This window comes from uncultured Rossellomorea sp. (assembly GCF_947488365.1).
GTDB lineage: Bacteria > Bacillota > Bacilli > Bacillales > Bacillaceae_B > Rossellomorea.
The window spans coordinates 402,379-517,721 of record NZ_CANKZT010000002.1 but is presented as its reverse complement, the minus strand read 5'-3'; the positions used below and the strand labels follow the sequence as shown (position 1 = coordinate 517,721).

Here is a 115,343-nt window from a genome sequence, read left to right as displayed (position 1 = left end):
GGGTACTGTATTTCAAATAGCCTAATTCCAAAATCTTCTTCTTCAGGCTGAAAATAAGAAGGATACAATAACGCTCTCTTCCTCTCTGTATTCTCAGGATAGAATGAGAGGAGAATTTCATCGTTGTTTCCGATGATTGACTCGACAATATACTGTTGTCTCGGATCCAAAAAGTCTGTTCGTTTGGCTGAATATTGGTTTTCCACTGCCAGTTTCCATTCCAATACAGCATCCACAAACTCTTTCTCATCCGGTCTGAAATGTTGATGAATTGAAGACAAACGCTCACCTCCTCTGTGATTTACCCAAAATAAAAAAACTGAAACTGTTCAATACGTTTCAGTTCTTTAAAGGATATATGATCTCCTGCTTCTCAATTAAAGAAGCCATCTAAATAATTGGTATAACCCAGATTGTGCTAAGTTCAACACAATGAACGCCACGATTGGTGAAATATCAATCATCCCGATTGAAGGAACAAAACGTCTAAACGGTTCTAAATACGGTTCGCATATTCTTGCTAAGAACTGCCCAATCGCCGTCTCCCTTGCATTTGGAAACCAGGACATTAATATATAAATGATTAAAGCCCAGGAGTAAATTTGAATAAGGTTCGATAAAATCTCATAAAGCAACACCATAGTTTACATTACCACCTCGAATCTGATAGATCTTCCTCTTTTAAGAATTCTGAGATATTTCCACTTACTTCAACATTATCAGGCGTACAAAGAAAAATATTATCTCCAACACGCTGAATGTCGCCGCCAATCGCGTAAACAGTTCCACTTAAAAAATCGACAATGCGTTTCGCTTGATCATGCTGAATTCGCTGTAAGTTAACAAGTACAGAGCGCCGGTTTTTCAAGTGATCAGCAATCTCTTGAGCTTCGGCGTATACTCTTGGTTCAACAAGAATCATCTTAGAGGACTTTTGAACACTTTGAAGACTGACAACATTTTGTTTCGAATTTGAAGGCTGCGACTTCATGGGCTTCTTCTCCTCGTATTCTTCTTCAAACTTTTCTTCTTCATAATCATATTCATCTTCATCTAACAAAAAGAACGTTTTAAACTTCGACTTGATACCCATTTGTATTCATCCCCTCTCAGTCATTTCCAACTAATGCAGTTCCAATACGAATAAACGTAGCCCCTTCTTCGATTGCAATCATGTAATCATTGCTCATCCCCATTGATAATTCTTTACAAGGGGCGTATGGAAGGTTTAATGCTTTGATTTCTTCCTGGATTGTTTTCAACTGTTTAAAACATGTCCGTAAGAATGGTTCATCGTCCGTATGTGGAGCCATCGTCATTAATCCTACGACTTTAATATTTGTGAGGTCTTTTAAACTCCCAATAAATTCTTTTACTTCTTGAGGAGATAACCCATGTTTCGAGTCTTCTCCCGAAACATTCACTTGAACAAAACAAGACACAGGCTTGTCCGCTCTTTTATGAATTTCTTTGGCTAATGACAGACGATCCAGAGAATGTATGTATGATACTTTATCAATGATGTTTTTTACTTTTCTAGTTTGCAGAGATCCAATGAAATGCCACTGGGGTTTGTCCTGTAGAACTTCCCACTTGGAGAGCAGTCCTTCGTCACGATTTTCCCCTAAGTGAATAAGGCCGGCTTCAACCGCTTCTTCTGCCCTCTCAATTGAAACGTATTTAGTGACCGCAACAACATGTACGTCTTCAGGGTTTCTTCTACTGCTCTTACATGCATTTTCAATATTTCCTTGGATGATTCTAAATTTTTCAGATACTTTCATCTTCTTTCTCCTTCCAGCCAATAAAGCTCATGATTCTTCCTGTTTTCCCACCATCTCTTCTGTAGGAGAAAAACTCATTGTGACAGGATGAACAATAACTAGAAGTGTGGATCTGTTCAGCATTTAAACCAGTTTGTACTAAAAGCTGTTCATTCAACTTCTTTAAATTGAGGTAATATTGTCCCTCTTCCTTTAAATTATAGGGTAAGTTGTTTTCATCTTCTAGTGTTTTTTTCACTTTATCAATCACATAGTCATCAACTACATAACAATTTTCACATATGGATGGCCCGATAACAACCTCTAGAGAAGACTTGGAGGCCCCTTGTTCCATAAAAGCACCGACCATTTTGGGCCCGATTTCTAAAACTGTACCCTTCCATCCGGCATGAGCCAATCCGATAGTACCCGATTCTCTGTCCAGGAAATATAGCGGAACACAATCTGCATAGCACATGGTTAAAAGAATATTCTCATTACATGTGATAAAGCCATCGGTATCTTTAATGCTGGTATGATAGTACTCTGCGCCTTTTCCCTTGTCTACTTTTCCTACTGTATGAATATTATTTCCATGGGTTTGTTCAGCAGCTACCCATGATTCAACAGGCATAATTAAACTGGAAGCAAGTATTTGACGATTACCAATCACCGAGGATTCATCGTCTTCAACGTGCAACCCCATATTGAAAGAGTGAAATGGTCCGGTACTGACACCTCCCGACCTTGTCGTGATCCCTGCAACTAGCCTTGGATTCTCTTTCGTCCATGTATCTATAAAATAATAAGATTCTGTTTCTCTTTTAAAAGGCTCCTTCGACACGTTGAATCTCCTTCGTTTTTATTAAGTGTACCATAGACTTTGAAGATTCGTCATGTATCGGGAGATTGTTTCGGTTCCTGGAGCTGACCTTGAATATGATGATTTTCTTTATATCGTACCAGAATAACATCCTCCCCTATTTTTACAATGCTGCTCCAAGGGATCACAATATCTTCATCTTTACCGAAGAATCCTAATATTTTTCCTCCTCCCCCGATTACGATCGCCTCAATCCTTCCTGTATCCAGGTTAATTTCTATGTCCCCTATATTCCCTAACTTTCTCCCGTCCGAAATACTCACGACATCTTTCACCTGAAACTCAGATATACGCACCATCCGTTTTCACCCTCTTTTCTCCTTGTTTCACATTTATTCACATAAATTAATCGCTGTTCCTTCACCTTATTCAAGTAGTTATTATTAGTGTATGCAGCAAAAAGAAAGGCAGACCTTTCAGAGAAGGATCTGCCTTTCTTTTCTTATTGTCCAGCTTCAGCGGCTAGCCCCTCGAGGTCACAACAGAAAAACCCCATAAGGCAAAAAGCGCCTTTCGGGGTTTTCCTGTTGTGCTTGTCGGGGCTGAACGAGCCGCCTCCGCTTTTCTTTGTCCAGCTGCAGGGCTTAGAGGCTCGAGGTCATAAGTCAAACCATCCAAAAAGGCAAAGAACGCCTTTCCGGATGGTTCGCCTTATGCTTGTCGCCTCTGGGCAAAGCCCTTCCGCTTTTCTTATTGTCCAGCTACGGCGGCTAGCCCCTCGAGGTCACAACAGAAAAACCCCATAAGGCAAAAAGCGCCTTTTGGGGTTTTCCTGTTGTGCTTGTCGGGGCTGAACGAGCCGCCTCCGCTTTTCTTTACTTATTGAATATTTTTGTTCATTTGTTTTATTGCTGCTTTTTCCAGACGTGATACTTGTGCCTGAGATATGCCTATCTCGTCAGCGACTTCCATTTGAGTTTTCCCTTGAAAGAAGCGTTTACTGATAATGAGTTTTTCTCGATCATTTAATCGCCTCATTCCTTCTTGAAGAGCGATCTCTTCAATCCAATGGAAATCACGGTTCTTTTCGTCGCTCAGTTGGTCCATTACAAAGATAGGATCTCCACCATCGTTATAAATGGGTTCAAACAGCGAAACAGGATCTTGGATGGCATCTAACGCAAATACAATTTCTTCATGAGATACATCAAGCACTTTAGCTATTTCTTCAGCAGTCGGTTCCCTGGATGTTTCACCCATTAATCTTTCCCTTACTTGCAGAGCTTTGTACGCAATATCTCGTAGTGAACGGGATACTCTTATTGGGTTATTGTCTCGTAAATATCGACGGATTTCTCCAATAATCATCGGAACCGCGTATGTAGAGAATCGAACGTTCTGACCTAAGTCAAAGTTATCAATGGACTTCATTAACCCGATACACCCTACTTGAAATAAATCATCAACATACTCACCACGGTTATTAAAGCGTTGAATTACACTTAAGACGAGGCGCAAATTCCCATTTACAAGTTTTTCTCTTGCGGTAATATCGCCCGCTTGCATTTGCTTGAATAGTACTCTCATTTCATCATTCTTGAGAACTGGTAATTTGGAAGTATCTACACCACAAATCTCGACTTTATTACGTGTCATTCTTTCCCCTCCTTGTAGGAGCTGCTGTACAAAATTCAGTATTTCCTTGAAGAGGAAAAATATGCATTTCATTCTGCCAAGTAATGGCTCATACTTTCCAAATCCCTTAATTTATCTGGGTAAATCCGACAAAAAAAAAGTTCAAATCCTGATAATAAAAAAAAGCTGACCTTTTCGATTGAAAAGGTCAGCTTTCTTGTCATACCATTTTATTAAATTCCTTCTTTAGACGTTTAATAATCCTCTTTTCTAACCGGGAGATATAGGACTGTGAGATGCCAAGCATATCAGCGACATCCTTCTGGGTCTTCTCTTCTTCTCCCATTAAACCAAAACGCAGCTCCATAATTTGTTTTTCACGATCAGAAAGTTGGTGAAGGGCGTTAAAGAGTAATTTTTTATCAACGGTTGCTTCAATGTCTTTTGTTATAATGTCTTCATCTGTTCCAAGTACGTCTGATAACAGTAATTCATTTCCATCCCAATCAATGTTGAGGGGCTCATCGAACGAAACTTCAGATCGGATTTTATTATTTCTTCTTAAGTACATGAGAATCTCATTTTCAATACATCTAGAAGCATACGTAGCTAATTTGATTTTTTTCTCTGGATTGAATGTGTTAACTGCTTTAATCAAACCGATTGTCCCGATGCTGATTAAGTCTTCAATATTGATCCCGGTATTCTCAAACTTTCGTGCTATATATACGACTAGCCTTAAATTACGCTCAATCAATAGCGAACGTGCCGCCTTGTCTCCATTAGGCAATTTATTGAGTAGGACTTCTTCCTCCTCTTTTGTCAATGGAGGGGGAAGTGCTTCACTACCACCTATGTAGTAAATTTCATCTGTCTTCAGCCCAAGTTTGATTAACAGTTTGTACCAATAGTATAAAAATTTAAATTTGAATTTTTTCATTGTTGCTCCCCCTTCTATTTCTTTAAATTGTGAGTATAGTAGTAATAATTGATTTAAGAAACGTTAAGAACCGGCTTTTGCGAAGCCATCTTTGGATGAACGATCGCTTGAAAATTTCCATCTGCTGAAAGCGGATCCTCTCTGAAGGCAATCAGTCCATTCGGAATCGCCCATTCTGTTTCATGATCCTTCAGAATGAGAGAATCAGGCTTTATAGCGGCAAGAAGTTGGCTTTTTCTTCCGACTGATTGGGCGGGGACAATTCTCATCCGGTCAGACCAGCGTGGGTCAATAGATTTTTCACCAGAGAAAATGTCTTCAACATCGTGACAAAGTGCCATCACTTCACCTGGAATTTGACCTTCAATTTCGGCGATTGACAGAATCATGACCGGGCTTTTGGATATGGGGTCTTGAAGTTGATTCCCACTGTCAACAAGGCCGTTTACGGTACAATGAAATTCTTCAATTTTTATCCTTACCTTCAGGAGCTGATCATACTGTATCTTCACATGCTCGATGCTATCTACTCTCCCTTTAGAAAAATACCAGGCAAGAGGCAGAGCGAGCATAACGAATACCCAGCTTATTGGATCACCAAATCCACGGATACTTGCAAGTAGCATGGATGATTCTGCACTTGGGTCGAAACTTATAAAATAATGAGTTCCTATTAAAATCCCACCTGTAAAAAAGGTAACAAAATAAAACATAAGAAGATTTGATAAGTAATAGCGTAACCTTCTATACCCGAATGCTGAGTACACCATGATGATTGAAAACAATAATTTCATAAAAGGATTTCCTGCAAGATGCGCATAAGGTGAAAAGGCAAGGAGAATAATGATCGAGCCCATCAAACTGCCAATTCCAATCCTCCAAAGGGCATATTGTCTCTTTAAGATGATCCCAGTTAACCATAATAAGAAAAAGTCTACTAACAAATTCAACAACCAGATGACATCCAGATATAAGGTCAATCTCTACCCTCCTTTTGAAACTTCACCCAGCTAAAGTTACTTGAATTTCGAGATAGGAATGACTTATCAGAAGTATATCGTACATACCCTTTAAAAGGTTGTCATTTTTTGTATGCTTCAGAGGAAAACTTTTCAGAGATAAAAACGAAATATGTCACTAAATATATTCCTGATTCGAGGTATAAAAAAATGCTTTAGGGAGGGGATTCTGATTGAATGAATTAGAGAAAAAAAACAGTCCCAAAGGCATGGGTGCCTTTGGGACTGTTTTACTTTTCTTATGGTCAAGCCATTATCTACGGCGATTACGGTTTCGTAAGAAGGTTGGAATATCCAGTGTTTCTTCAGCACCCTGGTTCTGGTTTGAAGAGGTTCTCACCGGCTCTTGGTGTTGAGGCTCTTCACGTTTAGGTTGTTCGCGCTTGATAGATTGGCTTGGGTTTGGATTTTGATTCGGTTTCATTCCACCAAATGTAGGTCGAGTTTGCTTTGGAGGTTGAATGACCTCTTCATTAAACCCGGTTGCAATAACTGTTACCACAATATCATCTTTTAAATCTTCGTTAATGACGGAACCGAAGATCATATTCACTTCTTGATCTGAAGCGGATGCTACAATGTCAGCAGCTTCTTGAACTTCATATAGACTTAAGGACGTACCACCTGTAATATTCATCAGAACACCTTGTGCCCCGTCAATGGAAGTCTCAAGTAATGGACTTGAAACGGCTTTTTTTGCGGCTTCCGTTGCCCGGTTTTCACCAGATGCTGCACCGATACCCATTAGGGCTGAGCCTTTGTTAGACATAATCGTCTTTACGTCGGCAAAGTCAAGGTTAATCAGACCAGGTGTAGCAATTAGATCTGAGATACCTTGTACACCTTGTCTTAAAACGTTATCAGCTTCACGGAAAGCTTCAAGCATTGGTGTGCTCTTATCCACAATCTCAAGAAGACGATCGTTTGGAATAACGATAAGGGTATCCACTCCTTCTTTCATTGCAGCGATACCACCGCTTGCCTGATTTGAACGCTTTCTGCCCTCAAAGGTGAAAGGTCGTGTCACAACACCGACTGTTAATGCACCGATCTCACGGGCAATTTGAGCGATTACCGGAGCTGCACCAGTTCCGGTACCCCCACCCATTCCAGCCGTGACAAAGACCATGTCCGCACCTCTTAAAGCCTCTTCAATTTGTTCTTTACTTTCTTCAGCAGCTTTTTTACCTACTTCTGGATTCGCACCTGCACCTAATCCTCTAGTTAATTTACCACCGATTTGCATTTTTATTTCAGCTTTTGATAGATTCAGAGCTTGCGCATCTGTATTAACAGCAATAAATTCAACACCCTGTACTCCATGCTCAATCATTCGGTTTACAGCGTTATTTCCTCCACCACCGACACCGATAACTTTTATTGTCGCTAACGAATCTAAATTTGTATCAAACTCCAACATGACAAATCCTCCTAACTCATCGAATCTATGGATTCCTTTATTTATTCAAAGAAGTATCCAAAGAACTTTTTCACTTTTGACATGGCCTTTTCATCTTCATGTTCTTCTTCTTTAACCTTTGCAGGCTTTGGCTTTTTATTAGCTGGTTTCGATTGACGCTTCTCAGCAGCCTCTACAGGCACTGGTTCTGCACTAACAGATCTTCCTTGTAATCTAGCATTCTTTTGAGCGTACTTGATCAATCCTACTGCTGTCGTATACTGAGGTTCTCTCACTCCAATATAATCCGGAATTGCCACCCGTACACGATTTTGGAAAACGATTTGTGCTAATTCTAACACACCTGGAAGATTTGCTACACCACCAGTTAAAACATATCCACCCGGCAGGTCTCTTATCCCCATTCGTTTCAACTCATGGCTGATTAGGTCTAAGATCTCTTCCAGCCTTGCTTCTATGATATCAGAAATTTCTAATTGATTAAATTGCTGATGTTGATCACTACCAATAATTGGTACACTGAACACTTCATCTTCTGATGCATGGTCATAATAAGCATGTCCATATTTTGTTTTGATTTTCTCTGCATCGTCAGTTGAAGTTCTTAAACCAATAGATAAATCCTTGGTAATATGTTCTCCCCCTACAGGTAGTACAGTTGTAGCTTTTAAGTGACCTTGTTCAAAAACAGCTATCGTTGTAGAACCGCCGCCAATATCTATTAACGCGGCACCCAGATTCTTCTCATCCTTTGATAAAGCAACAGAACCAGCTGCCAGAGGTTGGAGAACGATATCTACAATTTCAAGGCCCGCCTTTTCTACACAACGTAGAGTATTATGTAAAATCGTCTTTGATCCTGTAATAATGGTGCCTTCCATTTCCAGTCGAACACCGATCATGCCTCGAGGATCTGTAATCTCATCCAATCCATCAACAATGAATTGTCTTGGGATTACATTGATGATTTCTCTTTCTGGAGGAATAGAAACAACCTGGGCTGCATCCATCACTCTTAGAACATCTTCATCGCCGATTTCCCGATTATCACTTGATACTGCCACCACACCATGACAAGATTGAAGAGACACGTGGTTGCCAGTAATACCTACGATGACTTGGCTTATGGATAAACCAACCATCCTTTCCGCTTGTTCAACTGCTTTCTTGATTGTATGAACAGTTTCGTCTATATCTACGATGGAACCTTTTCTGATTCCTTCTGAGTTCACATTTCCTACACCGATAATGTTTAAGGAATCATTTGTCATTTCACCAATGATTACTTTTACTGTGGATGTACCGATGTCTAGGCTAACGTAAATTTCATTGCTGTTCACTCTATGGCACCTCCTTAAAGAATGTTTATTTGGAACAACAATCCTAGAAAAACACTATTCTAAGTATATCTTATTATGATATTCGTCGTAACAAAAACGATTCCCTTTTAAAATTCTAATTTTTTTCTCTTTTTTCTTGTTTATTTGACCAATTGCTAATAAGTATTCTCCTAATCACTGCAATGTTCTGGAATAACCTTACTCCAAAAGCAAATACAGCCGCCAAGTATAAGTCTACACCAAGATGTACACCTAGAAAAGCTAAACTTGCTGCTAGTAAAATATTAAAAAAGAATCCAGATACAAAGACCTTGTCATCATAAATATTCTGGAGGTGGGCACGTATCCCGCCAAATAATGTATCCAATGCTGCCAGGACGGCGATTGATAAATAATTCGAGTACTCATCTGGAATTCTAATATCTGTAAGAAGCCCCAATACGACCCCTACCAGCAACCCTAAAAGGGGAAGCCACATATTACCCGTTCCCTCCTCTTTCCTTAACCGGCTCCATTAAACGGACCCGTATGGTATCTTTGTGTGGTGGAACCGTCACTTTTTCTAAAGGCTTTGAAATAGAGACTCGAAGATTATCGATAAAAAAGTCCTCCACAGATTGTGATACCTGCATCCGATTATACAACTCTTTTGCAGAGGCTAAATCTTTGGTTAAAACTCTCACTTCAAATGGTATTGTCTTAATTGAATAACCATCAACCTTGGTTTCTCCATTAATATCACGAATGACCGAGGTATTGATCAAGCGATGGCCATCTATGGAAATGTCCACTGCATCATAACGATTCAGCTCATTCACAAGTCTTTCCAACAGTTCAGGTGATACATTTTGAACTTTTTCCCCGAGTAGGACTTCTTCCATGGCAGGCTCAATCGTTAAGATAACTCCAGCTCCTGTTTTCTCAGTCAAACCCGCTTCTGTTTTCAATTCCTCTAATGTTTGTTTCAACGCTCGTTCTGGACTCGACTGCTGTTCTGTCTTATACTGTTCCAACTTCGTTTCTACAGCACGCATTTCTGCATAAAGATTGGAGTTGACTTCTTTTTCTTTTAATAGTGCATCTCGTAGTTCCCATATATCTCGTGTATCCCGGACAACAGGTTCTTTGACTGTTTGGAACTGTATAGCAATCATAAACCCAATAATAATCGTAATGATGGTGAAGCTTATCTTTAATTTGTTGTCCATTCATTGCACCTTACTTTCACATCTAGCCCTTACTTGTTAACTGGGCGAATCGTCAATGCGTCATCAATTGCTTAGGATTCGCTGATGCTTGGTTCTAAAATAACGGTATTCTTTTTTTCCAGTTTAAAAATAATATTATCATTTACAAGCTGGTCTTTAACCCCGCCCGTGATGTTCATGGCTGAAGATAACACTTCCGGGTCACCAATAGCGGTAATTTCAAACGGCGCAGGATATTCGATTCCATCAATTTGAATAACAGGACCATTACACAGTATGTATGAATCATGCTTTAGCCTTTGTCCATTTATCGCTACGGCAGAAGCCCCGGCAATGTATAATTCATTGATCACCTTAAAGACATGGTGCTCATGAACGATATAATTATTGGCGTTTTCTTCATTCGGATCGTAATCAGCATCTGATAACGTTACGTTTACCCCAGGACCTTGTACTTTCGTCTTCCCCAGGTACATGCGATACTTCTCTGCATCTTCTGCCAGGTTAAAATAAATTTGTTTCTCTTTAGAAAATTCCTTCTCCATATTGACGACCTTCTCCTGTTTCTCAAAGAGTTCCTCTTGCAGATTATTATTCTTCTGCTGATACTCAAGGATCTGATCTCTCAATGCTTCTTCCTGTTTCCACTGACCATTCGTTCGGTTCCCAAGTTCTGCTTGTTCTGTGTTAGCAAGACTAAATGAAAAAGCAAGGATGAAACCTAACACCAGACATACAAGAGAGAGGATTACATGCTTACCTCTCACCCTCATCCTCATCATCGCTTTGTTCACCTTCCGTTTCATATGCTCTGAAATAAGAACCTACCTCTAAATCAATGACTCCTTTTACTGAAGGATCCAGTTGACTGACAATGGAGGGGTAATGGACCATCTTCTCTGAAAAGGTCCTGATGGTAGCACTCACTTCGAATCCATCATTCATAAATAGAGTCAAGTGATATTGGTCTGTTTTCTTTGGAACCAGGTTGATTTCCGATATGAGATGCTGAACCTCTTTCGGAAGCTCACCTAATTCTTCCACCATTTTCACAAGGACCTTATCTTCCTCGAAACCTCTAAGTAAAGGAGCGTCCACAGGTATTGATTCCGTGCCTTTATTCAGAACGTTCCCATTTTCTAATATGACAAAGAATTTATTATCTTTCGAAAGATATGCCTTTTTATCATATTCTTGGATGTGAACTTCATAGGAATTCGGAAAGGACATCTTAACCGTCGCATTCTTCACTTCAGGAAGCTTCTTTAATTGTTCCACAGTTTTTTCTTTGTTTACGCTCCACAAATTCATACCGCTGTCAATTCCACTATTCAGAAGGACCGTTTCATTTGAAACAAGCTCATTCCCGTGTACCACCACTTCTTTCACATGACTTAAAGGTGACTGAAAGTAAACCACCGATAGAATCATGAGCAAGAACAAAGAAAGTAAAAAAAGCAGTCTGCGATTCGCTTTCTTTTTTCGGTGTTGTTTTAATTTAGGAATACGATCTTCAAGGGAAACAACATTTTCTTTTTTCATTTCGTTCTCCTCAATTTCACTTTGTATTCATTAAGTCATGAATAAGATATTCTCACCACGTCTTATAATGAAAGTACTCTTTACATTGGGATACCTTTCATTCTATCTGAAGGCAGCAAATGTTAAAAGAGGAACAGAACGTTATTTTCTGCCATATGACATAATGTTGAACAAGAAACCCTTATGATAGAGTTGCAGGATGGATAATCGGGAGTTTGCACTCTAAGATACATTGTCCATACCACTTTTCGTATATGTATTTCCATTCACCATTTCAAAAAGAGGCCATCCTTACTATTACACTCTTACACTCTATTTTAAACAACAATTTCTACATAATGAAAGTATGTCATTGAATTGTAAAAGATTTGGCTAACAAAAGTAATAAACTCTCCTTTATTTTGAAAAGGTCTGATCATAATGCATTACGTATATGTAATTAATTGTAACATCTCCCCATTAAATATCCTATCGTTATTTCAATAAAAAACAGGGAATTCAAGCGTTTTTTTCATTAATTCAAAAAGAGACTGACCTTAAAAGACAGGTGAGGACATGAATGATGAATTCCTGACTATCAGGCTTTTATCATTCACTTCTTCCCGGCTTTTAAAGTCAATCTCTTTTTTTAATCGTTACTGTCTCGTATAGCGGCTTATATTCAGCAGCACCCCGACAGCCATTAGCATGAGGGTCAAAGAAGATCCCCCGTAACTTAGAAACGGGAGGGTGATTCCCGTAACAGGCATAAGACCTGTTACAACCCCTACATTGATCATTACCTGGATAGCAATCATTGACACGATTCCTAACGCTAGAAAAGTTCCGAATAAATCAGGAGCCCCCAAAGCGATTCTAATTCCCCTCCATAAAATCAATGAAAACAGAAGCAATACGAGCGTCCCCCCAATAAAACCGAGCTCTTCTGCTAAGATAGCAAAAATAAAATCGTTTTGAGGTTCTGGAAGATAGAAGAACTTCTGCCTGCTTTGTCCCAGTCCTAATCCAAACAAGCCTCCCGGTCCAATTGCATATAAGGACTGAATGATTTGAAATCCGCTGTTTAACGGATCCTGCCATGGGTCTAAAAAGGACGTTATCCGTGCAATGCGATAAGGTGCAGATATAACAAGACCAATAAAGCCGACTAATCCAATCATCCCCAGACCGACAAAATGCATGACCCTCGCCCCTGCAATAAAGATCATCACTACTGAAGTGCCAACCATGACAGTACCCGTACCCAGATCCGGTTGTAACATGATCATTCCAAAAGCAGCGAACACTAAGAGAAGCGCCGGCAGGACTCCTTTTCTAAAGGAAGTAATATACTTTTGGTTTTCGGATAAATACTTTGAGAGAAACGCAATCATGGCAAGTTTCATAAATTCTGAAGGCTGAATGGAAAACGCCCCTACTCCAATCCAGCTCCTGGAACCGTTCCTTAGAACCCCTATACCCGGGATTAACACCAGTACAAGAAGGACAAAGCAAATGATGATGATGATTTTCGCCCAATTTCTCCATGTCCAGTACTCTACATTCATGATGAAGAACATAGCGACTAACCCTACACCCGCAAAGAGCACTTGCCTTTTTGCAAAGAAAAAGGAATCATCGAATTTGTAATCAGCCCAGACAGCGCTCGCGCTGTACACCATTATCAATCCAATCGCAAGTAAAGTGAGTGTAACCATAATGAGTATAAAATCGGGAGTCGATTTTTTTAAAGGCAATCTTCAACACCTCGAATAGACAAATTTAGAGCCGTTCGAGCAAGGAAAACTACTTATCTTGGATTGGTATACTGGTTGTTAAAGTATGGATGCTCTTTATGGACAAGCCCTTATTAAAGCTTATGCACCGCTTCAATAAAAATGTCACCACGTTGTTCAAAAGTTCGATATTGATCCCAACTTGCACATGCTGGGGAAAGTAACACAACATCTCCCTCTTCGGCATATCCAAAAGCAACAGGAACTGCCTTTTCAACATTATCGACAGGAATAATGGATTGTATCCCTGCCTTTTCTCCTGTTTTCACGAACTTCTCAGACGTTTCCCCGAAGGTGATCAACGTTTTTACATTCTTCAAATATGGAATCAGGTCATCGAATTCATTTCCACGGTCTAAGCCGCCAGCCAGGAGGATGGTTGGCCCTTCAAAAGCATGCAGAGCACTTTTCGTCGCCAGGCTATTCGTTGCTTTCGAATCATTGTAAAACTTTACACCCTTCACTTCACGAACAAATTGCGTCCGATGCTTGACCCCTGTAAAAGTCCCCAGTACTTTCTCAATACTTTCATTTGGCACTCCGTAGATTTTACATGCAGCAACCGCACAAAGTATATTCTCCAGATTATGCGCACCAGGTAAAACGATAGAAGCTATTTCAACGACCCGCTCACCTTTGAAGAAGATAGCTCCATTTTTTATATATGCCCCTTCCGCTACTTCTTTCCTTGTGGAAAATGGAATTAATTGTGCTTTTGTAAAGGCAACTGATTCTAACACATGGTCTTGATCTGCATTAATGATCAAATAATCATGTTCTGTTTGATTTTTCGTTATATTGGATTTCGCCTTCCAATATTCACCCAAGTCACCGTGGTAATCCAAATGTGCATCATATAAATTCGTAATGATGGCAATATGAGGAGCGAACTCTTCAATCCCCATCAGTTGGAATGACGAAAGCTCAACCACCATTTTTTCATTTTCTTTCGCTTTCTGAGCTACTTCAGAAGCGACCGTTCCGATATTGCCTGCAATAAGAGGCTTTTGATCGGCCTCTTTTAGCATTTCAAACAGAAGTGTCGTTGTCGTGGTTTTACCATTTGTTCCTGTAATCCCAATCATTTCTGCTTCAGAAATTAAGAAAGCAAGTTCAACTTCTGTCAGAACGGGTATGTTCTTTTCGATTGCTTTCTTAATTAATGGGTTGTGATATGGTATTCCCGGGTTTTTAATTACATACTGAAAGCCTTCATCAAGAAGTTCGATGGGATGGCTTCCGCAAATCACTTTAATACCTTCCTGAAGTAGACCCTGAGCTTCCGGGTTATCAACTAAAGGCTTCTGATCGTTTACCGTTACAAATGCTTCTAGCTTATGTAGAAGAGAGGCAGCACTTACCCCACTTTTTGCTAAACCTAATACAAGAACTTTTTTATGTTTGAACTTCGTTATCTTCTTCAATTATAACCACACCTCAATATAGATTCCTAATACGGCAAAAAGCAGCCCAACGGTCCAAAACGTTACAACAACCCGCCACTCTGACCAACCGACTAATTCATAATGATGATGCAACGGGCTCATCTTGAATATTCGTTTACCTGTTGTCTTAAATGATGCGACCTGTAAGATGACGGAGAGCGTCTCAATGACAAAAACTCCCCCGATAAGAATTAAGATGATTTCCAATTTGGTTAAAATGGCAATCGTGGCTATTGCTCCACCTAACGCCAGTGATCCAGTATCTCCCATAAATACTTTAGCAGGGTGGGCATTGAATACTAAGAAGCCGAGAACAGCCCCGACTACCGCCACTCCGAAAATCGCGACGTCATATTGGGATTGATTCCAGGCTAATACAGCTAGTGCACCAAAGGCAATGGCGCTCGTTCCTGATACTAATCCATCTAAACCATCCGTTAAATTGACAGCATTTGAAAATCCTACAAGCCAAAAGATAATGAATAAACAATAAAACCAACCTAATTCGAATGAAAAATCCGTTAACGGAATCGAAACTGTAGTCGGAAAGTCATTTTGCTTAAAGATGAGATAAAAAATGACAGAAATGACAATCTGACCTAATAGCTTTTGCTTAGATGTCAGTCCCAGGTTTCTCTTCATCACAACTTTAATAAAGTCATCAAGGAACCCTAATAAACCAAACCCGACGGTCACAAGAATCATTAAATAAGTTTCAGGACCAGGCTCTGAATATTTCCCTGTCATTACAAATGTAGTAATCACGATGGAGACCAGGAACACAATTCCCCCCATTGTAGGTGTACCAGTTTTCTTCATGTGAGATTGGGGGCCTTCATCACGGATACTTTGCCCAAATTTCAATCTTCTCAGGAAAGGAATAAAGATGGGGGCAAGCAATACGGTAATGAGAAATGCCATAATGATTGTAAAAAAGATCACTTGTTCCATCATCATTATTCCCCTCCTTTTCCGTTGTTGGATTCGTTCGATAATATGTCCATTGTTTGATTTTGTTCAGATTCGTTATTAGAAATAAACTTCGTCATAATTTCCCACTTTTCTTGATTGTAATTTTGTTTGTAGTTTTCTAGTAAGTCAATATAAGCCTTGTAAACATCTTCAACCATAAATAATGGAAAGTGGTTCGGAACAAATGAAGGTACTTCTTTATTCTTAGGCCAAAGTGAAGCAATTGCTCCTTTTTCGATACTTTCAAAAAGATCTATTTCATCACCAAAAGGGACGTATAGTCCCTTCTCCATTCCCATCCTAGTTGAATTTGAAACTACTAGAAACGCAAAGCCTGGTAAATGTATCCCTGAAGTTTCAGGAAATAATTTCTTGACTTCATCATAAAAGAGCATACTTACAACCCCTTTATGATTTGTCTGGCCACTTCGCGGTCATCAAAATCGTATACATTGTTTCCAATGATTTGATAGGTTTCATGACCTTTTCCCGCAATCAGGACAACATCATCAGTTTTGGCAAGACTTAAAGCCTCTTTAATTGCTTCTTTCCGATCCACAATTAATCGATACTGTTTGCCGACCACACCAGATTCCATATCTTCGAGGATACCATTTGGATCCTCAGTTCTTGGATTATCAGAGGTGAAGATGGCAAAGTCCCCATATTCACAGGCAATCTCAGCCATTATCGGCCGCTTAATCTTATCCCGGTCCCCTCCACACCCGACCACCACAATAACCTTTCCCTTGGTAATCGATTGGATGGTTTCTAATACATTTTTCAAACCATCCGGAGTGTGTGCGTAATCTACAATTACCGAAAATGGCTGACCTTCAGAGATCGTTTCGAAACGGCCCCTGACACCGTGTGCGCTCTCCAGGCTTCTTACGCTGTCCTCTAGGGGTATACCAGCTGCACTAGCCGTTGCAATCGCAGCCAAAGCGTTATATACATTAAATTGTCCAGCGAATTTTAATACCATCTCTTTTTCTCCAAATGGTGAAACGAGTGTAAAAGTGGACTCTGTAGCTTTTAAGACAATATCTCTTGCATGGAAGTCAGCAGAAGGAGACAGACCATATGTAAACACATGTGCGGCTGTGACTCTAATAAAATATTCAGCTGCTTCATCGTCCTTATTAATAATGGCATACTTCGGAGATTTCTTAAAATAAGTATTCCCTAATTGAGAAAACAATAAGCCTTTTGCATTTCGATAATCATCCATGGATTTGTGATAATCCAGATGATCCTGAGTCAGGTTTGTAAATACGGCAATATCAAAGTCGCAGCCGTGAACCCGCCCCTGATCTAAAGCATGTGAAGAAACTTCCATAATCGCAGAACGTACTCCTTTATCACAGAACCGTTTAAACGTTTGTTGGAGTGTTAAGCTGTCAGGAGTCGTATTATGACTTACATGTAACTCATCCCCCACTTTAATGTGCAATGTCCCAATTAAACCGGTCATCATTCCACAGTGGCTAAAAACCTGGTCAATCAGATGGGTGGTCGTGGTTTTCCCATTTGTCCCTGTCACCCCGACCAGTAAAAGCTGATGGGAGGGCTGCTTATAGAAGTAGTCTGCAAGAATTGCCATTGCTTTCTTCGTATCAGGTACGATGATAACCGGAACGTTTGCCTCTATGCTCCTCTCAGCGAGAATTGCAGCTGCACCGTTCTTCTCTGCCTTTGGGGCGAGTGAATGACTATCAATCTCCAACCCGTTAATGCAGATAAATAAATCACCATTTCTCACTTTCTTATGATGGTTAGCGATGTTTGAAATAGCTGGATTCCCTTCACCCTCTACTGAGAAAAACGGCAGTACTTCCAGCAAAGTGTGCAATCTCATCTTTTCAACTCCTCACAGGTAGAAAGCAACCTTTTTATATTTTACAAAAAAATGCGTATGAAAGCTATCAACCTTTTAACTTAGTTCGTTATAATTATCGAAAACTTGCAGCCCCGGGCATCATTTAAGGGGATACAGGACCTCCCCTTATGGTTATAAACCCCCGGCATAAATAAGAAGTATATCATGAAATGGGCCATCATGTTGACATTCTCGGCACTTATTCCGATAGATACACCCTTACTTTTGAACCTTGCTTGATCTTCACCCCCGGATCAGGAGACTGGCTAACCACTTTATCCCCAGTTCCGCTTATATCCAAGTCCAAATTAATAAGCTGCTCCTGTAACTCTTTTTTTGTTAATCCGACTAAGTCAGGGGTTTCAATCATCGGAGTATCGGTCCACGTCATTTTCTTTTCAATTTGATCTTTTCTTTTCGGAACTCCCATTGCTTCTAAACTATCCCCTATAATACTCCCTGCAATAGGGGCCGCTACTACCCCACCGAATTGAACCGTACCTTTCGGATTATCGACAGCTACGTAAACGACTATTTCCGGATCATCCGCGGGTGCTACTCCCATAAAGGAAACGATATGATTATTCTCTAAGTATTTACCATCCTTTGCTTTTTGAGCGGTTCCCGTTTTCCCACCTACCCGATAACCATCTACAAAAGCTTTCCCACCTGTACCTTGTGCAACTACACTTTCCAATGCTTCACGAATTTGTTTTGATGTTTCTTCCGAGATGACCCTTTTCTTTATTTGAGGTGTTTTTCTCATCACCACTTCTCCACTTGAAGGGTCAATAAGCTCTTTTGCAATATACGGTTGATACAGGATTCCACCATTGACGGCTGCTGACACAGCGGCTACCTGTTGAATCGGCGTAACGGCTACCCCCTGACCGAAGGCGGTAGTAGCTTGTTCTACAGGGCCGACCCGATCAAGGTTAAAGAGAATTCCTTTTCCTTCTCCTTGAAGGTCTATGCCTGTCTTTTCTCCAAAACCAAAGTCATGAATATAGCTAAATAGTTTTTCTTTCCCCAGCCTCTCACCTAACTCTACAAATCCGGGGTTACATGAATTTTGGACCACTTCCAAAAATGTTTGGGTTCCATGTCCTCCACGCTTCCAACAATGGAGGGTAGAGCCCGCTACTTCAATATGACCAGGATCATGGAACTTTTCTTTATAAAGATCTACCTTATTTTCCTCTAACGCTGCCGCAAGAGTAATAATTTTAAATGTAGAACCTGGCTCATAGGTGCTCCAAATCGGTAAATTCCGGTTATATATTTCTTGAGGTACGTTTCGGAAATTTGCCGGGTCAAAGGTAGGACGGCTTGACATAGCCAATATTTCGCCATTTTTAGGGTTCATGGCAATGGCGATAATCCCATCAGGGTTGTAAGTGGCTTGTGCAATATCCAATTCACGTTCCACGATGGTTTGAACCTTCGTATCAATCGTCAGCTTTAAATCCAACCCATTCTCAGGCTTCTCAAAGTCATCTGCCATGTCAGGCATTCTTTTTCCTTTGGCGTCTGAGAAAAATTTCACATATCCTTTATCTCCACTAAGCTCCTCATCATATGAAAGTTCCAGCCCCATCAGCCCCTGATTATCAATTCCAGCGAAGCCAAGTACATGAGATAAATAACTGCCATATGGATAATAACGCTTAGAGTCTTCTCCTAAGTAAACCCCTTTTAAATTAAGGTCTCTAACCTCTTTCGCTTTTTCATATGAGATCTTTCTAGCTTCTTTAATCAGCACCATATTTGCCCTCTGTGTAACATATTTATATGCAGATTCCACTGAAATATTAAGAACAGCCGCCAGTTTATCCGCTGTACCCTGAGGATCAGTGATTTGTCTTGGAACGACGAATATCGTCGGTGCACTCTGATTTCCGGCAAGTTCTTCCCCATTACGGTCAACTATTTTTCCTCTTTCAGGTTGAAATGGGATATTTCGACTCCAAGAGTCCTTTGCTAAGCTTGTAAGCCAGTCCCCTTTAAAAAACTGAACATACCCCAGCCTTATATCAATAATGGAGAAAATCAGGACTCCTACTACAAGTGCTACCGCTAACCTCTTCCTAACAGTTACATTGGATACTCTTTTCACTAATGGAACCTCCCCTTCTATGGCTCGTTCCATTATATGCTTGGACTTATTGTGGTATGTTTGGAAATCCACGAAAGGAAAAGGAAAGCATATTCATTCACATCAATTTGACCGATTATTCCAATAAAAAAAGGGCGACTTCGATGTGAATGGCACTCATACACAAATCGGTTCAAAAGGAATAGATCCAGTTGCCGTTGAATGAGTCACATACATAAGTCAGCCCTTTTCATTTAATTTAGAGGTGGTTCTTCCGTATTCTCATTTTCACCTTGCTGTACTTGTTCTTCCGGGGTACTAAAGTTAACCACGAGAGGCTCTTCTTTTTCCACAGGTACTCCCGGTTGAATATTTTGACTGACGGCATAACCGTTCCCAACCATATTGATCTTCAGTCCAGCAAGATTTGCCACTTTAAAGACATCCCTTACAGACCATCCCTTCATATCAGGAATCGTGATGTCTCCATCGGTTTTGATCACAACTTTTTCCCCTTCAAGTATCGCACTTCCAGCTTGGGGCAGCTGCTTCTGAACCTCTGATCCGTTTCCAACAACAACGGGTGAAGCCCCTGCTTTTTTCAACTCTTCTTTAGCTTCTTCCACACTCATTTCTTTCGTATCAGGTAGAGACTGTTTTTTCAAACTCACTTTTTCCTGAGGTTTTATATTCAAGTATTTCAAGCTATTTTGCATGACAGGATTGAACACAGCCGCTACGGGATCCGAACCGATTTCAGTAGGTTCTAATTCGGGTTGTTGAATCCCTACATAGACAATTAGCTGAGGGTCATCAGCAGGTGCCATACCCATGAATGAAAATAGATAATTTTCTTTTCCGTACATATACCTTCCCGTTTCACGATCTGGTATTTGAGCCGTACCTGATTTTCCTGCAACGCTATAGCCTTCGATGGCAAAGCGGGTACCTGTGCCATTCTCAGATGTTACTGTTGATTCTAAGTATTCACGTACTTTTTCAGCAGACTCCTTTGTAATTGGGTTTCCAGCAACTTTTGGTTTTGTTTCTTCAACCACTTTCTTCGTATTCGGATCTACTATCTTCGAGATAACATAGGGCTGCATCATTTTCCCATCGTTCGCAATGGCCGATTCCGCTTGAATCATCTGCAGCGGGGTAACGGTTGTACCTTGTCCAAAGATCGTAGTGTATTTTTCAATCGGGTAATGATAAAGGATAGATCCAGAAGCCTCATGTGGTAACCCCACACCTGTTGGTTCTCCAAATCCAAAACTATTTAAATACCCTTCGAACTTCTTGAAACCGATTTTGTCCAGTAAATTCGCAAATGCCACATTGGAAGATCTTTGAACGCCTTCTAAATAAGAAATCGTCCCCCAACCTTCCCCTCCATTATGATCCCGGATAGGATTAGGAACATTATCAACATAATATTTACCAGATTCATAGGCTTCGTTCGGATTAAACTTCCCCTCATTTACAGCAGCAGCCAATGAAAATGCCTTCATAGTTGAACCCGGCTCAATCGTTTCCTCCACAATGAAGTTTGTCCAATTATCCAGTAGACCTTCTCTCGTGTCGGGATGAAAGGAAGGTCTTTGAGACATCGCAAGTATCTCTCCCGTTTTTGGATCAGATACGATCGCAAACATTTTCTTCGGTTTATATTTCTTTTGCACTTCATTCAGGGCTTCTTCTAAGAATGTTTGAACTTTCTTGTCAATCGTTAAGTAAATATCATTTCCATCCTGTGGTGATGTTACATGCTCATCTGCATTTGGTAATAAATACCCCCATACATCACTCTTATATTCCACTGAACCGTCCTTGCCACTTAACACATCATCAAAGCTTGCTTCCACACCCATTTTCCCTACGGTTTTGGAATCACCGTTATCCGAAGTGGACTTTTGCGCAAAACCAATAAGATGAGGCGCGAAGGAACCATTGGGATAAAATCGTTTCGCTTCTTTTCTGAATGTGATCCCAGGTATGTTTTCTTCTTTAATCTCCAGCATCATTTGATGAGTCAGGTCCCTACCAGCAGATCCAAATTCCACCTGATACGGCCCATCTTGATCGAGACGGTCATAAATTTCGCTCTCTTTCATATCAAGATATGGAGCCAGAGCCTTTGCTGTTTTCTCCGGATCTGTCACATGCTTAGGCTTTTTCGGATCACTCGTGATGCTGGGGTCTAAAATGGCCACGAGTGTATAGGCTGAAGTATCCTCGGCGATGACTTCACCTTTCCAGTCAAAAATCGTTCCCCTGTGAGCTTCTAAAATGTGACTTTTTATATATTTTTTTGCCGCTTGTGATGCCAGGACCTTACCTTCAGCTTCCCCGGTAACCTGAATCGTGACAAAGCGAACCATTAATACAAAAAAGAGCAAGCCGAAAATCCCGAAAAGGATGGCTGCCCCTATGTTCATGCTTGGTCTTTTTTTCATTATTGTTCAACAACCTTAACGTTCTTTTCTTTCAAATTAAGTCCAAGCTCTTTCGCTTTTTCAAGAATACGCTCATACGTACTAAGCTCACTTACTTGAAGCTTAAGATCATTATTTGCCTTTTCCTGCTTTTCAATGGTTGATTCAACATGCTGGACTTCTTTATTCACATCATAGATGGCAGCCTGTGTTGTCACAATCTGAACGGCTAAGAAGCAAAATACTGCTGCGAAAATCGCGACAAGGATCTTTTCCCCGGGTGTGATGACGGATCTTCTCTCTTCACTCAAGCGCTTTGGTTTGGCTTGAACGGATTGATTCTCAACTTTTTGCTGCTCGTAATTTCTGGCTAAGTTACTCAAAATTCTCCCTCCTGTTTCCTTCTATTTATATATTTTTTTCTGCGATTCTTAATTTAGCTGACCTAGCGCGATTATTTTCTTCTAATTCGTCATCACTAGGCAGGATCGGTTTTCTCGTTACAAGCTTAAGCTCTGCTTCATAACCTTCAGGAATAATCGGTAATCCCGGAGGCAGATCAGGTCCTGATGCCTTCTCCTTGAACATCGTTTTGCAAATGCGGTCTTCTAGGGAATGGAATGTAATCACGCTCACCCTTCCTCCCTTATGAAGAAGCTCTATCGCTTGTTCAAGTGAATCTTCAAAGGCCCCCAATTCATCATTCACGGCAATTCGTATGGCTTGGAAGACTCTCTTAGCAGGGTGACCACCTTTTCGTCTTGCAGGTGCAGGGATACCATCCTTAATGAGCTCGACAAGTTCACCCGTTGTTTCAATCGCCTTAATATCTCTTGCCGCTTCTATCTTTCTCGCTATTTGCTTTGAGAATTTCTCTTCTCCATATCGATAAAAAATCCGAACCAAATCTTCAAACGACCAATGATTAACCACATCATAAGCAGTTACTTCACCTTGCAAGTCCATTCTCATGTCGAGTGGAGCATCATGGTGATAACTGAACCCTCTTTCTGGAGTATCCAGTTGAGGCGATGATACACCCAGGTCGTATAGAATCCCATCCACACTATGTACTCCAAGTTGTTCAAGTTCTTCCTTTAGGTTTCGGAAGTTTGATTGAACGAATGTAACTCTATCCTGGTAGGATGAAAGCTTTTCTTTTGCGTGGTTGATGGCTGTTTCATCCTGATCGAAGCAATATAGATGCCCTTCCGGTGATAACTGGCTCACAAGATACTCGCTATGCCCTGCTCCACCCAGAGTACAATCTACATAAACTCCATTTTCTTTAATACTCAGACCATCCACCGTTTCTTTTAATAATACAGTTGTATGTTTAAACATGTTGACTTCACCTTTCCAATCGAACGTTTTGTGGGGGGTCAAATATCAAACCCTACCATATTCTCTGCAAGCTCAGCAAATGAATCTTCAGACTGTGTGAAATAGTCTTCCCATAATGATTTACTCCAAATCTCAATTCGATTGGAAACTCCTAAAATAATGCATTCTTTATCCAATTGTGCATAATTCACAAGTGTAGCAGGAATATTCACCCTACCTGTTTTGTCTAATTCACTCTCAGTCGCTCCCGAGAAGAAGAATCGAGTGAAGGCACGGGCGTCTTTCTTTGTCAGTGGTAGGGCTTTGAGCTTGTCTTCAAGAGCTCGCCACTCATCCATGGGATAACCAAATAAACATTGATCCAACCCTCGGGTAATGACAAATGAATCTCCGAGGTGATCACGGAACTTGGCAGGTACGATTAAACGGCCTTTATTATCAATGTTATGTTGATATTCGCCCATGAACATATGCACTGCCCCCACTTTCTAACACAAATGTACCACATCCCCCCACTTTTCTCCACTCTTTTATAAATTCTTTCCTTGCAAAATATTTCCTCTATTTTTCATTAGTCTTTTTCTCTCTTTTCCAGACAAGTTTTCACCGTTGAAATTTGTCTTTATTCAACGTAAAAAGGACCTAATTCGCAATATAAAACGAATTAGGTCCTTTAGTTTTTGTGCTTGTCGACTGGTAATATTGCATATTGTTTCCAATCAGATATATACCACTTTATGAGTTCCGTCAAAGGTGAAATCTTGAAGTGTCAGGTCTCTTACGAAGTTGGGTCCGTATTTGTTTAAGAAATAGAGAACATTCCACGTTCTTTCCTGCGGTCCTTCATTTGGCCTGATGCTGTTTTCCACCTTCATAAACTGATTAAAGGTTAATGAGTGCTTATCTTTCAGGGCTTTATCCACTTTGTTGCGTAAATAATCGAACTGACTCAAGTGGAATTCAAGGTTCTTTTCAATTATCGGATGTAATCCTTGATCAATACTAAGCGCCTGTTCGCGAATTCTCTCATACTTACGCTGGAGTTCTTCCTGGATTTCTTGCATTTCCAACTTTAAAGCGGGACGCTCGAGGGATTTCCAAAAAGCATCACGAGCAGTAGAAACACCTTCCGTAATCACTCCATGGAGCGTCAATTGAAGGTCATGAATTCTCTTATCTATTTCACGTTCCACGATGGTAATATTTAATCTCGGGACGACCGGCGGCATTTTTAAATCTACAAGTTCAAAGGCTTTTTTCAATTCGCCCCAATAGGCAATTTCACCAGGTCCGGCAACAAATGCGAGAGTTGGAAATAACCATTCCTGCATCATAGGTCTCGTGACCACGTTATTACTGAATGATTCTGGACTTTCTTCCAGAATGGATAGCAGCTCCACACTCGAATAAGTTTTACCACTATTCTTTTCAAAGAACGTATTCCCTTCTCTTTCTAACAAAGCCCTTTCGTTCTTAAGTTGAATAAAGAGATTGGCAGCTGCAGGGGAAATGTCTAATTGAGTACTATATCCATTTTTGCGGATTTCTTCTTGTTGCTCAAACACCGCATCCGATATGGATTGACTGCTTTCAATCAAATGGTGAAAATGTCTTGATTCAAGCTTCCTTAGTAAAGGATAGGCAGAATCAATCACCAATAAGCCGAAATCTTTGAATAAGCTCATCACAAAGTGGGCAAAGAATCGAACAATATCCTCTTCTTCATCAATCATTTCAGTAAGTTCCGATGCCAGTTGTTTTGTATGCTGTGTTTCTCCCAGTATCAATAGTATATCATCAAGCCATTTCTTCATCACTGGTTTCGTATACGTAATATGAGAGGTCATTTTTTTCTCTAATACTCTCTCCGGATATCCTACCTTTTCAACCTTTGATCCGTTTTCTACGTATATATGATTGACTTCTTGATAATCATGATCTTCTCCTGCAATCCAAAAAACAGGAACCACAGGATGCTTTAACTCGGCTTCCTGCTGTCTGGCTAATTGAATGACAGAAATGATTTTATGTATCGTGTAGAGTGGGCCAGTCAGCAGACCTGCCTGTTGTCCGGCGATGACGGTTACGGCATTGTTTCTCAATTTCCCCAACGATTCTTCAACCTTTTCAGATGATGGCAATGACTTCATGTAAGAAGAAATACATTCTGCAAGACCTTCTCTCTGAAATTGTCTCGAATCTAAATCTTTCATGCGATCTGAATAGACTGAAGAACTGTTTACGTTATAGTGGAAAAAAGAAGTGACGGGCTCTTCTTGTTTTAAGTATTGAGAGGCAAACTGATTTATTGCTGGAATGTTTAAGCTTTCCAATTCCATTTGAATTACTCCTTTTCTAGCTCTTTATATCCTAACGATGAGTATATCATTCCACATTAAGAAAAGGAAAAAACTTGCCTGTTCTTTTTTCTAATATAATTCTAGGATACGGAGGACCAGTCCTGTAATCATTAACGTTATATAAGCCGTAAAGAATAACAGGAAGTTCATCCGCCAGAAACCTCTCAATACCTTAGGGTAATGGATTTCCCCCTTTGCCTTCCAATACATGATGGCAAATAGAACGCCAATGGAGCAAATTACAAGGAAAATAAGCCATAGGTAAGAAGTTTGCCAAATGGCAATGACAATAAAGTGAACAGAGACGATTAGTAGAAAAGTCGTAATATCAATCGCCAAATGAACAGCTTTCCGATGGTTCTTCATGATTTCTTTCGCTAGAATGAAACTGATGAAATATCCCAAAAATGGGATCATTACAAATATGGCAATGATGGTCGAAAAAATCGAAGCCATTTTATCCCCCCAGACCTTCTCTTTCAATTCCTTTAACTAATCTGTAAACGACATTCATGATGGGTACAAAATGGTGTTCTTTATGTGCTTTTTCAAGTAGAACGCCTAAGATAGACTCTATTTCTGTTTTCCTACCGGATTCAATGTCTTTTAACATGGAAGATCTGTTTTGGTATGTATTGGTGCAAATTTTTTCAACCGCTTCAAAGGAAATAATCCCTTCCATTTGTGGAAAGAGGCGAAGCAGTTCCTGGAATAAATCCATTTGTAATTGATGCAAGTGTGGGTTTTCAACCAGCTTCCCGTTCGTTAACCGGGTTAAAGCCGTTAGAGGGTTAATTAGTACATTTACAAATAGCTTGGTTAGGAGCATTTCCTCGAAGTCTTGTTTTAATAAAAATGGAAAGGAAGGAATGCTCTGTGATACTAATTCTTCCATAACTCCCCATTCTCCTTTAATTAAAGCGAGATTTGTCTTTCCGTCTCCTAAATGATGGAGAGTGTGGTCGTTTTCTTTCAAAGAGCCATGCTCTACCGAACCAGCAAGTAAATTTTGGTGGGGCAATGATTTCACCCAATCCAGGTGCCCAATACCATTTTGAAGGAATAGTAGTGGTTGACGCTTATCCATAAGCTCTAACACATTTTCCAAGGACTTTAAATCATATTCCTTTACTGCCACAATCACTAGGTCAAATTCCAAGGGAACTTCTGTAAGAAGATCCGAATGGACTTGTGTTGTGAATGAAGAGGTTTCCCTATGTACATTTATGCCATTCATTAACAGGGACTGAACCTGCCCTTCTCTCCTTACAAGGAGAGTGACATCAAACTTCTGGCCCAAATACCCTGCAAATAAAAGGCCGACTGCTCCTCCTCCAATGATTCCTATTTTCATAAAGACTCCTTATCGTACATGTTTTTAAGAATAGTTTACCAAATTTTCCGTAACTAGAAAACCATAGGCTAAAAGAATCAGTCAACGTTCGAAAGAAAGGGCCCGTCCCAAAGGAACGAGCCCTATCCAACAATCTAAACAGGATATACGGGATGTTTTCTCTCACTAAATTGAACTTCTTTGGTTTCATAGAGCTTATAACGTTGAATTAATACGGAACGCAACTCATTCGGTGCTGTAATTTCATCTACTATTAATTCCGATGCCAATTTATAAATATCGATATGCTCTTTATATTCCTTCTGCTTTTCCTGTACATACTGTATTCTCTCTTTTGGATCTTCGATAGCTTGTATCTTATTTGAATAAACAGCATTTACGGCTGCTTCCGGTCCCATTACTGCAATTTGTGCAGTAGGGAGGGCAATACAAACATCAGGATCAAAAGCTGGACCTGCCATTGCGTATAGACCGGCGCCGTATGCTTTTCTTACAATGACGGATATCTTCGTAACCGTTGCAGAGCTCATGGCAGCAATCAACTTTGCTCCATGGCGAATAATCCCGGCTCTCTCTACTTTTGTCCCGATCATAAACCCAGGTACATCTGCAAGGAATAATAAAGGAATATGGAAGGCATCACATAACTGGATGAATTTTGCCCCTTTGTCTGCAGAATCGTGGAAAAGTACTCCTCCCTTTACCTTTGGCTGATTGGCAATGATCCCCACCACTTTACCATCCATGCGGCCGAAGCCTGTGATCAATTCAGGTGCAAAGAGTTTTTTCATTTCAAAGAAGCTGCCTTCATCGATCAATGTATCGATGCAATCGTACATGTTAAAAGGCGCATTTTGATGTTCCGGGATAATGTCTTCTAACAGCTTCTCATGCTTAGGGGCAAGACCATCCTTGACAGCAGGCTTCTGTTGATAATTCGCTGGGAAATAACTTAAATATCTCTTCGCTTCTTCAATCGCTTCCTCTTCAGAAGCTGCAAGAAGATCTCCACACCCACTGACAGTGCAGTGCATTCTTGCACCACCCATTTCTTCAAGCGTTACCTTCTCACCGATCACTTTCTCTGCCATACGAGGAGAACCAAGATACATAGAGGCATTCCCATCCACCATGATCACTATGTCACAAAAAGCAGGGATATATGCCCCACCAGCTGCCGACGGACCAAAAAGAACACATATTTGCGGAACCATCCCTGACATTTTCACTTGATTGTGAAAAATCTTACCTGCCCCACGTCGATTAGGGAACATTTCTAACTGATCGGTAATACGGGCTCCGGCCGAATCCACTAAATAGAAGATAGGCACTTTCAAATTAAGGGCGGTTTCTTGTATTCGGATGATTTTCTCAACGGTTCTCGCTCCCCAGGATCCAGCTTTAACAGTGGAATCATTGGCCATTACACAAACGGTCTGTCCACCTACTTTACCGATTGCTGTTACAACGCCGTCAGCAGGTAAATCTTCTGCCTTATTGTTTGCAAACATACCATCTTCTTGATAATCCCCATTATCAAATAGTTGTTGAAGTCGATCTCGAACAAACATCTTTTTCTGTTCTTTCAATTTCTCATGATATTTCGGCTGACCACCCGAAGCAATCCTTTCTCTCTTTTCCTCGAGAGTGTTGATGATCGTTTTAGATGTCGACATAGTATCCCCTCCGTCGTTTTATGTAAATGCGTAAACAAGTCAGAGATGTTCATGCCATCTCTGACTTAACGTTTTCATACTCCCATTAACTTTCAATAACGAGTAATACATCTCCTTCATTAACGAAATCCCCTACACTAACCTTAATTTCCGAAACTTTCCCTCCCGCTTCGGCTTCAACGGGAATTTCCATTTTCATTGATTCAAGCATTAATACAGTATCTCCTACAGACACTTCTCCACCTTGTTCTACCAGTACATTTAAAACCGTTCCTGCCATTGATGATGTAATTTCCTTCATGATTGATTCCTCCAGTTTGTTCTCTTTTAGTTAAATTTTATCAGGGACTAACATCCCCCATTCTTTTTACGTGCGGTTGGCTGTCAAGAAGTCCTGTAGCCATTTCGTGGTGTAAGACCCTTTGATAAAGCCTTTATCTTCAATGATTTCCTTGAATAGAGTGACATTCGTTTTGACTCCTTCAATCGTTACCCCTTCAAAGAAGACCTTGGCTTTATGTAATGCATCTTGACGATCGTTTCCTTTGATGATGCATTTGGAAATCATCGGATCATAGAATGGAGTGACCTTGTTTCCTTCTTCATATCCGCTGTCGATTCGAACATCTTCTCCTTTTCCCCATCGCAAGGTCATTAACTGACCTGGAGACGGGTAAAACGTCTTCGGATCCTCGGCATAAACTCTAAACTCAATTGCATGACCCTTAACAGAGATTTCCTCCTGTTTGCATAGAGGAAGGGGCTCTCCGGAAGCTACTAAAAGCTGCCACTTCACTAAATCTAATCCCGTGATGGTTTCAGTGACCGGATGTTCTACTTGCAGTCGAGTATTCATTTCCAGAAAATAAAAATTTTCATCTACATCAACAATAAACTCAACTGTTCCAGCATTCGTATAGTTGACTGCCTTACCTGCCTGTACAGCAGCGGCAAACATCTTCTCCTTCGTTTCTTGAGAAAGCGCGGGAGAAGGTGATTCTTCTATCACTTTTTGATTTCTTCTTTGTACAGAACAATTCCGCTCAAAAAGATGCACCAAATTCCCATGATGATCTCCAAAGATTTGCACTTCGATGTGTCTCGCATTTTCAATACATTTCTCAAGAAAGACTTCCTCTTTCCCGAAATAGGCTTTAGCCCGGTTTTTAGTAGAATCGAAGCTTTGAACGAGCGCTTGCTCATTTTCACACCGGATCATTCCGATTCCCCCGCCTCCACCACTGGCCTTCAACATGACGGGATAGCCAATATCGCTTGCTACACGCTTGGCAGCATCAAGGGTTTCGACCCCTCCATCACTTCCTGGTACGACCGGTACAGACGCTTCATGCATCACTCTTCTAGCTTCCACCTTGTCGCCCATCTTTTCAATAATGTCATGAGCCGGCCCGATAAAGGTGATGCCTTCTTCTGCAACTCTTCTGGCAAAGTCTGCATTTTCTGATAGGAGACCATACCCGGGATGGATTCCATCCACTTTTTCCTTTTTTGCTACATCAAGTATATTGTCCACTACCAAGTATGAGCGATTCACTTGTGATTCACCTATGCGGTGTGCAATATCCGCTTCTTTAACGAAGGGCATATCCTGATCTGCATCGGAATAAACCGCGACTGTTTGAATGTTTAGTTGTTTACAGGTTTTAATAATTCTTGAAGCAATTTCTCCCCTATTTGCAATTAGAATCTTATGCACAATCTCTCCCCTTTCTTCATAGAACACATCTGTTCATATTACGAATTCTACAAAAATCGTCGAAATCCTTCTTCTTAATTGTAAACGTTTTCTTAATTAAGTGCAGAATTTTTTGTTTATTTGTTATATAATAATAATAAATACTTGCTTGATCATTAAATCCGTTGCAAACGGATTCATGATTCACCATGTTTTCCCATACTTATTTTTTAGCATTTTAGGAGGTAATACGATGGCAGTAAAAGTGGAGAAATTAAAAGTAAACTATAAAACTCTTGAAGAGTTTAAGAAATTTAAAGAATATGGTGTACAGGAATTATCCATGTTAGAAGACTTACAAGCCAACATCATTGAAAACGATAGCGAGTCACCTTTTTATGGAATTTACTTTGGCGATACCTTGGTTGCCAGAATGAGCTTGTACCAGCGCAATGCTCGTTTTGATCAGTACTTCGATCCTCCCCAAAATTACTTGGAACTATGGAAGCTAGAGGTATTACCAAAATATCAAAACAAAAACTACGGAAAAATGCTCGTAGAATTTGCAAAAAGCTTTGGTTTACCTATTAAAACAAATTCCCGTATTAAATCCCAGGGATTCTGGGAGAAAATGGGCTTCGAAGCCGTTACGTACGAAGTGGAAAGAGATTTAGGTGAAAATCCATACGTATGGTTCCCAGAAGGGGTCACAGAACAGAAAATCAGTTAAATACGAAAGCGGAGGCGGCTTGCCCAGAGGCGACAAGCATAAGGCGGACCTACCGGAAAGGCGCTCTTTCCCTTTTTGGTAGGTCTGCTTTATGACCTCGAGCCTCTAGCCGCCGTAGCTGGATGAAAACGAAAGCGGAGGCGGCTTGCTCAGAGGCGAAAAGCTTACGAAAACCATTATCAATTAACTAAGATAGGCTGGCTAAATAAATTTATTTAGCCAGCCTATCTTTCTCTTCATTTATTCAACCGCTGAAGGTTGCCGTTTTTATCCATCTGAAACTTCACTTTGTCTTCATTTCCTTGCAAAAGAGCCATTTTCCTTGCTTTTTCAAAAATAGCTAATAATGACTTATGATCTTCTTCAAGAAGATTAAATTTTGCTTCATACTCTTTCAACTCAGCTTCAACCTCTTGAAGCCTTTCTTTCAAATAAGAGATTTGTCCATGAAGCTGAGTATTTTCATTCCGTACTTTTTCCCCGTTTCGAACGGCATCTTCAGCTTTTTGAAGATAATTTATCATACTCCCCATTGAAAACACTTCAGAAGCTTCAAGCTCTGGTGAACTCTCTACTTGCACTTCTTGATTTTCTTCATTTGCCTTACCTATTGGAGAGTCCTTTTTAGATTGCTTTCTTTGTTTTTTAGCAAGTTCGATTCCGGATTTATATTGTTTACGAACAAATGAGTTCCAACGAAAGCCGCAAGCCGCTGACGTTCTTGATAGTTTTCTTCCTACCTCTTCAAACGCTTGAAGCTGGGTACCACCTTCTCGTATATTGCGTAATACCACTTCCGCTAACAACACATCTTCATCTTGACTCCATGCATCCTGCCTATTTGAAGACATTTCCATCCCCCCTGTAAGATCCAGTTTATCCAATCATATGCTCTTACTAGAGAAGATAGAATCTGCACCACTATTTTTTTAATGCATACAAAAAGGAACCGGCTTTCTGGCACCGGTTCCTTTTTATTATGCTTTACCTATTTATTAAAGAATCTCTCCACTGCCTCGTGATGCTCATCACTTGCCCATAGCTTTGAACATTGGCTTATTTCCTTCATTATATTTTCTTCTACTCTTTTTCTATCCCATTTCCCAAGAAGTTGCTGCTTATATGCCCTCAAGACTCCCTCTGATTTCTGTGAGATCAATTTAATGAGGGGAATTTCATGGATTGGGACATTGGCATCGACTAGTTCATCTACAAACCCTATATCATAAAGGACTTCTGCTTCTTCCACCCTTGCTGTCATTAGCAGGGAAAGCGCATTAGACGCTGAAAGCCTTTCAAGAAGTAAGGTCCCACCTCCCCATCCTGTGGTAATGGCGAGATTCCCTTGAACGAATCCCATCTTAGTTGTTCTTTTGGCGATTCTAAAGTCACAAGCAGTGGCGATCTCACACCCTCCGCCAATCGCCGTTCCATTAATAAAAGCGATTGTAGGTTTTGGTAGGAAGGCTAGTTTCATAATGAGGCTGCCCATTTTACTGAGCATTCCATAACTTTCACTTTCTGTTTTAAGGTTATGAAATTGAGATAAATCTCCCCCGGAGCAAAAAGCCTGATCACCACTTCCAGTAATAAGCAGCGCTTTCACATGATCATTTTGAATACACTCATCTAGCGCTTTTTCGAGTCCTGCCATAATTTCATAACTCACTGCATTTCGTTTTTCCGGACGGTTGATGATAAACTGCAGAATCCCTTCTTCATTCATATGTATCATATATTCTCCCAAATCAGACCCTCCTTTCATACTTTTAGTGTATGGTTTTCTAAATGAGATGAACAGACATTTCTTTAAAATGACAATAAAAAAAGCGTGAAGAGCCATGGCCTCTTTCACGCTTTTTTTGCTGTAAACAATATTATTTGTTTACAACTTCTTTACCTTTATACGTTCCGCACTCTTTACAAACACGGTGTGCTAGTTTCATTTCACCACAGTTTGGGCATGCTACCATACCAGGTACACGTAGTTTGAAGTGTGTACGACGTTGTCTTTTTGCTGTTTTAGATGTTCTTCTAAAAGGTACTGCCATTCTTCCCACCTCCTTAAAAGAGATTCATACTCATTATGAAGCCAGTCGAACTGGTACTTCGCTTTTAAGATTTCTTGTTTTGATCAAGAAGTTTTGCTAACTCAGCGAGACGAGGATCAACTTTCTTCTCTTCCTCTTGTTCGACTTGATAAGCTTGTTCTTCCGTCAGAACTTCCCAGTTCTTACCTGAAGGCATCTCATCTTGTTCTCTCGCTTCATCACTGATTACTTGCATTGGAATCTCAAGTAATAGTAATTCTCTTATAGCAGGTTTTAAATCAATAACATCACCTTGAATACGATGTATTTCCTCTTCCTCATACTGATCATAATCAGTTTCATTTAGAAGATAGGTTTCAATCGTTTTAATGTCAACTGGTAAATCAACATCCACAAGGGTTCTTGAGCAAGGTAATACTAACTTTCCTTCTATATGAAGATGGAAGGTGACCCGGTTCGAACCGATATCTGCCTTTCCAGACACTCGAATAGGTGAGACTTCTATAATTTGGGGATCGATTTTTTTCAATTCATCCAAATTAATTGTTTCGTCAATGGAAAGTCCCTTGTCTCTAAATTTTTGTAATTGTATTATTGACCATTTCAATGTAATCACCTCAAGGCAACAAAGGTAATTATAGCTTTCATAATACCGTTTGTCAATATTTTTTCTTTACACTCTTTACAACCATAGTGTTGTAATTATAACGTTTAAATATAAGGACTTTCAAATATTTTATAATATTAGTTATGATTATGTCATAAAAGGAGAGAATCTATATCATTTCCATATATAATGAACTACATAGCAGATAGTTGTGACTTAGAAAGGATGTGGAGAATTTCATGAAAGCAACAGGAGTAATAGTAGAGTATAATCCCTTTCATAATGGCCATTTACATCATTTAAGGGAAACGAGAAGGGCAACAGGAGCTGATGTAGTGGTTGCGGTTATGAGTGGGCATTTCCTGCAACGTGGAGAGCCGGCACTGGTATCAAAATGGTCCCGCACCAAAATGGCTTTAGAAGCAGGGGTTGACGTTGTCATTGAGCTTCCCTATAGCTTTGCCACACAGCATGCTGAATTTTTTTCACGGGGAGCCATTTCACTCCTTGATGCCATCGGGTGTGAAAGCTTTTGTTTCGGCAGTGAAGATGGAGATATCGATACTTTCGAGAAAACGGTCCTATTCATCGAAGCGAATAGGAAGAAATACGATACATATATAAGTGAGTTCATCCAGGAAGGCACGAGCTATCCTTCTGCGTTGGCCAAAGCTTTCCAAATGCTCGGGAGCGGGGACTCGGTCATCGATCTAAGTAAGCCGAATAATATACTGGGATTTCATTATATGGAAGCAAGAAATCAGATTCACTCATCATTGAAAGCTTTCACCATCCCAAGGGAATCTGCTGGATACCATGATGAACATTTTTCTTCTCCTTCGATTGCGAGCGCTACAAGCATCAGGAAAAATATTTTCAGCAGTGAGGGTGATATCAAGATCGACTCTTATCTCCCCCCTACATCTGTTGATCAATTATCTCAGTACCAACTTGAGTACGGGGGATTCCATAGATGGGAAAATTATTGGACATTTTTGCAGTATAAGCTTCTTTCTTCGTGCAAAGAAGAACTGAAGGAGATATATGAAATAGAAGAAGGTATAGAGAATCGGATGATAGAGTTTGTTAAAAGCTCGGCTTCCTTTGAAGAATTCATGATGAAGCTTAAAACAAAACGATATACATGGACGCGTCTTCAACGAATGCTCCTTCATGTTTTAACCAATACAAATAAGGAAGAAATGCGAAGCAGACACAACTCCCCACGCCATATTCGCCTGCTTGGTATGAATAAAACTGGGAGGGAATTTATCCATTATCAGAAAAAAGCAATGCCTTTGCCTTTAATCAGCAAGCTTTCAAGTGCAAATCAAAAAGATATAGCTTTAGATGTCAGAGCGGCTGAAATTTATTCTTTAGGTTTAGAAAATGGGGCAGCCCGAAAAAAACTGCTTCATCTAGAATGGTCTCAACCGCCAATTATGATATAGAAATAGAAAGAGGCTGACAGAAGGCAGCCTCTTTGTTTATTTTTCTAATGTCTGTAAAAATGCTAATGCTTCATCAAATGTTTTCACAGGTATTACTTTCATGTCCGTACCAATGTCTTCAGCTGTTCTTTTGGCAGCAGTATAGTTTGATTCAAGATCAGGATATTTTTCTTTCATTTCCTTTGTAACCGTTTCATGGGGAGCAAGAAAATACTCTGCACCCGCTTTGTCAGCCGCAATGACCTTCTGCTCTATACCGCCAATGCGTCCAACTTCCCCGTTTTCGGAAATCGTCCCGGTTCCCGCAATAGAATGACCCTTCGTAATGTCATCCTTCGTTAGTTGATTATAAATCTCCAAGCTAAACATCAATCCTGCGGAAGGGCCACCAATCTCTTCAGTATCCAGTTCCACCGGTGGGTCTGTTTTGATGTCTTTATCGTCACTCAGCGTAATACCAAGACCTACTTTATCGGGCATATCAGGGAAAGCCTCCAAGGAAATCGTCTCCACCATTTCTTCCTTATCCCGAACGAAGGTAATCTTCACACTATCCCCACTTTTTTTCTTACTCACATATTCAATGAATTCCTCTGATGATTGAAATGCATTCCCATCAACGGCTGTAATACGATCACCAGGCATCAAAACTTCCTCGGCTGGCATCGACGGGTAAATATTTAAGACATAGATACCTTTATATGTGTATTCATAGGGTTTACCTGCTTTTTTGAAGGCCACTTCAATGGCATGGTTTTGAGAGTCGGCCATAAGGTGAAGTTGACGAAGATTATATTCCTCGTCACTTTCATGAGGACTTCTGATTTCTTCAACAGGAAATATATATTCGTATTTTTTTATGCTGGCAATAAGATAGGCATAGATATTTGCTCTACCCATCCTGACGGTTGTAAGCATTAATTCACCTTCATCCTCATATCCATCCTTCACTTCTACGATCGGATCCAGTTCATGTGCACCTCCCGGCTTCGTTACATAGAATGGAAGATAATAAAAGGATGTAGCAACCATAAAAATGGTCATGATGACTAAGGTTCTAATTAATGTTTTCGTTTTCATGTTCTTACTCCTTCCAATTATCTAAAACTTTCTGAATAGAAGGAATAACCTTCTTTGCCTCTTCCTCTCCCATATCTATAATTTCTTCAATATTTTTGAACGCTCTGGTACTGTACATTTCTACATGGGGTCTTATCATAAAGTCGGAGGCAAATTCCCTGTGTGCGACGATTTCTAGTTGAAGGATATCGATGCTTTGCATAATCACATCATAGATCGTTGTGATTTCTGCATTACGTTTCACATGAGATACATCGACTCCTATGACGATGTCGGCACCCATCTCTTTTACAACCGAAACGGGTACCCGGTCAATGACTCCTCCGTCCACGAGTAAACGGCCGTTTATTCTTTCAGGTACAAATATACCTGGAATCGCAATACTTGCCCGAACCGCACTTGAAACAGGTCCCGTCGTAAATACCACTTTTTCACCATTTGTTATGTCTGTAGCGACTACACTTACGGGGATGTTTAAATCTTCAATATTTTTATTATGTGTAAAAAGCCGAATGAATTCTCTTATCCGTTTACCCGAAATAAATCCCATCTTCGGAACGGTAAAGTCTAAATAATATTTTCTTCTGAAGGTGGTAGAAAGCTTGTAAAGGTCTTCCATCTTATGCCCTACCCCATAAAAGCAGCCGACCAAAGCACCCATACTGCTTCCTGCTATCATATCAATCGGAATCTTCGCATCATCAAATGCCTTTAACACGCCTAAATGTGCAAAACCTCTTGCCCCACCCGAGCCGAGGGCTAATCCAATTTTCGGTCTCTCCATGCCCTTCCCCCTTTTCCCGAGTTATCGGTACATTTCATCATATGGTCTATTTCAATTATGTATGAGTATATTGAATAATATGAGGACAAGTTGAATTAATCCCATTTTATCATTCTTTTCCCATTTCACAAGGAATTGATATAGAAGGAACTTATTTCATAAGAGGGGGAAGTCCGGTTGTTCAAATCGAAAATCAAAACCTTGGCTTTATCCATAAGCGTGACGGTGTTTGCGGTATCTCTCATCATAATGCCCGGAGAATCTCTTGAGGCGTCCATACGTGGATTAGATATGTGGTGGGAGATCGTTTTCCCTTCCTTACTGCCATTTTTTATCGTGTCTGAAATGTTGATTGGATTTGGGGTGGTCAGGTTTATCGGGGTCATTCTGGAGCCCTTGATGAGGCCATTATTTCGGGTCCCCGGAGTCGGAGGGTTTGTGTGGGCAATGGGAATGGCATCCGGGTTTCCATCGGGAGCCAAATTGACGGCTCGCCTGAGACAAGAAGAACAAATCACCAAACTGGAAGCAGAGCGCCTTGTTTCCTTCACGAACTCTTCCAATCCTTTATTCATATTTGGAGCTGTGTCAGTCGGCTTCTTTCAAAACGCTACCCTTGGCATTGTTTTAGCTGCCGCTCATTATATTGGAAACATCTGTGTAGGTGTCGTCATGAGGTTCTATGGTGGAAAAGAAAAGGAAGAAATGAGGAATCGCTCTCCCAGAAAAAAGGGCTTTATCATTCGGGAAGCCTTTTCTGCCCTTCATCGCACAAGACTGCAAGATAAGCGCCCTATAGGTAAACTCTTGGGAGATGCTGTCACCTCTTCTATTCAAACCTTACTAATGATCGGTGGTTTCATTATCTTATTTTCGGTCATTAATAAAATGCTTTACCATCTTCACATTACGACCTTTTTTGCAGAAGGGTTGTCAACTTTATTTATTCTGCTTCAATTACCAGAGCAATTAAGTATTCCTTTTATATCCGGCTTATTTGAAATTACGTTAGGCTCAAAACTGACAAGTGGAGTAAATGAAGCCACTCTCCTTCAGCAAGCCATTATTACAAGCTTTATATTAGGGTTCAGTGGATTTAGTGTCCAAGCACAAGTGGCAAGCATATTAGCCGAAACCGATATACGGTTCAAACCTTTTTTCTATGCCCGTTTTGTTCACGGAATAGCCGCGTCCATCACGACCATCCTGATTTGGAAGCCGATATATGAGAGATTTTCCGATGAGCAGCTCTCAAATGCCATACCCGTATTCGCAATGAAGAATAATGCATTCTGGACGGAAATGCTATATTTGTTTAAGACTGCAGGACCAGTGATCACGATTTTCAGTTTGATTCTCTATATCGTTCTGTATGCAAGAAGACAAGTGTATAAATAAAGAAAGGGGTTGATCCTTTTGCCTATGCCGGTTTACTTTTCACATCATGTGTAAGTTAAGGTTTAGACACCTGGATCAACCCTGTTTAATTATTCAGGCTTATTTAATTCATTATATTTTTCCTTTAACGATTCTTCCACACGCTTCGGGACTAATTCCGAAATGTTACCTCCATACTTAGCCACTTCTTTTACAATACTCGAGCTCAAGAAAGAGTATTGATTATTCGTCATGATAAAGAACGTCTCGATATCATCTTCTAAAACCCTGTTCATGGACGTGATCTGCATCTCATATTCAAAATCTGATACCGCACGCAACCCTCTAATAATCGCTTTCGCATTCACTTTTTTTGCGTAATCTACTAAAAGCCCTTGAAAGGAATCGACCACTACATTTGGAATGTCCCCGGTAACCTCACGAATCAATTCAATTCTTTCATCTACAGAGAATAGAGGTTTTTTAGAAGAGTTATTTAAGACCACTACATAAATTTGATCGAAAACCTTTGCGCCTCGTGTAATAATATCTAAATGTCCATATGTAATGGGATCAAAGCTTCCCGGACAAACTGCTATGCTCGTCATCTTTTTACCCCCAGTATATTTAGTATCTTCAATCGTTTTCCTTCAAAAAAATGGAGATCCTTATGATTCCATACGTTTCTTCCCTTACTTTCTTCAAGCCCCCGGCTCTGTCTTCCAATGTAATATCCGAGCCATGTTCACACATGACGTAACCGCTTTCATTTAGAAGATTGTGCTCATCGATGAATTCCAAGAGGTGTTGAAGCTTCTGCTGTTTATAAGGAGGATCCAAGAAAATATAATCAAAGGTTAACTCTCTTTTTAAAATCGCCTTTAATGCCCTCGTTGCTTCATTCCGATACACTTCGCTCTGGTCCATTAAGTCACAATCCTGGAGGTTTGCCTTAATGGTTTGAAATGCTTTTGCATCACGGTCTACGAATATAACAGAATCAAGCCCCCGACTTAGAGCTTCTATTCCTAGTCCACCGCTTCCTGCAAACAAATCCAATCCTGATCCCCCTTCAAAGTAGGGACCTAACATATTAAATATAGACTCTTTCACCTTATCTGTTGTCGGCCGTGTTCCACTACCAGGAACAGCTTTCAACGGTCTACCTTTTAACGTACCTGATATTACTCTCATAATCATCCACCATATATGTATTTTTTCTTCACTATCCTATCATATCTCGACAGATATCGCTACATACTGAAATTGTTCCAAAAATGTATAAAATCATTTTGATAGGTGATAATGGAAGTAACAGCATCCTAACTGATGTTGTTGCCAACCGCGGAGAAGACTTACGATTCCCCATAAGTTCTTCCTCCGGTTTCTCCTCTCCCTTTGCCTTCTTTCCAGAAATGGATATAGAAGGACCCTGCAGAATTTCTGCAGGGCTTTTTACATTTCTTCTTTAATTTCGATTGAATTTCCTTTATTCACCACTTTTACATTAAACAATTTCTCAAACCAGTGAACATCCATATAAATGGAGCCTCCAACCGTTTGCACAGGCTTCGTTAATAAGCCGTAATTTTCTTCATTATAAATAAAATAATCTTCATTCACATAAAACCTGAATGTATTTCCGTTTATCGATGTGAAAAATACGTTGGGCTGAATCTCTTTTATATCCAGTCCAAGAGCCCTCACTGCTTGTGGAAATTGAATTAACTCTTTCTGTTTATAAGAAATGTAAGACAGGTTATGGGATTTCTTATTGATGAACACCGGGTGATCGTTTTTAAGAACCATTGGGACATTCTTTCTTCCTTTTGCACTTTCATTAAAAAATGTAGATTCAAAGCCTGTAACCGCTCCTAAAATCATATCTAATTTTAATGCATCGACCGATTTTGTCTTTTCCCCTTCAATTCTTCGCTTAAATGCATCCAATTGGGAGGAGGTTAGTCCTTCAATTAATTCCTTATACGCCCATGCGGAATTTGAAGTGTGCGGTTGTTTTTTTAAGATGATGCCAACAATAAACTCTTTGAGCCAAACCTCTTCATCAGTGGAAGCATACTGTTGATACAGTAAGCCGCCTTTCACATCATCCAGGAGCTCCTCTTCAGCTGTGTTCCTCACAATCAAATATGGAGATTGATAGGGCTTTATTTTGTTCGTCATGATGACGGTCACAAATCCTTCAAAGGAACTCAGGGAAGCCATACCGATATCTTTGATGACCGTCGTGTCGTACAACATTCTCACTGTAGATGATTTTTTTTCTAACATCGTCTCTTCTGTCCAATATAAAGCGGAAGGCTCACTTCCACCGCTGAAGGAATAGTAATCAATATATTTCATTTTTTTATGGCTGGCAGATTTATATCCTGTTATCCATTTTCCAGTCCTGAAGCTCTTTTCTGTTATTTGAATATCCGTATTTATTGTAAAAACAGAGGAAAGTGTGGGATGCCAATCTTTTACTAACATTACTTCTGCATTAAGTGGCTGTTCGAATGTATAGGTAATCGTGATCTCCTGTAGGTCATCATAGAGATTACTTAATAAGAATTCCCCGTCTTCTTTTGTGAAACAATCTTCCCCTCTGTCATTGACACATAAAAAATCCCTTGCATGATCTGGCCACTCAATTGATATACGTTCAGGGATCGATGATAAAAAATGAATGGTTTGAGTAACAATGAATTCGTCTCCCGTATGCGTAATGGAATAAGACTGATTCACCTTTACTGCACCGGACTCTTCGGCACTTTCCGTCGTAAACCCCATCCATTGAAAGAAAAGAATGCTAAAACTAATCAGTACCATAAGTAGACCAAATGTAAATAGAATGCGTTTCATACCATACTCCTTAACTCCGTCTGCTACATAAAGAATAGCAGATTCCAGCAGCTAATTGTGGAATATTTTAAGGATATTGCCATTTATTCATACAATATCCAGATCTTTACTGTCTGTAAGAAAAGGGGAGTCGCCTAAATGATCGCTCAGTAAATGATTCCATTCACTTTTATCGACCAAACCATTACCGATAAGAGTTTCTTGTAAACCTTCAAGAGTAGAGTTTTGCAGTTCATTTTCTTCTATGAGGGATAAGATTCCGTGAGCCGCCAGTGTGGATAGGATCGCTGACACGATAAAAGAATCACTATTCTTTATCTCAACAATCTCTTTCCTTTCAAGCCTCCCACCCATTATATACAAACATGATAACCCCAGGACGATAAAAAGAAATAACCATACCATCACGATCACCCCTATAAGTTATTTTAGAATCTTTACTTATGACTATATGTTTGAAATAATAAGGAATTGATAAACTCGGTAAGAAAAGGAGATTGAATGAATGATTCAACGTTTTATAGAATTAGGAGAAGGATATTCAGATATTTATGAACTAATGGAGCTAGCAAAAGCTAATAAAGAACGATTACAGCATATGATGACATTTCATACAATTGTAAAGAATCGGGCCGTTTCATCCCTGGCTCTTGTGATGAAACCTACAGAACAGGGGAAATTCCAAGCAATCTATGTGTGCAGGGAAGGAATTCCAAACCCGAACATCACACCGAACCAGCGCTACTCCCTTTTTGAAGAAACAGCTAAGGAATTAGACAAGGTCATTATCCAAATGGATGTTAAACCATCCACTTTATATCCAGAAAAGGCATTGTACTATCAACATCTGATTGCGATACTGCGCTTGAATCATTATATACTGCCTTTACAATAAGGTATGTTAATCGTGCAGCTTTTTGAACGGGGAGCTATTCATACTTAAGAAAAAAGCTGCCAAAACAACAGTCTTTGGCAGCAAACATTAAAATCCCATTTTGTAATCATATTCCTTCGCCTTATCGGGGCGGGAATTTTCAAAAACAGACTTAATAAATGGCTTAAATGAAGGATCTACTTTTTTCACATATGAATAGGTAGCTATTCGTTCCATTACAGAGTCAATTTCATCCTGATTACAATAAAGTACAACATATTTCATTTTCTTTGAAACATAGTGAACATTCCCAAATCGTCTCAGGGACTTGGCATGCTTCAAACTATGTAACCAAACAACTAAACCTTGTCTCTCTGTTAACATATAGTTTCCCCTCTAGGAATCACTTTTTTATAAGTCTAGCATAATAATGTGGGGGTAAGCAATATGTAATGGTCTTAACTTACATTAAATAAGCGTACAGTGAATACTACATAATGAAGTAGAAAACGGAGGGCCACCATGGACTTAAATGTGATTTGGGACTTTTTTATCGATCAGCTTCGACAAGAAGACGGGATTGAGGATGCCCGTGTAAAATGGAGCGCAGGCATTCCATTCATCTATATACAATCCAATAAAGAGAAAAGCGACATCGAGTACTCCATTAAAAAGTGGTCGGCTAGAGCGATGCGGGGAAAGAGATTGCATTCTGATACGATCTTTTTCAGGGAAGAAGAATCAATATATGTATATCGCCACCGGTTTTATGTTCCACAGGAAAAGATGTTTTGCTGCGGGAACCTCTGCGTGGATTGTGTTCGGTTAAGGCAGTAATAAAAGAAGAGCGGACACATCGCCCGCTCTTCTTTCGACTTGTTTACGCTGAACAGCCGCAGCTTCCGCCAGAACCGCAGCCTCCCCCGCAGGATCCTCCGCTTGAGAAGAAAGGATTCCCTGAAGGAACCTTTACATTTTTAGATACGGAATGGCCGATTAGCAGGCTCACCTGATCAAGGAGATCTTGCAGCTCGTTTTCCACTCTTCTGAACTCCGCTACATTCTCATCAAGGTCCATTTCTCTTTTCACTTCACGGATTTCCTTCATGATGGTTTTGTAGTCCGGGTGGTAACGTCCGAAGCGTTGAACTTCTTCGTAACTTTCTTTCATTCGCGAAAAGGTTTGTATTTTTCGTTGAGTTTCAGAATTGTTGCGAAGTTTATATAAAGACTTACGATAATTTTCTGCCACATCAGATTCTAAAATCCACTGAGATAATTCGTCAGCTGAATCCAATATTTCCATTCTTTCTATAGTAGCAAGCATAATGCTCACCTCCGTAAAGTCATTTTAACATGTTTCACGAAAGGAAGCGAATATGCAAATTGATTTATTAGACTTGCTCACTTAATGAAATGCTGGGCTCATTCATCCTAAAGAAAAAAACGCCGTGAAATAGTTTTCACGGCGGCAGATCCATAAACACTATTGAATCGTCACATAAAACTGCTTTTTCATCCCTAAAGGTTTGTTATTCGTCCCTACTATTTCCACGTTGAGAAGATGTACACCTTTTGGTAACCCTTTTACAACAAAGGCAGCTGTATGATACTCCTTATACAAATTCCCTGTATTTGAACGAACGACAATCTTCCCTTTTTTCGCTCCGCTTTTTTCAGAAGTGAAAGTTACATTGGGAACGATACATTCAATATATACTTGACTTCCTTGTACCATATGTTTGATGGAAAGAGGCTTTTGCTCAGTGTTCGCTGCTTCAACTTTTTTAGTGAACGTAAAGCTTTCTGGTTCTGGCATTTTTTCCTTACAGCCACTTAATACAATAAGTAACGCAATGGATAGAAAAATGATTTTCTTCATCGTGTACACCACTCCTTACTAATAGCCTTGCCCAATCCACACGAATTTTACTCAAAATAATTGATAGGTGTTTGTGATGAAGTATGATGCAGAGCCATTTACCAACCTCAAAAAAAAAATAGCACCTCAACTATCGGCACTATTCATTGATTGAAACATACTGATCATCATGGAAGCCATTTGGACTCCGTTTGAGAATTTTTGTACGCGATGAGGAATCGTCTTTTGAAAATGGTTGATGGACGCTATTTCGAATTTCTCTAATTCATTGGGATTTCGAGAAAGTGTACGATACCACTGTGGCTGATCCCTTAAAAATAATTTCAGATCTTCTTTGGCATAAATATACTCAATAATGTCTGCTCGCATTATTAATCACCCTCCTAATCTTTCCGGAATGAAAATGGATGGGAGGGTTTAGATGGTGTTTCAGTTTTCGTTGCCGTTCCTGATCCCCTATTGTTATTTGACTGAAATTGACTAAGTACCCCTTGCACGGCTCCCAAGGCTTCACTTAAGTTGTTAATATGTTGTTGCAATTGATTAGCGTCCATTTTTTTCACCATATCTCCAACTTGATCCATCCAGCCGCTTTTACTTCCCTGGTTGGTTGGGGTTGATTCTTTCGCAGCTTCGTCTTTATACTTATCCCACCTTGTATCATCTTCCCCCAGTAAGTACCAGTCTTCAAAGAGATCCTGCCAATTGGCATCACCATTCCGCACATCTTTCACAATTTTCGGATGCTTTCTCACAAATCCTTTAAACTCTTTTACCTTAGGGTGTAATGATTTACCCATTTTATGAACACCTCCATTACAGGCATCTACCTACTATACTTTATGAAGGATCGAAAAGAATGGTGATACATTCCTTTTTGTAGTAATATTTACAAGTATATAGTGATGATTTTCAACAAACAGTTTCCAAGGACAGGCGGCTGTGAATAAAGAAAAGGATGTATGATGATGAAAGAACGGGTACAACAGTTATTTGATGAATGTCTTTCAGCTGCAACGGATGAGGAACTGCTTATCATGAAGCAGCTTTTAGAAGGGGTTAAAAGGAAGAAAGAAAAGGAAAATGGGTCAATCATTGGCGGAATATTTGCTATGGACCGTGAAGTGAAAGATGGGAATTTCGAAATAAGTATTCCGATCACCCCAGTTACATATAATTCACTGGAGATCGTTCATGGAGGAGTAACGGCTACTTTGGTAGACTCAGCTATGGGGACATTAGCCAATATGATGCTTCCAGAGGATTATGGGGCCGTAACGACAAATTTAAACGTTCACTACTTGGCCCCGGGTGTAGGAGAACGATTAACTGCTCATGCAACAGTGGTTCATCAAGGCAGTAAGACAATTGTTGTGGATGGGAAAGTTGTAAGTTCGGACGGTAAGATTGTTGCTCATTCTACAGGTTCCTTTTTTATATTCAAAAAGAAGCAGTAAACGAGCCTTATAAGACAAAAGAAAAGGTTGATTCCCCATTCGGCATTGGAGAATCAACCTTTTTATTATTCGTTTTCGACTTTTTCTATAAAGTTTTGAGTGTAGTACCTTTTGTATACTCCTACACCAAGATGGGTGAATTTTTGTTCCAATAAAATCTTTCGATGCCCTTCAGAATTCAGCCAGCCATGAACGGCTTCAGGAGCATCGGCGTACTGAGAAGCAATGTTTTCCCCTGCTGTATTGAACATAACATTTTCACTTTCTAGACGCTCGGAAAGGTTTCCAGATGTAGGTGAATCATGGGAGAAATATTCCTTTTCATACATTTCTTTACTATGCCCTCTTGCTACCTTTGCCGTTTCTTCATCCCATTTTAGGATATCTTCCTCAAATTGATGTCTGAGCACATTTGTAATATCAAAGATCTGCTTTTCACTGGCACCATTCACTTTATCCCATTCATCTTCACTCGGCTCCTGTTCTTCTGCCAGTTCCCCTCGATACATCATTTCATATGGATGCATCTCAATCAATGTCTGGCTATCCAGAAAGCGGATACTCGTAAGCTTACCGGTGAATTTGTCTAAATAAAGCTGGGCATAAATATCTCCAAGAGATATGAGTAACCTTGTATTCAGATCTTCTTCATTCAATTCAAATTGATAAGCCCCTGAATCATCATTTACCACGATTTCGGAATCAACAATGGTAAAACGGTAAATGTCTTCTAAACTTTGCCCCAATTTATAAGGGGCCACATCCACTTGGTTCCCAATGGCAAACAACGTAACGACTTTATGATTATTAACGCCCATTTGTATGTACTGTTTATCCGAAATCGGGTAGATCCACCATTCATAACCATAGGAGCTTGGTTCAACCCGTTCCGGCTCTCCAAATGCTACTGTTACCTTTTTCGTATCTTTACCAATCCACGTTGATAAACCGGATGTAGGACGTTCACCAGGTGTTTCAATTGATTGGTTTAATTGGTTTTCGTTGTCTTCTTTAAGAGTTTGGGTTTCTGGTCCTTTTAGAGGTTCATTTTCTTGTTTTTGACCTTGATAAATACCAATAAATAAGATAATGACAAGAATGATCAAAATACGCAAAACTGTTCTCAGAAATTTCCCTCCTCTCTACTTTCTCTACCAAGATATGCTGCAAATGCTAGATTTATTATACCATTGTTTATGATTCTAAAACTTCAGTCTAGTATAAAGGATAGCATATTTTCATTCGTTCTAAAACAAATGAATCTCTAATGGGAGAGGTTTCTGTCCCAATTATAATAGAGATGATCAAAGATCATCTCCTCAAGATTAAAACGGTTTATTTCTGAAATTCGATTCAGATATATTTTCTAACGCAACGTAGGCCTGTCTGCCCAGTGATTCCCTTATAGCAAAATCACCTAAAGAGACCATCCCGAGCAATCGGTCTCCATCGACAATAGGGAGTCTGCGAATCTGATGCTCGGCCATGATATGAGCCGCTTCTTCTGCTTCGCTCTCAGGGCCAATGGTTATTAAGTGTGTACTCATAATGTCCTCTACCTTTGATGAAGCTGGGTGTTTTTCAGCAATACAGCGGAGGACGATATCCCGGTCTGTCATCATTCCAACAATCTTTTCACCATCCACGATGGGAATGGATCCTACATTATGTTCCTTCATTTTAAGAGCAACCTCATAGACATTGTCCAGTAATGAACAGGTTTCAACGTCTTTTGTCATTATTTCCTTGATTTTGGTCATATTTATCCTCCTCATGCGTTCAGAATCACTTTCTATATTTTTCACTTTCTCCTGAAGGATATTCACCTTTTATAAAAATGACATAATCAAATGATGCAAGACATTGCAAGATAAAGGTTTTTCCACTATTATTAAGAATGAGAAATACCGCATTAGTATCATTGTACATACACCGATATAAATGCTTCTACCATACGTATAGCATGTGGGCTCCATAGCCATCATGCCAGACAATATAGGAGGGAATTATTATGCGTTTTGAAGGAACAGAATTTGAAAGCTTAAAAGTGGATTTAAACCGATTAGACGAAATCATGGAATCTCATGGTCTTGTTCGTGCAGGTCAATGGGATTACGAAAGAGTAACATACGATCGCAAATTCGAAATTAGAGAAGGTATTTTCTATTTACGAATTCAAGGTCTTGCTGTTGAAGGAGATATCGGTAAGCATGACGCCGTTATTCAATTAATGACCCCACTATTAGGTAAGCACTATTATCCACATGGTGTAGAATACGGTGAAGGTGAAGAATTCCCTAAACACCTGGTCACTTCTTGTGAAAAACTTATTGCAGATGTCAAAAAAGAAGCAACGAACTTCGCTTGGTAATATCTGATTATGATTAGACTGTCTATCTTCAGACAGTCTTTTTCTATGTCTCATTTAGAGTGGACCTATCCTTCAATCTCCCCTATTCAACATTCGATAGAACGTGTATTAAACAGAAATAAATCCTTTGAAATTTCATTTTCTTCCTACTGTTCATTCTTCACATTCTCTCATATAATATATAGTAAGAGGTTTCTGTTAGAAAGGGGTACACAATTGTCAAAGTTTTTCACGAAAAAGGTATTAATGATTACGCTGATCTTCTTAATACTTGCTATAACTGCTTTTTTTATATTACCAGTTTCCGTCCCCTTAATTACTGCGATTATTACTGCTCTTTTCCTGGAGCCTGCCGTTAGCTTTATTCAAAAGCGTTTCTCGGCAAAACGTCGAATTGCGGTACTTTCCGTTTTTATACTGTTTCTACTTCTTATTAGCGTTTCCTCGTTCTTCGTTACTACCAAAGTCGTTGGTGAAGGTATCAAGCTGATAGAAGATGCACCGAAATATGTTAACCAGTTGAGCGATATATGGCTTGATTATGAGGATAGGCTGTTGAACGCGACGGAGGATCTTCCTGATGAATTAGTGAAAAGCTTCAGTGAAGACGTTCAAAACTTCCTGAATAGTGGAAAGACGAAAATTCTTAACTCTGTAAATATTGAAAAGATAAGCGTATTTTTATCTTATATACCCAATTACTTAGTAAGTTTTCTCGTTTACTTAATAGCTCTTTTTCTATTCATGTTGGATTTACCACGCATTAAGAAATCCATTTATGGTCACTTGACAGAAAGAACTGCAGAGAAAGTAACGTTTATGACTTCCCGACTCACTTACGTTATTTTTGGATTCTTTAAAGCTCAATTCCTGGTGAGTATTATCATCTTTATCGTTTCCTTAATCGGATTATTATTTATAGCTCCCGATGTTGCGATCGTTATGTCGATCATCATATGGGTGATTGACTTTATTCCTTTGATTGGATCGATCGTCGTGTTGGGCCCTTGGGCTATTTTCCATCTGCTGACAGGAAATATCGCATTAGGAACCCAACTTGCTGTATTAGCTGCCATTCTGCTTATTATTAGAAGAACGGTAGAGCCTAAGGTGATGGGTACCCATATTGGTTTATCTCCGCTTGCTACATTGATCGCCATGTATCTCGGGCTTAAACTCTTTGGTGTATTGGGCTTTATCATCGGTCCATTATTACTCATTGTGTTTAACTCCGCTAAAGAGGCAGGTATTATAAAAACGAATTTCAAGTTATAATTTAAAGGACAAATCCTATCGACTAGGATTTGTCCTTTTCTATTTGTCCTTTTCTGAATCTGTAATGATAATTTCTTTGGCTATGTCACATTTTTGTTGATCTGTTAAGACGGACTCACGGACTTCATTTTAAAAGAAATCATAAAAAAACGGCTGTTTTCCCTGCGATAAGGCTTTTAGCTTATGAAGCTCCCCATCTCCGCATTGGAGTTTTCCCATTTGGATTAGAGCCTGTGGGGTATGTACTCCAAAAGCTAACCCGGAAAAAGTGTTTATATCCATTGAGATAGGATCCTCCACCTTTCCTCCCGCGAGCACTTCATTTTTGTTAACAATGAAAGTATTGTTATTCCAGGCAGCTGTTGAATCAGTAATGGAAAGTGACAGTTGATAGGAAAAATTGATTTCTTTTACATGTTTCTTTAAGAAGTTTTCCACGTCGACGATTCTTGCCATAAAGTATGGGTACTTCTCCATTTTAACTGCAGGGTCCTTCAACATATACGGTAAGGCTTCACACGGATTCAAAATAAGCTCTGCCTCTTTTACCATGGAGTCGTGCTGACAAATAAAGTTCCATAATCCAATTCTTGCATCACTTGTAAGTGGAATAAATTCTTCAACCTTTATCTTTTCCTTTTTCACTTCATATGTAAGATATCCGGTTGCGTCACCTTGTTCATTATAATATATAGCTATCCATAAATCCGTGATGCTTCTTTCCCTCCACCAGTTTTCAGAACGGACGAGCATACCATTATAGTCTTCCGCGTAACGATTATAAACCACTTCTAATTCATTGGGATACGTATCCTTGGTAAATCTTTTAATGTGGCCATTGTGAGGTTTTAAAGGTACAAGGTCCTTCTTCTCAAGCTGTACCTTGTGGAAGAATGTAAATACCTCCCAGCCGAATTTACGATAGAAATCAATATAAAATGGATGAAGCATGGATATGACTTTGCCTTCTTCCTTCATCATTAGTAATGAATGGTTCATCAATTGACGTATGTGCCCTCTTCTTCTAAACTCCGGATAGGTGGCGACTCCTGCAATGCCCCCCATGGGGTACACCTGTTTCCCCATCTGTATTTCCAAAGGTATCAGGTGAAGCTTTGCTGCTAATTTTTCTTCTTCATATATTCCATATACAGTATGTTCTTTAGTTTGTTGAAAACGTCTCTCCCTGTCTTCACTTGGTACAGCATACTGAAACGCATATTCGGATAACTGTAAGGATTCTTCAAATTGATCGTAGTTTAATTTTGTAATCATTATTTTTCTGCTCCCTTCTACTATTTCTACATTCGACGGGTATTCTACCATTCCCTTTAGTAAATCACCATTTATTAAACAAAGAAAAAAACCTATTATGTGATGTATCACATAATAGGTTTTTCTTTAATATCCCAGGATTGCCCGAATGACTGAGGTTGTTTCTCCGCCTTTGTAGAATACGTAAAGGAGGAGATACACAGCGACTCCTGTAATAGCCGTAAAGAACCAGATTAAACTAGTGATCGGTCCCAGCTTACGGTGCCTCGCTAAACGATCTTTATATCCTGTCCACAAGCTCATTAAACCAAATACAGCACCCGTTGTGGCCAAAGTAATATGGAAAACCAAGAAAACCGTATAATAAATCTTAATGCTATCAGGACCGCCAAAAGACGTATTTCCAACAAATATCGTTCTGCTCATATAAATGATGAAAAAGATAAGCGCAAAAATACCTGCAAGTGTCATGGTTTTCTGATGTTGCTCAATCTTTCTCTGTTTAATCTGCCACCATCCAATTGCGACTGTCACTGCACTTAATACGATGAAGGTGGTACTAATTGTAGGTAAAATAGGTAAACCCATCTCTATTCCTCTCTTTTCTAAAAATACTAAGCTATGTACTTAGAGGAATGAAGTTAATCATCCCCTGATTCGTTACTGTTCTGTCAATTTTGGATCAATGGGATCATACGAGAGCTTTTCTTGTTTCTCCTGATCTTTGCGATACCATTGAAAAAACAGGTTGAATAGCATAACTCCAAATACAATCTCCTGAACAATCTTCATGATCACTCCGCCAAGCTGCTGATCATTTTGTGTAGACATATCAGTAAATAATTCCGGCCCAGTCAGCGTCAACCCTTCAAGAGTATTAACAGGCACACATAGTGCCAATGCTTTAAGAAACTCTTGTGGATCATAATAAGGGGCATATAAAGGATTCTCGGCAAAAATAATCAAACCGCATGCCGGTGTCAATAAGACTGCACTCCCAAGAATATATCCAATACGCTTGAGCCCACTTAAATCAATATCGTCATCCACTGGATTTAGTAAAGGCCACCACATGAATAAGGCTAGCAAGAATAGAATGATGGTCGCCAAACCGTGAAGAGTAGCATCAGTTCTGACATTATCAAACACTAAAGGAATATGATAAATCGAAAAGATGATATTGAAAGATAGTAAAGAGATCAATGGTTTTGTCATAAACTTAAAGATTTGCTTAACCACTGGTAACTCAACTGCAGCTTTCCAGACCCATTTAGGTATTCCTAACACGAGCAGAGGAGTTACCACTAAATATAGTAACGCCATTTGTGCCATGTGAGCAGAAAATAAAATTGTGCTCATAATTTCTACTGGCGAACCCTTAATTCCATATAAGAGAACCATTGATAGAATAAAATAAGTGGCTTCTTTGCTGGTCAGTTTTTTACTTTCTTTAAAGCTGTCTCTCCATTTGACAGTGATTAAGAAATACACGACCGTTATAAATGCTAAAGCCAAGAAAAAAAACGGGCTCCATAAAGCCATAAAACCAAAAATACCTAAAGGCATTTCTTCACCTCATTTCACGTTTCCTAACCCCATTATACTGACAACCCTCCCCCACTTCAATGTAAGGTAATGACAAGTTCTTGACAATTAGAAAAGCGGAGCCGACTGTACAGGCCCGACAAGCACATTGGGAAAACCCAAAAAGGCGTTCTTTGCCTTATTGGGTTTTCTCAATGTGACCTCGAGGGACTAGGAGGCGCAGCTGGACAATGAAAAGCGGAAGCGGCTTGAACAGGCCCGACAAGCATAAGACGATTCTGCCGGAAAGGCGTTTTTTGCCTTTTTGGCAGAAGTGGCTTATGACCTCGAGGGCCTAGCCGCTGGAGCTGGACAATGAAAAGCGGAGCCGACTGTACAGGCCCGACAAGCACATTGGGAAAAATCCCACTCCAACGAAAAAAAGCCAGCCATAAGGCTGACTTTTTCTTTAGATCCATACAATCGTTACAAATGCTAACACTGTGATAAATGCAACAAGTGCACCAGAGTACAGGAATAATGCAGGAGCTTCATGACCTTTATGACTCATATGCATGAAGTAATAAAGTTGAAAAATTAGTTGAACGACTGCAAGTAAGAGGATGAAAGGTACAATAAAGTACTTATCAAAATCTCCTGCCACTGCAATGAACGCCACTAATGTTAAGAAAATCATTAACATGAAGGATGTAACCTGCATTCTCATGTCTTCTGCATTTTTCTTACGACGATATTCGTAATCTACACTTGGGTTACCTGAATTTGATTGTTGATTCGCCATCAGTTTATCCCACCATTCCCATTAAGTATACTACTGTAAAGATAAATACCCATACAACGTCGATAAAGTGCCAGTATAGAGAAGCTAAATAGAACTTTGGAGCATTGTAAAGGTTTAAACCACGTTTAGCGTTACGAAGCATTAAGCTTACAATCCATAGAAGACCGAAAGCTACGTGTCCTCCGTGGAATCCAACTAGTGTGTAGAAGGCTGAACCAAATGCACTACTAGTAAAAGTATGCCCGTATTCATGTACGTAATGATTAAACTCATAAATCTCTAATCCAAGGAACGCTGCACCTAGAAGAACCGTGACTAATAACCAAGCCTGCATACGTTGGAAGTTATAATTCTTCATATGATACATTGCATAAACACTTGTAAGAGAACTTGTTAAAAGTAACATAGTTGCAATAAATGCAAGTGGTAGATCGAAGATGTCAGCAGCAAGTGCATGACTGTCACTAGGGACTTTGTCTTTAAGCGCTAAATATGTTGCAAAAAGAGATCCGAAAAGAACCGTTTCTCCACCAAGGAAAAACCAGAAGCCCATGAACTTGTTTTTCCCCTCAAGGGTTGCCTTTTCAGGGGAGGCTGGCCAGGTCTTTGGCGTGAATTTTTCTTCAGCGTGCATTATGCCTTACCCCCTTTATCATCATCCATTAAATCTTCTTTGTGAACATGATATCCATGATCATCAAGTACTGAACGGAAGAACATTGCACCTAATGTAATAAGCATACCAATTACCAGAACAGGAATTGCCCATGCTTTATCACCATCCGGATGATACATAGCACCAAACGCTGCGATAAATAATCCGAGTGAAATGATCACCGGTAAGATGGAGTTATTCGGCATATGAATGTCTCCGATTGGTTCTGCTGGAGTTAAGTCTTTTTTACCCTCCATTTTCTCTAACCAATAAGCATCCAAACCACGGATAAGTGGAGTTTGCTTGAAGTTATAGAATGGCGGTGGTGATGGGATCGCCCATTCAATCGTACGACCATCTCCCCAAGGGTCATTAGAAACCTTAACACCTTTGACTTGAGTCATGATGACATTAACAAGAAGAACAATAACCGCTACTCCCATGAAGCCTGCTCCAATAGAAGAGATCAGGTTTCCTGTTTCTAACCCTTGACCAGGCAAGAACTTCCAAATGCGACGAGGCATACCCATTAAGCCAAGGAAATGCTGAATAAAGAATGTTAAGTGGAATCCGATAAAGAATAACCAGAAAGCGATCTTCCCTAAGAAATCATTTAACATTGTACCGAACATTTTTGGCCAGTAATAGTGAGTACCTGCTAATAGGGCAAATACTACCCCACCTACGATAACGTAGTGGAAATGGGCAACAACGAAATACGTATCATGGAATTGATAGTCAGCTGTTGCAGCTGCGTTCATGATTCCAGTAACCCCACCGGCTACGAAAGTAGGAATAAACGCTACTGCGTAGAGCATTGGAGTCGTGAAGCTGATACTTCCTCCCCACATGGTAAGGAGCCAGTTAAAGATTTTGATACCTGTTGGTACGGCAATGGCCATTGTCGCAACGGCGAAGATTGCATTTGCGATTGGTCCAAGACCTACTGTAAACATATGGTGAGCCCAAACCATGAAGCCTAAGAAACCGATAAGCACGGTCGCAAATACCATGGATGAGTAACCGAATAAACGTTTTCTAGAGAAGTGTGGAATGATCTCAGAGAAAATTCCGAAAGCAGGCAATACAAGGATGTATACCTCAGGGTGACCAAAAATCCAGAAGAAATGCTCCCAAATAATGGTGTTACCGCCATTCGCTACATCAAAGAAATTCGATCCGAACATACGATCAAATAACATTAAGAATAACCCTACCGTTAATGCAGGAAACGCGAATAAAATAAGTGCCGAGGTAACAAATACTGTCCATGTAAATAGCGGCATACGCATGTAGGTCATACCAGGGGCACGCATATTAATGATGGTTACAAGGAAGTTGATCCCACCTATTAATGTTCCTGCACCTGAAATCTGTAAACCTAGTACATAGAAATCAATACCATGCCCTTTAGATGCCATTGAAAGTGAAGCATATGATGTCCACCCTGCATCTGGTGCTCCTCCTAAGAACCATGAGAGGTTAAGGAAAACCCCACCTGCGAAGAATAACCAAAAACCTAATGAATTCAGGAATGGAAATGCAACGTCACGAGCACCGATTTGTAATGGTACAACCGCATTCATGAATGCGAAAATCAACGGCATGGCCGCTAAGAAAATCATCGTTGTACCGTGCATTGTTAAAACTTCGTTGTATAAGCCTGCACTAACAAAGTCATTGTTAGGAACAGCCAGCTGTATACGAATGATAAGAGCTTCCAATCCACCGACTAGGAAGAAGAATCCTCCTGCCATAAGGTAAAGGATGGCGATCTTTTTGTGGTCTACTGTTGTTAAGTAGTCCCAAACAGTCGCGCCGAAGCCTTTTTTCTGTGCATAGCTACTCACGATTAAACCTCCCTTTAACTAATCCCCAATTAATCTTGAACTTTTAATCCCATTAAATATTCTGCAAGGGCATCAAGTTCATCTTCCTTCAGGTTACCGTATGTACCTGTCATTTTATTTCCTGGCTTGTACTGCTCAGGGTCAACTAACCAATTTTTTAGTTCTTCTTCATTGTGATCTAAAATACCTGCGATTCGGGTACGCTCACCAAAGTTTGCTAAGTTCGGAGCAAGACGTGCTGATTCAGGACGTCCATCCTGAGGTGATACTGCGTGACAGCTTAAGCATTTTTGGTTGAAGATTTCTTGTCCTTGTTGTGCTAAATCAGAAGTTGGTTTAGGTTCTCCTGCATTTTTCATATCTTCTACCCATGCCGTAAACTCTTCCTTAGGAAGCGCTTTTACTTTAAAGTCCATTAGTGCATGAGAAGGTCCACATAGCTCAGCACATTTCCCGTAGAATAATCCGCCTGCTTCTTTAGACTTTTCTCCATCAAATTCAAGGAAGAATGTGTTTACGTTGTCGACGTTTGTATCAATCTTTCCTCCAGCTGCCGGAATCCAGAAAGAGTGCTTAACGTCAGAAGCCGTAACATTGAAGTAAACCCTTTGATCGGTTGGGACAACTAAGTCCTGTGAAGTGATGATTTTTTCATCCTCATACTCAAATTCCCACCAGTAAAGATTAGCGCGAACATTTATAACTAAAGCTTCGCGATTACCATCTGCGTCTTTTTTGTCCATAGCTTTTGTATCCGCTAATTCGAAAGTCGACGTTACGGTTGGAACAGCCAGGATAAGAAGAAGGATTATTGGTATTACTGTCCACACGATTTCAAGTGTGTGACTACCTTCAACTTGTTTCGGGATAGTAGTATCTCCCTTTTTTCTGCGGAAACGAATAATTGCCACCATATAGACGATGACTACTACAATGATTACTAATACCATTATTAATGTAGACAGTATCATTAAATCATATTGTGACTGTGCTACTTCACCAGCTGGCTGTAATGTGGAGAGAAATGGCTCTCCACAACCAGAAAGAACTAGCGCTAACATTGCTACAATTGAGAATAAGCGCCACTTAGATAGCCTTGCTTTCATAGCTTAATCAAACCCCTCTTTCGTGTAATATACTTTTGAATAAAACAAGGACTCATGAAAATATCTATTTGGATTTCTTATCAGAAAGAATTCCCACTAATCTTAAATTACGGTAACGATTACCATCGCTACGAACAAGATAGTTAAATAATTTAGTGAATAGACAAACATAAGTTTCGACCACTTAATATCGTCTTTCATTTTGTAACCTGCGAGACCCAGTGCCAGCCAGCCAATGTTAAAGGCTGTTGCAAGGACAAAGAAGAACATTCCTAAATCCATCAAGAAGAATGGAAGTGGCAATAAAGCTGCAACCCATGCTACGATATGGTGCTTTGTGGTAGCAAATCCCTTCACCACTGGAAGCATTGGGATATTCGCTGCCCTGTATTCTTCCACCCTCTTCATCGCTAATGCGTAGAAATGAGGTGGCTGCCAGATAAACATCATTAAGAATAGTACCCAAGCGATTACATCAAGGTTTGCATCAACAGCTGCCCAACCGATTAATGGTGGAACCGCGCCAGAGATACTTCCTACAATCGTGTTGCTCACATATTTTCTCTTTGACCACATTGTATATAATACAACATAACTAAATACCCCGATAATTCCTATTACACCTGCAGTAACAGTGGTCATAAATAACATAATGATTCCCACTGCAATCATTATTAATCCCAAAGACAATGCTTTAGGTCCATTGATCTTGCCCGTTACGGTAGGACGTGCTTTTGTACGTTCCATCAGATGGTCGATGTCACGATCATACACATTATTAATGGTGCAAGAACCCGCAATAATAAGGGAAGAACCTATCAATGTAAGGAACATTATATCAAGAGAATTTAGAAAGTGCGTATTCGTAAAGTAAAAAGCTAACCACATACCTGTAAAGGTTGTAATTAAATTTGAATTAACGATACCAATTTTGATTAATGCTAAAAAATCCTTCCACGCAGTTGAGGTTGTCAAATCTGCTTCTTCTACGTTTGTCATCATTCGACTATTAGCCATTTTCTTCCTCCTCTCTATAAAAAGCCAGAGGCCAGTTGCCACCTCTATACTATATAGGAAATGTTTCACTATTTCTATATCACCTGTTAACATGCACAGATAAGAAATAGTATATATGCTATCAATATTATATTAAACCATATATTTTTTCCTTTTTGGGGGAGAATTAGACAATTATGTGAAGAAATTGTGAAGAAAGAAAAGCGCAGAGGTTTCTTCAAATTTCTACAAACATTTTAAACCCATCATACCATAAAACGAAGCTAAGCGCTTACAGATTTTGTTTTTCTGCAAATTAGTCATTATCTACTAATACCTATTCTCTTCATATAATTAATTATCATGCTCATAATTCTGTAACATTTTATCGGTTGAGTTTTACTGACCTTTTATGTATTATCGTAGGGGCATATATATTTTTCTACTATATTTATAATTTAGAAAGTGTGTAGAGTCTATTAGTTAAGAAGGTGAATAGATTGCATAAAGGTGTTCACAAAGGATTAAAATGGCTTGCCGTCCTCACTACTCTTGGCATGTTATTTGTTCTATTAGGAGGAGCCCTTGTAACAAAGACAGAATCTGGTATGGGATGCGGCCGGTCTTGGCCACTATGTAACGGGCAATTAATTCCAACTGATATTACATTTGAGCTTGTCATAGAATTAGCACATCGGGTTGTCTCCGGTGGTGTAGGCTTACTGGTATTGGCCTTATCAATATGGTCATGGAGAGCGATTGGATATAAGCGCGAAACGAAATTTCTTGCTGCACTCTCTTTCTTTTTCTTAGTATTACAAGGTCTTATTGGAGCTGCCGCTGTACTTTGGGGACAATCAGACTTCGTACTCGCATTGCATTTTGGAATTTCTCTTATATCATTTGCTTCAATCTTATTATTGACACTGCTGATTTTTGAAGTCGACCAGAAATTTGATGCCCACTCATTGGTCATCAATAAACGCATGAGATTTCATACAATCGGGGTCACTTTATATAGTTACATTGTTGTTTATACTGGAGCTTTAGTAAGACATACGGATTCAAGCTTAGTATGTAAGGATTGGCCGCTATGTGTCAATTCGTCCCCGGGTCTGCCCACAAATCTCTATGAATGGATTCAGATGGGACATCGAACAGCAGCAGGACTCATTTTCTTATGGATTGCATATATCACATATATTGCGATTAAAGAGCATAAACACCAGAAGGTTATTTATTGGGGATGGATCATTGCATTTACGCTGGTATCTCTTCAAGTCATGTCCGGAGCACTCGTTGTGTTCACACGATTGAACCTTGGGATCGCTTTATTACACGCATTGATCATCTCTTGTTTATTCGGTTTACTATGCTACTTCATTTTACTTGCTTCAAGAAGTAAACTTAAAGAATAGAAAAAGGATTCCGGACTTATCCGGAATCCTTTTCTTTATGCTTTTTGCACTTCAATTAATAGATCTCCAGGATTAATGGCATCGCCGTTTTGTACATAAATGTCTTTAACTACCCCTGCAAACGGAGCTTGAACGGTCGTTTCCATTTTCATGGCTTCTGTGATCATTAGATGATCTCCTTTTTCAACCGTTTCTCCTTTTTCTGCAATGACCTTTATAACGGTTCCTGGCATGGAAGCCCCGATATGATTTTCATTCTTCACATCTGCCTTCATCTTGGCTGCAACTGTTGATTTAATACTTTCATCCTTAATGACAACCTCACGGGCCTGGCCATTCAGCTCGAAATAAACGATTCGTGTACCATCTGCCTGAGCCTGACCAATCGAAACAAGCTTAACAATCAGTGTCTTCCCAGTTTCGATTTCCACCTCTATTTCTTCACCCAGTCTCATCCCGAATAAGAAAGTCGGGGTATCAAGAACTGAAATATCTCCAAACTGATCCATTGTTTGTGCGTATTCCATGAACACTTTCGGATACAGGGCATATCCAAGGGCATCAAAGCTCGTGACAGGACGCTGAAGATCCTCGAAGAGCTTTTCTTTAAGGGCGGTAAAGTCCACATCATCAAGGAGCTCTCCTGGACGAACGTTCAATGGAGTGCGCCCTTTCAGAATCACACTTTGTAAGTCTTTCGGGAATCCTCCATGAGGTTGTCCAAGGTACCCTTCGAATAATTCTACCACTGAGTCAGGGAAATCGATTTTTTCACCTTTTTCGATTACATCTTCTTCTGATAGATCATTCTGAACCATAAATAATGCCATATCTCCCACGACTTTAGATGAAGGAGTAACCTTTACGATATCCCCAAAGAGGTGGTTGACCCTTGCATACATTTCTTTCACTTCTTCCCAACGGTGCCCAAGTCCTACAGCTTTTGCCTGCTGCTGAAGGTTACTATATTGCCCCCCTGGCATTTCGTGCTTATAGACCTCTGAATGTGGAGACATCATGCCGCTTTCAAAGTCTGTATAATACTTTCGAATGTCTTCCCAATAGTGAGAAAGAGTTTCCAGTGAGTTAATATTTACATTCGGTTCTCTTTCGGTTCCTTTTAATGCGTAGTATAGCGTGTTGGCACTTGGTTGAGATGTTAGTCCCGACATTGTGCTTAGTGCTGTATCGACAATATCTACACCAGCTTCAACAGCTCTTGCGTATGTGTATATTCCGTTACCGCTCGTGTCATGAGTGTGTAAGTGGATAGGCAGGCTAACGGTATCTTTAAGTTCCGAAATTAGTCGGTAGGCAGCCTGAGGTTTTAAGAGCCCTGCCATATCTTTAATCGCTAAAATATGCGCTCCGCTTGCTTCTAACTCTTTTGCCATATCCTTATAGTAATCAATACTATACTTTGTTCGGGTAGGATCATCTATGTCTCCGGTATAGCAAATGGCAGCCTCGGCGATTTTTCCGCTTTGTCTTACAGCATCAATCGCTACTTCCATCCCCTTAACCCAGTTTAAACTGTCAAATATTCTGAAGACGTCTATACCTGCAAATGCGGATTTCTCAACAAATTCTTTAATGACATTATCAGGGTAGTTCTTATAACCAACGGCATTGGATGCTCTCAGAAGCATTTGGAATAGAACATTTGGAATGCGCTCTCTCATTGTTAATAATCGATTCCAAGGATCTTCCTTTAGGAAACGGTAGGCTACATCGAACGTTGCCCCTCCCCACATTTCATAGGAGAACATATCCGGAAGTAAATGAGATGTAGGCTCTGCAATTTGCTTCAGGTCATTTGTTCTGACACGCGTAGCAAGTAAAGATTGGTGCGCATCCCGGAAAGTTGTATCAGTCAGAAGTACTGAGTTTTGTTCCTTGACCCAATTAACCAACCCTTCGGCACCATGTTGATCTAAAATTTGCTTTGTCCCGGGTTTGAAGTCTTGTTTCAAGTCAAGGGATGGAATCCTAGGCTTAGAGAATACTGGCTTTTTCTTCTTCTCGATTCCCGGGAAACCATTTACGGTTACATTTCCGATATAAGTAAGCATCTTCGTACCACGGTCTTTTCGTTTCGGAAAAATAAACAGTTCAGGTGTCGTGTCAATAAAGGATGTATCGTATTTACCTGTAATAAAGTTTTCATGCTTAACAACATTTTCTAAGAACGGAATATTCGTCTTGATTCCACGTATTCTAAATTCTTGAAGATTTCTGACCATTTTCGATGCAGCTTGTTCAAAGGTTAAAGCCCAAGTAGACAGTTTAACAAGAAGTGAATCATAGTATGGTGTAATGACTGCTCCCTGGAAGCCGTTACCTGCATCCAATCGAACCCCGAATCCGCCTCCTGAACGATAAGCCATGATTTTCCCCGTGTCAGGCATAAAGTTATTTAATGGATCTTCTGTTGTAACACGGGATTGAATCGCAAACCCATTTGTCCGGATCTCTTCTTGAACAGGAATCCCAAGCTTACTGCTATGTAAGGCATGTCCTTCTGCAATCATCAATTGAGACTGAACGATATCTACCCCTGTAACCATTTCCGTAATCGTATGCTCTACTTGAACGCGAGGGTTTACCTCAATGAAATAGAACTGATCATTTGCAACCAGGAACTCAACCGTTCCGGCGTTTACATACTTTACATTATCCATTAAACGGACGGCTGCCTCACAAATATCTTCTCTCAGCTGATCACTCAAAGATACGGATGGTGCTATTTCAACTACCTTTTGGTGACGTCTCTGGATGGAACAATCCCGTTCATACAAGTGAACAATATTGCCGTCTTCATCCCCAAGTATTTGAACTTCAATGTGCTTAGGATTCTCCACAAATTTCTCAACATATATTTCATCATTTCCGAAAGCTGCTTTCGCTTCAGATTTAGCGCGCTCATAGGCTTCTTTCAAGCTTTCCAGGTTACGGACGATACGCATTCCGCGTCCACCACCACCTAATGAGGCTTTAATGATGATTGGGAAGCCATGGTCCTTCCCGAAGGCAATGACCTCTTCCAAAGTCTCTACGGGGCCATCTGTTCCCGGAATAACAGGGATATTAGCTAATTGAGCCTGATGTCGTGCCTTAACTTTATCCCCAAACATATTTAAGTGCTCTGAATGAGGCCCAATAAAAATAATCCCCTCTTCTTCACAACGTCTGGCAAAATGAATATTTTCAGAAAGAAACCCATAACCAGGATGGATGGCATCGACATCAGCGTTCTTTGCGATTCGAATAATCCCCTCTATATCTAAATAAGCATCAATAGGTTTCTTCCCTTCTCCTATTAAGTATGCCTCATCAGCTTTATAACGATGATATGCTCCCGAATCTTCCTTACTGTAAATGGCGACGGTTCTTATACTAAGCTCCGTACATGCACGGAACACACGGATGGCAATTTCACCGCGATTTGCTACTAATACTTTTTTAATTTTCTTCAATACACTCTCTCCTTTAAGCTATTCATGATTGAAAATCTCTATAATGCAGTCTATGAAAAAAGGACTGACCCGAAAGATAATAAAGAAGTATCTTAGGGGGCAGACCCTAGACTTAGAGTTTTAGATACTCTATCAAAGTGACCTACATTTTTACACCATATATTTTTTTGCTATTATCAATATTCTCCGAAGGATAGCCATTTTCCTTCTTTGTTTTATATTTTTCTTCATATTTCACAAACATCGACACATTTACAAGGACACCCATCGACAAAGATAGTACTAATAATGACGATCCTCCATAGCTGATGAATGGAAGTGGGACACCTGTAATCGGAATTAATCCGGATACACCTCCTAAATTAATGAAGGCTTGGATACCGATCATGCTCGATATTCCGATTGCCAGCATCGTTCCAAAAGGATCCTGACATTTAACTCCAGTATAGATCCCCCGGAGCACGATATAAGACAAACCGAGAATCACAAAGCTTACACCGAATACACCTAATTCTTCAGCGATGATGGCCATGATAAAATCCGTTTGGGGTTCAGGAAGATACCCCAGTTTCTGAACACTTTGTCCCAAACCAAGCCCTTTTACCCCCCCAGAGCCGATGGCAAGATACGAGTTCACTAAGTGATAGCCTTCCCCCTGGGCATATTTGAACGGTGATAGGTACGCTTCAATCCTGCTAAGTCTTTCTCTTGTAAAAATAAAGCCTCTTGCCAGGTAAATCACGGGTGAAAGTACTATCAACAGCCCTACACCTAAACCAGCGAGTTTAAAGAAGGTCTTATAACTAATCCCTGAACAGGAAATGACGATTGCTCCAATGACGAAAATGATCGCCGCTGTACCAAAGTCAGGCTCTAAAAAAACTAAAAAACAAATAAAGCCTAAAAATAGTAATGGGGGAGCAAGGCCCTTATTAAAATCATCTATGTATGCCTGTTTCTTGGAGTATACGGAGCCAAGATAAATGATGACTGCCAGCTTGGCGAACTCCGATGGCTGAATGGGCATGAAACCTAAATTGATCCAGCTTTTTGCGTTGTTTACTTCATAACCGAAGACATGTACCCCGATTAATAATCCAATAATAATAAACATGAGTCCCTTGATTATTTTCGCAACTTGGAAGGCTTTGTATGGAAACCATGCTGCAATTGTAAAGGCAATGAACCCGATGATGATATTGATCATCTGCCTTTTATAGAAGTGATCACTTTCCCAGCCAAACCGTTCTACAGCCATGACCATACTCGCACTATAAATCATTACCAGACCAAACAAACAAAGAAATACATATACAGCTATTAACGAATAATCATAGGATTTTGCTATTTTTTTAATCATGACATTTCAATCCTTTTTCTCTTATATCATTAAATTAATCCTAACCAATCAGTATTCTTAACAAAAAAACTCAAACAACAGATCCATGTATTGTTTGAGTTGTCATGACTATTTTACTTTTTTGTAGATGCTTCATGAAGGGCAGAAAGTTGTCTTTCCAAAGAATCAATCAGCTCTTTTCCATCTTGATCATCTACTAATCCTAAACGGACTGCAAATTCTATTTCACGAGATAATCCGAACATTTGGGTATCCAATACTTCCTCATAAAGAGGACATTGGGGCATCGTTAAATTATCCATTTGTACTTTAATAAGTTGTAAAATCTTTTCTGCGTCGGCCTTTAATAGCTCATAGGCTTTTTCTCGATGATTAATTGTCATTTCTGACGCCACAGTGATCCCCCCATTCCGAACAAATAGCTTTCCTGTCTTAAAATTTTATCGTTAAATCAGAGAAATTGCAAGAAAAATAAGTGTATTCCCCGGGATTCAATGACAGATTTTCGAATTATTTTTTTGGGGGGATCCCCGTGAAAAATCTTATACAATCTCTTATTCCAGAACTCACTATATTACCAATGCCTATGATTCATACTCGAACGTAATTGACGGGACCATTCGGTTAAAATATACTCCAGGAATATTCATCACTTAGCATTTCAAGGAGCTTTAACCCTGCACTGCTATTCCCGACATTATCCAGTGCAGGACCAAAGATTCCAATTCCACACTTTCCAGGAACAGCCCCCATGATCCCACCTGACACTCCACTTTTGGCCGGGATGCCCACTTTAATGGCAAATTCACCAGAAGTATTATACATTCCGCACGTAACCATGAATGTTTTACAAATCCTCGCAACATCCCTCGTAATAATTTCGCGCCCGCTCTCAGGGTCAACGCCATCATTAGCGAAAACAGCTCCCATCTTAGCAAGATCGACACAACTCATTTCCACCGCACATTGTTTCGTATAAAGAACGAGTAAATCTTCTACATTTCCAGTAATCACACCGTGCTGCTTCATAAAATAACAAAGCGATCTATTCAAATTTGCTGTTTGCAGTTCTGAATAAGCCACATCTTCATTGTATGATACCGTATCCCCAGTCATGTGATTAATGAACTCAATTAATCGTTCCCACTTTTCCATCCCGGTGTTTCCTTTAATCATATTCGTGACTGCGAGTGCACCTGCGTTGATCATCGGGTTAAGGGGTTTAGAAGGCTTATGGGTTTCGAGTTTTGCTATGGAATTAAAAGGATCACCCGTAGGCTCCATACCAACCTTTGAAAAGACATGATCCTCCCCATAGTCCATTAAGACAAGAGCAAGAGTGATGACTTTCGATATACTTTGGAGTGTGAACTTCTTTAAATGATCTCCTGCATAACAAGAGTGATTATCCAAAGTATATATACTTATTGCCAAATCACTGGGATTTTGATCCTTTAATGCCGGTATATAATCTGCTACCATTCCCTCTGAAGCAAAAGGCCTTGCTTTCTCCACTAATTCTTCCAACAGCTCCTGGGTTCTATTCACTATTGTATCAGCTCCTTTAGTCCTACCTTTAGTTTCCCTACTTTCACCGATTGAAAACGTTGAAAATGCTTTCAGCTTTGTGTGACAAACCTTTAAATAACAGATATACTGAAACTATCAGCGAGAGGAGGAATCTTAATTGGAAAGCATAGTCCCAATAAAAGGCAAGGTGAAATTCACGATAACATTGGATTCGGGCGTTTGGATATTTGATGATCGAAAAGTTGATTTAACTACATATTTTGATGAAACGAATGAGACGATTGATGAATTAGAAGAATATACAAAAGCCGTGTCCAAGCATTGGTCCCGGGAAATTCAAGAAGGCGCAACATATCCGCCTACACTTAAGACAGAAAAAAAATATGAAAAGGAAAAGATTTTGAACGGAACATTCGCTATTCCGTTGAATCCGTTTCTTACAAATGCGGAACCTCTTGAGAATGCGACATCTCTTGTGATCGAAACCGACTCGGATGAATATCGCATGGATCTGGCACACGCAGATCAATTACTCATTGGATTCTCAAAAGAAGGAAAGCCTCTAAGGGAAAACGGTCCCGTTCATATCTACTACAAAGACGGTTCGAATAGAGAAAACCCAATAACCGATGTAAGAGCATTCCGGGTAGAATAATATCATTTTAATGATTCGTACCCCAAGAAAGCTCTAAGTCAAATTTTTATAAAAAAACCGGTTCAGGAACCTCTGAACCGGTTTTTTCATACTTTATAATTGTGCTTAAATATACGCTAGTACTAAAGAAGGTCAGCAGCAAGTTGTGCAAGACCGGATCTCTCACCTTTCATGAGTTTAACGTGTCCGGCCAATTTTTGATCCTTAAATTTTTCTACTACGTATGTTAGGCCATTGTTGTACTCATCCAGGTATGGATGATCAATTTGTGCTGGATCTCCCATTAAAACGATTTTACTTCGTTCTCCTACCCTGGTTAGGATCGTTTTCACTTCATGCTTCGTTAAGTTCTGAGCTTCATCAATGATAATATACTGATCCGGAATGCTTCTACCTCTTATATAAGTTAATGCTTCGACTTCAATCGATCCCATACCGGCAAGAATATCATCCAGCTCTCCCGGCTTCTTTGTATTGAACAAATATTCCAGGTTATCATAAATCGGCTGCATCCAAGGTCTGAGCTTTTCTTGTTTTTCTCCTGGAAGATAACCAATATCTTTCCCCACGGGTACTATTGGACGTGCTACGAGCAATTTATTGAATTTATTAAAGTCTTCTGTTTGAAGAAGCCCTGCAGCCAGTGCAAGCAAGGTTTTACCTGTCCCTGCTTTTCCAATCATGGTGACTAAAGAAATATCATCTCTTAGTAACAGTTCCGTCGCCATTGTTTGCTGAACATTTCTGGCCTTGATACCCCACATATGCTCTTGATCATATACCAGCTTCTTCACTTTAAGTCCAGATGCATCTACCATTCCTAATGCAGAAGCAGAGCTTCCAAGTGCATCTTTCATAATGAGGAATTGATGAGAATAAAATCGTTGCTTCGTTATATCAGTAAGGGTTAGTTCCCCTTTATCATAAAATTTGTCAAGTAACTCTCTCTCAGTGTACAGTTCAATAAATCCTGTGTAAATATCATTTACCTCGATAACCCGGTCACTCAGGAAATCCTCAGCCTGTAACCCTAACGCATCAGCCTTTACCCTGACGAGGGTGTCTTTACTAACAAGTATGACCGATTTTCCATCCTTTTTCGCTTCTTCTTCGAGAGATAAGTTTTTTGCTACGGCAATAATTCTGTTATCATTGGTTTTCTCTACAAATATTTCTTGAAGCTGCTGAAATGAGCGGTGATTTAGTTCGATTCTCAATGATCCTCCCGTATAAAGGGGGATTTTTTCATGGAGCTTTCCTTCTTGCCGTAAATTATCTATTAACTTCGATACATGTCTTGCGTTTCTTCCGATTTCATCCATATAACGCTTTTTGGAGTCCACTTCTTCTAAAACGACTGCAGGTATAACCACCTCATTATCTTGAAAAGAAAAGATGGCTTGTGGATCTTGTAATAAGACATTGGTATCTAATACATAAATTTTATTCAAATCGATGCCTCCTGCTCCTGATTTCTTATTACTATTGTATGTAGCCAATGTTGATCCGGTTATTCCCAGCTACTCAAATAGGACGGCCCGTTTCTTAAAATATATGAATAAACGTATAAAGATAGAAGAAAATTACACAATAAGAAAAGATATTGATTCTAAATCGGGAGGTTTTCACATGTTTAAACTCATCTCTCTGCTTATGGTAACCATCATTCTTGGTGCATGCGCCAACAAGAATGAGGTCGGGTATAATAATGATTCGAACAGTAAAAACAATAAACCGATCACTGTTCAGGATAGCAATATCCAACATGTTGAGCGAAAATCAGGACAGCAAATCTCAAAGCATTTAGTTGACCTGACGACTAGTGTACCTGATGTAAAAGACGCAACCGCAGTAGTCTTTGGAAAGTATGCTTTTGTTGGAATCGATATCGATTCCGATATTGAGCGTTCTCAAGTCGGTTCCATCAAATATTCTGTAGCAGAAGCACTTCAGAAAGATCCATATGGTGCAGAAGCCATTGTCATCGCTGACCCGGACCTTTATGCACGTTTAAATGAAATCAGCAAAGACATCCAAAGGGGCGAACCGGTTCAAGGAATCATGAATGAATTGGCTGACATATCCGGCAGACTCATGCCTGAAATTCCTAGATCGTTAAAGCAAACAGACCCCGAAAATGCGCCGAATGAACCAAATAAGAAAATGAATAACACGAAAGAAAAACAACTTCAGAAAAAACAGGAAAATCAAACTTACGATAAGATTGAATAATACTTCGGTCATTAAAAAAGTGAATGAGAAAAAGCCATGAAAAAGCTTAGGGTTCTAAGCTTTTTTCATGGCTTCTATTACTTGTCGGTCCAAACGGTCTGCTGCCGTTTTATCATATGTCTTCTCATAGGCAGGTTCTGTCGATATTTTCGATCCATAGAACATGACGTCTCTTACTTCATTGATAGCAAGTTTAATAAGCGTCAGCTTTAGAGGGACTCCTTCCAACTTCTCCTCTCGGACCACTCCTTTTCCGCTTATGGAATAGGTTGATTCATTTGCAATTAAATTCACAACCGCGAGCGGATTGTTCTTTATATTCTCTACAATCCTGGAGCGTTGATCAACAGCAAATAACAACGTATGTTCATCCTTCGCCAAGACCCAAGAAATCGCACTTACATTAGGTCCATGCGTTTCAAAATCAATGGTAGCGAGTGTAACAAACCGCTCTGATTGCAGTTCGTCAAATAATGCAGGAATTAAGCTGGGTTCCACTTGATTAGCCATACAATCCCCCCTTATGAGTCCTCATTTTCTCTGTAAGTGTTTCGTTTCATTCGTGATTCAACTTGATTATACTATACCAATTCTGTTGATAAAAGCATACAGGAAAGTTAAATAAAGCGTTTGACTTTACTACATGATATACTAAAAGGACTAGACTTATGATTAGAACAAATAGAGGTGTGATGTATGAGAGTAAAATGTGCTTTATGTGAAGTGATAGAAAATATTGATGATTATTCCTTGCAGGCTAAGAAATTGCGGAACCGCCCCATTCATACGTATATGTGCGAGAAGTGTCATGATCGTATTAAAGAAAAGACGGAAGAACGTGTGTCGAGTGGGAATTTCAGATTTTATCGATCTCCTCAGGTAGACGATGACTTTTAAACAAATCGGTTCAGGAACTATTATTGGTCTTGTGTCAGGTACCCTATTAGGATTATTTCTAAAATGGATGCAAGTAATAACAGGCATCAAGGTTTATACCCTGTTATTGAATGTTGATTTCATCCCTGGATTCGGTGAAAAAGACTTTCCTGAATGGATGGAGTTTTTGTTCCACTTGGTTATTTCATGTGTGATCGGGGTAGTGTTCGTGAACATGATTGAAAGGCTGAACGTTACTGTTAAGGGCTATTGGATTCTTTCCTTTGTGCTAACAGCCCCGACTGTGTTCCTATATTTCCCTCTTTCGCACCTGGCAATTAAAGATGTACCCGGTTTACTGTATGGTGAGGCAATTATCTTATGGACAGTAGGACATCTTCTCTACGCTCTGTCCTTACCTCCACTATATTATCTATCTTCTGTTCGTGGTTAATCCACATAACGAAAAAAGCTGTAGTCTCATCCATTAGAGACTACAGCTTTTTCATGCTTAAAACGTGCCTTTTTTCTTTTCGTTTGTTAGCCGAACCTTATATATAATCAAGATAAGAGCCGCAACGACTAACCCCTCTGCTACCGGTAAAAAGATTCCAAGAAACGTTAGTACGGTACATCCCAAAATGAGAAAAGTATAAATCAAAATTGATTTCATTACTGGCAGCTTCTTCGCAAAACCTAGCTTATAAACTAAGATTGAGAGCCCAACTATGGTTATATAAAGCAACCACATTCCCATTTCCGCGTTTTGGTCAACACGGTAAAGGGATGCGAAAAAGGACAAACGCTCTGTTACATCCATTTCCTACTCCCCCTTCACTTAGTTTATTGAGAAACCTTACTTTTCTTTTCTGCTCTTTCACGCTCATTCTTATCAAGAATCTTTTTACGAAGACGGATTGACTCAGGTGTTACTTCACAATACTCGTCATCGTTCAGGTATTCAAGAGACTCTTCCAATGTCATGATTCTTGCTTTTTTAATGGTTACGGTTTGATCCTTGTTAGCAGAACGAACGTTTGTCGCTTGTTTAAGTTTTGTGATATTAACGGTAATATCATTTTCTCTTGTATGTTCCCCAACAATCATTCCACCATAAATTTCTGTACCGGATTCAACAAAGATAATACCACGGTCTTCCACTTGCATGATTCCGTATTGAGATGCTTTTCCTGTTTCCATCGAAACAAGTACACCTTGTCGACGTCCGCCAACTCTACCTTTTTGCAAAGGCTGATAGCTGTCGAATGTGTGGTTGATGATACCGTATCCACGTGTAAGAGTCATAAATTCAGTTGAATAACCGATTAATCCACGTGCAGGCACCATAAACATTAAACGGACTTGTCCATTCCCATTGTTCACCATATCCAGCATTTCGCCTTTACGTTGACCAAGGGATTCAATAACTCCACCCATATATTCTTCAGGAATATCAATTTGAACACGTTCTACAGGCTCACTCTTCACGCCATCGACTTCTTTAATGATAACCTGTGGTTTAGATACCTGTAATTCGTAACCTTCACGACGCATGTTTTCAATCAGAATCGAAAGATGAAGCTCTCCACGACCTGAAACCGTCCATGCATCAGGTGAATCTGTTGGTTCAACACGTAAACTTACATCCGTTTGAAGCTGAGCCAGTAAACGTTCTTCGATCTTTCTAGAAGTAACAAATTTACCTTCTCTACCTGCAAATGGACTGTTGTTCACTAGGAATGTCATTTGAAGTGTAGGCTCGTCAATACGAAGAACCGGAAGTTGATCCTGATGTTCAACAGGACAAACCGTTTCACCGACATTGATATCTTCCATTCCGGAAACAGCGATTAAATCACCAGCTTTTGCTTCTTGGATTTCTTCACGTTTTAATCCGAAGAAACCGAAGATTTTTGTTACACGGAATTGTTTAACAGTACCGTCAAGCTTCATTAATGCTACCTGCTGGCCAACCTTCATTGTCCCTCTGAACACACGTCCGATTCCAATTCGACCAACGTAATCATTGTAATCGAGCAATGCAACTTGGAATTGCAGTGGATCTTCAGAGTTGTCTACTGGTGCAGGAATATGCTCAATGATCGAATCATATAAACACTGCATGTTTTCGTCTTGTTTTTCCGGATCCGGATCTGTACTTGCTGTACCGTTGATAGCTGAAGCATAGACAACCGGGAATTCAAGCTGTTCATCATTTGCATCCAGTTCAATGAATAATTCCAGAACTTCATCGATTACTTCTTCCGGACGTGCTGAAGGCTTGTCAATTTTATTTACAACCACGATAGGTGTAAGGTTTTGCTCAAGTGCTTTCTTAAGAACGAAACGAGTCTGAGGCATACACCCTTCATACGCATCTACTACTAATAAAACACCATCTACCATTTTCATGATACGTTCAACTTCTCCACCAAAGTCAGCATGTCCTGGTGTATCAAGAATGTTGATTCGAGAATCTTTATATTGAATCGCCGTATTTTTCGCTAGGATTGTAATACCGCGTTCTCTTTCTAAATCATTTGAATCCATCGCGCGCTCAGAAACTGTTTCATTTTCGCGGAAGATTCCAGATTGCTTTAAAAGCTCGTCTACTAATGTCGTTTTCCCGTGGTCAACGTGAGCAATAATAGCAATATTTCTAAGATCATTTCTTAATTTCATATTTCCACTCCTGAATATTGGATTTCTTTATAATGTTAAAGATAATATATTTCAGTTCAACTAGACCATTATATCACAGCATCAAGAAAAGCCCTAATAAATATTTCATAAAGCGTTTCCGTCAACTAATAGTTTCCAAAATAACTTCTTTCACATCGTCCTGCCTCTTTGTCTACTCTACCCATTGCACATTACCGATTTGATAGGTAAGATTTAATTGGAAGAGCTATTAAGATTTATGGTTTTAATCAAATGAGGAAAATGATTTTTCATTTTTTGGAGGTTTTATGATGGGTAATATAAAATGGATTTTTGTATTATTTTCTTTATTAGCTGCCGTTTCCCTAATGGGTATCGCGATTTCAATCAGTTTACAAAGCATCCTGCTTGCTACTGTCAGCTTCCTTTTTCTATTTATCGTGATGGGGTTCGGTTTCAAAACAAAGAAAAAATACCGTGAAGAAGGTCGTTTGTAGATCGAAAAAGGGAGATGCGGCAAAGGAATTGCCGGTCTCCCTTCTTTAGATCTTCCGTTCAAGATAGTCAGTCAAGATGGTTTGGTGCAGTTTTGGTTTTCCTACAAACACCGAGCTTTTATTCAATGGATTCAGGGGATCCCCATTAAGGTCTGTCACAACTCCCCCAACCTCTTCAATCATAATTTTCCCGGCAGCGAAATCCCAAGGAGCCAAACGCATTGTTAAGTAAGCATCCAATCTACCTGAAGCAACATAAGCCAATTCAATGGCGGCTGATCCATAGGAACGAGTTCCCCTTACATCCTTCACGAGTGGCGAAAGAATTGTTCGGTCAATTCGTTTATTCTCAGTCACCCAAAGTGCATTTAATGCTACAATCGCATCCTGAACCGGTACTGGATCAAGCGCGGGAAGCTTCACATCATTCATATAAGCTCCGTGACCCTTACTTGCAAAATATAGCTCATCATGAACGACATCATATATGTATCCTAATTTACCTACTTCTCCATCATAGATGCCGATAGAGATAGCAAAATTCCGTTGCTGATGAACAAAATTCATCGTTCCATCGATCGGATCGATTATCCACGTTATACCTGATAGTTCCTTAAAGTCATCGCCATAACCTTCTTCACCGAGGATTTGATGATCAGGGTATGTATTTCGGATATTCTCAGTAAAGAAATGCTCTGTTGCTTCATCCATATCTGTTACCAAATCATTTCGGTTCGACTTCGTCTTGATATTTAACTCTGTTTTGAATGATTGACGAATCTTCTCTCCAGCTTCCCGTATCCACGTTCTAACATTTTGATCTAATTCCGTCCAATTTGTCATTGATTATTAGCCTCCAATATGTGTAACAAAAATCTTATTATTATTACTAATATGGTCGTTTTCACTAGATCCGACTCATACTCATTCTCTATACAAGTGCCACTATGCACTTCTACTTCTATAGCTAAATAGCTTAATGGAAAAAAGAGGCTGTTTCAAGTTATTTACCTCATCATACTCCGCAAAATTAGATATGATCAAAATCAGGGTTACTTATGACCACAAAAAAGCGAACTCTTTGCCTATGAGCTCGCCGTTCAAATGTTGAATTAGACAAAATACTTTATACCCACCTGAAAGGATTAAAGCTTTATAAGGCCTTCATTTTCATTAGCTCTTCTCGAATACTCATGAGTTTCTGTTTGGACTTTGTCTGGGTATCTTTATTCTTCGTTTGAATTGCTTCGAATAATACAGCTAATTCATAATCCATTTCAAGTCTTAATACATTCATTCTTTGCTGCTGGACATCACGTTTTTTAGAAGTGTTCATTACTTGTTTCATGGCCATACACCCCTTCCGAGTTTTCGATTTATCTGATTGTTCTGATAATATTTACTACATGTTATGATATATCCTCTCATCTTGTAACTAAAATGTGCAGACACCCATGGATAATTCAATTCGCTACAAGCTTGCACCTCATTATGTTAAGATATTGGTGGTATATAAGGAGGCTACAACATGAAATTCAATGGTTTCAAACAAGAAGATTTTCAAGTTTTCACGATTAATGGGTTAGAAGATCGGATGACTGCCATCCATGAACAGATAAGGCCTAAACTTGATTATTTAGGTGAACATTTCGCACCCACTTTAAGCGCATTAACAGGAGAAGAAATGTTTTACCATGTGGCTAAACATGCACGTCGATCAGTTAACCCTCCTGATGATACATGGGTTGCGTTTGCGAATAACAAACGAGGTTATAAGAAACATCCACATTTCCAGATAGGATTATGGGAAACGCATGTTTTCATCTGGTTTGCAATGATCTATGAAGCTCCAAACAAAGTTCAATTCGGTAAAAAGGCTGCAGAAAATGCGGATAAGATAAGATCTTTGATTCCTGGCCACTTTGTTTGGTCTGGAGATCATACAAAACCAGATGCTACACCTTTTTCTTCCATGTCACAGGATGAATTCATTGCTTTAAGTGAAAGAGTCCAAAATGTGAAAAAAGCCGAACTTCTATGTGGACTTCACCTGGACAAGGATACAGCTATTAAGCTGAATGGTGATGAATTTATTCAAGAAGTTAATAATGCCTTTGAAACACTTTTACCCCTTTATAAAATGAACTAAACCATATAAGTGTTGTCAATAATGCAGAAAGAACGACTGCCAAAAATAGCAGTCGTTCTTTTAGTTCATTGAAATTTTGTCAGCGTCTTGAAGTTCTTTCATTTTCTTTACAACCCGATAAGAAGAATAGCCGCTTGACTCTTCAAACTCATTACATATTCTCTTTTCCTCTGCCTTACCGGGTACGATTTCCTTAAATCGCTTATACCGATTCATTAGATCATCTCTTGAGACCCCTTTTTCATAGGCTTTTTCAATAGCTTCAAAAAAGGCAATAACATCAATTACTTCTTCCGTTGACCAGTCAATATCGAAAGGGTATTGATATTCCATAGTTTCATACAACTCCTTGATGAATGATGATATGTTAATTCCATTTCTCCCGAATGCTCTCAGATTGGCAAATCATTCGTTGAATGAGATCTTTAACCGATGGGACATCATGTATTAAACCCATTACTTGTCCGGCCCACGCAAACCCGGCGTTTACTTCCCCATCGTAAATGTATCGTTTATTGGCTTCCCCGCTTATGTATGATTTTAATCCTTCATAGCCAGTGTCCGACGTTTCAGCATCCAGTATCTGCTTGGTCCATGTGTTGGATATGGCTCTTGCCGGAGCCCCTAAAGATCGTTTGATGACTACTGTACCACTCTCGTCTCCTTCAATCAAGGCACGTTTATAAACTTCAGAAGCATGTACACATTCCTTTGTAGCAATAAACCTTGTACCCATCTCAACTCCTTCAGCTCCGAAGCTGAGAGCAGCCATTAACCCTCTTCCATCTCCAACACCTCCAGAAGCAATGACCGGAATAGAAACAGCATCAACCACGCCGGGAATCAAGACGAATGTACCGACATCATCTTTCCCTAAGTGACCTCCCCCTTCTTGTCCAACAACCATAACGGCATCCGCACCGAGTTCTTCCGCTTTGATAGCCTGTCTTTTTGAGGCGACTAATACAAGCTTAACAATGTTCTTTCCTTGAAGCTGTTGAAACAGGGGCGTCGGGTTTCCTCCTGTAACGGATACAACCGGTACTTTCTCTTCAATGGCAACGTCAACAAACTCGCTAAAGGGGCGTCCATGTTGACCGATGGCAAAGTTCACTCCAAACGGTTTATCTGTTAAAGACCTTACCTTTACGATTTCTTTACGCAACTGTTCAGGATTGTCCAGAGACATGGCAGTAATCTGTCCAAGACCACCCGCATTCGACACGGCTGCAGCCAGTTCTGCATATGCCAGATGAGCCAGACCACCTTGTATTATTGGATATTGAATGTTTAATAACTCTGTTACCCGTGTTTTCCAATTCAATTGAATCCCTCCATTCATTCATCTATTCTCGATGGAGAGGGTGAAATCCTTTTCTTGATGGCAGCATAATAAAAAAGGGATACTGACAGACAGAAATGTATGAACTAGTGGGGATAAATCAGAATGGAAAGTAGTGTAGATTTTTGGCTCATTCGGGTGAAACGGACGTTTCACCCGCCTTTCAGCTTAGCTGAAAGGTCGTCCGATGGTGGAGAATCCCCAGCCCAAGCGAGCTTGGGCTGGGGATTCTCCACCATCGGACGGAAATGAGCCAAAAATCATCGGATTCTGATCTTTAGTTTTGTGCTATGAAAAACAAAATAAACAAAGGTTAGGCATATGCCACTATGCAAAGATTTTCTTAAGTGCTATAATTCATTTGTTTGTTGAAAATATAATAAGAAAAGTTATGAAATCATGAGCAAAATCCTATATAATAATAACTTTAGCATGGCTATATAATTTGCTATTAAGAATATAAAGAGGTGTTGAATGAATTGTCTCAGAATGAAACGCCGTTATTTACCGGCTTAATTGAACATAGTAAAAAAAATCCCGTCCAATTCCATATCCCTGGTCATAAAAAAGGGGCAGGTATGGACCCTGCGTTTAAAGATTTTATCGGAGAGAATGCCCTTTCTATTGATTTGATTAACATCGGTCCTTTAGATGATTTACATCAGCCCAAGGGAATGATTAAAAAAGCTCAGGACCTTGCAGCCGAAGCATTTGGTGCCGACCATACTTTCTTCTCTGTTCAAGGAACAAGTGGCGCCATTATGACAATGGTAATGAGTGTATGTGGCCCTGGCGACAAGATCATTGTTCCTAGAAACGTCCATAAATCCGTTATGTCTGCAATTGTATTCTCAGGAGCTATTCCTGTCTTTATCCACCCGGATATTGATGAGGACTTAGGTATCTCTCATGGGATCACAACAGATGCTGTAGCAAAAGCATTGGATCAAAACCCTGATGCCAAAGGTGTTCTGGTCATTAATCCAACTTATTTTGGGATTTCTGCAGACCTTAAAAAGATTGTAGAAATTTCTCACTCATATAATGTTCCAGTTCTTGTGGATGAAGCTCATGGAGTTCATATACATTTCCATGACGAACTTCCCCTCTCAGCTATGCAAGCAGGCGCTGATTTAGCGGCTACCAGCGTTCATAAACTTGGAGGTTCCATGACTCAGAGCTCTGTCCTTAATATGAAGGAAGGACTTGTATCATCGAAACGAGTGCAAACCATCTTAAGTATGTTAACGACAACTTCGACTTCCTATTTATTATTGGCATCCCTCGATGTGGCAAGATCGCGATTAGCCACTGAAGGCCGAGAGCTCATCTCTAATACGATTGAACTTTCGCAGGATATTAGAAGACAAATCAACGAAATCGAAGGATTATACTGTGTGGGGGAAGAAATCCTTGGAACGAAAGCTACCTATGCTTATGATCCAACCAAGTTAATTGTCTCCGTGAAAGATTTAGGCATCAGTGGATTTGATGCTGAGAAGTGGCTAAGAGAAGCTTATAATATCGAGGTTGAAATGTCTGACCTTTATAATATCCTTTGCATCATCACTCCTGGTGACACTCATGTAGAGGGGGATCAACTGGTCATGGCATTAAAAGAGCTGGTGATAAGCCTTAAAAAACATGGAGATATGACACCAGTTAAGGTTATGCTGCCTGACATACCTGTTCTTTCCATTACACCAAGAGATGCTTTTTACGCAGATACTGAGGTCATTCCAATTGATGAGTCTGTCGGAAGAACAATCGCTGAATTCATTATGGTCTATCCTCCAGGAATTCCGATTTTCATCCCTGGTGAAATCATCACCCAAGAAAACATCAATTATATTAAAACCAATATAGAAGCAGGTCTGCCAGTTCAAGGACCTGAAGATTATGATTTACGCCACTTGAGAGTCATTAAAGAGCATAGAGCGATAAGATAAACAAAAAAGGATGAAGAAGGCCCCACCCTTCTTCATCCTTTTATTTATAAGAACCCCTTTAAGACATTTTCACTCCCTGCTCCCCTTAGCAGGTATCAGTCGTCTAATTCTTTGTCGTCGTTGCAGTCACAGCAGTTAGAGAATAAAACAGAAACCTTCTCATCCTCATAATGATCGATAGTGCCCAAACATGATTGACATACAATTGTTCCCATCTTTTTTCCTCTCCTTCACGATGTTTTTTGTAAACGCTTTATCTTATCTGCTTCTATAATAATATAACACATTTAAAATTTCAAGCCTAAATTGTATAACATATTTAACTTTATACTCTTTTAATTAATCATACTATTAAACATTAAACTATATGTAAGTGTTTTCAATTACATGAACAGTTTTTTACATAAATTGAATGAGATTTTGCCATCTTATTCGTAGGCGAAATGAAAAAAGCTGCATAAAGAAGAGATTCTTCATGCAGCTTTCATAGTTATTCAACTGTCTTTATTCTATTTGGATCGAGAGTTTCATATCCTTTATCCCGCAGGCCCTTCACAATATCGGATAAGCCCTCGCTCGTCCATGTTCGATCATGCATGAGAAGGTTTGCCCCATCATTCAGGTAAGGGCTGTTAACCATAATATCGGTGATTGCATCTTTGTTCTGATATTGCTTTTCCCAATCATATCCGTATGTCCAGTTCATTAGTGACATCTTTTGTTCGGCTGCAATTTGTCGGCTATAGTCAGTATTCTGACCAAATGGAGCCCTGAAGAATTTTGGTCGTTCCCCAATGATGGATTCAATAAGATCATTTAGTGATACAATCTCTTCTTTTTGCTTTTCAGGAGTGATTTCTTTCAGACTGCTATGACTATACGTATGGTTTCCAATCGTAAATCCCATGTCATGAATCTTTTTTAAAGTCTCTTTTTCTTCCGGTGTATCAAGAAAATGACCATTTACAAAGAATATAGCTGGAGCGTTCAGCGATTTAAGATCTTTTGCCATTTGTAAGGCGTGTTGATCTGGTGCATCGTCAATCGTAAGGAGTACTACTTTAGGATTCGCATCACCTATAGGATTAATGCTCCAGTTATTTTCATTAATCCTATAGTCCTTTGTTTGAACTACCTCTTCTGAAGGTTCGCTTGTCTCTTCCTGTTCAGTGTTTTTTTCTGCTGAAGAATCAACTTCAGTTGTCTTCCCGCTCTCTTTTTCCATTTCAGAATGATCAGGCTTCTTGGTTTCTTCGTTGGTGGTTGTTGGTTCACCTGAGCATGCTGTTAAAAGTAGTAGGGTTAAGCCTGTTGCTAAAATCTTTTTCATGTCTCTCACCTTTCCGTGTTCACTTTGAATATTTTAACATATTCTTAAATGATTCTGGGAAAGAATTAAAATATTTCCATTACATTTTCAAATACAACTTTGAAGGCAAAGAAGCACGTTAAACTAAATGATGTAATAAATAAGGTCAGCTTTCTTGATTGAACGATTTTCTTGGCGGCAATAAAGGCTAAGTAAAAGAATATAACAAACATTATCCATTTATATTCTAAATGATCTTTATCAGACATCCATTCAGCTATATAGAAAACACTCCATAAAATCATTTGAACTAAAAAAGCAATATACGATTTCATGTTTATTACATCCTTTAAGTGATTTATTTTAAACTTCCTTCTTTTTTATTTACCCCTATTCATGGATTGAAACCTAATGATTATTTGATAAAGGCGTAGATCAGTATTCAATCATCGTATTTATATAGTATATTCTATTAAGATTACTTTCATTATGTATGTCTTTTCAATTATGTAACATTTCAATGACTTGACCCCTTTATGATTTTTCATATGATAAAATGTGACATAAGATCAGTATAAAAGTTATTTATTTACAATTGTAAAGTTCATAGCATCGTTTAAGAAAAGAGGATGATGTATGAAACATATACTCACTTTATCAATATTAATCATTTCCACGATGTTGCTTTTGACTTCATGTGACTATATTTCTTCGAATAAAGTTGTTTTAGCAGAAGATCAATTTATAGAAAAGCAGGTTATATTCTTCACCGATGAACGAAACGTTTCTAAAGAAATACCCTATTACGATGCAATCATTGAGCTAAAAAAACAATATCCTGATGACCTTAAACGTTTAAAGGTTGTCAGCCTTAATACTGAGGCACCAAATGAAATAGCAGATTCTCCCCCGACCTCGCCTGCAATCGTAGTCGTAGAAAACAATCAGGTCATATGTAAAGTGGAAGGCGATATTTCCAAAGAAGACATTTTAAAACCCGTTTCAACTGCAATTGAAAGTTGGGAACAATAACAAAAAAAGGGATTGAAGCGCATTATTGCTTCAATCCCTTTTATTCTTGATAACAAATAAAAAAGGATGATCCCAGCAAGCCGGGATCATCCTCGATTTGTTACTTTATTTTACGATATGAATTGGGCTACCCATTGCAACTTCTGCTGCTTCCATGGAAATCTCACCTAATGTAGGATGAGCATGAATTGTCATCGCAACGTCTTCAGCAGTCATACCGGATTCAATCGCCAGTCCTAATTCAGCAATCATGTCTGATGCACCGGAACCTACGATTTGTGCTCCGATAATTAAACCGTCTTCTTTACGGGTAACAAGCTTCATGAAACCATCACTCGCATTAAGAGCCAATGCACGGCCATTAGCAGCGAATGGGAATTTAGCAGCGATCACTTCGATGCCTTCTTCTTTCGCTTGCGCTTCAGAATAACCTACTGTCGCTAATTCAGGATCTGTGAAGCACACAGCAGGAATACCGAGGTAATCGATTTCTGCCGGTTCACCTGAGATGACTTCAGCAGCAATTTTACCTTCGTAAGAAGCTTTGTGAGCAAGTGGTGGTCCATCTACGATGTCACCGATTGCGAAGATGTTAGGGATGTTCGTACGGCACTGCTTATCAATTTTGACAACACCGCGGTCTGACATCTCGATGCCAACTTCTTCAAGACCGATTTCATCCGTATTTGGACGACGGCCTACTGTTACAAGCACGTAATCAGCTTCAACCGTCTTCTCTTCACCTTTTACCTCATATTTAACAACTACGCCGCTATCGCTTTCTTCAACGCCTTTAGCCATTGCTTTCGTTACAACCTCGACGCCTTTTTTCTTAAGACCTTTTTTCACGACCGTAGTCATTTGCTTTTCGAAACCGCTAAGGATATCGTCGGCACCTTCTAAAATCGTTACTTGGGATCCAAGGTTTGCGTAAGCAGTACCAAGTTCAGTTCCGATGTAACCTCCACCGATTACCACAAGCTTCTGTGGAATTTCAGTAAGAGCAAGAGCTCCTGTTGAATCGATGACGCGTTTTGAGAACTTGAAGCTAGGGATTTCGATTGGGCGTGAACCAGTTGCAAGAATCAAGTTTTTGAACTTGTATGTTTGAGCAGAGTTGTCATCCATCACACGCAATGTATTAGTATCTACAAGGTAAGCTTCACCGCGTACGATTTCTGCTTTATTTCCTTTAAGAAGGCCTTCTACACCGCCAGTTAATTTCTTAACAACTCCAGCTTTCCACTCTTGAACTTTATCAAAATTCACTTTTACATTTTCAGCTACGATCCCCATGTCATCAGAATGTTGTGCCTGATGAAAACGGTGACCCGCTGTGATTAGAGCTTTAGATGGGATGCAACCAACGTTTAAGCAAACTCCACCCATGTTTTCTTTTTCAATGATTGTCACTTTTTGCCCCAGTTGCGCTGCACGGATTGCAGCTACATATCCTCCGGGACCTGAACCGACTACGATTGTATCTGTTTCGATTGGGAAATCTCCTACTACCATTGTATTACGCCTCCATTAATAATAATTCTGGATCGTTCAACAAACGCTTGATATGGTTAAGTGCATGTTGAGCAGTAGCTCCGTCGATCATGCGGTGATCGAAGCTCAATGATAATGCTAACACAGGTGCGGCTACAATTTCACCATTTTTAACTACAGGTTTTTCTGCAATACGTCCGACTCCAAGGATGGCAACCTCTGGATGGTTGATTACCGGAGTAAACCATTGTCCACCAGCAGAACCAATATTCGTGATTGTACATGAAGCACCTTTCATTTCATCTCCTGAAAGCTTACCATCACGAGCTTTGCCAGCCAGTTCGTTAATTTCATTTGAAATTGAGAACATGGATTTACGATCAGCATTCTTCACAACAGGTACTAATAGTCCTTTGTCAGTATCCGCTGCGATACCAATGTTGTAATAATGCTTTTGTACGATTTCGCTCGTTGAATCATCAATAGATGTGTTTAGCGCCGGATATTCACGTAATGCACTTGTTAATGCTTTAACGATATAAGGTAAGAATGTTAATTTAATACCTTTTTCAGCTGCAACTTCTTTGAACTTCTTGCGGTGAGCCCAAAGTTTTGTCACATCAATTTCATCCATTAATGTTACGTGAGGAGCTGTATGTTTAGAGTTGACCATTGCTTTCGCAATTGCTTTACGCATACCACTCATTTTCTCGCGAGTTTCAGGGTATTCACCCTCTGGAGCTTTAGGCGCAGCTTTTTTAGAATCAGCTTCTGGTGCTTTTTCTTCTGTTTTCGCTTCTTCAGCAGCTTCTGCCGGCTTAGAATCTCCGCTTAAGAAAGCATCGATATCTTCCTTGACAACACGTCCGTTTTTACCAGAACCGGATACTTGGCGAATTTCCACACCGTTTTCTCTAGCGTATTTACGAACAGAAGGCATAGCGATGACACGCTTATTAGGATCAACTCCAGCATCTTGACCTGTTGATTCTTCCTTGGTTTCAGGAGCAGCTTCTTTCTTAACATCCTGACCAGATTCAGCAGATCCTTGAACTTGACCTTCTGTTTTCTCGTCAGCTTTAGGAGCTTCTTTCTTCTCTCCATCATCACCTTTGAACTGAAGATCTTCGTAACCAGGCGCGTCGAACTTAATAAGTGTATCACCTACTACTGCTACAGTACCTTCGTCAACAAGAAGTTCTTCAACTGTCCCTGCTACCGGAGATGGAATTTCTACTACTGCTTTATCATTTTGAACTTCACATAGTACATCGTCTTCTTCAACTTTATCGCCAGGCTTAACAAACCATTTTACGATTTCACCTTCATGAATACCTTCACCAATGTCTGGTAATTTGAATTCGAATGACATGGACTCTACCTCCTGTATTGAATAATGATTAAAAATAGATGAATGTAATATTTATATCTGTCTGATTTTCTTATATCTGCAATTGGAAAAGAGAAGGGTGGGTTACCCTTCTGTTTTCATTTAAATATAAGGGGGAGCTATAAAAGCTCCTTACCCATTAAAAGTTAAGTACTTTTTTCGCTGTTTCAAGAACGTCTTTGTGGTTTGGTAACCAGATTGGCTCTGCTTGAGAGAAAGAGTACACTGTATCTGGTGCCGCTACACGAAGTACTGGTGCTTCAAGGCTAAGAATCGCACGGTCATTGATTTCAGCAACCACGTTCGCTGCGATACCAGCTTGCTTTTGAGCTTCTTGAACAACGATGGCACGGTTTGTTTTTTCAACTGACGCCATAATTGTATCAATGTCCAACGGGCTAACCGTACGTAAATCGATTACTTCGACTGAGTGTCCTTCTTTTTCAAGTTCTTCAGCCGCTTTCAATGATTCGTGTACCATTGCTCCATAAGTGATAATGGATAGGTCTGTACCTTCACGTTTTACATCAGCTTTACCAAGTTCAATTGTGTATTCCTCTTCAGGAACCTCTTGACGGAATGAACGGTATAATTTCATGTGCTCCAGGAAAATGACAGGGTCATTATCACGAATAGATGAAATTAATAAACCTTTAGCGTCATAAGGTGTTGAAGGAATAACGACTTTTAAACCAGGTTGCTGAGCCATTAATCCTTCCAAGCTGTCCGCATGAAGTTCCGGAGTATGTACTCCACCACCAAATGGGGAACGGATTGTGATTGGAGAAGTATACGTTCCACCTGAACGGTAACGCATACGGGCCATTTGTCCACTTACTGAATCCATTACTTCGTATACGAAACCGAAGAATTGGATTTCCGGTACCGGACGGTACCCTTCTAATGCTAAACCGATTGCTAAACCACCGATTCCTGATTCTGCTAGTGGAGTATCGAATACACGGTCTTCACCGAATTCTTTCTGAAGTCCTTCCGTCGCACGGAATACACCACCGTTTAGACCTACGTCCTCACCAAAAACTAAAACGTCTTCGTTGTTGCGTAGTTCTGTGCGCAGTGCATCAGTGATCGCTTGAATCATTGTCATTTGCGCCATGGCTTATTTCGACTCCTTTTCTTTGTAGATTTCTAATTGTTCTTTTAAGTTGTAAGGAAGCTCTTCATACATATTGTTAATGAAATCAGTAACTTTTTGCTTAGGAGTTCCATCTGCTTCTTTAATAGCTTGTTTGATATCTTCTTTCGCTTCTTCGATCACTTCGTTTTCTTTCTCTTCACTCCATAATCCTTTACCTTCTAAGAATTTACGGAAACGCACTAATGGATCTTTCTTCTCCCAGTCAGTATCCATTTCTGAAGTACGGTAACGAGTTGGATCATCACCTGCCATTGTGTGTGGCCCGTAGCGGTAGCAAAGTGTTTCGATTAATGAAGGTCCTTCCCCATTTACAGCGCGATTACGAGCTTCTAAAGTAGCTGAATACACTGCTAATGGATCCATACCATCCACTAATATACCAGGGATACCGGCTGCAACTGCTTTTTGAGCAATTGTACGGCCAGCTGTTTGCTTATCACGTGGTGTTGAGATGGCGAACTGATTGTTTTGAACAACGAAGATCGCTGGAGCTGCGTACGCACCGGCAAAGTTAATTCCTTCGTAGAAATCACCTTGTGAAGACCCACCGTCACCTGTATATGTAACGGCAACAGCTTTCTTACCACGTTTCTTAAGGCCTAATGCCACCCCGGCAGTTTGGATGTATTGTGCACCGATGATGATTTGAGGTGATAATACATTTACACCTTCTGGAGGCTGATTTCCTTTGAAATGTCCACGTGAGAATAAGAATGCTTGAGCTAACGGAAGACCGTGCCAAACGATTTGTGGAACATCGCGATAACCAGGCAGGATCCAATCTTCCTTCTCTAAAGCAAAGTGAGAAGCAATTTGTGATGCCTCCTGTCCAGCTGTTGGTGCATAGAAACCTAAACGTCCTTGACGGTTCAGGGAGATTGATCTTTGATCAAGAATACGAGTATAAACCATACGACGCATTAATTCCTGTAGATCCTCATCAGAGATCTCAGGCATTGCATCTTCGTTTACTACTTCGCCTTCTTCGTTCAAAATTTGGAACATTTCAAACTTGTCTTCAATTTGTTCGAGCGTCTTAACTGCATCGAATTGTGCCTTCTTTGATTTAGAAGCCATCGAAGTCACCTATCCTTTCTTTATACATTTATTTTGGTTTTTTTACATACAAAGTTTAGATTACCCAAATTCAGTATGACCTACCACAATACTTGAGGATACACACACTATTAGTAGTTTTCCACAAATACCAAGAAAGCAAACCCGAAATTACATTCGAGCTTATCTGTATCAGTCGAAATTCAATAGCGACTAATACAATCCATGAATACCTTTACTAGTTTACAATATAGAAATTCAGGAAGTCAACGACAAAGTATTATAAATTCATGATTCCAAACAACCTTTAAATTTTTTTCTGCCATTTCTTTTCAGAACTGTATCAATACTCCCTTACTACCTGTTATATATAAACAATAGAAACAACCTCATCTGTTATAGAGTAAGAATGCCGTTACTCCTCTTTATCCCATTATGACCCTGAGATTGGAAAGGAACTCGGATTATTGTTTAAGTAAAATCAAAAAAGTGATAGAAGAGGGAAGTTTTCCTCTTCTATCACTTTTTATCCATCATTATTCTGAGTCTTTCACATCAAGACCGGCGCTCGAATAAAACTCTTGTTTTAGCTTATTGAATTCTTCTGTCTTTTTATTGTAGTCCTCATTGAACTTCACTATTTTTTCATATTGTTCATTAATAGAAGAGATTTGTTTCTCAAGCTCTTCAATTGTAAGTTCTTTCTTTTTGAACATATTATAAAGCTCTTTATCCAGAGATAGGACATCCAGATAAGAAGATGTTAGCTTTTCATGAAGCTGATAACGTTCTTCCATCGTTTTCCCCAGCTTTTTGGCTTCTTTTTTAAGGTCTTCGTTTTCTAACTTATCAACATAGTCGTCTGCTTTCGCAAACTCTTCCTTCGCTTCACTCATGGACGTACGCTCTTGATCTATGTATTCTTTTCTTTTTTTGATGTTGTCCAGAGCTTCGTCGGAAAGTTTTACAATCTGGTCAAACTCTTTCATCCCAAGATCCATAATCTTAGTATAAATTTCTTTCTCTTTTTCTTCTAACTCTTGAAGAGGCTTTTGAACTTCAACATATTGACCTTCTTTGGATACTGTTTCTTCAAGAACATTGTACATATTCTCCTCGGGTGAAGAACCACCAACACAGCCCATTAATACAAAGATAGCGGCTCCTAAAATGAAAGCAAAACGAAATTTCGACACAACTAGATCCCCCTTAACTATTTACCACCTTCTACTATATCTATGTCTACAACATTTGACAATAGGGATTTACAACTGTGGAAAAAAATGTCGATTAGACTATTCTTCCTATTAAAATGATTATGTCATTTATCTGTTGAGTATTCCACCTTATATCGAATCTCATTCGTTAACTTTTCCGGTGTAAAATGATAGACTATTATCATACATAATAGATTATCTTAATATATAAAGTAGAGAAGTGATTGATCAACTGGCCCCGTCTGCAAGTAATGTGTAATGACATATATCGCCTATCCAATCATATCTCTATTGTACCTGAGGAGGAAAATCAATGATTACGATGAATGACATAATCCGAGAGGGTCACCCTACATTAACGATGGTGGCAAAGGAAGTGGCTATCCCGCCATCAAATGAAGACAAGGAAACATTAAGAAGCTTATTAGAATATGTAGTAAACAGCCAAAATCCTGAAACAGCAAATAAGTATGGCCTTAGACCCGGGATTGGCCTCGCTGCGCCTCAAATAAATATTTCTAAGAGGATGTTAGCTGTCAATGTGACAGACAATCAAGGAAGATTACACAGCTATGCTTTATTCAACCCGAAGATTATTAGCCACTCAATCGAGAAAGCTTATTTAACATCAGGTGAAGGTTGTTTGTCAGTAGATAGAAATGTTCCCGGATTTGTTCCTCGATACGCCAGAGTGACTGTCAAAGGCTGGGATGTGGATGGTAACGAAGTGAAACTGCGTTTAAAGGGGTTACCGTCCATCGTATTCCAGCATGAAATCGATCATTTGAATGGGATCATGTTCTATGACCACATCAACCCGAATAATCCGTTCGAGCCGATTCCGGATGCAATCGCTATTGAACGATAATAAAAAAGACTTCTTCCTATTACCGAAGAAGTCTTTTTTGTTTAGATTAATTCCAGTTCCTTTAAACCATGATATATTCCATTATCATCGACGTGTTTTGTGACCAAATTTGCATGTTTTTGTACTTCTTGCACGGCATTCCCCATGGCAACACCTGTACCAACGGATTGAATCATTTCAATATCATTTAACCCGTCTCCAAACGCGTAAACATCTTCCATTTCAAACCCGAGCTTAGCGATCATTTTTTTAATGCCTTCTGCTTTTGATCCGCCTTTCGGCAGGATATCCATTGAGTACTGATGCCAGCGAATGAATGTGAAGTCATTGTATTTCTCCCGATAAAAGCTTTCTTCTTCTTTTGTACAAAACAACAAGGATTGATAAATATCTCTTCCTTTATAAAATTCCGGAGCATAATCAGGATGTGGAAATTTTAAACTTCTCATACTCTCTTCAATATATTTATGGTGCTTTTGGTTTGACTTCATCGTTTGATGATTTAAGTGAACCACCGGATGTTCCTTAGAATACGTATCCTCCAGTAACTCTTCTAACGTCTCTATTTTTAATGGATTTGTATAGATGACCTCATTTTCAAAAACTACATATTGACCATTAAATGAAACAAAGGATTCGATCCCTAACTCTTCCCGAAGACCCTCATACATAAATGGAGCTCTGCCAGTTGCAATCGCAACATAAGTGCCATTTGATTGTAATGTTTGGATGGCTTCTTTCGTTGCATGAGGAAGCTTCTTATCGTGGTCAAGCAGTGTACCATCTATATCGAAGAAAACTATTTTAGACATATCTGTTCTCCTTTTCACACATAATCTTTATCTCTTTTACCCGTTGTTTAAAGTAATCCTTTGCGGCTTAAATGTCAATGAATGAGCCCATTTACCAAACTTAACCATGTAAGAGATTCAATAAATTCCGTACAATATAAGTAAGACAACAGAGACGACGGTATTATTGTTCCTTTACTTCAAAGGAAAATCTCGGTAAACTATTGATAAGGAGTGATCCACCATGTTAAAAAAGCTCAGAAAAAAGCTTTTAAAACAGTGGAAAGAATTGCTTAGAAAAAAAACGATTGCATAGTATTTTATCTGTCGAACGAACCCAATCAAAGTCACACTACTAAAATACATGTAATTCGGTTATACTGTCATACGTTTACACAAATAATAAGGGACTGATGCCACTAGTGAGCTTTTTCGTCTCCATTGGTTCAGTCCCTCTTCTCTATTTTTGTAATGTTTTAATGAAGGATTCTCGCAAAAACTTTATTTACTCGAAAGAATCCTTTATAATTTATAGCATACATAAACACGGTGATTCATCCCTACTTAAATGATAGGTTATTTTCGAAAGAGTTAGAACAAGGGCTGTAGGCTATGGTGAATTCTCGTGAAAGATAGATTCCACTCGCCTTTCATTCATATTGAAAGGTCGCCCTGTGTTAAGGAAATGATCCTTTTATCAATCGTTTTTTTACCACAGGGCGTAAATGAGCCATATATGAACATAGTAACTGTTCAGACCACAATGGTATATCTATACCTATTAGCAGGGAAGCTAGCCCTCTAATGTCCAGCTCCAGCGTCAAGTCCTATTCGTCATGATACACACCTCCCTCAACCGGAGCCTGGTTTTATGCCTATAGGTGCCTAAGACGCCGCTTATGTTATGTAGTTGATAACTTTTTTATCATAGATGAAAGTTAGATTTTTTGAAAACGGATAAGGAGAGAGAAAAACATGATTTTTAAAGTATTTTATCAAGAAAGTAAAGCAGAAGTGCCTGTTCGCGAATGCACTCAATCTCTTTACATGGAAGCAGATTCAGAACGTGAAGTACGTCTGAAATTAAAAGACAAACCGTATAACATTGAATTCGTACAAAAGCTAGAGGGCGCTTTTTTAGAGTATGAAGAAAACCATCATTCTTTCGAGTTGGAGCAATAATCAATGAAATTTGTCAAGAATGACCAAACCGCAGTATTTGCCCTTGGCGGTTTAGGTGAAATCGGTAAAAACACATACGGCGTACAATTCCAAGACGAAATCATCCTGATCGATGCGGGAATCAAGTTCCCTGAAGACGAACTGCTCGGTATCGATTACGTAATACCGGATTACACATATCTGGTGAAGAATGCAGATAAAATCAAGGGTCTTTTCGTGACACACGGACACGAAGATCATATCGGTGGAATCCCTTATTTACTGCGCGAATTAAACATCCCGATTTACGGCGGGAAGCTCGCACTGGGACTTATTAAAAACAAGCTGGAAGAGCACGGTCTATTAAGAAATGCGAAACTTAATGTCATCAAAGAAGATGACATCATTAAATTCCGCAAGACGTCTGTTACCTTCTTCAGAACGACTCACAGTATTCCGGATTCATACGGGATTGTTGTGAAAACACCACCTGGTAATGTTGTACATACAGGTGACTTTAAATTTGATTTCACGCCGGTTGGTGAACCCGCGAACTTAACCAAAATGGCTGAAATCGGAAAAGAAGGCGTCCTTTGTCTTCTATCTGATAGTACGAACGCTGAAGTTCCAAACTTCACAATGTCCGAACGCAAAGTCGGAGAAAGCATCAATGACATTTTCCGCAAAGTGGACGGTCGTGTTATATTCGCTACTTTTGCTTCTAATATTCACCGTTTACAACAAGTGGTTGAAGCAGCTGTCTTTCATAATAGAAAAGTCGCTGTTTTCGGAAGAAGCATGGAAGCTGCCATTACAATCGGTCAAGAATTAGGGTATATTAACGCCCCTAAAGATACATTCATTGAACATAACCAGATTAATCGTTTACCTGCAAATGAAGTAGCGATATTATGTACAGGTTCTCAAGGTGAACCAATGGCTGCATTATCGAGAATTGCAAACGGTACTCACCGTCAGATTCAGATCCAGCCTGGTGACACAGTTGTATTTTCTTCTTCACCTATCCCTGGAAATACGATCAGTGTAAATCGCACAATCAACCTACTATATCGTGCTGGAGCAGAAGTCATCCATGGACCATTAAGTGATATCCATACATCTGGTCATGGTGGACAACAAGAAATGAAGTTAATGCTCCGCCTGATGAATCCAACCTTCTTTATGCCGATACATGGTGAATTCCGCATGCAGAAAATGCACGCTCAGATCGGGGTAGATTGTGGAGTTCAAGCTGAAAATTGCTTCATTATGGACAACGGTGAAGTTCTCGCATTAAGCAATGACTCAGCACAAGTTGCTGGCAAAATCCCTTCTGGGAACGTCTATATCGACGGAAGCGGTATCGGTGATATCGGTAATATCGTTCTTCGGGATCGCCGAATCCTTTCAGAAGAAGGCTTAGTCATCGTTGTGGTTAGTATCGACATGAAAGATTTCAAAATTGCATCAGGTCCTGACCTGATTTCCAGAGGATTCGTGTACATGCGTGAATCAGGTGACCTTATTAATGAAGCACAAACACTTATTTCTAAACACCTGAACAAAGTTCTAGAAAGAAGGACATCACAATGGTCAGAGATCAAAAATGAAATCACGGATACCCTTGCTCCATTCTTATATGAAAAAACAAAACGACGTCCTATGATTTTACCGATCATTATGGAAGTCTGATAATCTTAAGATCCGGTGGATGGATGACACTTTAATCACAGTGTACCTTTCACCAAATAATAAAGAAGAGGCTGACCGCTTGGGTCAGCCTCTTCTTTATATTATAAGACCTTCTTTTCAAAACGGTTAATATCTGTATCTGCTCCAATTACAATCAGGATATCTCCTTCACGAATCTGTTCATCGGCTTGTGGAGACACAATAATATCCTTTTGTCTTTTAATCGCCACGATATTGATCCCGAATTGAGCACGGATATCCAAATCGATTAACGAGTTCCCACTAAGGTTTTCATTCGCCACAATCTCTACGATGGAGTGTTCATCCGACAGCTCTAAGTAATCCAATACATTATTCGAAACGATATTATGAGCAATCCTTCTCCCCATATCACGTTCTGGATGAACGACTTGGTTCGCACCTATTTTACGTAAAACTTTTTCATGGTAATCATTTTGTGCCTTAACGGTAATTTTTTTCACACCGATTTCCTTCATCATCAAGGTGGTTAAGATACTAGATTGGATATCGTCTCCAATAGCCACAATGACGTGGTCAAAATTCCTGATTCCCAGGCTCTTTAATACGGATTCGTCCGTTGAATCTGCCACTACCGCATGAGAAGCAATGGAAGAGAATTCATTTACTTTATCTTCATCCTGATCAATCGCCATAACCTCCATCCCTTGATCTGATAATGAACGGACAATACTGCCTCCAAATCGCCCTAATCCAACAACCACAAACTCTTTTTTCACCATACATCCCCCCGCACTCTCTATATCCTTTATTTTAGCATAAAAAAAAGGAGAAAATGAAATTTCTCCCTGTTGTTCCCTGTATTAAATATTGAGGGTTTTTAACAATACCCTCTTTTATTATTATTTCTTGCCTTTAACATAATCTGCATCAAATAAAAACAGTCTCATTAACAAGTAAAGAGATGGAATCAATAAAAGCAATCCTGCTATAAAGACGATAACCAGGGCCGTTCCCATCGTTGGATTCGTTACACTCGTTTCTATCGTAATAAACGGTTTTAAAATATAAGGTAAATGGGATGCACCGTAGCCAAAGAAAGCAAAGAAGAATTGCAGCATAACCAAAATAAAGGCAGTTCCAAAATTCTTTCGCAGGTAGATTAAAAATGATGCACCGAAGAAGCATAGAAGGGATAATCCAAACATCCACCAAATATCAATTGCCTTCGTAAAATGCTCTGCATTATGCTCTCTTAAAGACACGAACACTAATAAGCTTGCCAGAATGGTCGGTGGACTCCAAAACAGAGAAAACTTCCTTAATTCTTCCCTGGAATCCATATCTCCTGCACGGTTTGCATAATAGGTTAGAAAAGTTGCACTTATAAATAATACCGACACAATGGAGAGAGCCACCACACTCCACGAATAAGGGCTGGTAAAAAGCTCCTTGGCCAGGAAGATGACCTTATCTCCCTGTTCCTCCAGAAATCCACCTTCTGAAATCGTTAAAGCCGTTGATAAGGAAGCAGGAATTAATAGACCGGTTGCTCCATATAAAAACAGATACACGATATTATCCTTTGAGCCGTAATTTCCGAATGCATAGAAGCTTCCTCTTATAGCCAGCAATATGATGGCGATACTTCCCGGAAGTAATAAAGCCGTTCCATAATAATATGCTGCGTCGGGAAAGAACCCTACAAGCCCCACAAAGAAGAAGACGAAAAAGACGTTGGTTACTTCCCATACCGGTGAAAGGTATCGACTAATCAACACGTTTAACGTATGCTCCTTGCCCTTCATTCTCCCGTAAAAGGCAAAGAAGCCAGCCCCGAAATCAATTGAAGCCACAATAAGGTACCCATAAAGGAATAACCACAATACGGTAATCCCTACTACTTCCAAACTCATACCCATTCCTCCCTTAAAGCTTAAGCCCCTTCTTCACAAAAAATGAAAAGAAGGAGCAATTTTATTTCTAATTAACTCGCTTTCTTAGGAAAACGTTGTTCTAATTCCGCCTCTGCAGGCTTATTTTTAAACATTTTGATTAATACAACCACACATAGCACACCCAGGAGGATATAAAGGCCAACAAACAATGCAAACGTCAAGCCTACTCCATCGGCTTTCGTTGCCGCATCTGCCACTTTCATATACCCTCTCATAATCCATGGCTGTCGACCAACCTCGGCGTAAATCCAGCCAAATTCAATCGCCAGCATCGCAAGTGGTCCACTTGCTACAATTCCCCATAGAAGCGGCTTATTCCATTCATTCCGCTTCTTCCACTTCCAGAACAGAATAAATGCCGCAGAAATAAAGATACTGTAAAACCCAATTGATACCATCAGGTCAAACATATAGTGGACCCATAAAGGCGGCCGCTCATCTTCAGGAAATTCATTCAGACCAATAACCTCTGTTTCAAAAGAACTCCCTGCCAGAAAACTTAAGAATCCAGGTAAGCGGATCTCATTATGGACCTCATTATTTTCATCCAGTGTTCCAAATACGATAAGATCCGCATTCTCTTCCGTTTCAAAGTGCCATTCTGCTGCGGCGAGCTTCTCAGGCTGATACTCGGCTAGGAATTTAGCTGATAAATCCCCTGCCAATGCAGTCGCAAAAGCGAAAATCAAAGCAGAAACCATCGTTAAACGCAGGGCTTTCTTATGATACTCCCCGCCTCTCTTACGAAGAATCGCAAATGCCGTAATCGCCGCCAACACCAAAGCCGATGTTAGATAGGCAGTCGTCAATACGTGAAACACTTTCGTAGGCGTGGCCGGATTCAGCATCGCAGCAATCGGATCGATATTAATGGCTTTCCCATTCTCTAATTCAAATCCTTGAGGAGTGTTCATAAACGCATTCACCGTCGTAATGAAAAGTGCAGAAGCCGAAGAACCAATCATAACCGGAATCGTCAACAGCCAATGGATCCACTTATTCTTAAAACGGTCCCAAGTATAAAGATAGATTCCTAAAAAGATAGCCTCAAAGAAAAACGCAAAAGTTTCCATAAATAATGGCAGTGCAATCACCTGTCCGGCGACCTGCATAAATGAAGGCCACAATAAGGAAAGCTGCAACCCTATCGCTGTACCCGTTACAACCCCCACCGCAACCGTAATCGTAAAACCTCTTGCCCACCTTCTTGCAAGCAAAAGATAATGGGGATCATTTCGTTTGATACCCATAAACTCCGCAATGGCAATCATAATCGGTACCCCTACCCCAATCGTCGCAAAAATAATATGGAATGCAAGGGTTGTCGAAGTGAGCATTCTACTCAAAATCACACCATCTAAAACCATTCTATACTCCCCCTACTGATCTACTTACAATCGTAAACAACTGTTTTCTACTGTTTATCACATATTGTTCATTATAAAACCTGATAATGAGTTTGTGATGTGTTGAACATGAATATTTTGTGACGTTTTTCACAAACATTTATTTATCTTTTATTTTAGGGGTTTTTAGAGTAATTGGCAATGATGTTGCTTGGAGGGATGGGGCTTGTTTTTCGAGAAAGTATTGTACACCGACCCGACCCTATCCCACCACACCCCTCCTTCCATAAACAAAAGAAAAGAACCCCTCACACACCAGTGCAGGGGTCCATCCTTTCTTACATCGCATCCAACATTCTGAACTGTGATTTAACCAGCTCATAATAATCACCCTGTTGCTCCATCAGCTCATCGTGGTTGCCGGATTCTTTGATTCTTCCATTTTCCAGGACAAAGATATTGTCCGATTCACGGATCGTAGATAGGCGGTGAGCGATGATGATTGCGGTACGACCGTTCAGTAGACGTTTCAATGCTTTTTGAATTTTGACTTCTGTTTCTGTATCTATGGATGCTGTCGCTTCATCCAATATGATGATTCGAGGGTTCGCCAATAGTGCTCGGGCGAATGACAGTAATTGTCTTTCACCAACGGATAAAACATTACCCCGTTCTTCCACTTCGGTCTCGTATCCATTGGAAAGCTTCTCGATGAACTCATTGGCTCCGATTGCTTCGGCGGCATTCTTAACCTCTTCGTCCTTTGCATCAGGGCGCCCGAATCGGATGTTATCCATGATGGTTCCCGAGAAGATGAATGTATCCTGCAGGACGATGCTGATTTGACTTCGTAAGCTTGAAACCGATGCATCCCTCAGGTTTACCCCATCAATTTTCACTTCACCATTCGTCGGATCGTAAAAACGGCTGATCAGGTTGGCGATCGTAGTTTTACCAGATCCAGTATGGCCGACTAACGCGACGGTCTGGCCTGCTTTCATTTCAAGGTTGATGTTTTGGAGTGCTTTTCGTTTGTCATCGTAGGAAAATTCTACATTCTCAAACTGTATTCTTCCTTTGATGTCAGTCAGGTTCACTGCATTCGTTTTTTCATTTACAATCGGTTGTTCATCGAGGAATTCGAAGATACGCTCGGATGAAGCCATACCGATCAGTAGTTGATTGTAAACTTGGCCGAGCCTTGAAATGGGTTCCCAGAACATCCCCAGATAGAAGGCGAATGAAACAAATTCTCCCAGTTCCAGTGAGCCGCCTTGAATGAGATGGGCACCGTACCATATGAGGACCGCTGTCCCAATGGCGTTTGTCAGTTCTACTAGCGGGCGGAACATGGCATTTTTCTTTGTGGCTGTTCTCCAGCTATCGAAGTTTTCCGTGTTTACCCCATCGAAGAAGGCCATGTTTTCTTTTTCTTGAGTGAATGATTGAGTAACACGGATCCCTTGAATGCTTTCATTCAGATGGGAATTCAGCTTCGATTGCTTGAGTCGTACCATTTGCCAGGATCTGCGGATGTTTTTTCGTAAGCTGGTTGAGATAAAAAACATGATTGGCAGAATGACCATGACGGCAAGTGTTAACTCAGGACTTAACGTAAAGAGAATGACGATGATTCCAATGAGCAGGATGATATCCATTAAGAGATTAATAACTCCGTTTGTAAATAGTTCCTGAAGGGAGTTAATGTCATTCATGATCCGAACCAGGATGGAACCGGCTGACCTCTGATCAAAGAAGCGATGGGATAGCCATTGAACATGGCTGAATAAGTGCTTTCTTAAATCATAGATAACTCCTTGCCCCAGCTGATTCATCCACCTGATCCTTAGCACATTTGCAACGTAATTCAATACATAGAGTCCTGCGATAATTCCAACCAATGTAAATAGTAAATTGGAATCCTTCTGCCTGATGGCTTTGTCTAATGTGTATACCCCAATCAGAATAGGTACGATCAATCGAACTGCTGTTGTGATCAGAACGGTAATGATGGATAAGGGCAGGAGTTTTTTAGAATAGGGCTTTAAATACGTTAATAACCGGTAGAGTTGCTCCCAGTTAAACGGCTTATCGATCATTTGATCTGTAGAGTAATGGAATCTGCTTAATACGCTTTTGTTCACTTTGTTTTTCTGACTCAAATCCACTCACCTACCCTTCCTGAGTTTGTAATATTTTTTTCTGGTCTTTGTATTGGATATCATAGATTCGTTGATACGGTCCATTATTTTTCAGTAGGAAGTCATGAACTCCCCTCTCGACGACTTTCCCGTTTTCCAGTACGAGTATTTCATCTGCATGCTTGAGGGATGAAATCCGATGGGCAATAATAAAGGTCGTTCGATCCGACATGACTTCTTTTAGCGCTTTTTGAATCCTGAATTCAGTTTCCATGTCTACGGCGCTTGTTGCGTCATCGAGGATCAGGATCGATGGGTCTGTACAAATCGCACGGGCTATGGCAATCCGCTGCTTTTGACCACCTGAAAGACCTAAACCTCTTTCACCGAGCCTTGTGTCGTAGCCATCGGGCAATTCTGAAATAAAATCATGGGCTTGTGCCCGTTTTGCTGCTTCCATGATATCTTCCATTGTTGCTTCCGGTCGTCCATACGATATATTTGCCTTGATGGTCGAAGAGAATAAGAAAGATTCCTGAAGGACGAAACCGATATTTTTTCGAAGTGATTTTAAAGAGTAATCTTTCAGATCCCTTCCATCGATGAGGATTTCTCCCTCTTCGGGTTCATAGAAACGAGTGATAAGCTGGGTGATACTCGTTTTACCAGAGCCGGTACCTCCGATCAGACCGATGACTTTTCCGGGTTCAGCCTTAAAGGTAATATCCTCGAGGGCTGCTTCATCATGAACGGTATAATTCAGTGACACATGCTTAAATTCCACTTCACCATTCATCCGATCAACGTGGAGAACATCTTGATGATCTTTTATCTCTTCGTCCACTTCAAGAATTTCGAGTAAACGTTCCCCTGATGCTTTCGATTGTGAAAACAGGTTAATCGTAAATCCAAGATTCATGATCGGCCAGATAATGTACCACACTAAACTGTAAAACGCGACAAGCTCTCCTGGTTGAAGGTTGCCATTCATCACAAGATAACCACCGTAAGCGAGGAGTGTCACCACACTTACATTCCCCAGAAACTCCATTAAAGGAAAGTACTTTGCCCAAATGTCCGAGGTGAAAAGGTATTTATCTTTGTAATCGCCGTTTGATTGGTTGAATTTGTTGATTTGATGATTTTCTCTCGATAATGATTTTACTGTATTGATTCCTGAAATATTTTCTTGAACATTGGTATTCAGTTTTCCGAATGATTTACGGATACCCCTGAAAGCAGGGTGAACCGCTTTATCAAATTTGTATACGGCTATAGCCAGAAATGGTAACGATAATAGGGTAACGAATGTCAACTGAGGTGAATAATAGAACATAACACCAAAGCTTACCGTTACTAAAAGGAAAAAGCGAAGCAGTTCGGAAAAACCAAAGGATAGAAAGAAACGAAAAGCTTCTACATCTGCCGTCAACCGGGACATCAGATCCCCTGTTTTGGCATTATCGTAGTAACTGAATGGAAGGAATTGAAGCTTTTCATACAGTTCATTTCTCATTCGATAAACCGAGGTTATACCGAATAGATCCCCATGGTATTGCTGAATAAATGTGGCAACGCCTTTCACGATCATAATGCCGATAAATCCAAAAGCTAAGTACGGAATCCACTGATAGTTCCCTTGCAGAATCACATCATCAATCGTGATTTGCAAGATCATTGGATAGACGACAGTGATCAGTGTAACAAAAATCAAGAAAATCATTGAAATGATAAAATGCCTTTTATAGGGCCAATAAAAGGCTTTCAATTTTTTAAAAGTATCCATATTTTCTCCCCCTTCAACGTTGCATATAAAAAGAACGTACTAATAAATATATCGGCTTTCGAAATATTTATCTACCCTTTTTTAGAATTTTTTACTTTTTTATGAATTATCCTCCTAGTCTTATTATTCATATTAATTGTAAAAATGAATCCAAAAAAATAGATCGGTCTTTTGACCGATCTATTCCCGCATATTTCGTTTGAACCTATTCGCTTTTTTCCATTTCATCGAGCACACGATTGACGCGTTTTTCAAGCATTTTCATTCCGCTTCCGCCCGCTTGGAAGTGACGAAGGTTCCCGTCTTTATCAAAGACATAGTAAGCCGGCACATATTGATTTTCGAATGCATCGGTCAATTTATGCTCACTGTCTACGAAGATTGGCTGAGTGATATCGTGCTCAGCTGCTACCTTCTTTATTTCTTCCAGGTTCAGATCATCCTCGGAGCGTGGCATATGGACAGCCATAACATTCAGTTTATCACTGTATTGATCCCGAAATTCATTTACTTGTGGCATCGCTTCTTTACAAAGGTGACATGAGATGGACCAGAAGTGAATAAGTGTCGGCTTTTCTCCTACCAGCTCTCCCTTTGTTACTTCTCCATTTAACCATTCTGTAGCACCGTTTAATTCCGGCATCGGTTCACGAAGCTTCATTAATATGGCCTCCCTTAATTTGTATCGATTTTATTCCTATTGTTCACAGGATAGATTTGTACTACTCCTGAAAAATTTACATGATAAGAAAAAGGCCTAACAAACGGTTAGGCCTTTATTCATTTGAAAATTATAAAGTTTTTTGACCTGGCTTCCAGTTTGCCGGGCAAAGTCCGCCAGTTTGAAGTGCTTGAAGTACACGTAAAGTTTCTTCAACGTCTCGGCCGATATTGTTGTGGAATACTACTTGATATTGCAGTTCCCCTTCTGGGTTTATGATGTATAGCCCGCGAAGAGCAATACCTTCATCTTCAATTAGGACTCCGTATTCGCTGGATACACTGTGGTTTGTATCTGCAGCTAATGGGTATCTTAGCTCACCAAGACCATTTTCTTTACGGTCAGTGTTAATCCAAGCTAAGTGGGTATGAATAGTGTCTGTAGAGACACCGATAACTTCTGCATCTAAATCTTCGAACTCATCGTAGCGGTCTGACATTGCTGTAATTTCAGTTGGACAAACGAAAGTGAAGTCCATTGGGTAGAAGAACAATACTGTCCACTTATCGTTTTTCATATTTTCTTCCAGTGACACTTTACCGAATTCTTTGTTTGGCAATACAGCGTCCATTTCAAAACGTGGAGCCTGTTTGCCTACCATGCGTTCTGCCATGAGTGAATCCCTCCAATGAGTTTTTAATGAAGTATTTTACATGAAAAGGAAGACGTGAAAGCCTGTCCTTTCTGAATCACAAGTTTCATTATATAGGATTAGTTTTTTTAAGTCAATGTTAAATTATAATCAATTTAATATTAAAATGATTATAATTTATTGACAATATCCCTTACTTGGTTTTCCCTATTATATAGAAGTTTACTCACTTTTCTGCTTGAATAAACATCTACATAAAGTTTACCATTTCTCAACTGGGGAATAAAACAATATGCTTTTTTATATACTCTTTGACATGTCCTATGGTGAATTGTGTATACTAGAATGGTCATTATTTAAAAGGAAGGATGTTTTGGATTGAATTACATACTTGGTCTTAGTGCTATAAGTGACCGACTTTCCAATTTTAATTGGGGCGGTCTATTGGTGACGATTGGAATAGGCGCCTTACAGATAATAGCGATTTGGATCGCTTTCATTATCGTGAAAGGTGCAGCTAACAAAGTGGTTGAGAGAGTCTTTGATAAGTACAGAAAAAGAAATGATGTTTCTGAAGGTCGCGCCCAAACACTACAAAGTCTTTCAAAAAATATAATCGGATACATCCTGATTTTTGTTTTCTTTGTCACGATTTTACAAATCTTCGGTATCCAGGTGACGGCTATTCTCGCCGGAGCAGGAATTGTTGGCCTTGCAGTCGGCTTTGGGGCTCAAGGGTTAGTAAGTGATGTAGTGACTGGATTCTTTATTCTATTGGAAAAGCAAGTAGATGTAGGGGATTACGTGTCCACAGGAAATTTCTCAGGGATTGTAGAAGAGGTTGGTTTACGAACGACACATATTCGTGGGTTTGATGGTACTCTGCATTATGTGCCAAATAGAGAAATTACGAGTGTCAGCAATCATTCCCGTGGAAATATGAGAGCACTTGTTGATATCGGGATCTCATATGATGATGACATTGACAAAGCGATGGTGGTGCTTCAGCAGGTTTGTGATACGATCGCTCAAGAAGATGACAATATTGTAGATGGACCAAATGTGTTAGGGGTTCAGACACTTGGCGCTTCAGATGTAGTACTGAGAGTGCTATGCAAAACGAAAAACATGGAGCAATGGGGAGTGGAACGGAAGCTTCGTAAAGCTCTAAAAGAAGCTCTTGACCAAAATGGAATTGAAATTCCTTACCCTCACCAGGTTTATATTGAGAAGAAAGAAAGCTAATGAAAGTAAAAAGAGAAGGCACCGGCCTTCTCTTTTTATTTGTCTCTTCTCCTTTTGGCATTCAGTAGACGCTGAAGGCGATCATCATCCTTAGTTTCTTGAGGATCCTGTTTAACCTTGGATTTGTTTATCCGCCCCTTTTCCTCAGAAGCTTTAGGCATAGTCTGCTTGCTGCTTGTAGGTTTCTCCAACTCATTCCCCTCGCGGTTCTGTTTCACTTTGCTGCCAAGTTGTTCAAAAGTTGGTCGTTCTTTAGGAACGGTAACGGGTATCTTCCTTTTAAGCTTATCAAAGACTCCCATTATAGGACCTAATCCAAACCTTCTTATTGCAATTTCACTAAAGAATAGTAGAAAGCCTATACTAATAAGGAGTGAACGGATTGATTGCTCTCTGGATGATTGGTTGTTGAACTCTCGAAAGACTTCTTTAGGGGACGAATATCTCTTCCCTCCCGTTGCTTCTACTATCTCTTCCAGTGTTCGGGTTCCCCCCTTGTAGGTGTATTCTTTCGAATATGGAACCGAAAAGCCTGTTTGGTATGAGCTTCCACTCTCTTCACCTGCCTTGGAGATATTCATATGATATAGTCCAGGTGATAACCTGCTCTCAAATTCGACTTCATAGTCCCCCGGATCCTTAATTCTCGTCGTTGCAGGAATCTCTTTTCCACTTTCATCAAGTGCCGTTACCTCAAGTTGAGAGACATCTCCCGCAGATGACGAAAGCTTTAACTGAGTATATCCCCTATCGTCTTCCACATCGATGGTGTAAGGGTTGGATTGAATATCAGGAAACGAACGTGTAACAAGCTGATTGACGAACGTCGGCCATCCTTTCCACCTGACGAAATCCCCTGTCCATTTTCCAGTTGTATCAGACGTAAATGCAAATGTCCTCCCCAGACCATATCTCCAGGTTGCCAAAATAGGATCATTCTTTTCACTTTTCATCTCAACTTGAGAAGTGCCTTTTGGACTAGTGGCAATATAGGCATTCATTTGCGGAATGCCTTCTGTAAATAACGTTTCCCATTTAGTCGAAGAAATCGCTGGATAAAATGGATAGTCTTCAATATAGGTCCTGGTAGTAATGACTGTCTCCCTTGTTAAGATACTCGGTATCACACTGGCATCGACAACATCATAAAATCGACCTTTTCCCCATTGTGATAAATCATTTAATAGACCTCGATCTGCTCCTTCACCGATTGAGACGGTGGATAACGTAATTTGTTTACCGTGACCATCCTCTACAAGTGACTGGTAACTGCCTGACGTGGCAGATTGTCCATCCGTTAAAAGAATGATATGTTTTCTTTTTAAAGGTAAATCCTCTAAACTCTTATATGCTTGCTGTAAGGAGGAAAAGATTTCTGTTCCGCCACCAGGTGAAATGGAACGTATTTGCTCTTCTACTTTCTTGCGATCGGAAAGTGGTTTCGTCTCGACGATTTCCCATGGTCGATCGTCAAATGCAATGACTCCCAGCGTATCCTTATCTCTAAGTAAAGAGACGGTTCTTGCAGCAGCTTCTTTTGCAAGGGCAATCTTCTGACCATTCATACTCCCTGAGCGGTCGAGCACAATGACAAGACCAAGGGACGGAAGCTCTTTTTTCCCTTTCACATCCATATTGACGGGCAGTAATTTTTCGATCGGTGTTTTAAAATATCCTCCAAGAGCAAAACTTTCGCTTCCGCCAAACATAATAAATCCTCGTCCAAATTCTTGCACGCTTTTCTCCATAAGGAGCATTTTTTTCTCAGGAATGCTTGTCGCAGATACATTATCAAAAAGAATCGTCTGATATTCCAGATAGGAAGTCAGCTTTCCCGGTAACTGCTCAGGTTTGTATGAATCAACGCTAAACCCTGCTGACTTCAGTAATGGGGTTAACGGGCTTTCTCCAGAAGGGCTTTCCACCAGGAGTACTTTGGCTGGCCCTTCTGAACGGGCAAGATTGTATAAGGTATTATTTTCTTTGCTTCCACCCCCTTCTGTAAACGCCTCTGCCTTATACACCAATAAACCCGATTCACCTACGACATGCTTGAACTGATATTCATTGTTTCCTTCTTGCACTTGTACAATTTCCTTAATGATTGACTGATCATTTAAGGATATGCGCATTTCTACCTCTTTTTTTGTTGTGCTGTACGCGTTAACGGTTATGACTGTTTCTTCTCCTTCATATTGAATGGAGGGCGACGTAACATTAGTTACTGCCACATCATCTTTCGTATCCGGTGAAAGTGGAATCCAATCCACTTCAATCCCTTTACCCTTTAATAATGGTATGACATTTTCCCCAGTCCCAGTCGTTTCCTTACCATCTGTGATAGCAACAATTCTTCCTCCCCGGGTAAGGAGATTCGATGCATATTCCAGTCCTTCTTCGAGGTTCGTTTCTCCCTCGTTAATCTCTCCTGCAAACTGATTGATGTCATTTCTGTCCGGTGAAATTGTTCGTTCAATTTCCGAGTTTTCTCCAAAGGCTACGATTCCGTATCCATCATGTTCTACCTTGGTTCGGGATGCTTGATTGATCAGATTCAGGATGTGATCCTCTTGTTCCGACACAGAGGCAGAACGGTCAGCTAGAATGAGTACCGACCGCCCTTTATCCGGCAACAAAATAAGCGGGTCAGCAAGGGCAATGATCAATAGAACCATCCCACATCCCCTTAATATGAAGACGAGCTTTTCTTCCTTCCTCTTCAATCCCTGTCTGGCAAATAGGAAGAGTACAAATCCAAGGGGAATCATCAACCATAACCAAAGGATTTCTTTAAATTCGATTCCCACGTCTGTACACCTCCCATTCGATAAATAATAGCAGGATTGCCAAGATTAGAAACCACTCAGTAAGGGCTTGGGGAATGCTCTTTGATTCCTCGTTTTTCATTCCTTTAGTGGGTTCAAGGGAAAAGGAAGACCCTCCTGATAATTGTTTTTCCCGATCATCAAGTACGACACTGAAATATTTCATGTCACCATCTCGTATAGCTTGATATACACCAGGTGCTTCGGGTGCCTTGAACATCCCCTCCCCAGTCCATTCTTTTTCAAACTCACCTTCAGTGGAGTATATATCCCATTTATCTCCCGAAAGAGGTAATGTCCTCTCTTCACCCGGTTGATAATAGCCTAAAAACCCATGATTCTCTGATAAAAATTGATAAGAATTATAAAGAAAGATCGGAAATCCCGGATGTAATGGGAAATCTGATTCATTAAGGTGCAAATTTAACAGGACAAGCTTCTGACCATTCACTTCTCCCTTCTGGATGAGAGGAATGGAATCACCTGTTGCAACTGATTGGAGATTCTTTATTTGGATGGAACTCACTTTATCCACATACACTTTTCCCAGTTCAACATGTTTTAATAGGGGATCTTCATTCGTCGCTTCAATCCCATGTGTCAGCGGAGTGGCTTCTTTTGATCGTTCCGGAACGATCATGGCAGGGCTGCCAACAGATAATTGCTGCCACTTCTCCTTAGTTGTCAAGATGATTTCATCCCCAAGCTTCATTTGATCCTCTTCAATGGTTTTCACGTCGACTCCGATGGATTGAAACCCCTTTAATAGGAAAGGGTTAATTTCCCCTATGACATGAATGGCCGGCTTGGCAGCAGCCTGAATACTTGAAAGGCTGTTATCTTCCATGTAATCATCATTAAAATCGATTACCGCCTTATAGATTGGGCTATGGGAAAGGTCAGATAATGGAACAACGGTTTCCCCTCCTGGATCCAATGTCAGTCCCACCGAAGAGATCTCATTCTTTTCATCGTAAATGGTGAGGTGACCCCTTCGTGATACCTCACTTTGATTTTCGATCACAGCGACTCCTTGATAAGAAGATCCTAACCGTTCAACTCCGAAACTTGTAAGAGAAACATTTACAGGATTAGTCAAAAGATTATGTACCTGAATAGGACTTGTAAGTTCTTCTGTAAAATCATCTTTTTTCATTGAGTCTGAGAAGATATGTATGATTGATTCCGACCCGATTGCCAACGCCTCTCCAAGGTGAATCGCTTTTTTCATATCTTCGTTGTCATTAGATAATGGTAGATTCTTTAAACCATTGAGAACAACCCGGTCGTTTGTTTCTTCCGAGACAATGGTGGTTAAAGATTTCCCCACCCCCAATAAGGTTACTTTTCCATCAGTGCCTTCAACCAATGATTGAATGTCTTCCTTTGCTTCTTCAAAGTGAGATCGATTGTTCACCACTGCATTCATGGAGGCAGAGGTGTCCAGTAAAATGACGAGATGATCTTTTTTGGCCATTTCGTTAAATGTATAAGGCTTTACCAGGGCGATCATTAGGAAGAGAAGGATCAGTACTTGTAAAAGAAGTAAGACATTTTTCTGTAATCTATGAAACCATGGAGAAGCTTGCCATTCCTTCATTACCTCTTCCCATAGTAAATTAGAAGGAACAACTTGATCTCTGTATTGTTTTCGAAAGAAATACATTAAAATAACCGCGGCTATAAAAAAAGAAAATAAAAAAAAGATTGGATTCCCTATTCCCATCATATCACCTCAGCGGATCCATCCATTTTCTTTCAAATCCTTAAAGAATATTTCATTTAATGGTGGCAGGCAACTTGTTTGAATATAGCCAAACCCCCATTGATTGCATAATGCTTCAATCTCTTTGTTGTGATTAAGTAATCGCTCCTGATAGAGCTCCACCATCCTCGGACTTATTGATACATTCGTTTCCTGGTGTTTTTCACTATCTAATAATTTGACATCACCTTGATAGGATGGCGTAAGCTCTTCTTCATCGAGAAGTTGGATAAAATAAACCATTTCTCTTCTAATAGAAAGTTTTCTGAGTGCTTCCTCTATCAATGAGAGCGATTCGAGCCCGTCAGAAAGAATAAAGGATACGGCGCTTTTTTTTCGTACCCCTTTTCCTACTTGCTCAAAAAAGGAAATCCCAACTTCCCCTGTACGGTCCAGGGACAGCTCTTGAATGTCATGGAGAATCGCTTTTGCGTCCCGTGCCCCTTTTTTCATAAAGCACTTTTGGTGATGAGCTCCCATGCAATGCAATGTTAGACGATCATCATTTGAAAGAGCTAAAAATGACAGTGCTCCAGCTAATTCTTTCGCTCTCTTCCACTTTCTACTTTCTATTAACATGGAATTCGAGCAATCAAGGTAAATATGAACCTTTAATTCTCTTTCATCCAGATACCTTTTGATATATACCTTTTCCGTTCTGGCATACACATTCCAGTCGATTTGCCTTACATCATCCCCAAGTTCATACATTTGATAATCGGAAAATTCCAGGGAACTCCCATGATGGGTTGCGAGACGGGAACCTTTATGATGACCGCTCTTTAATCGTGTACCAGTGATCCTGTGCCTTTTCAATTGAGCTAGAAACTGGCTTTGCCAAAGCGTTTTCACCGACTATCACCTTTTTGAACGAAGTCGATCATTTCAAGGATGAGCTCATCCGTTCCAACACTCATTGCTTCTCCTTCAAAATTCAGGATCATACGGTGCCGCAATACGAGAGGAGCCACCTTTTTCAGATCTCCAATGGAAACATGGTACCTTCCTTGTGTCAACGCTCTGGCTTTGGCCATAAGAATGACATTTTGAAGCCCCCTTGGTCCACTCCCAAATTCAACATATTGTTTGATCCTTTCCGTTGTTCTTTCACTTTTAGGGTGTGTTGCATCAATAATATCAATGGCAAAGTCAATCATTTCATCTGTGACCATAATTTCTTTCACGAGGTCCTGAATGCTTAATAGTTCAGCTTGATTCAGCCTTTTCTCAAGAACGATGTCTTCGGTTCCTGTTGTACGCTGGATAATTTGTTTCATCTCTGCTTTAGTAGGATAGGAAACCAAGATTTTACACATAAACCGATCAACTTGGGCTTCAGGTAAAGGGTACGTTCCTTCAAGATCAATCGGATTTTGAGTGGCCAAGACAAAGAAGGGCTTATCCAATGTCATCGTTTCACCTACCACCGTGACCGTATTCTCTGCCATTGCCTCAAGAAGGGCACTTTGCGTCTTGGGTGTCGAACGGTTGATTTCATCCGCTAACACTAAGTGATGAAACAAAGGACCTTGATGGAAAACAAATGGATGTTGATCGTCCCTGCTTTGTTTCATGACCATTGTTCCAGTGATGTCTGTAGGCATTAGATCCGGGGTAAACTGAATTCGTGAAAAGCTAAGGTCCATAACATCCGCAAGGGTACGCACCAACATCGTTTTCCCTAACCCGGGTAAACCTTCCAAGAGAGTATGACCTCCCGCAAGGATGGACCAAAGCACACCCTCTACAATTTCCTCCTGCCCTACGATAAAGCGCTGAACCTCTTCCTTCACTTCTGTTATCTTCAAAGATGCATGTTTAAATTGTTGTTCTTTATCCTCTAAATTCACTCTGCCAACTCCCCTGGATCTATTTCACTGAAATAGGATTGCACGATATTCTCTAAATCTTTAGGGATCGTGGAACGATCCGACGACTTCCGGTAAAAAGAATAGTAATCCTGATACACTTCTTCATATGGACGAAGGGTTCCCTTTTGTACCGGCCCATTGCTTTCAAACCGCTCTCCCTGTTGACCCTCGCCTAATTTGCCTGTATCCCGTTCAATATGGTTATGCCCTTTGATTTTTTCCGGGACAGAAAGCATCTCTCTGGATCCTTGCCCGTTGCCGGCTCCGTTTCCTGCTAGAGGGGAGGAACCGTTTCCATTTCCTGCACCGTTGCCATTCCCTCCCTGGCCATGAGAATTTGTAGCACTGGTGCCTGGCTGATTTCCATTTGCAGATGAAGAAGGATCCTTTTTCCCCTGTGACTTACTATTTGCCTGGTTAGACGGCGCTTTACCGGAATTCTGTGCCAATGGTTCTGAACCTGTTGTATTACCCTTTCCGATTGCATTCTTTAAGAGACCGGCTTCATTTTGAAGTTCATCTTGAAGTTTAGCAAATTGATCTAATTGTTCTTCTATGCCATCCGACTCTTTCATTATTTCTGATAATTCTTCCAAGGAGGCAATATCCTTTGATTTTAAAGCCATTAATAGCTGATCTCTTTGTGCTTTTGTCAATTGATTAAAAGCTCGCTGGAGTTTATCGCTATTTTTTTCTTGAAGCGCTTTGTTTACGTTCTCTAGATGAATATCCGCTATCCTTTTCTTCACTTCCTGCAGCTTTTCATTCTGTTTCTCTATTGATTTCTTATGAAACTCGAGCTCTTTCACTTTTTTGGTTATTTCATCATATCGTTTGGCCGCTTCCTTTACTTTCCCGAGCTCTTCATTTTTTTTCAACAGTTTTTCTTTAATAGAAGCATTCTCTTTCTTTTTCGCCTTTTCTTCTATTCTTTTATTTGACTCCGCAATGATCTCTTTTTCTTTCTCAATCCGATTCGCTTCCTGAAAAGAGGTATTCCACTGCGTGAAAATCAGTAAGGATAAAAGCATAAGAGTTCCGCTTGTTATCAGGAATGAAGGCTTAATTCTCTTCTTTCTATATTTCAAGACTTCCGGATGAGCCCTTTTCATCTTATTCAATGCATCATGCACGACCAATGAAGAAAGAGCATGGCCACTATGAAGGCTACTATAAGCGGAACTTACACGATTGTCCTCTACGAACACATCATAGGTTAAGGCACTATCCTTCAAGGTGGCTCTCCTTCGATAAAACAATATCGCAACACCAATGAAAATGGAGTGGCAGCCTACCCATAGGATTCTTTCCCAATATGGGATTACAACTAACGCTGCCATCAAAACGATGCCTAGAACAAAGACACCTGCACAAACAAGCAGGAGCTGAATGTAATAACATAATTGATTGATCCAGAGCTTTTTTCTTATTTGCCGAAGCAATTGAAGAAATTGTTGAGTTTGTTCCATCTTCTCACCCTTTATTTAGCACTCTTCACCTTCATGCTTGGTCGTAGCTTCATGATACTGAGGGACAGGGAAATCAATCCAAGAACAGTGTAAATGATCAGGAATGAAATCCATAATGGAAACGTAATGCCGCTGCGAGTGTATATTTCTTCAATCGCCATTGGTTCAAAATGACCCATCATGACAATCCCCGGATTAAACATGGCGATTAAATACGGAGCAGGATTGGTCTGATTCTGATAAGGGCCGCTCCCGATTGCCATTGAGAGCATGAAGAGGAATAACGTTCCCCCTGCGAGAAACAGAACCGTTGCATAGGTTGTGACCATGGAAACGATTGTCTTTCGGATAATCGTTGAATATAAAACTCCGACGGAACCAAATGCAAAAACGATGAACAAACTGTATCCGAATACAAAAAGTAAATCCGTTGGGGAAACTCCCCCGAACAAGAACACAAAGCTGTATAGAGGCAAACTTGAGACGACGAGTAATAACAAATAAGAAACGGACGAGACCAGTTTACTCAGTATTATACTCATTGAGCTTTGCTCCGTCGTCAACAACATGCTTAAAGTTTGTTTCTCTCTTTCTCCGCTGATGACACCGCCTGTTAACCCGGGTGTAATGAATAACACGAGAACAAGCTGTAAGAATGAGAGAATCATAAACATCACACGGCTTTCTTCGGGACGAAAATAACCAGTATTTGAAAATCGCGTTTGCATATAGATGAAACCGATCACGACAATTCCTACGGCAATCAAGTAGCATAACATCCCGATAAATGCTTTAAACGAACGAAAGCGAAGTTTAAATTCTTTATTTAACATAGGATTGATGAGTAACTGTTTCATGTAAGTGTCACTCCTTTCGTGATCTCCATAAAGACATCTTCTAAATTCGTTTCAGTCTCTTTGAAACTCACAATCTGGATGTCGTTTAAAACAGCTTTTTTCAATAGCTCTATTTGCTCCGTTTCTTCTCCTTTATAAAGAAATTGAAACGTTCTATTCTCCTCATCCACTTCAACCTTTGAAACAAATGGGTCGTCTTCAAAGAATGCCACAGCACTCTCCACCATTCCCCTTACCTTCACGACAATCAGTTTATCTGCCTGCAGTTGAAATTGAATATCCTGAACAGAACCATGAGCTACGAGTTTCCCATTTTCAATCACGCCAATTTCATCACACATTTCCGCAAGCTCCGGAAGGATATGAGAGGAAATTAAAATCGTTTTCCCCATTTTCTTTAATTCTTTAAGAATTTCCCTCATTTCGATCCTGGCCCTCGGATCAAGCCCTGATGCCGGTTCATCGAGTATCAGCACTTCCGGATCGTGGATGAGGCACCTTGCTAAACAAAGACGCTGTTTCATCCCCCTGGATAAAAGGTCAACATAGGAATCTTTTTTATGAGATAGATTCACCAGTTCCAACAATTGGGGAATGAGTTTCTTTCTTTGCTCTGCAGGAATTTTATAGCTTGCACCATAAAAGTCCAGATACTCGTCAGCTTTTAATTGATCATACACGCCAAAGAAGTCAGGCATATAGCCGATTTGCCTTCTGACCATTTTGGGATCTTTACTTATATTGAATCCGTTCACTGTAGCCGTTCCTTCAGTAGGAGCTAAGAGAGTAGCCAAAATGGAAAATGTCGTAGATTTCCCTGCTCCATTTTGACCAACAAAGCCAAATACGGTTCCCTTTTCAATGGATAAGTTCAGATCATCAAGGGCCAGGAACGACCCATAGCTTTTAGATAAGTTTTGAATCTCGATCATGGTCGGACCTCTCCTTTCAACACAATATCAGGGAGACGAACAAATGGATCCCCTTGAGATCGTTTTTCAAACTCGAAAACGATTTCCCCTTTGTCATTGATATACTTGTTCAATTTTTCTTTTACTTCGATTGAGTTCGTGGATGATTCAGAAATCACCAGCCGTTCATCTGTTTGTGGATCGACCAGAGAAAACTGAAGCACCCCTCCTGTATGAAGAGTCATATTTAAAGAATGAAGCGTAACCTTAGATAATTCAATTTGATTAGGGAGGTGAATGGATAGCTCATATGTCCCATCTTCGAGTCCCATCTCATCTGCACCATTATGTGAGTAATGCTCAATCACCTGTCCCTTAACAGGCAATACATCCAAATCAAGCTGTTCATTCCTAAGTGTAATAGCACCCTTATAATTTCCAAGGGAAGGAAAATGTTGATAAAGTAATGAGAAATTTTCAGACTTGGATTCTTTGTTCTTAATCTTCATATGGAATATCTCCGCATCTGTATATCCAAAAATGACCGGGGAGTTATTTTCATTATCCGCAGAAATCATTTGGGATGCGAAGTTTTCCAACCGTTCTTTCTTTTGCTGCTTAATATTTTGCTGATTCGGTAATGGCGATGAAATATTCGGTGTCACACCAATAGGAGAAGATAAATAATTCGTTGAAAGCTTTTTATCAACTTCGAGGGTATCCCCGGCTTTCATATCCCCCAGACGATACATTCTGGACCCCGACCAAATATATACATCTGTAAAATCATATGGAAAATCATTTTGAATTGTACCGGATAAGGTTTGATCCTCTAACACTAATTCCGGTATAAACCTTCCTACTTCTTCCTTTTCGCTTGTACCGAGTAATGTCCTCGTGGACCAGTATTCTACATCCCGAAATGTAATGGATCGTTTATCCTTCGTCATCTCTTCAACTGCAAACTTATACTGATTTACTCCCCCCGGGCTATTCCTGACTCTTGCAGGTGTGATATCTAAATGATGCTTATCTGAAATAAAATCATAGTCCCCCCCGGAGTTTGATAACGCGCTAAATGCTGAAATTCCGTGTACGCTCTTATCTTCCTCGACTTTTAAGACACTCATTTGATTCAAATGAGGCTTCGAGATTCTATCTTTAGCCCCGGTGATAAAGATCCCTGAGGAAACGAGGACCGAGATGACAGGAATAATCCACCATGCTTGTTCACGCTTATCCACTTTTCTTAATAAGAAATAGAGCAAAGGTACAAGAACAATCAAATAAATGATGAGAATGATGACTAGAGTACTTATTTTAAAATTAGTAGTCGGAAAGAGCTCATTACTGTCAGCTACTTCATAATAAATCCTCTCCAGGAAACTTTGATCTCCGTTGGACTGGCCAAGTAAAAAGTATGGCTCTGTTTTAGAAAGGACATTTGCAAACCATTCGTCATAGCTTTCCCATGCATTTAATACAGGATCACCCAGTGAGAATGCCGTCTGCCACACTTCCCCTAAGCCTTCTGAACTTTTCACGACCAATGGTATCCCGTCTTGCTCAACCAGAACATCCGATTCTGGTTTAACAGTCCCTTTATAGATTGCTAATGAGTTAAAGGAAGCCTCTATATTCTTTTTCACATTAAAGGTTGAAGTGTCGGAGAGTGTTGATTCTTCCCCGAACATAAGAGGAGCCATATCTGCTGCAGAACCAAGAGTATCCTCCAAATGAGGTGCCCCTCCAATAATTAAAACACCACCTGTCTCAACCCAGCTTTTTAACGCACTTTGTTGATCCTGGCTAAGTTCTGAAATATTGAATTGGTCAATGATAAGATAATCAAGCATTTGAAATCCGCTCTTCTCTTCAGGAATGTTTTCCTTTGTGAGCGTTAACGTCTCTACCTGATTTCCTCCCATGTTAGCCCCTTTAATTCCCTTCAAACGGTCAGGATTTTCACTCAATAATCCAATGGCCGTATAATTGCTATAGATGAAATTAGGAGTTAATCGTTTATCTCCGTTAAATTTTATTTCTTTTCCTTTTTCCCAAGATCCTTGGAACAAATGAATGGTTTCCTGATTGGAATTATGCCTGATTTCATCATTGAATCCTGGAATGGATAATGTGTATGTACGTTTTGAGTTTGCTGGCACATCTATGGATAACGCTCTTGATCCTCCGGTCTGAAAGGAAGGAGCATAGTCAAACAATAGATCTCCCTTGAAATCAGAGCCTGTATTTTCTACGGTTACTTTAAGGGGGAAACCTCTTCCCTCCTTCACTTTTCCATCGATTCCTTCTTCCACTGAAATTCTAATTTGCGCTTGTGCGAGTGTTGTATCTTCCATGAAAAGAAACATCAAGAACCCTAATGTCATCACAAATATTGCTTTCGTCCATCTTTTCACATGCATTCCCCTCTTTCTTTCTCTCTACAAAAATAGACGTAATCATCATGGGAAAAGTTTCTATTATTTTTATCTTTTTCCTCATTCTCCATCTACCTTAAGTGTAATTTTACACTATTATAAACTCTTAGCAAGACCATTTTAGAAATTTATGTTAATTTTTCTTGTATTGACAAAAAAATCACGGAACGATATCCGTAGATAACGTTCCGTGATTCATACTCATTATTTTATTCCGCCAATATAATCTGAGAGAAGGGAGATGGCAAAGTCTATCGCTTCTTCATCAGGGTTTAATTTAGAATGATGCAGGCCAAATGGGGAATTCACGCCAAGCCAAAACATAAAGCCCGGTATTTCCTCAAGCATATAACCAAAGTCTTCACCCGTCATAGCTTCTTTACAGATTACGAGGTTCCGATTCGTTTTTTGGAGAAAAGAAATGAAATGATTTGTCCACTCCGGATCATTATAGACCTGGCGATACATGCTGCCATAATCCACCCGAATATCACAATCATAACTGATTTTCATACCATCGATTAACGCTTCCAGCCGTTTTTTCACACTTTCCATCGACTCGGCTGAAAGGGTACGGATGGTACCTTCCAATCTGGCTGTTTCAGCAATGATATTTTGCACCGTCCCACTTTCCATTTTTCCGACGGTGATGACCGCACTGTCTAATGGATCGACATTCCTTGACACGATCGACTGCATTTGTGTAACAAAGGAAGAGGCCACGACGATCATGTCCTTGGTATGATGAGGATAGGCAGCATGGCCGCCTTTCCCTTTAAAATCAATAAATAACTCGGACGTATTGGCAAAAAGCAGCCCCTCTTTAACAGCCACCGTCCCCACTTCATATTCCGGTGCAATGTGAAGTGCGAATATACAATCCGGCCTCCATTCCTTCATGATTTCACTTTCAAGCATAGGCTTCGCTCCACCTGGTCCCTCCTCTGCGGGTTGAAATATGAACAGAAGATCATCTTCTATAGGGTGGTTAACGAAATGGGTTAAAACCCCCAGCTCAATCGTCATATGAAAGTCATGGCCGCATGCATGCATCCTCCCTTCATGTGATGAAGGAAAATCCAATCCTGTTTCTTCCGTGATCGGCAGGCCATCAATGTCCCCGCGGTAGCCAATCATTCTTGTAGGATTTGTGCCATGAACCTTAACGAAGAGCCCTGTTCTCCAGGTCTTAATCTCTAATCGGTCAGCAGGCAGGCTACAAACATAATTTAATAGGTATTGCTGTGTTTTAAACTCTTGAAACCCAAGTTCAGGAATTTGATGGAGATCTCTCCTGATCGACTTAAAGTCTAAAGTAGACATGGGTATCCTCCTTACATGAATAATAGATGGGTAGTTAGCGAAAATGAGACCTTATAAGAAAAGAACAGACGCCGACCGTCCGTTCTCTCCTTGATCATGCTATTGTTGAAATGATTACAGTTGACGTAATTCTTGTTTTATTTCGGTCTTGGATTTTGTCTTTTCATCAATGTCTTTCAATTTCTTTGCGGGTGTACCTGCCACAACCGTGTATGGAGCTACATCATCCACAACAATCGCTCCAGCTGCAACGACAGCTCCTTTTCCGACTGTTACACCTTCAAGGACAACGGCATTGGCGCCAATGACTACATCGTCTTCGATGACGACGGGCTTTGCAGATGGCGGCTCAATTACCCCGGCAAGCACCGCACCCGCTCCAATATGACAATTCTTCCCTACGGTAGCACGGCCACCAAGTACAACATTCATATCGATCATCGTTCCTGAACCTACTACAGAACCGATATTGATCATTGCACCCATCATAATAACTGCGTTGTCACCGATTTCCACTTGATCGCGAATGATGGCGCCTGGTTCTATACGCGCTTTAACCCCTTTTAGGTCAAGAAGAGGAATCGCAGAATTTCGACGATCATTTTCTAATACATAGTCTTCGATTTTATCTTTATTTTCTTCAAGAATAGTAGAAAGCTCGCTCCACTCTCCGAATACTACCCCAGCGTTTCCCTGAAGGAAGGTTTGAGAAGATGAACCAAAGTCGATCCCTTCTAAATCACCTTTCACGTAAACTTTCACAGGAGTTGATTTAGTACTATTTTGAATAAAAGAAATAATTTCGTTTGCGTCCATCATTTTCATAAGAATACCCTCCGTAATTATGTATAAATTCAGAATTCGTTTTCTTGAATTACTTTATCAAATTAAAGAGTAGAAGACAAGCCATAAACGCGAATCCTATGAGTTTTCATGAATGAATTCGTTTACAACTTCAACAAACGCCTCCACTTGTCTTAATTGGAATGCGGATTCATACCCGAGTAACCATGTGTCCCTGTGTATCAACGAGTCATGTTCATCGATTAAAGGTACTTTATAAATG

Annotated in this window: 117 protein-coding genes (2 of these 117 only partly in view); 22 read left to right on the top strand and 95 right to left on the bottom strand. The window is 40.0% G+C overall.

From position 1 onward, the window contains the following. The 31 genes from Q1B03_RS09555 to Q1B03_RS09405 all read right to left on the bottom strand — a co-directional run. Positions 1 to 281, bottom strand: the 5' portion of a protein-coding gene (locus tag Q1B03_RS09555; protein ID WP_299740708.1) for an RNA-binding protein. 490 nt of this gene lie to the left of the window's left edge; 281 of the gene's 771 nt are visible here — the first part of the coding sequence; its start codon is at positions 279 to 281; its stop codon lies off the left edge, out of view. A 96-nt stretch (positions 282 to 377) separates the two neighbouring features. Beyond that, a complete protein-coding gene (locus Q1B03_RS09550) occupies positions 378 to 641 on the bottom strand; it encodes a YggT family protein (protein ID WP_299740706.1) in 264 nt (87 codons plus the stop codon). An 8-nt stretch (positions 642 to 649) separates the two neighbouring features. After that, the gene (locus Q1B03_RS09545; RefSeq protein ID WP_299740704.1) at positions 650 to 1,093 is read right to left on the bottom strand and encodes a cell division protein SepF; all 444 of its coding nucleotides are present in this window, start codon (positions 1,091 to 1,093) and stop codon (positions 650 to 652) included. A gap of 16 nt (positions 1,094 to 1,109) precedes the next feature. Next, entirely contained in the window at positions 1,110 to 1,784 is a 675-nt protein-coding gene (locus Q1B03_RS09540) for a YggS family pyridoxal phosphate-dependent enzyme (RefSeq protein ID WP_299740702.1), read from the bottom strand. Next, on the bottom strand, positions 1,771 to 2,607 hold the full coding sequence (pgeF, locus tag Q1B03_RS09535; RefSeq protein ID WP_299740700.1) for a peptidoglycan editing factor PgeF: 837 nt from the start codon (positions 2,605 to 2,607) through the stop codon (positions 1,771 to 1,773). The genes Q1B03_RS09540 and pgeF overlap by 14 nt, the downstream gene beginning before the upstream one ends. A 50-nt stretch (positions 2,608 to 2,657) precedes the next feature. Beyond that, positions 2,658 to 2,945 (bottom strand): YlmC/YmxH family sporulation protein, encoded by a 288-nt coding sequence (locus Q1B03_RS09530; protein ID WP_299740698.1) that lies wholly within the window; start codon positions 2,943 to 2,945, stop codon positions 2,658 to 2,660. A 520-nt stretch (positions 2,946 to 3,465) separates the two neighbouring features. After that, positions 3,466 to 4,242: an RNA polymerase sporulation sigma factor SigG gene (sigG, locus tag Q1B03_RS09525; protein ID WP_299740696.1), complete on the bottom strand. Its 777-nt coding sequence runs from the start codon at positions 4,240 to 4,242 to the stop codon at positions 3,466 to 3,468. Positions 4,243 to 4,441: 199 nt separating this feature from the next. Beyond that, entirely contained in the window at positions 4,442 to 5,161 is a 720-nt protein-coding gene (gene sigE, locus Q1B03_RS09520) for an RNA polymerase sporulation sigma factor SigE (protein WP_299740693.1), read from the bottom strand. 53 nt (positions 5,162 to 5,214) lie between these two features. Next, positions 5,215 to 6,141 carry a sigma-E processing peptidase SpoIIGA gene (spoIIGA, locus tag Q1B03_RS09515; RefSeq protein ID WP_299740691.1) on the bottom strand — a complete coding sequence of 309 codons (927 nt, stop codon included), beginning with the start codon at positions 6,139 to 6,141 and terminating at the stop codon, positions 5,215 to 5,217. Positions 6,142 to 6,433: 292 nt separating this feature from the next. After that, the gene (gene ftsZ / locus Q1B03_RS09510; protein WP_299740689.1) at positions 6,434 to 7,600 is read right to left on the bottom strand and encodes a cell division protein FtsZ; all 1,167 of its coding nucleotides are present in this window, start codon (positions 7,598 to 7,600) and stop codon (positions 6,434 to 6,436) included. A gap of 41 nt (positions 7,601 to 7,641) precedes the next feature. Beyond that, positions 7,642 to 8,940, bottom strand: a complete 1,299-nt coding sequence (gene ftsA / locus Q1B03_RS09505; RefSeq protein WP_148968668.1) for a cell division protein FtsA — start codon at positions 8,938 to 8,940, stop codon at positions 7,642 to 7,644. Positions 8,941 to 9,055: 115 nt separating this feature from the next. Further along, entirely contained in the window at positions 9,056 to 9,418 is a 363-nt protein-coding gene (locus Q1B03_RS09500) for a small basic family protein (RefSeq protein WP_044337473.1), read from the bottom strand. 1 nt (position 9,419) lies between these two features. After that, a complete protein-coding gene (locus Q1B03_RS09495; RefSeq protein WP_299740684.1) occupies positions 9,420 to 10,148 on the bottom strand; it encodes a DUF881 domain-containing protein in 729 nt (242 codons plus the stop codon). A gap of 71 nt (positions 10,149 to 10,219) precedes the next feature. Next, a complete protein-coding gene (locus tag Q1B03_RS09490) occupies positions 10,220 to 10,927 on the bottom strand; it encodes a DUF881 domain-containing protein (protein ID WP_299741288.1) in 708 nt (235 codons plus the stop codon). Beyond that, on the bottom strand, positions 10,905 to 11,690 hold the full coding sequence (locus Q1B03_RS09485; protein WP_299740682.1) for a cell division protein FtsQ/DivIB: 786 nt from the start codon (positions 11,688 to 11,690) through the stop codon (positions 10,905 to 10,907). Before Q1B03_RS09485 ends, Q1B03_RS09490 begins: the two co-directional genes overlap by 23 nt. 635 nt (positions 11,691 to 12,325) lie before the next feature. Further along, positions 12,326 to 13,426: a stage V sporulation protein E gene (gene spoVE / locus Q1B03_RS09480; protein ID WP_299740680.1), complete on the bottom strand. Its 1,101-nt coding sequence runs from the start codon at positions 13,424 to 13,426 to the stop codon at positions 12,326 to 12,328. A gap of 113 nt (positions 13,427 to 13,539) precedes the next feature. Beyond that, positions 13,540 to 14,889, bottom strand: coding sequence for a UDP-N-acetylmuramoyl-L-alanine--D-glutamate ligase (murD, locus tag Q1B03_RS09475; RefSeq protein ID WP_299740678.1), 1,350 nt, complete (start codon positions 14,887 to 14,889; stop codon positions 13,540 to 13,542). Then, positions 14,890 to 15,864: a phospho-N-acetylmuramoyl-pentapeptide-transferase gene (gene mraY, locus Q1B03_RS09470; RefSeq protein ID WP_299741287.1), complete on the bottom strand. Its 975-nt coding sequence runs from the start codon at positions 15,862 to 15,864 to the stop codon at positions 14,890 to 14,892. 2 nt (positions 15,865 to 15,866) lie between these two features. Then, entirely contained in the window at positions 15,867 to 16,277 is a 411-nt protein-coding gene (locus Q1B03_RS09465; RefSeq protein WP_299740676.1) for a hypothetical protein, read from the bottom strand. Between the two features lie 2 nt (positions 16,278 to 16,279). Continuing rightward, positions 16,280 to 17,740, bottom strand: a complete 1,461-nt coding sequence (locus Q1B03_RS09460; RefSeq protein ID WP_299740674.1) for a UDP-N-acetylmuramoyl-L-alanyl-D-glutamate--2,6-diaminopimelate ligase — start codon at positions 17,738 to 17,740, stop codon at positions 16,280 to 16,282. A 220-nt stretch (positions 17,741 to 17,960) separates the two neighbouring features. Then, positions 17,961 to 19,877 carry a stage V sporulation protein D gene (locus Q1B03_RS09455; RefSeq protein WP_299740672.1) on the bottom strand — a complete coding sequence of 639 codons (1,917 nt, stop codon included), beginning with the start codon at positions 19,875 to 19,877 and terminating at the stop codon, positions 17,961 to 17,963. Positions 19,878 to 20,110: 233 nt separating this feature from the next. Further along, a complete protein-coding gene (locus tag Q1B03_RS09450) occupies positions 20,111 to 22,312 on the bottom strand; it encodes a penicillin-binding protein (protein WP_299740670.1) in 2,202 nt (733 codons plus the stop codon). Then, positions 22,312 to 22,674 carry a cell division protein FtsL gene (gene ftsL, locus Q1B03_RS09445; protein ID WP_299740668.1) on the bottom strand — a complete coding sequence of 121 codons (363 nt, stop codon included), beginning with the start codon at positions 22,672 to 22,674 and terminating at the stop codon, positions 22,312 to 22,314. Before ftsL ends, Q1B03_RS09450 begins: the two co-directional genes overlap by 1 nt. A gap of 25 nt (positions 22,675 to 22,699) precedes the next feature. Next, the gene (rsmH, locus tag Q1B03_RS09440) at positions 22,700 to 23,635 is read right to left on the bottom strand and encodes a 16S rRNA (cytosine(1402)-N(4))-methyltransferase RsmH (protein WP_299740666.1); all 936 of its coding nucleotides are present in this window, start codon (positions 23,633 to 23,635) and stop codon (positions 22,700 to 22,702) included. 38 nt (positions 23,636 to 23,673) lie between these two features. Beyond that, complete coding sequence (gene mraZ, locus Q1B03_RS09435) at positions 23,674 to 24,105, bottom strand: division/cell wall cluster transcriptional repressor MraZ (protein WP_148968656.1); 432 nt, start codon at positions 24,103 to 24,105, stop codon at positions 23,674 to 23,676. Positions 24,106 to 24,354: 249 nt separating this feature from the next. Further along, complete coding sequence (gene bshC, locus Q1B03_RS09430; RefSeq protein ID WP_299740662.1) at positions 24,355 to 25,974, bottom strand: bacillithiol biosynthesis cysteine-adding enzyme BshC; 1,620 nt, start codon at positions 25,972 to 25,974, stop codon at positions 24,355 to 24,357. A 90-nt stretch (positions 25,975 to 26,064) separates the two neighbouring features. Next, entirely contained in the window at positions 26,065 to 26,451 is a 387-nt protein-coding gene (locus Q1B03_RS09425; protein WP_299740660.1) for a DUF3397 domain-containing protein, read from the bottom strand. Position 26,452: 1 nt separating this feature from the next. Further along, positions 26,453 to 27,349 carry a 2-dehydropantoate 2-reductase gene (locus Q1B03_RS09420; protein WP_299740658.1) on the bottom strand — a complete coding sequence of 299 codons (897 nt, stop codon included), beginning with the start codon at positions 27,347 to 27,349 and terminating at the stop codon, positions 26,453 to 26,455. A gap of 134 nt (positions 27,350 to 27,483) precedes the next feature. After that, positions 27,484 to 29,025: an acyl-CoA carboxylase subunit beta gene (locus Q1B03_RS09415; protein ID WP_299740656.1), complete on the bottom strand. Its 1,542-nt coding sequence runs from the start codon at positions 29,023 to 29,025 to the stop codon at positions 27,484 to 27,486. A gap of 85 nt (positions 29,026 to 29,110) precedes the next feature. Continuing rightward, on the bottom strand, positions 29,111 to 29,326 hold the full coding sequence (locus Q1B03_RS09410; protein WP_299740654.1) for a biotin/lipoyl-binding carrier protein: 216 nt from the start codon (positions 29,324 to 29,326) through the stop codon (positions 29,111 to 29,113). 66 nt (positions 29,327 to 29,392) lie between these two features. After that, positions 29,393 to 30,742: an acetyl/propionyl/methylcrotonyl-CoA carboxylase subunit alpha gene (locus Q1B03_RS09405; protein WP_299740652.1), complete on the bottom strand. Its 1,350-nt coding sequence runs from the start codon at positions 30,740 to 30,742 to the stop codon at positions 29,393 to 29,395. A gap of 232 nt (positions 30,743 to 30,974) precedes the next feature. Here Q1B03_RS09405 and Q1B03_RS09400 point away from each other — a divergent pair, with 232 nt between their 5' ends. Then, positions 30,975 to 31,451 carry an N-acetyltransferase gene (locus Q1B03_RS09400; RefSeq protein WP_299740650.1) on the top strand — a complete coding sequence of 159 codons (477 nt, stop codon included), beginning with the start codon at positions 30,975 to 30,977 and terminating at the stop codon, positions 31,449 to 31,451. Between the two features lie 236 nt (positions 31,452 to 31,687). Here Q1B03_RS09400 and Q1B03_RS09395 read toward each other — a convergent pair whose 3' ends face one another. From Q1B03_RS09395 to Q1B03_RS09380, 4 genes are all read right to left on the bottom strand, one after another. Further along, complete coding sequence (locus Q1B03_RS09395; RefSeq protein WP_299740649.1) at positions 31,688 to 32,302, bottom strand: RsfA family transcriptional regulator; 615 nt, start codon at positions 32,300 to 32,302, stop codon at positions 31,688 to 31,690. Between the two features lie 137 nt (positions 32,303 to 32,439). Further along, entirely contained in the window at positions 32,440 to 33,198 is a 759-nt protein-coding gene (locus Q1B03_RS09390; RefSeq protein ID WP_299740647.1) for an enoyl-CoA hydratase/isomerase family protein, read from the bottom strand. A gap of 130 nt (positions 33,199 to 33,328) precedes the next feature. Next, complete coding sequence (gene rpmF, locus Q1B03_RS09385) at positions 33,329 to 33,502, bottom strand: 50S ribosomal protein L32 (protein WP_044337494.1); 174 nt, start codon at positions 33,500 to 33,502, stop codon at positions 33,329 to 33,331. A gap of 64 nt (positions 33,503 to 33,566) precedes the next feature. Next, positions 33,567 to 34,109: a DUF177 domain-containing protein gene (locus tag Q1B03_RS09380; RefSeq protein WP_299740644.1), complete on the bottom strand. Its 543-nt coding sequence runs from the start codon at positions 34,107 to 34,109 to the stop codon at positions 33,567 to 33,569. 239 nt (positions 34,110 to 34,348) lie between these two features. Between Q1B03_RS09380 and Q1B03_RS09375 the strand changes: the two genes are divergently transcribed. Beyond that, positions 34,349 to 35,560 (top strand): nucleotidyltransferase, encoded by a 1,212-nt coding sequence (locus Q1B03_RS09375; protein ID WP_299740642.1) that lies wholly within the window; start codon positions 34,349 to 34,351, stop codon positions 35,558 to 35,560. A gap of 36 nt (positions 35,561 to 35,596) precedes the next feature. On the opposite strand, the gene Q1B03_RS09370 is transcribed toward Q1B03_RS09375, so the two are convergent. Further along, positions 35,597 to 36,640 (bottom strand): SepM family pheromone-processing serine protease, encoded by a 1,044-nt coding sequence (locus Q1B03_RS09370; protein ID WP_299740640.1) that lies wholly within the window; start codon positions 36,638 to 36,640, stop codon positions 35,597 to 35,599. Positions 36,641 to 36,644: 4 nt separating this feature from the next. After that, positions 36,645 to 37,424 carry a patatin-like phospholipase family protein gene (locus tag Q1B03_RS09365; protein WP_299740638.1) on the bottom strand — a complete coding sequence of 260 codons (780 nt, stop codon included), beginning with the start codon at positions 37,422 to 37,424 and terminating at the stop codon, positions 36,645 to 36,647. Positions 37,425 to 37,601: 177 nt separating this feature from the next. On the opposite strand from Q1B03_RS09365, the gene ylbJ reads away from it, so the two are divergent. Next, the gene (ylbJ, locus tag Q1B03_RS09360; RefSeq protein ID WP_299740635.1) at positions 37,602 to 38,822 is read left to right on the top strand and encodes a sporulation integral membrane protein YlbJ; all 1,221 of its coding nucleotides are present in this window, start codon (positions 37,602 to 37,604) and stop codon (positions 38,820 to 38,822) included. Between the two features lie 89 nt (positions 38,823 to 38,911). Here ylbJ and coaD read toward each other — a convergent pair whose 3' ends face one another. From coaD to Q1B03_RS09340, 4 genes are all read right to left on the bottom strand, one after another. Then, on the bottom strand, positions 38,912 to 39,409 hold the full coding sequence (gene coaD, locus Q1B03_RS09355; protein WP_299740633.1) for a pantetheine-phosphate adenylyltransferase: 498 nt from the start codon (positions 39,407 to 39,409) through the stop codon (positions 38,912 to 38,914). 28 nt (positions 39,410 to 39,437) lie between these two features. Then, a complete protein-coding gene (rsmD, locus tag Q1B03_RS09350) occupies positions 39,438 to 39,995 on the bottom strand; it encodes a 16S rRNA (guanine(966)-N(2))-methyltransferase RsmD (protein WP_299740631.1) in 558 nt (185 codons plus the stop codon). 261 nt (positions 39,996 to 40,256) lie between these two features. Continuing rightward, on the bottom strand, positions 40,257 to 41,666 hold the full coding sequence (locus Q1B03_RS09345; protein WP_299740629.1) for a hypothetical protein: 1,410 nt from the start codon (positions 41,664 to 41,666) through the stop codon (positions 40,257 to 40,259). An 87-nt stretch (positions 41,667 to 41,753) separates the two neighbouring features. Further along, positions 41,754 to 42,071, bottom strand: a complete 318-nt coding sequence (locus Q1B03_RS09340) for a hypothetical protein (RefSeq protein ID WP_299740627.1) — start codon at positions 42,069 to 42,071, stop codon at positions 41,754 to 41,756. 100 nt (positions 42,072 to 42,171) lie between these two features. Here Q1B03_RS09340 and Q1B03_RS09335 point away from each other — a divergent pair, with 100 nt between their 5' ends. Then, positions 42,172 to 42,561: a methylthioribose kinase gene (locus tag Q1B03_RS09335; protein WP_299740625.1), complete on the top strand. Its 390-nt coding sequence runs from the start codon at positions 42,172 to 42,174 to the stop codon at positions 42,559 to 42,561. Positions 42,562 to 42,648: 87 nt separating this feature from the next. On the opposite strand, the gene Q1B03_RS09330 is transcribed toward Q1B03_RS09335, so the two are convergent. Next, positions 42,649 to 42,924: a YlbG family protein gene (locus tag Q1B03_RS09330; RefSeq protein WP_299740623.1), complete on the bottom strand. Its 276-nt coding sequence runs from the start codon at positions 42,922 to 42,924 to the stop codon at positions 42,649 to 42,651. A gap of 138 nt (positions 42,925 to 43,062) precedes the next feature. On the opposite strand from Q1B03_RS09330, the gene Q1B03_RS09325 reads away from it, so the two are divergent. After that, on the top strand, positions 43,063 to 43,377 hold the full coding sequence (locus Q1B03_RS09325; protein ID WP_299740621.1) for a hypothetical protein: 315 nt from the start codon (positions 43,063 to 43,065) through the stop codon (positions 43,375 to 43,377). A 43-nt stretch (positions 43,378 to 43,420) separates the two neighbouring features. Here the strand turns inward: Q1B03_RS09325 and Q1B03_RS09320 are convergent, their stop codons facing one another. The 4 genes from Q1B03_RS09320 to Q1B03_RS09305 form a co-directional block, all read right to left on the bottom strand. Beyond that, positions 43,421 to 43,867: a YlbF family regulator gene (locus tag Q1B03_RS09320; protein WP_299740619.1), complete on the bottom strand. Its 447-nt coding sequence runs from the start codon at positions 43,865 to 43,867 to the stop codon at positions 43,421 to 43,423. A gap of 159 nt (positions 43,868 to 44,026) precedes the next feature. Then, complete coding sequence (locus Q1B03_RS09315) at positions 44,027 to 44,422, bottom strand: hypothetical protein (protein WP_052504421.1); 396 nt, start codon at positions 44,420 to 44,422, stop codon at positions 44,027 to 44,029. Positions 44,423 to 44,548: 126 nt separating this feature from the next. Next, positions 44,549 to 44,791, bottom strand: coding sequence for a YlbE-like family protein (locus Q1B03_RS09310; RefSeq protein ID WP_044337507.1), 243 nt, complete (start codon positions 44,789 to 44,791; stop codon positions 44,549 to 44,551). A 14-nt stretch (positions 44,792 to 44,805) separates the two neighbouring features. After that, positions 44,806 to 45,222 carry a YlbD family protein gene (locus Q1B03_RS09305; protein WP_299740613.1) on the bottom strand — a complete coding sequence of 139 codons (417 nt, stop codon included), beginning with the start codon at positions 45,220 to 45,222 and terminating at the stop codon, positions 44,806 to 44,808. 168 nt (positions 45,223 to 45,390) lie between these two features. Here Q1B03_RS09305 and Q1B03_RS09300 point away from each other — a divergent pair, with 168 nt between their 5' ends. After that, positions 45,391 to 45,879 carry a PaaI family thioesterase gene (locus tag Q1B03_RS09300; protein WP_299740611.1) on the top strand — a complete coding sequence of 163 codons (489 nt, stop codon included), beginning with the start codon at positions 45,391 to 45,393 and terminating at the stop codon, positions 45,877 to 45,879. A 65-nt stretch (positions 45,880 to 45,944) separates the two neighbouring features. Here Q1B03_RS09300 and Q1B03_RS09295 read toward each other — a convergent pair whose 3' ends face one another. Together Q1B03_RS09295 and Q1B03_RS09290 are read right to left on the bottom strand one after the other, a co-directional pair. Next, positions 45,945 to 46,994 (bottom strand): CAP domain-containing protein, encoded by a 1,050-nt coding sequence (locus Q1B03_RS09295; RefSeq protein WP_299740609.1) that lies wholly within the window; start codon positions 46,992 to 46,994, stop codon positions 45,945 to 45,947. A 210-nt stretch (positions 46,995 to 47,204) separates the two neighbouring features. Beyond that, the gene (locus Q1B03_RS09290; protein WP_299740607.1) at positions 47,205 to 47,639 is read right to left on the bottom strand and encodes a CBS domain-containing protein; all 435 of its coding nucleotides are present in this window, start codon (positions 47,637 to 47,639) and stop codon (positions 47,205 to 47,207) included. A 251-nt stretch (positions 47,640 to 47,890) separates the two neighbouring features. Between Q1B03_RS09290 and Q1B03_RS09285 the strand changes: the two genes are divergently transcribed. Both Q1B03_RS09285 and ytvI read left to right on the top strand, forming a co-directional pair. After that, on the top strand, positions 47,891 to 48,250 hold the full coding sequence (locus Q1B03_RS09285; protein ID WP_299740606.1) for a YugN family protein: 360 nt from the start codon (positions 47,891 to 47,893) through the stop codon (positions 48,248 to 48,250). 216 nt (positions 48,251 to 48,466) lie between these two features. Next, positions 48,467 to 49,525, top strand: coding sequence for a sporulation integral membrane protein YtvI (gene ytvI / locus Q1B03_RS09280; RefSeq protein WP_299740604.1), 1,059 nt, complete (start codon positions 48,467 to 48,469; stop codon positions 49,523 to 49,525). Positions 49,526 to 49,654: 129 nt separating this feature from the next. Here ytvI and Q1B03_RS09275 read toward each other — a convergent pair whose 3' ends face one another. From Q1B03_RS09275 to cyoE, 8 genes are all read right to left on the bottom strand, one after another. Continuing rightward, positions 49,655 to 50,800: an enhanced intracellular survival protein Eis gene (locus tag Q1B03_RS09275; RefSeq protein ID WP_299740602.1), complete on the bottom strand. Its 1,146-nt coding sequence runs from the start codon at positions 50,798 to 50,800 to the stop codon at positions 49,655 to 49,657. 126 nt (positions 50,801 to 50,926) lie between these two features. After that, a complete protein-coding gene (locus tag Q1B03_RS09270; protein WP_299740600.1) occupies positions 50,927 to 51,388 on the bottom strand; it encodes a DUF420 domain-containing protein in 462 nt (153 codons plus the stop codon). 72 nt (positions 51,389 to 51,460) lie between these two features. Further along, positions 51,461 to 52,366, bottom strand: a complete 906-nt coding sequence (gene ctaG / locus Q1B03_RS09265; protein WP_299740598.1) for a cytochrome c oxidase assembly factor CtaG — start codon at positions 52,364 to 52,366, stop codon at positions 51,461 to 51,463. A 427-nt stretch (positions 52,367 to 52,793) separates the two neighbouring features. Continuing rightward, positions 52,794 to 53,126, bottom strand: coding sequence for a cytochrome c oxidase subunit IVB (gene ctaF, locus Q1B03_RS09260; protein WP_044337517.1), 333 nt, complete (start codon positions 53,124 to 53,126; stop codon positions 52,794 to 52,796). Positions 53,127 to 53,130: 4 nt separating this feature from the next. Beyond that, positions 53,131 to 53,760: a cytochrome (ubi)quinol oxidase subunit III gene (locus tag Q1B03_RS09255; protein ID WP_044337518.1), complete on the bottom strand. Its 630-nt coding sequence runs from the start codon at positions 53,758 to 53,760 to the stop codon at positions 53,131 to 53,133. Next, positions 53,760 to 55,631, bottom strand: a complete 1,872-nt coding sequence (ctaD, locus tag Q1B03_RS09250) for a cytochrome c oxidase subunit I (protein WP_299740595.1) — start codon at positions 55,629 to 55,631, stop codon at positions 53,760 to 53,762. Before ctaD ends, Q1B03_RS09255 begins: the two co-directional genes overlap by 1 nt. Positions 55,632 to 55,660: 29 nt before the next feature. Then, a complete protein-coding gene (coxB, locus tag Q1B03_RS09245) occupies positions 55,661 to 56,737 on the bottom strand; it encodes a cytochrome c oxidase subunit II (RefSeq protein ID WP_299740593.1) in 1,077 nt (358 codons plus the stop codon). Positions 56,738 to 56,839: 102 nt separating this feature from the next. Next, on the bottom strand, positions 56,840 to 57,754 hold the full coding sequence (cyoE, locus tag Q1B03_RS09240) for a heme o synthase (RefSeq protein ID WP_299740591.1): 915 nt from the start codon (positions 57,752 to 57,754) through the stop codon (positions 56,840 to 56,842). A gap of 479 nt (positions 57,755 to 58,233) precedes the next feature. On the opposite strand from cyoE, the gene Q1B03_RS09235 reads away from it, so the two are divergent. Continuing rightward, positions 58,234 to 59,151, top strand: a complete 918-nt coding sequence (locus Q1B03_RS09235; protein ID WP_299740590.1) for a heme A synthase — start codon at positions 58,234 to 58,236, stop codon at positions 59,149 to 59,151. A 35-nt stretch (positions 59,152 to 59,186) separates the two neighbouring features. Here Q1B03_RS09235 and pyc read toward each other — a convergent pair whose 3' ends face one another. From pyc to glsA, 4 genes are all read right to left on the bottom strand, one after another. Next, positions 59,187 to 62,627 carry a pyruvate carboxylase gene (pyc, locus tag Q1B03_RS09230; RefSeq protein ID WP_299740589.1) on the bottom strand — a complete coding sequence of 1,147 codons (3,441 nt, stop codon included), beginning with the start codon at positions 62,625 to 62,627 and terminating at the stop codon, positions 59,187 to 59,189. A 142-nt stretch (positions 62,628 to 62,769) separates the two neighbouring features. Further along, complete coding sequence (locus tag Q1B03_RS09225) at positions 62,770 to 63,987, bottom strand: FtsW/RodA/SpoVE family cell cycle protein (protein ID WP_299740588.1); 1,218 nt, start codon at positions 63,985 to 63,987, stop codon at positions 62,770 to 62,772. A gap of 113 nt (positions 63,988 to 64,100) precedes the next feature. After that, entirely contained in the window at positions 64,101 to 64,382 is a 282-nt protein-coding gene (locus tag Q1B03_RS09220; protein ID WP_113968349.1) for a YlaN family protein, read from the bottom strand. A 229-nt stretch (positions 64,383 to 64,611) separates the two neighbouring features. Continuing rightward, positions 64,612 to 65,538, bottom strand: coding sequence for a glutaminase A (gene glsA, locus Q1B03_RS09215; protein ID WP_299741286.1), 927 nt, complete (start codon positions 65,536 to 65,538; stop codon positions 64,612 to 64,614). A 136-nt stretch (positions 65,539 to 65,674) separates the two neighbouring features. Here glsA and Q1B03_RS09210 point away from each other — a divergent pair, with 136 nt between their 5' ends. Further along, a complete protein-coding gene (locus Q1B03_RS09210; protein ID WP_299740587.1) occupies positions 65,675 to 66,172 on the top strand; it encodes a peptidyl-prolyl cis-trans isomerase in 498 nt (165 codons plus the stop codon). 122 nt (positions 66,173 to 66,294) lie between these two features. Here Q1B03_RS09210 and Q1B03_RS09205 read toward each other — a convergent pair whose 3' ends face one another. Continuing rightward, positions 66,295 to 67,623 carry a PhoH family protein gene (locus tag Q1B03_RS09205; RefSeq protein ID WP_299740586.1) on the bottom strand — a complete coding sequence of 443 codons (1,329 nt, stop codon included), beginning with the start codon at positions 67,621 to 67,623 and terminating at the stop codon, positions 66,295 to 66,297. Between the two features lie 178 nt (positions 67,624 to 67,801). Between Q1B03_RS09205 and Q1B03_RS09200 the strand changes: the two genes are divergently transcribed. Further along, positions 67,802 to 68,404: a YhcN/YlaJ family sporulation lipoprotein gene (locus tag Q1B03_RS09200; RefSeq protein WP_044337528.1), complete on the top strand. Its 603-nt coding sequence runs from the start codon at positions 67,802 to 67,804 to the stop codon at positions 68,402 to 68,404. A 54-nt stretch (positions 68,405 to 68,458) separates the two neighbouring features. Here Q1B03_RS09200 and Q1B03_RS09195 read toward each other — a convergent pair whose 3' ends face one another. Continuing rightward, positions 68,459 to 68,914, bottom strand: coding sequence for a pyridoxamine 5'-phosphate oxidase family protein (locus tag Q1B03_RS09195; RefSeq protein WP_299740585.1), 456 nt, complete (start codon positions 68,912 to 68,914; stop codon positions 68,459 to 68,461). Positions 68,915 to 69,100: 186 nt separating this feature from the next. On the opposite strand from Q1B03_RS09195, the gene Q1B03_RS09190 reads away from it, so the two are divergent. Continuing rightward, positions 69,101 to 69,301 (top strand): YlaI family protein, encoded by a 201-nt coding sequence (locus Q1B03_RS09190; protein ID WP_299740584.1) that lies wholly within the window; start codon positions 69,101 to 69,103, stop codon positions 69,299 to 69,301. After that, a complete protein-coding gene (locus tag Q1B03_RS09185) occupies positions 69,291 to 69,734 on the top strand; it encodes a hypothetical protein (protein ID WP_299740583.1) in 444 nt (147 codons plus the stop codon). The genes Q1B03_RS09190 and Q1B03_RS09185 overlap by 11 nt, the downstream gene beginning before the upstream one ends. Positions 69,735 to 69,791: 57 nt before the next feature. On the opposite strand, the gene Q1B03_RS09180 is transcribed toward Q1B03_RS09185, so the two are convergent. Both Q1B03_RS09180 and typA read right to left on the bottom strand, forming a co-directional pair. Then, positions 69,792 to 70,100, bottom strand: a complete 309-nt coding sequence (locus Q1B03_RS09180) for a YlaH-like family protein (protein ID WP_044337532.1) — start codon at positions 70,098 to 70,100, stop codon at positions 69,792 to 69,794. A 23-nt stretch (positions 70,101 to 70,123) separates the two neighbouring features. After that, positions 70,124 to 71,962, bottom strand: a complete 1,839-nt coding sequence (gene typA / locus Q1B03_RS09175) for a translational GTPase TypA (protein ID WP_299740582.1) — start codon at positions 71,960 to 71,962, stop codon at positions 70,124 to 70,126. A gap of 287 nt (positions 71,963 to 72,249) precedes the next feature. Between typA and Q1B03_RS09170 the strand changes: the two genes are divergently transcribed. After that, positions 72,250 to 72,438 (top strand): YlaF family protein, encoded by a 189-nt coding sequence (locus Q1B03_RS09170; RefSeq protein ID WP_341357845.1) that lies wholly within the window; start codon positions 72,250 to 72,252, stop codon positions 72,436 to 72,438. A gap of 45 nt (positions 72,439 to 72,483) precedes the next feature. On the opposite strand, the gene Q1B03_RS09165 is transcribed toward Q1B03_RS09170, so the two are convergent. Together Q1B03_RS09165 and Q1B03_RS09160 are read right to left on the bottom strand one after the other, a co-directional pair. Further along, positions 72,484 to 73,281: an inositol monophosphatase family protein gene (locus Q1B03_RS09165; RefSeq protein ID WP_299740581.1), complete on the bottom strand. Its 798-nt coding sequence runs from the start codon at positions 73,279 to 73,281 to the stop codon at positions 72,484 to 72,486. A 310-nt stretch (positions 73,282 to 73,591) separates the two neighbouring features. Then, a complete protein-coding gene (locus Q1B03_RS09160; RefSeq protein ID WP_299740580.1) occupies positions 73,592 to 73,786 on the bottom strand; it encodes a hypothetical protein in 195 nt (64 codons plus the stop codon). Between the two features lie 180 nt (positions 73,787 to 73,966). Here Q1B03_RS09160 and Q1B03_RS09155 point away from each other — a divergent pair, with 180 nt between their 5' ends. Next, on the top strand, positions 73,967 to 74,587 hold the full coding sequence (locus Q1B03_RS09155; protein WP_299740579.1) for a YktB family protein: 621 nt from the start codon (positions 73,967 to 73,969) through the stop codon (positions 74,585 to 74,587). Between the two features lie 60 nt (positions 74,588 to 74,647). Here Q1B03_RS09155 and Q1B03_RS09150 read toward each other — a convergent pair whose 3' ends face one another. Next, positions 74,648 to 74,920, bottom strand: a complete 273-nt coding sequence (locus Q1B03_RS09150; RefSeq protein ID WP_299740578.1) for a UPF0223 family protein — start codon at positions 74,918 to 74,920, stop codon at positions 74,648 to 74,650. A 34-nt stretch (positions 74,921 to 74,954) separates the two neighbouring features. After that, positions 74,955 to 75,911: a nitronate monooxygenase family protein gene (locus Q1B03_RS09145; protein WP_299740577.1), complete on the bottom strand. Its 957-nt coding sequence runs from the start codon at positions 75,909 to 75,911 to the stop codon at positions 74,955 to 74,957. A 123-nt stretch (positions 75,912 to 76,034) separates the two neighbouring features. Here Q1B03_RS09145 and Q1B03_RS09140 point away from each other — a divergent pair, with 123 nt between their 5' ends. Together Q1B03_RS09140 and Q1B03_RS09135 are read left to right on the top strand one after the other, a co-directional pair. Continuing rightward, positions 76,035 to 76,181, top strand: coding sequence for a hypothetical protein (locus tag Q1B03_RS09140; RefSeq protein WP_299740576.1), 147 nt, complete (start codon positions 76,035 to 76,037; stop codon positions 76,179 to 76,181). A gap of 227 nt (positions 76,182 to 76,408) precedes the next feature. Further along, positions 76,409 to 77,878, top strand: a complete 1,470-nt coding sequence (locus tag Q1B03_RS09135) for an aminotransferase class I/II-fold pyridoxal phosphate-dependent enzyme (RefSeq protein ID WP_299740575.1) — start codon at positions 76,409 to 76,411, stop codon at positions 77,876 to 77,878. A gap of 95 nt (positions 77,879 to 77,973) precedes the next feature. Here the strand turns inward: Q1B03_RS09135 and Q1B03_RS09130 are convergent, their stop codons facing one another. The 3 genes from Q1B03_RS09130 to Q1B03_RS09120 form a co-directional block, all read right to left on the bottom strand. Beyond that, positions 77,974 to 78,093, bottom strand: coding sequence for a GapA-binding peptide SR1P (locus tag Q1B03_RS09130; RefSeq protein WP_169216148.1), 120 nt, complete (start codon positions 78,091 to 78,093; stop codon positions 77,974 to 77,976). Between the two features lie 275 nt (positions 78,094 to 78,368). Further along, complete coding sequence (locus Q1B03_RS09125; RefSeq protein ID WP_299740574.1) at positions 78,369 to 79,208, bottom strand: polysaccharide deacetylase family protein; 840 nt, start codon at positions 79,206 to 79,208, stop codon at positions 78,369 to 78,371. A 65-nt stretch (positions 79,209 to 79,273) separates the two neighbouring features. After that, positions 79,274 to 79,522: a hypothetical protein gene (locus Q1B03_RS09120; protein ID WP_044337541.1), complete on the bottom strand. Its 249-nt coding sequence runs from the start codon at positions 79,520 to 79,522 to the stop codon at positions 79,274 to 79,276. 301 nt (positions 79,523 to 79,823) lie between these two features. Here Q1B03_RS09120 and Q1B03_RS09115 point away from each other — a divergent pair, with 301 nt between their 5' ends. After that, a complete protein-coding gene (locus tag Q1B03_RS09115; RefSeq protein WP_299740573.1) occupies positions 79,824 to 80,219 on the top strand; it encodes a hypothetical protein in 396 nt (131 codons plus the stop codon). Between the two features lie 105 nt (positions 80,220 to 80,324). On the opposite strand, the gene lpdA is transcribed toward Q1B03_RS09115, so the two are convergent. The 5 genes from lpdA to Q1B03_RS09090 form a co-directional block, all read right to left on the bottom strand. Then, positions 80,325 to 81,734 carry a dihydrolipoyl dehydrogenase gene (gene lpdA, locus Q1B03_RS09110; RefSeq protein ID WP_299740571.1) on the bottom strand — a complete coding sequence of 470 codons (1,410 nt, stop codon included), beginning with the start codon at positions 81,732 to 81,734 and terminating at the stop codon, positions 80,325 to 80,327. 4 nt (positions 81,735 to 81,738) lie between these two features. Further along, positions 81,739 to 83,085, bottom strand: coding sequence for a dihydrolipoamide acetyltransferase family protein (locus Q1B03_RS09105; protein ID WP_299740569.1), 1,347 nt, complete (start codon positions 83,083 to 83,085; stop codon positions 81,739 to 81,741). A 157-nt stretch (positions 83,086 to 83,242) separates the two neighbouring features. Next, a complete protein-coding gene (locus Q1B03_RS09100; RefSeq protein WP_044337544.1) occupies positions 83,243 to 84,220 on the bottom strand; it encodes an alpha-ketoacid dehydrogenase subunit beta in 978 nt (325 codons plus the stop codon). Positions 84,221 to 84,223: 3 nt separating this feature from the next. After that, positions 84,224 to 85,339, bottom strand: a complete 1,116-nt coding sequence (pdhA, locus tag Q1B03_RS09095; RefSeq protein ID WP_044337545.1) for a pyruvate dehydrogenase (acetyl-transferring) E1 component subunit alpha — start codon at positions 85,337 to 85,339, stop codon at positions 84,224 to 84,226. A 515-nt stretch (positions 85,340 to 85,854) separates the two neighbouring features. After that, on the bottom strand, positions 85,855 to 86,514 hold the full coding sequence (locus Q1B03_RS09090; protein ID WP_299740564.1) for a YkyA family protein: 660 nt from the start codon (positions 86,512 to 86,514) through the stop codon (positions 85,855 to 85,857). A gap of 334 nt (positions 86,515 to 86,848) precedes the next feature. Here Q1B03_RS09090 and def point away from each other — a divergent pair, with 334 nt between their 5' ends. Then, positions 86,849 to 87,403, top strand: coding sequence for a peptide deformylase (gene def, locus Q1B03_RS09085; protein WP_299740562.1), 555 nt, complete (start codon positions 86,849 to 86,851; stop codon positions 87,401 to 87,403). A gap of 41 nt (positions 87,404 to 87,444) precedes the next feature. Here the strand turns inward: def and Q1B03_RS09080 are convergent, their stop codons facing one another. Then, positions 87,445 to 88,215 carry a Cof-type HAD-IIB family hydrolase gene (locus Q1B03_RS09080; protein WP_299740560.1) on the bottom strand — a complete coding sequence of 257 codons (771 nt, stop codon included), beginning with the start codon at positions 88,213 to 88,215 and terminating at the stop codon, positions 87,445 to 87,447. Between the two features lie 954 nt (positions 88,216 to 89,169). Between Q1B03_RS09080 and Q1B03_RS09075 the strand changes: the two genes are divergently transcribed. Both Q1B03_RS09075 and rnjA read left to right on the top strand, forming a co-directional pair. Further along, the gene (locus Q1B03_RS09075) at positions 89,170 to 89,376 is read left to right on the top strand and encodes a DNA-dependent RNA polymerase subunit epsilon (protein WP_044337548.1); all 207 of its coding nucleotides are present in this window, start codon (positions 89,170 to 89,172) and stop codon (positions 89,374 to 89,376) included. A 3-nt stretch (positions 89,377 to 89,379) separates the two neighbouring features. After that, the gene (gene rnjA, locus Q1B03_RS09070) at positions 89,380 to 91,047 is read left to right on the top strand and encodes a ribonuclease J1 (RefSeq protein WP_299740557.1); all 1,668 of its coding nucleotides are present in this window, start codon (positions 89,380 to 89,382) and stop codon (positions 91,045 to 91,047) included. 101 nt (positions 91,048 to 91,148) lie between these two features. Here the strand turns inward: rnjA and Q1B03_RS09065 are convergent, their stop codons facing one another. From Q1B03_RS09065 to Q1B03_RS09035, 7 genes are all read right to left on the bottom strand, one after another. Beyond that, positions 91,149 to 91,805 carry a TrkA family potassium uptake protein gene (locus tag Q1B03_RS09065; RefSeq protein ID WP_299741284.1) on the bottom strand — a complete coding sequence of 219 codons (657 nt, stop codon included), beginning with the start codon at positions 91,803 to 91,805 and terminating at the stop codon, positions 91,149 to 91,151. Positions 91,806 to 91,928: 123 nt separating this feature from the next. Further along, positions 91,929 to 92,942 (bottom strand): cytochrome d ubiquinol oxidase subunit II, encoded by a 1,014-nt coding sequence (locus Q1B03_RS09060; RefSeq protein WP_299740555.1) that lies wholly within the window; start codon positions 92,940 to 92,942, stop codon positions 91,929 to 91,931. Between the two features lie 71 nt (positions 92,943 to 93,013). Next, positions 93,014 to 94,351, bottom strand: a complete 1,338-nt coding sequence (locus Q1B03_RS09055; RefSeq protein WP_299740553.1) for a cytochrome ubiquinol oxidase subunit I — start codon at positions 94,349 to 94,351, stop codon at positions 93,014 to 93,016. Positions 94,352 to 94,668: 317 nt separating this feature from the next. Continuing rightward, on the bottom strand, positions 94,669 to 96,429 hold the full coding sequence (locus tag Q1B03_RS09050) for an ABC transporter ATP-binding protein (RefSeq protein ID WP_299741283.1): 1,761 nt from the start codon (positions 96,427 to 96,429) through the stop codon (positions 94,669 to 94,671). A gap of 73 nt (positions 96,430 to 96,502) precedes the next feature. Further along, complete coding sequence (locus Q1B03_RS09045; RefSeq protein WP_299740551.1) at positions 96,503 to 98,257, bottom strand: ABC transporter ATP-binding protein; 1,755 nt, start codon at positions 98,255 to 98,257, stop codon at positions 96,503 to 96,505. A 205-nt stretch (positions 98,258 to 98,462) separates the two neighbouring features. Then, on the bottom strand, positions 98,463 to 98,918 hold the full coding sequence (locus Q1B03_RS09040) for a TlpA disulfide reductase family protein (protein WP_299740549.1): 456 nt from the start codon (positions 98,916 to 98,918) through the stop codon (positions 98,463 to 98,465). Between the two features lie 130 nt (positions 98,919 to 99,048). Further along, positions 99,049 to 99,591, bottom strand: coding sequence for a peroxiredoxin (locus Q1B03_RS09035; RefSeq protein ID WP_044337555.1), 543 nt, complete (start codon positions 99,589 to 99,591; stop codon positions 99,049 to 99,051). Between the two features lie 357 nt (positions 99,592 to 99,948). On the opposite strand from Q1B03_RS09035, the gene Q1B03_RS09030 reads away from it, so the two are divergent. Beyond that, positions 99,949 to 100,815: a mechanosensitive ion channel family protein gene (locus Q1B03_RS09030; RefSeq protein WP_299740546.1), complete on the top strand. Its 867-nt coding sequence runs from the start codon at positions 99,949 to 99,951 to the stop codon at positions 100,813 to 100,815. 35 nt (positions 100,816 to 100,850) lie between these two features. Here Q1B03_RS09030 and Q1B03_RS09025 read toward each other — a convergent pair whose 3' ends face one another. From Q1B03_RS09025 to Q1B03_RS08975, 11 genes are all read right to left on the bottom strand, one after another. Then, positions 100,851 to 103,622, bottom strand: a complete 2,772-nt coding sequence (locus Q1B03_RS09025; protein ID WP_299740544.1) for a VWA domain-containing protein — start codon at positions 103,620 to 103,622, stop codon at positions 100,851 to 100,853. Beyond that, positions 103,606 to 105,366 carry a BatA and WFA domain-containing protein gene (locus Q1B03_RS09020; protein WP_299741282.1) on the bottom strand — a complete coding sequence of 587 codons (1,761 nt, stop codon included), beginning with the start codon at positions 105,364 to 105,366 and terminating at the stop codon, positions 103,606 to 103,608. The genes Q1B03_RS09025 and Q1B03_RS09020 overlap by 17 nt, the downstream gene beginning before the upstream one ends. A 9-nt stretch (positions 105,367 to 105,375) precedes the next feature. Then, entirely contained in the window at positions 105,376 to 106,257 is an 882-nt protein-coding gene (locus Q1B03_RS09015) for a DUF58 domain-containing protein (protein WP_299740542.1), read from the bottom strand. Then, positions 106,254 to 107,255 carry a MoxR family ATPase gene (locus Q1B03_RS09010; protein ID WP_299740540.1) on the bottom strand — a complete coding sequence of 334 codons (1,002 nt, stop codon included), beginning with the start codon at positions 107,253 to 107,255 and terminating at the stop codon, positions 106,254 to 106,256. Before Q1B03_RS09010 ends, Q1B03_RS09015 begins: the two co-directional genes overlap by 4 nt. Then, complete coding sequence (locus Q1B03_RS09005) at positions 107,252 to 108,745, bottom strand: hypothetical protein (protein ID WP_299740538.1); 1,494 nt, start codon at positions 108,743 to 108,745, stop codon at positions 107,252 to 107,254. Before Q1B03_RS09005 ends, Q1B03_RS09010 begins: the two co-directional genes overlap by 4 nt. Positions 108,746 to 108,756: 11 nt before the next feature. Beyond that, positions 108,757 to 109,602: an ABC transporter permease gene (locus tag Q1B03_RS09000; protein WP_299740536.1), complete on the bottom strand. Its 846-nt coding sequence runs from the start codon at positions 109,600 to 109,602 to the stop codon at positions 108,757 to 108,759. Further along, a complete protein-coding gene (locus Q1B03_RS08995) occupies positions 109,599 to 110,534 on the bottom strand; it encodes an ABC transporter ATP-binding protein (RefSeq protein ID WP_299740534.1) in 936 nt (311 codons plus the stop codon). Before Q1B03_RS08995 ends, Q1B03_RS09000 begins: the two co-directional genes overlap by 4 nt. After that, positions 110,531 to 112,933 (bottom strand): hypothetical protein, encoded by a 2,403-nt coding sequence (locus Q1B03_RS08990; RefSeq protein ID WP_299740532.1) that lies wholly within the window; start codon positions 112,931 to 112,933, stop codon positions 110,531 to 110,533. The genes Q1B03_RS08995 and Q1B03_RS08990 overlap by 4 nt, the downstream gene beginning before the upstream one ends. A 225-nt stretch (positions 112,934 to 113,158) precedes the next feature. After that, a complete protein-coding gene (locus tag Q1B03_RS08985; protein ID WP_299740530.1) occupies positions 113,159 to 114,277 on the bottom strand; it encodes an N-acetyldiaminopimelate deacetylase in 1,119 nt (372 codons plus the stop codon). A gap of 114 nt (positions 114,278 to 114,391) precedes the next feature. After that, positions 114,392 to 115,102, bottom strand: a complete 711-nt coding sequence (dapD, locus tag Q1B03_RS08980) for a 2,3,4,5-tetrahydropyridine-2,6-dicarboxylate N-acetyltransferase (RefSeq protein WP_299740528.1) — start codon at positions 115,100 to 115,102, stop codon at positions 114,392 to 114,394. Positions 115,103 to 115,198: 96 nt separating this feature from the next. After that, on the bottom strand, positions 115,199 to 115,343 hold the 3' portion of the coding sequence (locus Q1B03_RS08975) for a LysR family transcriptional regulator (RefSeq protein WP_299740526.1). The gene runs 734 nt beyond the window's last position; the window shows 145 of its 879 coding nt (coding positions 735-879); its start codon lies off the right edge, out of view — the gene reads right to left on this strand; its stop codon occupies positions 115,199 to 115,201.

What these genes read in the sequence shown, in the direction of transcription:
- Q1B03_RS09495 (WP_299740684.1), bottom strand. Translation starts at nt 10,148, where the DNA reads ATGGACAACAAATTAAAGATAAGCTTCACCATCATTACGATTATTATT.
- cyoE (WP_299740591.1), bottom strand. Translation starts at nt 57,754, where the DNA reads ATGGCTAATAGTCGAATGATGACAAACGTAGAAGAAGCAGATTTGACA.
- Q1B03_RS09300 (WP_299740611.1), top strand. Translation starts at nt 45,391, where the DNA reads ATGAAAGAACGGGTACAACAGTTATTTGATGAATGTCTTTCAGCTGCA.
- Q1B03_RS09115 (WP_299740573.1), top strand. Translation starts at nt 79,824, where the DNA reads ATGAAACATATACTCACTTTATCAATATTAATCATTTCCACGATGTTG.
- ctaG (WP_299740598.1), bottom strand. Translation starts at nt 52,366, where the DNA reads ATGCCTTTAGGTATTTTTGGTTTTATGGCTTTATGGAGCCCGTTTTTT.
- coaD (WP_299740633.1), bottom strand. Translation starts at nt 39,409, where the DNA reads ATGACGAGCATAGCAGTTTGTCCGGGAAGCTTTGATCCCATTACATAT.
- Q1B03_RS09190 (WP_299740584.1), top strand. Translation starts at nt 69,101, where the DNA reads ATGAGAGTAAAATGTGCTTTATGTGAAGTGATAGAAAATATTGATGAT.
- bshC (WP_299740662.1), bottom strand. Translation starts at nt 25,974, where the DNA reads ATGGAATTGGAAAGCTTAAACATTCCAGCAATAAATCAGTTTGCCTCT.
- Q1B03_RS09335 (WP_299740625.1), top strand. Translation starts at nt 42,172, where the DNA reads ATGATTCAACGTTTTATAGAATTAGGAGAAGGATATTCAGATATTTAT.
- Q1B03_RS09450 (WP_299740670.1), bottom strand. Translation starts at nt 22,312, where the DNA reads ATGAAAAAAAGACCAAGCATGAACATAGGGGCAGCCATCCTTTTCGGG.
- mraY (WP_299741287.1), bottom strand. Translation starts at nt 15,864, where the DNA reads ATGATGGAACAAGTGATCTTTTTTACAATCATTATGGCATTTCTCATT.
- rpmF (WP_044337494.1), bottom strand. Translation starts at nt 33,502, where the DNA reads ATGGCAGTACCTTTTAGAAGAACATCTAAAACAGCAAAAAGACAACGT.
- Q1B03_RS09050 (WP_299741283.1), bottom strand. Translation starts at nt 96,429, where the DNA reads ATGATCGATAAGCCGTTTAACTGGGAGCAACTCTACCGGTTATTAACG.
- lpdA (WP_299740571.1), bottom strand. Translation starts at nt 81,734, where the DNA reads ATGGTAGTAGGAGATTTCCCAATCGAAACAGATACAATCGTAGTCGGT.
- Q1B03_RS09500 (WP_044337473.1), bottom strand. Translation starts at nt 9,418, where the DNA reads ATGTGGCTTCCCCTTTTAGGGTTGCTGGTAGGGGTCGTATTGGGGCTT.
- Q1B03_RS09020 (WP_299741282.1), bottom strand. Translation starts at nt 105,366, where the DNA reads ATGGGAATAGGGAATCCAATCTTTTTTTTATTTTCTTTTTTTATAGCC.
- Q1B03_RS09410 (WP_299740654.1), bottom strand. Translation starts at nt 29,326, where the DNA reads ATGAAGGAAATTACATCATCAATGGCAGGAACGGTTTTAAATGTACTG.
- rsmH (WP_299740666.1), bottom strand. Translation starts at nt 23,635, where the DNA reads ATGTTTAAACATACAACTGTATTATTAAAAGAAACGGTGGATGGTCTG.
- Q1B03_RS09035 (WP_044337555.1), bottom strand. Translation starts at nt 99,591, where the DNA reads ATGGCAGAACGCATGGTAGGCAAACAGGCTCCACGTTTTGAAATGGAC.
- pdhA (WP_044337545.1), bottom strand. Translation starts at nt 85,339, where the DNA reads ATGGCTTCTAAATCAAAGAAGGCACAATTCGATGCAGTTAAGACGCTC.
- ftsZ (WP_299740689.1), bottom strand. Translation starts at nt 7,600, where the DNA reads ATGTTGGAGTTTGATACAAATTTAGATTCGTTAGCGACAATAAAAGTT.
- Q1B03_RS09420 (WP_299740658.1), bottom strand. Translation starts at nt 27,349, where the DNA reads ATGAAAATAGGAATCATTGGAGGAGGAGCAGTCGGCCTTTTATTTGCA.
- Q1B03_RS09395 (WP_299740649.1), bottom strand. Translation starts at nt 32,302, where the DNA reads ATGTCTTCAAATAGGCAGGATGCATGGAGTCAAGATGAAGATGTGTTG.
- Q1B03_RS09465 (WP_299740676.1), bottom strand. Translation starts at nt 16,277, where the DNA reads ATGCTCTTTTATGATGAAGTCAAGAAATTATTTCCTGAAACTTCAGGG.
- Q1B03_RS09275 (WP_299740602.1), bottom strand. Translation starts at nt 50,800, where the DNA reads ATGATTACAAAATTAAACTACGATCAATTTGAAGAATCCTTACAGTTA.
- Q1B03_RS09400 (WP_299740650.1), top strand. Translation starts at nt 30,975, where the DNA reads ATGGCAGTAAAAGTGGAGAAATTAAAAGTAAACTATAAAACTCTTGAA.
- Q1B03_RS09540 (WP_299740702.1), bottom strand. Translation starts at nt 1,784, where the DNA reads ATGAAAGTATCTGAAAAATTTAGAATCATCCAAGGAAATATTGAAAAT.
- Q1B03_RS09100 (WP_044337544.1), bottom strand. Translation starts at nt 84,220, where the DNA reads ATGGCGCAAATGACAATGATTCAAGCGATCACTGATGCACTGCGCACA.
- Q1B03_RS09460 (WP_299740674.1), bottom strand. Translation starts at nt 17,740, where the DNA reads ATGAGATTGCACACTTTGCTGGAAGTACTGCCGTTTTTCTCAGTAGAG.
- typA (WP_299740582.1), bottom strand. Translation starts at nt 71,962, where the DNA reads ATGAAATTAAGAAATGATCTTAGAAATATTGCTATTATTGCTCACGTT.
- sigE (WP_299740693.1), bottom strand. Translation starts at nt 5,161, where the DNA reads ATGAAAAAATTCAAATTTAAATTTTTATACTATTGGTACAAACTGTTA.
- Q1B03_RS09340 (WP_299740627.1), bottom strand. Translation starts at nt 42,071, where the DNA reads ATGGTATGGTTATTTCTTTTTATCGTCCTGGGGTTATCATGTTTGTAT.
- Q1B03_RS09165 (WP_299740581.1), bottom strand. Translation starts at nt 73,281, where the DNA reads ATGACAAATTGGACGGAATTAGATCAAAATGTTAGAACGTGGATACGG.
- Q1B03_RS09055 (WP_299740553.1), bottom strand. Translation starts at nt 94,351, where the DNA reads ATGGTTTTAGATGGTGTGATTTTGAGTAGAATGCTCACTTCGACAACC.
- Q1B03_RS09490 (WP_299741288.1), bottom strand. Translation starts at nt 10,927, where the DNA reads ATGAGGATGAGGGTGAGAGGTAAGCATGTAATCCTCTCTCTTGTATGT.
- Q1B03_RS08985 (WP_299740530.1), bottom strand. Translation starts at nt 114,277, where the DNA reads ATGTCTACTTTAGACTTTAAGTCGATCAGGAGAGATCTCCATCAAATT.
- Q1B03_RS09160 (WP_299740580.1), bottom strand. Translation starts at nt 73,786, where the DNA reads ATGAAACAAGTAATGAACACTTCTAAAAAACGTGATGTCCAGCAGCAA.
- Q1B03_RS09285 (WP_299740606.1), top strand. Translation starts at nt 47,891, where the DNA reads ATGCGTTTTGAAGGAACAGAATTTGAAAGCTTAAAAGTGGATTTAAAC.
- Q1B03_RS09305 (WP_299740613.1), bottom strand. Translation starts at nt 45,222, where the DNA reads ATGGGTAAATCATTACACCCTAAGGTAAAAGAGTTTAAAGGATTTGTG.
- Q1B03_RS09045 (WP_299740551.1), bottom strand. Translation starts at nt 98,257, where the DNA reads ATGGATACTTTTAAAAAATTGAAAGCCTTTTATTGGCCCTATAAAAGG.
- dapD (WP_299740528.1), bottom strand. Translation starts at nt 115,102, where the DNA reads ATGAAAATGATGGACGCAAACGAAATTATTTCTTTTATTCAAAATAGT.
- rsmD (WP_299740631.1), bottom strand. Translation starts at nt 39,995, where the DNA reads ATGAGAGTAATATCAGGTACGTTAAAAGGTAGACCGTTGAAAGCTGTT.
- Q1B03_RS09005 (WP_299740538.1), bottom strand. Translation starts at nt 108,745, where the DNA reads ATGGAACAAACTCAACAATTTCTTCAATTGCTTCGGCAAATAAGAAAA.
- Q1B03_RS09320 (WP_299740619.1), bottom strand. Translation starts at nt 43,867, where the DNA reads ATGCTTGCTACTATAGAAAGAATGGAAATATTGGATTCAGCTGACGAA.
- Q1B03_RS08995 (WP_299740534.1), bottom strand. Translation starts at nt 110,534, where the DNA reads ATGATCGAGATTCAAAACTTATCTAAAAGCTATGGGTCGTTCCTGGCC.
- Q1B03_RS09315 (WP_052504421.1), bottom strand. Translation starts at nt 44,422, where the DNA reads ATGAAGAAAATCATTTTTCTATCCATTGCGTTACTTATTGTATTAAGT.
- Q1B03_RS09550 (WP_299740706.1), bottom strand. Translation starts at nt 641, where the DNA reads ATGGTGTTGCTTTATGAGATTTTATCGAACCTTATTCAAATTTACTCC.
- Q1B03_RS09425 (WP_299740660.1), bottom strand. Translation starts at nt 26,451, where the DNA reads ATGGCTTCGATTTTTTCGACCATCATTGCCATATTTGTAATGATCCCA.
- Q1B03_RS09120 (WP_044337541.1), bottom strand. Translation starts at nt 79,522, where the DNA reads ATGAAATCGTATATTGCTTTTTTAGTTCAAATGATTTTATGGAGTGTT.
- Q1B03_RS09125 (WP_299740574.1), bottom strand. Translation starts at nt 79,208, where the DNA reads ATGAAAAAGATTTTAGCAACAGGCTTAACCCTACTACTTTTAACAGCA.
- Q1B03_RS09485 (WP_299740682.1), bottom strand. Translation starts at nt 11,690, where the DNA reads ATGAAAAAAGAAAATGTTGTTTCCCTTGAAGATCGTATTCCTAAATTA.
- def (WP_299740562.1), top strand. Translation starts at nt 86,849, where the DNA reads ATGATTACGATGAATGACATAATCCGAGAGGGTCACCCTACATTAACG.
- Q1B03_RS09330 (WP_299740623.1), bottom strand. Translation starts at nt 42,924, where the DNA reads ATGTTAACAGAGAGACAAGGTTTAGTTGTTTGGTTACATAGTTTGAAG.
- Q1B03_RS09255 (WP_044337518.1), bottom strand. Translation starts at nt 53,760, where the DNA reads ATGCACGCTGAAGAAAAATTCACGCCAAAGACCTGGCCAGCCTCCCCT.
- Q1B03_RS09140 (WP_299740576.1), top strand. Translation starts at nt 76,035, where the DNA reads ATGGAAAGTAGTGTAGATTTTTGGCTCATTCGGGTGAAACGGACGTTT.
- Q1B03_RS09130 (WP_169216148.1), bottom strand. Translation starts at nt 78,093, where the DNA reads ATGGGAACAATTGTATGTCAATCATGTTTGGGCACTATCGATCATTAT.
- Q1B03_RS09155 (WP_299740579.1), top strand. Translation starts at nt 73,967, where the DNA reads ATGAAATTCAATGGTTTCAAACAAGAAGATTTTCAAGTTTTCACGATT.
- Q1B03_RS09195 (WP_299740585.1), bottom strand. Translation starts at nt 68,914, where the DNA reads ATGGCTAATCAAGTGGAACCCAGCTTAATTCCTGCATTATTTGACGAA.
- Q1B03_RS09270 (WP_299740600.1), bottom strand. Translation starts at nt 51,388, where the DNA reads ATGGGTTTACCTATTTTACCTACAATTAGTACCACCTTCATCGTATTA.
- Q1B03_RS09000 (WP_299740536.1), bottom strand. Translation starts at nt 109,602, where the DNA reads ATGAAACAGTTACTCATCAATCCTATGTTAAATAAAGAATTTAAACTT.
- sigG (WP_299740696.1), bottom strand. Translation starts at nt 4,242, where the DNA reads ATGACACGTAATAAAGTCGAGATTTGTGGTGTAGATACTTCCAAATTA.
- Q1B03_RS09310 (WP_044337507.1), bottom strand. Translation starts at nt 44,791, where the DNA reads ATGCGAGCAGACATTATTGAGTATATTTATGCCAAAGAAGATCTGAAA.
- Q1B03_RS09370 (WP_299740640.1), bottom strand. Translation starts at nt 36,640, where the DNA reads ATGAAAACGAAAACATTAATTAGAACCTTAGTCATCATGACCATTTTT.
- Q1B03_RS09105 (WP_299740569.1), bottom strand. Translation starts at nt 83,085, where the DNA reads ATGTCATTCGAATTCAAATTACCAGACATTGGTGAAGGTATTCATGAA.
- Q1B03_RS09365 (WP_299740638.1), bottom strand. Translation starts at nt 37,424, where the DNA reads ATGGAGAGACCGAAAATTGGATTAGCCCTCGGCTCGGGTGGGGCAAGA.
- Q1B03_RS09415 (WP_299740656.1), bottom strand. Translation starts at nt 29,025, where the DNA reads ATGTCGACATCTAAAACGATCATCAACACTCTCGAGGAAAAGAGAGAA.
- mraZ (WP_148968656.1), bottom strand. Translation starts at nt 24,105, where the DNA reads ATGTTCATGGGCGAATATCAACATAACATTGATAATAAAGGCCGTTTA.
- Q1B03_RS09530 (WP_299740698.1), bottom strand. Translation starts at nt 2,945, where the DNA reads ATGGTGCGTATATCTGAGTTTCAGGTGAAAGATGTCGTGAGTATTTCG.
- Q1B03_RS09170 (WP_341357845.1), top strand. Translation starts at nt 72,250, where the DNA reads ATGATGGGTAATATAAAATGGATTTTTGTATTATTTTCTTTATTAGCT.
- Q1B03_RS09200 (WP_044337528.1), top strand. Translation starts at nt 67,802, where the DNA reads ATGTTTAAACTCATCTCTCTGCTTATGGTAACCATCATTCTTGGTGCA.
- Q1B03_RS09180 (WP_044337532.1), bottom strand. Translation starts at nt 70,100, where the DNA reads ATGGATGTAACAGAGCGTTTGTCCTTTTTCGCATCCCTTTACCGTGTT.
- Q1B03_RS09080 (WP_299740560.1), bottom strand. Translation starts at nt 88,215, where the DNA reads ATGTCTAAAATAGTTTTCTTCGATATAGATGGTACACTGCTTGACCAC.
- Q1B03_RS09075 (WP_044337548.1), top strand. Translation starts at nt 89,170, where the DNA reads ATGATTTTTAAAGTATTTTATCAAGAAAGTAAAGCAGAAGTGCCTGTT.
- rnjA (WP_299740557.1), top strand. Translation starts at nt 89,380, where the DNA reads ATGAAATTTGTCAAGAATGACCAAACCGCAGTATTTGCCCTTGGCGGT.
- Q1B03_RS09375 (WP_299740642.1), top strand. Translation starts at nt 34,349, where the DNA reads ATGAAAGCAACAGGAGTAATAGTAGAGTATAATCCCTTTCATAATGGC.
- Q1B03_RS09185 (WP_299740583.1), top strand. Translation starts at nt 69,291, where the DNA reads ATGACTTTTAAACAAATCGGTTCAGGAACTATTATTGGTCTTGTGTCA.
- Q1B03_RS09545 (WP_299740704.1), bottom strand. Translation starts at nt 1,093, where the DNA reads ATGGGTATCAAGTCGAAGTTTAAAACGTTCTTTTTGTTAGATGAAGAT.
- Q1B03_RS09150 (WP_299740578.1), bottom strand. Translation starts at nt 74,920, where the DNA reads ATGGAATATCAATACCCTTTCGATATTGACTGGTCAACGGAAGAAGTA.
- Q1B03_RS09040 (WP_299740549.1), bottom strand. Translation starts at nt 98,918, where the DNA reads ATGAAGCTTCGTGAACCGATGCCGGAATTAAACGGTGCTACAGAATGG.
- Q1B03_RS09225 (WP_299740588.1), bottom strand. Translation starts at nt 63,987, where the DNA reads ATGATTAAAAAAATAGCAAAATCCTATGATTATTCGTTAATAGCTGTA.
- Q1B03_RS09345 (WP_299740629.1), bottom strand. Translation starts at nt 41,666, where the DNA reads ATGAAACGCATTCTATTTACATTTGGTCTACTTATGGTACTGATTAGT.
- coxB (WP_299740593.1), bottom strand. Translation starts at nt 56,737, where the DNA reads ATGAAAGCAAGGCTATCTAAGTGGCGCTTATTCTCAATTGTAGCAATG.
- ctaF (WP_044337517.1), bottom strand. Translation starts at nt 53,126, where the DNA reads ATGGCGAATCAACAATCAAATTCAGGTAACCCAAGTGTAGATTACGAA.
- Q1B03_RS09290 (WP_299740607.1), bottom strand. Translation starts at nt 47,639, where the DNA reads ATGACCAAAATCAAGGAAATAATGACAAAAGACGTTGAAACCTGTTCA.
- Q1B03_RS09060 (WP_299740555.1), bottom strand. Translation starts at nt 92,942, where the DNA reads ATGAGTTTGGAAGTAGTAGGGATTACCGTATTGTGGTTATTCCTTTAT.
- Q1B03_RS09325 (WP_299740621.1), top strand. Translation starts at nt 43,063, where the DNA reads ATGGACTTAAATGTGATTTGGGACTTTTTTATCGATCAGCTTCGACAA.